Consider the following 115,343-nt stretch of genomic DNA (forward strand, 5'->3'; position numbering starts at 1 on the left):
TTACGCATGCTGAAGCTCATGGCATTACCTACCACAAACAGAAAGGAAGGAAAGACCAGGTCAGTGATGGTAAAACCGTGCCAGGCAGCATGTCTGAATGGGGCGTATATGTTCCCCCAACTACCGGGGTTGTTCACCACAACCATCAAAGCGATGGTTAATCCTCTCAAAACATCCAGCGAAAGGTAGCGTCCGGAGGCGCTGGTTCTGAGCAGCCCGGTATCAGCTGTGTCGTGTACTACGGTTAGCTTGTTCATTGTTAGTGATAGATGATAAAAGGTGGAAAAGGATCATAGCTTTATAACGTACTAATAGCAATTGGGGAAAAAAGAACCCGCTCCTGATAGCAGGAGCGGGTTCTTTTTTATTATTGAGCGGATGTAGTAGTACTGCCGGCCTTGCTTTTCTGCATGGCCTGGTATACCACCTCCAGCACATTGGTGCGGGTATTTAGTTGGCTCAGTTTCGGGTTCTCCCTTGTCGGGTTCACGCGGTTAGACAGGAAAACGTAGACCAGGTTGTTCACCGGGTCGATCCAGGTGTAAGTGCCCGTGAAGCCCGAATGGCCGAAACTCTCTGCAGGTGCGCTTGGCGCTGCATTACTGTTCTGCGCCCCCGGCTTGGCGGGCCTGTCAAAGCCCAGGGCACGGTAGTTACCCTCCGGGCAGAATTGGCACTTGCTGAAAGTGCTCACCGTATTGCCGGCAATATAGGTTCTGCCGGCGTAGGTGCCGTCCTGCAGGTAAAGCTGCATCAGCTTGGCTAGGTCGTTAGCCGTACCAAACAAACCAGCGTGTCCGCTGATGCCACCCAGCATGGCTGCTCCCTCGTCGTGCACTGTGCCGTGCAGCAGTTGCTTACGGAAATGTGGCTCGTACTCCGTTGGCACGATACGGGAGAGTGGGTAATGCTGGTAAGGGTTAAACGTGAGCGTTGAAGCGCCGATTGGCTGGTAGATATTCTCCTTCAGGTAAGATTCAAATTCCTTGCCTGTAATCTGCTCAACTACTTTAGGGGCAAGGATGAAGGAGAGGTCGCTGTACACGTAGCCCGGCTTTTCGTTTAGCGGGGACTCAATAATCTGCTTGTAGATCTTATCAGCATACTTCCGGTGGATGTACAGGTTATCGGCTACCTTGATCGGGAATCTTTTTGAAGGCTCGTGCTTAAAGGTGCGCCACTTGAATTTCCCGTTCTTATTCACTGTCTCTTTCCAGAAAGGAATCCAGGCTTTTAAACCTGACTGGTGCGTGAGTATATCCCGGTAATTCAGGTTTTCTTTGTTGGAGCCCTGCAGCATGGGCAGGTAAGAACCAATTGTTCTGTTCTCATCAAAACGGCCTTCGCCTTTCAACTTCATAAAAGCAGCCAGCGAAGTACTGATCTTGGTCACAGAGGCTAAATCGTAAAGGTCAGTATTTTGCACCGGGGTCTGGTTATCATAAGTGTGGTAGCCGAAGGCTTTCTGGTAGATCACCTTGCCGTCTTTTGCTACCAAAACCTGCGCGCCGGGTGTGGCTTTTTCTGCAATGGCCTGCGCTACCAGAGAGTCAATGCCGGCCAGATCCTGCGTCTTCAGGCCTACTGCTTCCGGCATGGTGTAGGCTAGTCTTAGTCCTCCCTGCGTTGTTAATCCATCACCTTGGCGGAATGCATTGGAAACGGTAACAGGCAACTTACCTGTGGCTCCAAGACCTCCGAAGATAATCTGTGCCGCCACATCCTGCGCTGTTGCATTTTCCTGGTAGGCTGTCAGAACTGCATCTGCTTTGTCTATACTTTCAAACTTTGCCAGGCTGTACACATTCCCGAATACACTCACAATAGTTGGCTTGGAGCGGATCAGGTCCTTGAGGAACAGGTTCATTTCAGCAGTAATTCCGAAGTTGCTGCTGCCTGCTTTCAGGTTGAGCCTATGCACCCCTGCAATAACAAGGTTGTACTGCTGTAGCTTCTCCTTCATTTGCTGCAGCTCCTCAATAGAACTGTTCGGTGACAGGAAGAAGGTATCCACCTTAGTATAGCGGGCAAGGCCGCGCTGGAAATCCGTTTCTTTGTTAGTGCCAATGGCCAGGGCAGCTACTCGTAGCGTATCCAGCGTTTTGATCGGTAGGATATTCTGTTTGTTGCGCAGCAGCGTCAGCGAAGCCTCCGTAAGCTGACGGTTCAGGTATTGTGCGTGCGGGTTGTTTAAGTCGGCGATCAGGTGCTCCGTCTCGATAGGTTGCCACTTGTCCAGTTCCATCCACTGCTTGGCGGCCAGTACCTTGCGGCAGCGTGCGTCTACCTCTTCCTGTGTGATCTCACCGTTAGCAATGGCTTTTTTCACTTCAGCAATGGTGGTTTTTACGTCCATGGTATTCAGCAGCACGTCGTTTCCTGCTAAAAGGGCTTTCACGTCCACGATGCCCGGAGGGTAAAACTTAGCCACACCCTGCATGTTCAGGGCATCGGTAAAGACAATTCCTTTGTAGTTCAGCTCCTTTTTCAGAAGGTCACTCACGATCTTTTTAGAAAGGGTAGAGGCCTGGTTCACTGTATTGTCCAGCACCGGGATGTTCATATGCGCTACCATCACGCTTCCCAAACCGTTGTTCATCAGCTCACGGAACGGGTAAAGTTCTGTAGAGTCTAACCGGATCCGGGAGAAGTTGATCACGGGCAGTCCCACATGCGAGTCCACATCAGTATCGCCGTGACCCGGGAAATGCTTCGCGCTTGCCAGTACGTGCTCATCCTGCATACCCTTCATGTACGCGATGGATTTACGGGCAACATTATACTTGTTCTCCCCGAATGAGCGGAAGCCGATCACCGGGTTGTTGGCGTTGTTGTTGATGTCTACTACCGGGGCAAAATTTACATTGATGCCCATGCGCTTGCACTGGCGGGCGATCTCTTTACCCATCTCATAGATTAGCTCTTCGTTATCAATGCCGCCCATCGACATCTGGTAAGGGAAACGGACAGTAGAATCGAGACGCATACTCAGGCCCCACTCGCCATCCAGGGATATCATGAGCGGCACCTTGCTCTCCTGCTGATAGCGGTTGGTCATCTTCGCCTGCCTTACCGGGCCTCCCTGGAAGAAGATCAGGCCACCCACTTTATAGGTGTTAATGATGTTGCTGATCGAGTCGATGTGCGCCTGGTCTTTGTTCGAGTACACCGGGATCATGATCAGCTGCGCGATACGCTCTTCCGGCGTCAGGGACTTCATCACTGAGTCTACCCAGTGTGAGTTATAGTTTGAGAGGAAAGCGGGATCCCTGGCTAGATCAAAGGTAGGAGCAATTGTCTTTGTTGAGACAGCTTTGCGGCGTTTTGAGCTTTTTTTCTGGGCCTGTAGTTGGTTCAGTCCTAAAACAAGCATTAAAATGAGCGACAGAGAAAAAGAGAAATATTTTTTCAAGGCTTCTGAGATTATTTAAAGGTTGATATACTGCAATATAAGATAATTTAGATTGTTTGTATTTTTATTTGCGGTATTTTTTTTAATTCCGGCAAATAAAGGCAATATTAACGGCGCAGAGAGGTGGCTCACTGTTTTTGGCGGCTGCTATCAGAAGTGAATCGGCAAACATCAGATGCTACAGCTATGCCATTAGCTATTCTGTGGGAGTAGGAGTGAGAAAGTGGGAAACTGCACCATTGCTAACTAATAATCTATTGGTAATGAGTTAGCGATGGTGCATAGCCCTTCTTAAATTAAAAGGGAATTAGCCAGCTGGGGGTGCTGGAAACTTGGATAACAGTATAGGTTGTAAAAATAGAGGCAGAGGCATTCACGCGGTAGAGGTTAAGCCAGACATGTAACTTCAGCCCCTATTTATGTGCCTCCTCTATGGCAAAGGCAAGGGGATAGTAGCCCCTCTGATTATGAAATTTTGATCTGCCGGAACTGTAGTTTGATGCTAATATTTTTACTGTGCCTTTTCCTTTGCCGCAATAATTGGCGGGAAAGGTCCATATTTATGCTGCTCCTCGCTAAAAGAATCTGTATAAGGGCCAAAAGGGTGATCGTAAGGTTTTTTGGAAATATCCGGCCAGTCTTTGCTCAGGTCTTTCTTCGGACGCGGTTGCGAGTTAACAAAAGCAGCCAGATCCCAAGCCTCCTCATCAGTCAGTTGTGGGTGGTCGTAGGTGACGCCTAGAGGCATGTTAGCTTTTACATACTTTGCAAAATTTGAAATGCGGTATAAGCCGGCGCCATCATTATAACTGTTTTTACCCCACAGCGGCGGATACACAAATTCCGGACTTCCTTCCGATTTCAAACCTTGTCCATCGGTGCCGTGGCATACCTGGCACTTTTGTGCATACAAGGGCTTTCCTTTTTCAGGGCTAGCAGGGCGGTCAAGATACTCAATATCAATTAGGCCTGAGCCTTTTGGCGTTTCACCTTTCTTAACATCCTTACCCAACCACTGTATATAGGCCACCATTGCTTGCATCTCTTTCGTGTCCACATCAAGGGGCTTCCCGTTCAGGCTTCGTTGAAAACATCCGTTTATACGCCCTGCTACATCCACTACAGTTCCGGACCTTGGTCTGAACTTTGGATAGGTAGTTGACATGCGCGAATAATTATTGCCGAAGGTCTTTGTCCCCGCGTCGAGGTGGCAGTTCTGGCAGTTCATGCCGTTGGAGATTTGTAAAACGCTGCCTTCCGGGCCCAGGTATTTAGCCGTATGGGCAACCAGTTCGCGGCCATACCTGATTTCATCGCCCTCTGGTGTGGCAGGCAGAGAGGCTATGTCAGGGGCATGCCACATATCGTCTGCAGGGGCATCGGTTGGAGCTGTAGTGCTAGGGGCAGATGCCGTGGTAGTCGATTCCTGTTCGGTTTGTGCCAGTTCAGGCATTTTAGTTACTATAGTCGGGTTTACCGTGAACAAAACGGTCAGCCCGATCAACAGGACGATCATAACAATAATTAAGGCGACGACACGTGTCAGTTTGATCAACACATTTCCAAAGTCCTGGTCTTTATTGGATTTCATAGAAGTATAGCTAGTTTATTTTGGCAAACTAAAGGTAACAGAAACTGCAGGCCTGGTAAGTGATAATAGTCACACAAGCGATTTAAAGGGAAGATATGTGGACTGTTTCTATATAGAATGAACTGTGTTTAGCGCAATGCCTGGTGGTACATTTATGGATGGCTGTTTTTCCCTATTCTGATATTCTGCAGGCCAAACCAAGATGATATTTTCTTTTTTTTCTTCTTGTGACATTTCTCACAGACATAGGCATTTTTATTCAGGAACTTTGTAAAAGTTAAGTGGCCGCTTTCAGAACATCGAAGCCGCTTTATTTGACCATTTCTTTTTAGAAGAAATTACTTATAAACATTCATGCCAAGTAAGACAACCAGGTTCCGAAAGCTTCTTTTGCTTTGGATATTCTTTTTTACGAGTATAAAAGCATTGTTGGCAGAAACACCGCAGTCCCTGATTACAACTATAACTACTAGTCAGGCAGAGCCATTTCGTCTACCGCAAATCGGGGAGCCTAACTATAGCTTGCAGGATACTTTAATTAGCCATGCTGTTGCAGACACAGCTGAGAGTCCCTCGGTTAAAACGTTTTTAAACCAGGGACATTTTGAGGGCCATGTGCGCAACTATTTTATGGCAACTTTTAACCACGACGAGCTACCGGATTACCACGCATTGGCCATAGGTACCGGCCTTAGTTATGTGTCGGCAAAGCTGCATGGGTTTCAGTTTGGTGTAGGCGGATTGGCTATTATAGACCTTTGGTCTAATAATCTGGGTCGTGACCCTGAAACGAATTTGGGCAGCCGCTACGAAATCGGAAATTTTGATCAGCTGGATCCTGATAATAAAGGAGAAATTGGAAGCCTGGAAATACTGTTTGCGCGCTATTACTATAAAAAGGCAACTGCAACGCTGGGACGGCAGAAAATAATCACCCCGTTTATAAATCCGCAGGACGGACGCATGCGGCCCACGCTGGTTAATGCGTTCTGGCTAGAGTCGAAAGATTTCAAAAACCTGACCCTGCAGGGAGGCTGGATTTATGGGATGGGGCCGCGCTCTACCGCCGATTGGTTTAGTGTGGAGGAAAGTATAGGTCCTGCGCCTGTTGGAAGAAATACGGACGGCACCCCGGCCCAGTACAAGGGTAATCTGAGCAGCAAAGGCATAGCAGTGGGAGGTTTGACTTACCAGCCACAGCCATCTGTTACAGCCAGCTTGTGGCATTATTATGCCGATAACCTGTTTAACCTAACCTCGGGTCAGGCAGACTTTGTTTTGCCAACAGGCCCAAACCGGAAGAGCAAAATTATACTTGGCCTGCAGGCCACTTACCAGCAGGCATCCGGCAACGGTGGCAATCCCGATCCTCAAAAAAGCTATATCGATACAGACTCTAAAAACTGGATACTCAGCAGCAGGGTAGGGTATAAATCGGGCAAGGTTCAGACTACTTTAAACGCTACACAGATGCTTGGGGATGGCAGGTTTCTTTTTCCGAGGGAGTGGGGAATAGAGCCTTTTTATACGTTTATGCCTAGAGAGCGCCTGGAAGGTTCGGCGGGCAGTAAGGCAATAGCTTTGCTCACAGATATACAATTAAACAAGAGTTGGAAAGCCAGAATAGGTTATGGGCTAACGAATATGCCGGATGTAAAAGATGTTGCCCGAAATAAGTATGGAATGCCTTCTTACTCCCAGCTGCAGCTTATGAGTATTTATACTTTTAAAGGCACCCTGGAAGGGATGAACCTACAGGCATTATACATTTACAAGGGTAACAGGGGCAACACTTACAACACACCCGGCTTTGAAGTTAACAAAGTAGATATGTCGCACATCAGCCTCATCATGAACTACCATTTTAACTAAGAACAGCAGCGTATGTGCTTTGAGTGGCATCAACAGAATCTGCGACAGATGCAAACTCAAGCAACAGAAAGCGTAAATTCAAGGTCTGTAGGTCAGGAGCAACAAAGTTCATGAGTTTAGCATTTAGCATGTGGCCGGCATTTTACTCGTCATTCGTTCGCTTATCCGGTATAACTGTGTCCTGTTGTTGTGTCAGCAAGTTTTATGTGTCTTCACTTCCTATCATGTTCACTTTTATTGTTCTGCCAATTAAAGCTGAAATGATGGCGCTTGCTTACTGAATTTACAGTACTTAGTTCTTGGATAAAAAAAGAGGAGGCGTTTAAAATTCTAATCTCCGCCTCCTCCTTAATTTTATTTCTTGACCATGCTTTTCAGGAACTCCCGAACCTCCTCAGTATCATATTCAGCCATGCCTTCCTGCTTGGCCACGATCTTGCCTTCCGGCGAAATGATGAATGTAGTAGGGATGGCATTTGAATAAAACTCCTGTGGAAGCTGCCCTGCAGGCATGTAAACCGGAAAAGTGAAGTCTTTTTTATCAATAAACTTCTTCACCTTATCCACACCGCCCTCATCAACTGACAGCATTACAAAAGCGATCTTGTCTGAACCAACTTTTTCATACAGTTTATGAATGTTAGGCATCTCAGCCACGCATGGAGGGCACCAGGTGGCCCAGATGTTCATAAAGATCACTTTTCCTTTCAGGCTTTCAAAGTTCACTGTCTTGCCATCGAGTGTCGTCATTTTAAAGCCTTTGCCTACCATCTCCGTTGTGCCTGGAACTTCAGGCGCAGCAGTAGTTTTGGAAACAGTTGCTGCTGGCTCAGGCACTTGAGCATTTTTAACTCCAGTAGCCAGCAAAATACGCTGTACTTGCCCTATAGCTTCGGAGTGCAGCCCGGTTAAGTATAAAACTCCGAAAATGGCCAGTGTTATAGCCCAGCCCGGTATATTTTTAAGGGAAAATTTATTCTTAGTCATTTTAATTGCTATTGATTTTTGGTTACAACATTCCTGATTTTCTCCTTTTTTGAAAGAGAATAAACGGTACACACAGACAGGATTGGAAAGATCAATCCTTCTGATTTGAGAGTGTATTTCTTAAGAATATTGTGGTGGGTCTGGCTCCACCTCAAGATCGGGAGAGAGAAGTTTGTCGGCAGCAGGCAGCTTATTGGTTTGAAGTACCTGCAGCGCATACAGCAGATGCTGCTGCAATGGCGTAATTATCGCGTAGAACTGCTGGCTGCAGTCTATTGCTACTCTGCCTGCATGAGGTTGTTCAGAGTGTGTCTGGTGCTTCAGGCATCCTTTACGGCAAGTGCGTTTTACAAATCGTTTAGAGGCACATGCTTTCTGAATTACATCCTGCTCCGTACCAGTCATGTTATCCATGCTACTGCCTTTTTTAGGCAGCATGAACAACAGTAATATCATACTTAAAAATAAAAGCAGGTATTTTTTCATTGGATTTTTATAAAAAGGCAGGCTGAACAAACTTACCTTTTTGCCTGTCTGTACTGTAACTTAAAATTAGTAAGTTCAGTTTCGCATTCCAGGTATTGTAAAGCTACAAAATCAGGTGCTTTGCTGCAAACCTGTATACTATTGCCGGCTATGCCACAGTTGCTTTTTGGTGTAGTACATCCGTATTCAGGTACTACTCCGGCACCTACCACATACCCAAAGTCCTGCTAGAATCAGAAACAAGCAGTTTTCAGCACGTTAGTGTCGGAGACTGGTCTATTACCACCTTCCACATTTACCACATTATCATGGCCACTTGCATAGTACAGGAACAAATCAACCCTAAAACACCATTAAAATGAGCGGCAGAGCAAAAGAGTAGCATTTTATCAAAGCCTCTGAAATTATTTAAAGGTTGATATACTGCAGTATAAGGTAATTCAGATAGTTTGTATTTTTATTTGCGGTATTTTTTTTAATTCCGGCAAATAAAGGCAATATTAACGGCACAGAGAGGTGGTTTTCTGTTTTTGGCGGCTGCTATCAAAGGTGATCCGGCAAACATCAGGTGCTACAGCTATGTCATTAGCTATTCTGTTTACTTCTGTCTATTTTAGACTTATATCTTTTAAGATCTGAATATCATATAAAATGCTGAACCGAATGCCGCGTTCTTTTTCCTTCCTCTGCTGCTCATTACTTGCAGTTGCCATTATTTCTTCTTGTTCTGTGAACCCTTATGCAGCAACAAACAAATCGTATAAGAAACAGGCAAAGGCTTATGCCCGCACGCTTTCCGAAGTGCCGCAGGAGAATCAGGAGGGGGTAACTTACCCACAGGGCGATTATTGGGTTGGGGCTACCAATTTTAATATGCGTAAGCCGAATTTTGTGATCATCCACCACACAGCTCAAAATTCAACGGAACACACCCTGAAGACCTTCACTACGCCGGCAACCAGTGTGAGTGCACATTATGTGATTGGCCGCGACGGAAAAGTGTACCACATGCTGAACGATTACCTGCGTGCCTGGCACGCGGGAGTGGGCAAGTGGGGAAACAACACCGATATTAACTCCTCATCTATTGGGATTGAACTGGATAATAATGGCGCAGAGCCCTTCTCGGAGGAGCAAGTGAATAGCTTACTGGGTGTGCTGGCGATGCTAAAAAAGAAGTATGACATTCCAACTGCTAATTTTATAGGTCATTCAGACATTGCACCAACACGCAAAAATGACCCGAATCCTGCCTTTCCCTGGCGGAAAATGGCTGAGAACGGATATGGATTGTGGTATGATCAGAATGTATTGGATAGTGTGATGGTGGCGAAGACCTATCCGGTAACTGACTCAACAATTCTTAAGAGTGGCATTCAGGATAGCTTAGTCGTGTTTGAGCAAGTGCCACTTCATCCTGTGCCTGAATATTTCAATCCGGAAGAGGCGCTCCGGATCATTGGGTATGACACGCGCAATTTGAATGCTGCTATCAAAGCATTTAAGCTGCATTTTATTCAGGAGAATGTAAACGCTATTTTAACTGAGAATGATAAACGAATACTGTATAACCTTTACAAAAAGTATCTGTAAGGGATAATCTACAGTTAACGCATAAACTGAAACCACGCGATGACCTTAAGCCGAAAAATAGCTGCTGTGCTACGCATAAGCCTGTACGCCTGCCTCTCACTATTTCTTATTTCGGCCTGTAGCACTGCCAGCCATACCGGAAAAAGCACTACAGTTGCAGAAGTACCTTATGGCCCTGACGTGATAAAACAACGGGTACTGGAAGTGGAGCAGAAGCGGAAGGATTTTGTAGGCTTTGCACTTTACGATCCTGAGCTGGGGCAGATGGTGGTGGAGCACAACGCCGATAAGTATTTTGTGCCAGCTTCCAATACCAAACTTTTCTCTTTCTATGCCAGCCAGCAAATGCTCGGGGATTCTATACCAGCCCTGAAGTATGCCGTGCACGGCGACTCGCTGTTTTTCTGGGGTACCGGCGATCCGACTTTCACGCACATGGATGTGAAGAACACCATTGCGTACGACTTCCTGAAAAACCGGCCTGAGAACTTATACTACATTGAGGCTCCCATGAGCAGCACTCCTTTTGCCGTTAACTGGGGCTGGGACGACTACAATTATTATTACCAGCCGGAACGCAGCATTTTCCCCATTCACGGCAACATCGTGAAGTTTGTGGGCAAAGGTGATTCTTCGCTAAGTATAACTCCTGCTTATTTCAAACAATTTGTAAAGACAGACACGACTGCCAGTTCTCAGCAAGAAGCTTTTGTACGGGAGTGGCGGAAAAATCAATTCACATACTACCCTAAATATGCGAAAGATGACTATTCGGTAGAGGTTCCTTTTATAACTTCTCCTGAATTAACGGCGGAGCTGTTGGCAGATACCCTGAAGAGGCCGGTAAAGCTGGTAAAACGCACGCTTCCAAAAGATGCTGCTATACTTTATGGCCTGCCGGCTGACACAGTTTTCAAGCGCATGTTGCAGGTGAGTGATAACCTGTTGGCTGAGCAATTAATGGCAATGAGTTCCGGTACGTTTTCAGACACAGTAGCTGTGGAGCGTGCCATAAAGTATATACTGGGTGCGCAGTTAGCTGATCTTCCCGATGCGCCGGTTTGGGTAGATGGCTCGGGGTTATCGACCAAGAACATGTTCACGCCCCGTACTATAATAGCGATACTGCAAAAGCTTCAGCAGGAAAGACCCAAAGAGAAGCTTTTTCCTTTGCTGGCAGCAGGTGGCAGACCCGGTACATTCCGTAACATCTATAAAGCAGATGTGCCCTTTGTGTTCGGTAAGTCGGGCACCTTATCGCATGTCCATAACCAAAGCGGCTATATAATTACAAAAAGTGGTAAAGTGCTGCTTTTTAGCTTTATGAATAACAACTTTGATGCATCGTCTTCTGAAATTCGTAACGATATGGTGCGGATCATGACAGAAGTACATGAAAAATACTAACGCAAACGACAAACAAACAATCCTATGTTAAAGCTAACCATCCGTTCATTTGACCTGCCACTGAAGCATACTTTCACTATCTCTTACGACTCCCGTGATGTGCAGCCTACCCTGATCGTTGAGTTGCAGCACGATGGACACAAAGGCTACGGTGAAGCTACCAGTAATCCATACTATGGCTTCACGATAGAAAGTATGACGGAGGCTCTGGAAAATATCCGTGAGGAAATTGAGAATTCTGAACTGACCAGTCCGGAGGAGTTTTGGGCCAGGATGAAGCCTTTGCTAAAGGATAACCCCTTTGCGCTTTGCGCACTCGACCTGGCTGCCAACGACCTGTACGGTAAAATGAAAGGCCAGCCACTCTATAAAATATGGGGCCTGGAAGCGAACAACATGCCACTGACAGATTACACCATTGGTATTGACACCATCGAGAATATGGTGAAAAAACTGAAGGAAACGCCATGGCCACTGTACAAGATCAAACTAGGTACGCCTGATGATGTGGCTATTGTGAGAGAGCTGCGGAAGCATACCGATGCTGTGTTCAGAGTAGATGCCAACTGTGCCTGGGGTGTGGAAGAAACCATCGAGAATTCTCGTCAGCTAAAGCCACTGGGGGTTGAGTTTATCGAACAGCCAATGCGGGCAGACGACATGGAGGGGATGAAAGAAGTTTATAAGCGATCTGAGTTGCCACTTATAGCTGATGAAAGCTGCATAACAGAGGAGGATGTAGCTAAGTGTCACGGACACTTCCATGGCGTGAATATTAAGTTGGTTAAATGTGGCGGATTAACTCCTGCCCGAAGGATGATTGCAGAAGCCAAGAGCCTTGGCATGAAAGTAATGATAGGCTGCATGACGGAGTCAAGCATTGGTATATCTGCCATCGCGCAGCTGTTGCCGCTACTGGACTATGTGGATATGGATGGTGCCTTGCTGCTAAGCAAAGACATCGCCACTGGTGTTACCATAGACTATGGTAAAGTAGAATACAGTGATGTGAATGGTACGGGAGCCACGCTGATAGCCTGATCTTTGGATACAGACCAGATACATACCGATGAACTGCCGGGCCGCACCGTAATGGTAAATGGGGAGGAGCACCTGTTCTTCAGTGGCACCTCCTATTTAGGCATACCGCATAACCCGGAGTTCAGAGGGTTTTTGGTGGAGGGAATGGAGCGCTATGGTACAAATTACTCCAGTTCCCGCAATTCGAACCTGCGCCTGAAGGTGTTTGATGAGGCAGAAGCTTACCTCGCCAACTGGACAGGTGCCGAAGCGGCACTTACCATGTCGTCGGGGTATATGGCCGGGCAGATCGTGGTGCAGGCGTTGACTGGCAGCGGGCATTTTGTGTATGCTCCCGGTGCGCACCCTGCTTTATGGCGCAGTGAGGTTGATACAACAGACGCAAAGCAGGATTTTGATGCATGGGTGAACCAACTGCTGCAGCACGTTGCCGGTATACCTGCTCAGCATATCATTATCGTATGCAATTCTCTGGATCCGCTGCAAGCCCGTGATCATTCTTTTAGCTGGGTAGCCTCTTTGCCTGAAAATAAGCAGTACACCCTGATCATAGATGACTCTCACGGTTTTGGCATAACAGGGGAGTCGGGGGCTGGGTGTTACAGGCAGGTGAAACAGTATGCACTAGACCTGCATCTGATCGTGCTGGGGTCATTGGGTAAAGCGCTTGGAGTTCCGGCAGGAGTTATACTTTCCGATGCACAAACAATTGAGCAGCTGAAGCGGAGCACATACTTTGGAGGGGCTTCTCCAGCTATACCTGCTTACCTCTACGCTTTTCTGCAGTGCCAAAAAGCATTCTCAGATGCCCGTGAGAAATTACTTTTTAACATAGACTATTTTAAGGAGCGCCTGGAGCAGCCGGGGCTGTTTCGCTCTTTTGCAAACTATCCGGTGCTGAATACCTCCAGCCATGAATTGTGTCCTTTTTTACTGCGGCACAAGATCATGATCTCCAGTTTCCGGTATCCGACTCCTGCTGATGATCCGATAACCCGTGTGGTGCTAAACAGCCTTCACACGCCAGAAGACTTAGAGCGCCTGGCGAACCATATCAACCAGCTTAAAGTTGTACCTAATAGAGTGTAGAGCTATCTTCTTATCTAGAATAGAATAATGAAAAAGAACCCATTTGTGCTGATGCTGTTGCTGTTGGTGTCCTGCGTTGGCAGCAAAACAACCACTGCACCTGCTTCAGAAGTTTCTCCTTTACAAAGTTATGTAGACGCAACCCGTCAACAGTATGCCCCGGACAAGCGCGTGGCGCTGTTTAAGGTAGAGCCTCATGGTAATGTGCTTCGTGGCGAAACAAACATGCCAAAGGCCAAAACTGATCTGCTGGCGCGCTTACAGGCTGCCAATATCACCTACATTGATAGCATTCAGGTGCTGCCCGAGGCAGAACTGGAGGGAAAGCGCAATGCGGTGATAAGTATTTCAGTGGCAAATATTCGATCAGAACCGAAGCACTCGGCAGAACTGGCTACGCAAGCCACCATGGGAACACCGGTTAAAGTATGGAAGAAACAGGATGGATGGTACCTGGTGCAGACTCCGGATAAATACATTGCATGGGTAGATTATGGCGGTATTACGCTGATGGGAGATCGTGCTTTTGCTGATTGGCAGAAAGGCAAAAAGCTGTTGTACACACATCCTTACGGCTTTGCTTATGCTACTCCGGATGCGAAAGGAACTACGGTGTCTGACCTGGTTTATGGCGATGTTGTGCTGTTAAAAGAGCAGGTAAAAGGATTTTATAAAGTGGAGTTCCCGGATGGCCGCAGCGCCTATATTGCTGACAACGAAGCTGCAGATTATAATACATGGGCTGCCAGTCGCCAGCCTTCCGGCGAAAACCTGGTGCAGGCAAGCAAAGGCCTTTTAGGCTTTCCTTACCTGTGGGGAGGTACTTCTGTGAAAGGTATGGACTGCAGCGGTTTTACCAAAACGGTATACTTTATGAATGGACTGGTACTTCCGCGGGACGCCTCGCAGCAGGTACATGTCGGGGAATTAGTAGATACCTCTAAAGGCTGGGATAACATGAAACCAGGTGATCTGCTGTTCTTCGGGGTGCCTGCGAAAGATGGGAAGCCGGAGCGTGTCGTTCATGTGGGTATGTGGATAGGAGGTGATCAGGAATTCATACATTCCGCAGGAAAGGTTCGCATTAACAGCATGAATCCAAAGGCTGCCAACTATGATGAGTATGAGTTGAATCGTTTTTTAAGAGCCAAACGCGTTGCCCCCGATACTACCCTGCTCGATCTGAGAGAGGTATCGCTCTATGAGTAGAGGGTACTAATAATTAGCTAATTCTTTCATCCCGAACATACATGATGTGCAGGTCGTTTTTGATTTGCGTTCAGGTTTGTTCGGGATTGTTTTTTATTGCTACAGGAGGAATTAGCAAGACCTTATTACAGCCCTTTTTTATCCGATTAGCTACTTTATAATCCTTAGTGACCCTAATTTCTCGACGCTAACAAAGATGTTATTCTGTAAAATTTAAACTCATTAAAGAGTAGTTCTATAAAATTTTTATAAAAGTATTTGGAGTTGAAAAATTATTTTGTGTATTTCATCCAAACATTGTAAGCATCGCGGATGAGTTCATTATTGGCTCCAGAGAGTAAGCAACTGGAAAAGCTGAACCAGGTAGAGAGGAAGAAGCACCTGCAGAAGATCAGGATCATTAAGCACCTCTATGTAAAAGGTGCTAAATCAAATGCTGAGATATGTAACCGCTTCAATATCAGTTCGCCTACTTCTATGGGTATACTAAATGAGCTGATGCACGAGGGGCTTGTTGAAAAGCAGGGCAGAGGTGAATCAGTAGGAGGAAGGAAGCCGGACTTATATGGTTTGCGGGACAATTCACTGTTTGTGCTGAGCATCGATATGGAGAAGTTCCATACCCGCATCGCCATCTTCGATAATAACAATAACAATATCACCGGAATACACACTGTTCCGATCCGTGTGTCGAGAAACCTGAGTGCCGTTCAGGAGCTTTATGAACATGCAAACAGCCTGATCCTGACTTCAGGTATTGACCCCGATAAACTGATGGGCATTGGCGTCAGCATGCCTGGCCTGGTATCTTCAAAGGATGGCAACAACTATACTTACCTGTTAACGGGGCAACATGAAAGATCGCTGCAGGAGCTCCTGGAGATGAAATTTAACAAGCCTGTCTATATCCAGAACGACGTGAAGAGCGTGACGCTGGCCGAACACCGTTTTGGTGCAGCTCATGGCAAACGAGATGTGCTGGTACTTTCAATGGACTGGGGAATTGGCCTCGGGGCGATCATGGACGGTAAGATGCGCATCGGAACGTCTGGCTTCGCGGGTGAATTTGGGCATATACCTTTTGTAGAGGATGGCCTTTTGTGCCATTGCGGGAAAAGAGGCTGCCTGGAAACAGTGGCTTCAGGTCTTGCCCTGGCAAGAAAGGCAAAAGAAGGCATACGATCAGGGCAGTATACTTTGCTGAATGAACTATCGAAAGAGGAAGTAGATACACTGGACCCACAGGCAGTGATTGAAGCTGCGAATAATGGTGATCAGTTTGCTATAAATCTACTTTCTGAAATAGGCATAAATCTGGGTAAAGGTATTGCTACACTGATACAGCTTTTTAACCCGGAGCTGATTATACTAGGTGGTAAGATAGCCGCCGCAAAACAATACATCACCACGCCAATCCAACAATCCATTAATACCTATTGCATGACGCAACTCCGGGAAAAAACAGGCATCGCCTTGTCGGAACTGGGGCCGCATGCGGGCATTATGGGTTCTGTGGCAACGGTTATGGAGAACATTTTTGAGAATCATATTGCATCAACAAAATCATAAATAAAACTTACTGCATTACATTACTATGGCTCGATTAAACCTTCTGGAAGAGACTCGTTTTGAAAAGCTTCCTACCACCATTTATCCTGATCAGCGAGTTGCATCAGTAAAAGTTGCACAGCGTATTGCCAACCTGATCAAGAGCAAGCAGCAGCAGAACAAAATGGCTGTGCTCGGCCTCGCTACCGGTGCTACGCCGGTACGGGTATACGCGGAGCTGGTGCGCTTGCACCGTGAGGAAGGATTAAGCTTCAGAAATGTGATCACCTTTAACCTGGACGAGTACTACCCGATGCAGCCTACGGCGGCACAGAGTTACGTCACGTTCATGAACGAGAACCTGTTCGACCACATTGATATAAAGCCGGAGAATGTGCATATTCCGGATGGTACCCTGCCACTGGAAGAGATACACGAGTACTGCCTGGAGTATGAGCGCAAGATCGAGGCTTTAGGCGGACTCGACCTGCAGATTCTTGGTATTGGTCGTACCGGTCACATTGGTTTTAACGAACCGGGTTCTGCCCCAAACTCAGGTACACGCCTGGTAACGCTGGATGACCTTACCCGTCGTGATGCTTCACGCGATTTTGGTGGTAAGGAGAACGTGCCACGCAAGGCTATTACCATGGGTATTGGTACTATCTTTAAAGCACGCGAAATTATCCTGATGGCCTGGAGCGGTAAAAAAGCCCCGATCATCAAAAAAGCAGTGGAAGGCGAAATGTCAAGTGACGTGCCAGCAACCTACCTGCAGCTTTCAGATAACGTGGAGTTTGTGTTGGATATGGACGCTGCTGCAGAACTTACCCGTTTTAACACGCCATGGCTGGTAAAAGACTGCATTTGGGACGAGGCACTGATAAAGAAAGCGGTTATCTGGCTGTCTAAAACGGTGCAGAAGCCAATTCTGAAGCTAACTGATGAAGATTATAACAACAATGGTATGGCACAGCTGGCAACAGAGAAAGGGCCGGCTTACAACATTAACATTGATATCTTTAATAAACTGCAGCATACCATTACAGGTTGGCCTGGAGGAAAGCCGGGAGCAAGCGATAAAGAACGACCTGAGCGTGCAGAACCAGCACAGAAGCGTGTGGTTATTTTCTCACCTCACCCCGATGATGATGTGATCTCGATGGGTGGTACGTTCATACGTTTGGTTGACCAGGGGCACGATGTGCACGTGGCTTACCAGACATCCGGTAACACAGCAGTTTGGGATGATGACGTGCTGCGCTACATGGAGTTCGCCATCGATTTTAACAAGAGTATCGGGGAAGACAGTGAGAAGCTGGAGTCTATATATTCAGATATGCGTTCCTTTATACAGGAGAAGCAGCCAAACCAGGTAGATACGCAGGAGATACGCGATGTGAAGGCCTTCATCCGTAAGAGTGAGGCTTTTGCAGGTGCACGTTATGCAGGCTTGTCAGATGATCATATTCACTTTATGGCACTGCCTTTCTACGAGACAGGTAAGACAGTTAAGAAGCCGATCACAGACATTGACGTGGAGCTAACAATGGAACTGTTACGCAAAGTTAAGCCACATCAGGTTTTTGCCGCCGGCGACTTTGCAGATCCGCATGGCACGCATATTGTTTGTTTCAGAATAGTGGAGGAGGCCCTGAGAAGGCTTCAGAAAACAGATGAATGGGCCAAAGATTGCTGGTTGTGGATGTACCGCGGTGCATGGCACGAATTTGGAACGCATGAAATCGAGATGGCCGTGCCATTGTCGCCACAGGAGGTAATGCGTAAGCGTTATGCTATCTACAAGCACCAGTCGCAGAAAGACAGACCGGTATTCCCGGGTGATGACGAGCGTGAATTCTGGATCAGAGCAGAAGAAAGAACCCGCGAAACTGCTAAACATTACGATGACCTGGGCTTAGCGGAATACGAAGCCATGGAAGCTTTTGTGCGCTGGAAATTTTAGGTTTAGGTGGTAGCCTCCTCACGGTTTGAGGAGGCTACCTGGCCTTTATAATTCTGAAAAAGGAACACAGCTATACTGTCTGCATAAAAGTCCATGCTTACGATGACGTTATACTTATGGACGTAGAAAAGCTTCAGGTAAACCAGTAAGTAAAAGCAGTGAATTTAGTTGTTTTATTATGAAAACATGTCTGACATTTGATTTTTGTTACCTTTCGTAAACAGGTCAACCAGGCACACCCTTTTATACCCTTATGCGCAGCAAGAAGATCAATAACAGCATCATAACCCTTATCTTTTGCCTGGTAGCTTTGTGCACAGCAGCTTCAGCAGTGGCACAGTCGCCCGAAAACGGGTCGGGTGTTTCGCTGATTCCTCAACCCGCAAAGCTGGTACTCAAAAAGGGCAGTTTCCAGGTAAATGCAGCCACAAAGATCTTTGTCGGTACTAAAAACGACGAACTAAAGGGGATAGGGCAGCTTCTGGCTCAGGAAATACAACGAACAGCAGGGGTTTTACCTACAGTTGTGCAAAAAGAGCCTTCCGGCAAAGCCTCAAATTTCATTCAATTAACCCTGCAGCAAGCACCGGATACTTTGGGAAAAGAAGGTTATGTACTGCGTGTTTCTCCTGCCTGTATAACACTAGCCGCAAATATGCCAAACGGAGTGTTTCTGGGTACCCAAACGCTTCGTCAACTGCTACCCATACAAAAAGTTTCGGCCCCTGTTAGCATTCCTTCCCTGGAAATAGTAGACAAGCCGCGCTATCAGTGGAGGGGCATGCACCTGGATGTTACCCGTCATTTTTACCCGGTGGAATTCGTGAAGAAGTACATCGACTACCTGGCCATGCACAAGATGAACACCTTTCACTGGCACTTAACGGATGACCAGGGCTGGCGTATCGAAATAAAGAAATACCCTAAACTTACAGAAGTAGGCGCCTGGCGCGACAGCACCCTGATCGGGCATTACTGGGACCTGCCCCAGACTTATAAGAAGGAACGTCACGGTGGTTTTTATACCCAGGATGAGATACGGGAAGTAGTGAAGTATGCCGAGGAGCGCTATATTAATGTAGTGCCTGAGATCGAAATGCCAGGGCACGCCTTGGCGGCACTCACCGCTTACCCGGAGCTTTCCTGTACCGGTGGCCCCTTTCATGTGGAGTCAAAGTGGGGTATTTTTCATGATGTATTCTGTGCCGGAAACGAGCAGACCTTTACTTTTCTGGAGGATGTCCTGACAGAAGTAATGGCGCTGTTCCCGAGCAAGGTTATACATGTTGGGGGCGACGAATCACCGAAAACGCGCTGGAAAGAATGCCCCAGATGCCAGGCCCGTATGACAGCCGAGGGTTTGAAGGATGAGCATGAGTTGCAGAGTTATTTTGTGCAGCGGATAGAAAAGTTCGTGAACTCCAAAGGAAGAACCATTATTGGCTGGGATGAGATACTCGAAGGAGGGCTAGCCCCGAATGCTTACGTCATGTCGTGGCGCGGAACAAAAGGTGGCATAGCGGCAGCAAAGGAAAAGCACTACGTTGTCATGACCCCAGGCACTCATTTATACTTTGATCATTACCAGGGAGCACGTGACCTGGAGCCAACAGCCATTCATGGCTACAGCCCCCTGTCTAAAGTATACGCTTACGATCCTACGCCTTCAGAATTAACCAAAGAGGAACAGAAGTATATCCTGGGAGCTCAGGCAAATATCTGGACAGAATACATTACCACAGAAAAGCACCTGGAATATATGGCCATGCCACGCATGGCAGCTTTATCAGAGGTACTCTGGACACCCGCATCTCAAAAGGACTGGGAGAGCTTTAAGGATAGGATGCAACAGCAGTATAAACGTTACGAGGCTCTGGGCATTAATTATGCCAGGAGCGCCTTCGATGTAAGGCAACAGCTGGACGTAGACCTGGCCGCCAGAAATGCTATCGTAAGCCTTGCCACAGATGCCGCCAATGTTAAAGTTTATTATACCCTGGATGGCTCCCAGCCGGGTACATCAGCAATGCTGTATACAAAGCCATTTATACTTAGTAAATCGGCTACCATTAAAGCAGCTTCTTTTTTAGAGGGGCAGTTGGCGGGTAAAGTAAGCACAAGAACCTTTGATGCACATAAAGGCTTTGCACAGCCTGTTACAATACTAACAACCATGCATCCGTCTTATGCCAATAAATCAAATCTGGTAGATGGCCTTTATGGATCTACAGACCAGACAGATGGCCACTGGACAGGCTTTTACGGGACGGACATGGAGGCAGTAATTGACCTGGGGCAGGTAAAAACAGTTTCTACCCTGAGCACCTCATTCATGCAAAATATCGGGTACCGCATTTTCCTTCCGAACGAAGTAGTGTTTTCTGTCTCAGAGGATGGTAAAGAATTTAAAAAAGTGAAGGTGATCTCAAATGCCAACCCCGCTGCTGCAGAGGGTATCCTGACGCACGATGTTACTGCTAAAATAACGCCGGTAAAAGCGAGGTTTGTAAAGGTGCTTGCTAAGAACATTGGCCCTAGCCCGGCAAAATATCCTTCTGCCGGTCAAAAAACATGGCTTATGGCCGATGAAATAAAAGTGGAGTAAGACAGCAAGTATAGCCGATAAAATTTTATATTGTACCTCATTAACCAGACTTTGCACCCATCTTAAATTTAAAGTATAATGACAAAAGTAGCTTCCACTGCAGGCAACAAGGCAGTAAAGGCAGGAGGGTCCAGTTTCCCACCGCCGATTGTTATCATAGGTGTTCTGTTTTTCATTTTCGGTTCTGTTACCTGGCTTAATTCGGTACTGATCCCCTACCTGAAAATAGCTTGTGAGCTTACCAACTTTGAGTCCTACCTGGTAGCTTTTGCGTTTTACATCTCTTACCTGGTGATGGCTATCCCATCGGCCTGGGTTCTGAAATTTACAGGGTTTAAGAAAGGTATGGCTGCCGGCCTTGCTGTAATGGCCATTGGTGCACTTATCTTTATTCCTGCTGCATTAACGCGCACATACAGTGTTTTCCTGATTGGCCTTTTTGTGCAGGGCACAGGACTGGCTTTATTACAAACGGCTTCTAACCCCTATATCACAATTCTTGGCCCTGCCGAAAGCGCAGCAAAGCGTATCAGCATTATGGGTATCTGTAATAAGGTAGGCGGTATTCTGGCTCCAATTGCATTGGGTGCTGTCGTATTTCTGGATACAGATGCCCTGCTAAAGAAGCTGGATACGATGAGCCTGCAACAGAAAGCCATGGAGCTGGATGCCCTTGCGCACCGGGTTATCACGCCATACATCGTCGTAACAGTGGCTTTGGTCATACTGGCGGTGCTGGTGCTGCTGTCATCTCTGCCAGAAGTTGATACCGACCAGGAGGACGAAACCGTTGCTGCTGCCAATGTCCGGAAGTCAAGCATCATGCAGTTCCCGCACCTGCTGCTGGGAGTGTTGGCGCTGTTCCTTTATGTTGGCGTGGAGGTTATGGCCGGTGATACGATCATCAGCTATGGCGCATCACAAGGAATCTCGTTGTCTACAGCCAAGTTCTTTACTTCCTTTACCCTTGGTGCCATGATCGTGGGTTACCTGATTGGTATTGTGGCTATACCTAAATACATTAAGCAGGAAAAAGCGCTGCAGGTATCAGCTATATTAGGTGTGCTTTTCGCGATAGGTGCCATTTTTACAGAAGGGTATACTTCTGTGCTTTTCATTGCTTTGCTTGGCCTTGCCAACTCGCTGATGTGGCCCGCTATCTGGCCTCTGGCCATAGCTGACCTTGGCCGCTTTACAAAGATCGGTGCTTCCCTGCTGATCATGGGTATTGCCGGTGGCGCGATCCTTCCACTGGCGTACGGTGCCTTAACAGACGCATTTAATGCGCAGCAGGCATACTGGCTGATGGTACCGTGCTACCTGTTCATTTTATACTATGCAGCGGCAGGCCATAAAGTAAGAACCTGATAATACATATTTGCTCTTTAAGAAGCCTTCCTTACATGATAACGATCATATAAGGAAGGCTTTTCAAGTTTAGGACTGTTCTAAATTGCTTCAAAGCAGCTGTTTAGCGCAACCTGCTAGTGCAATAAGGTAGTATAGGTGAGTACATTGAAATGTTAAACTTAAACCTATCAGCTATGGAAGCTACCTGCAATCACTGTTCCCACTGGGAGCAAGACCAAAAAAAAGTACAGCTCCAGAACGACAAATTCGGAGTATGTGACGAGTTAACCGGCCAGCATGCCATGGAGCCATCCTATGTGCTGCCCCTGATCCATGAGGCACCCTCAAAGGACACTAAACCGAAGCAGTTTGAAATGATCACCGGAGCCAGCTTTGGCTGTAATCACTTCAGCGAACGAAAAAGTTGGGTTAAGTAAATGTCTTTAAAAAATAAGTTCTGGTCTCCCCATTCTTCAGGAAACCAGAACTTATTTTTTACCTCGTTAAGGATCAAAATGGAATGATCGAGGTAGTAATTATTTAATGAAAGAAAAGGTAGGCAATTAAAATAGCTGCGATCACACCTGCCAGATCTGCCAGCAAACCACAGATAAGGGCATACCTGGTATTTCGGATACCAACAGAGCCAAAGTACACTGCCAGAATATAAAAAGTAGTTTCTGTAGACCCTTGTATCGTGGATGCAAGGCGGCCCACAAAGGAATCAACTCCGTAAGTATTCAGCGCCTCTACCATCATGCCTCTTGCTCCGCTGCCGCTTAGTGGCTTCATAAAAGCAACTGGCAGAGCCGGTACAAAGTCCGTGTTAATGCCGGTTAATCCAACCAGGTAACCAATCCCGTTCACGAGCAGATCCAAAGCGCCTGAAGTCCTGAAAACACCGATGGCTACAAGTATGGCTACCAGGTAAGGGATGATAGTGATGGCAACTGAAAACCCTTCCTTTGCGCCTTCAATAAAGGCTTCATAAACGTTTACCTTCCTGTACAGCGCAAGCCCAATAAATGAGATAATGATGGAGAAAAGGATCACATTGCTGGCAACGCTTGAGATAAGGCTCACCTGCTCCTGCGGAATGATGCTGAAGTAATAGATCAGGCCAATAATAAATAGCATCAGTGTGCCAAGGTAGGCAAGTATAACGGGGTGAAGCAGGTTGATGCGCTGGTAAAGTGATACAGCAATAAGGCCGGTTATTGTTGAGAAAAACGTGGCTAAAAGTATAGGTATAAAGATATCAGATGGGTCAGCGGCTCCTAACTGTGCCCGGAAAACCATTACACTGATCGGGATAATGGTGAGGCCGGATGTATTGAGCACCAGGAACATGATCTGCGCTTTCGAGGCTGTATCCTTGTGGATGTTGAGCTCCTGCATCTCCTTCATGGCTTTTAAACCGAGTGGTGTGGCCGCATTGTCCAGCCCCAGCATATTGGCAGAAAAGTTCATCAGGATAGAGCCGAACACCGGGTGGTTTTTGGGTATTTCCGGAAACAGGCGGTTAAAGAAAGGACCAACGATCCGTGCGAAAATGGCAATAATGCCGCCCTTTTCACCAACCTTCATCAGCCCCAGCCAAAGGGTCATCACCCCGGTAAGGCCCAAAGAAATTTCGAAACCCAGTTTGGCGTTATCGAAGGTGCTGGTTACAAGCTTCTGAAAAATATCATAATCCTGGAAAAAGATCAGCTGGAACAGCGCTATAACAAAAGCGATCAGGAAGAATCCTGCCCACAAATAGTTTAATACCATGTAAAAAGGTCGGTCTGATTGAATCTGTAAGATACAAAGCTATCTTATAAAATCCGCCTGCTATATAGGTGCTTGATAATTTTTTAGCGAAGTATTCTCAGAGTATTAAGCCATACAAAAATGCAGGCCTGGCGCCTTGCATGTCGTACACAAATCCATTTACGACAGCATAATGCACATGGCCACTTTTATCCTGCAACACGAAGTTCGCTTTCCGTTCCAGTGCCAGCGAATGGTTTACCTTGCCTTTTTTGATTGTAATATTCAGTGGCAAGCTTTGTGGGTTAAATCCTTTTTCAGGTAGTTGCTCTACCCGGATGGTGGTAAAGCCTTGTTTCAGAAGCTCATTTGCGCGTTCAGTGCTAAGGTCCTTTACATTTTTAAATGGATTTGGATATACTTTCCCAGGTACTAAAGTAAGCCCTTCGGCATTTAACTCCTCATACCCGTAAAATGTGCTCATATCGCCCAGTTCTTCTATACTGCTGCTATAGTAAAATCCTTTGGGAGCTGCCCCTGACGCAACCTCATCCCGCATAATCCCTACATCAAGCAATGTATTCAAACCATCCTGCTCATAAGTTGCATTCCGGATTACGAGGTCAAAGAGGTTACGCTCGTTTTCGGGTATGTTATAGTAGTCTTTCAGGGTAAACCTGCTATAACCATCCGTAGCGATAAGGTGCAGCGCAGCAACCATAGAGGCAAAGTTCAACTGCCTGATCACCTGTTTTTCCGGATCACCGGGATAGCCCCCGGACTCGATCAGGATCACGCTTGTACCCCATTTCTGAATATTATCGCCAAAGGCGCGCGGTTCATGTTCATCCGAATACTTGGCAACCTGCCCGGGTATCAGTTCCTGTATGGCTGCATTCATGCCCACAATGGTGCGCATGGCCCGTGCCCGGACAGTGTTTACGGTCTGGGCATGATCAAAAGCAGGGGCAAGAAATGAGATGGTAGCAGGTTTTGAGGTATTGCCAACCGTGTAGTAGCGACTCTGGTCGTGCAGGTTGAATCCAAACTCTGGGTCCAGGCTGTCGCGTATACTTTTGAGCAACACTGCCTCCGGGCTTTGCAGCCGCAGTGCATCCCGGTTCAGGTCCAGGTGCAGCGCGTTCCGGCGAATAAAGCGTTCCGCACCGTCCGGGTTCAGCATAGGGATGATGTAGAGGGTGGTGTTAGTAAGTATCTCCTGGCGCACGGAATCCATGTCATCGCTTTGCTGCAGGAAGTTAAAAAGGTCGAAAAGCGCCATGGTAGCCGTAGACTCATCTCCGTGCATTTGCGACCAGAGCAGCACCTTAGTTTTGCCACTGCCGGCCTTAACCATGTAAATATCGCGTTGCTCAACCGATTTCCCGATCACCTGTACGTCGAAAAGGGGATTGGTCTTCAGCTGTTCCAAAAGTGGTACGATGTCTTTGTGCTTAAACCTTCTGTTGGTTAAGCTCTCTTCTTTGTAAGCTTTATGCTGCTCGTAGGGTAGTTTCGCCATTCCAGTAATTATTCGCTGCGTGGTAACTTTTTTCTGGCAGTTAACCATTGTTGATGCCACAATTATAAGCAGTATGTAACAAAATTTTCGCATTGGGTCATGGATTAAAATAAGAACAACCAGCCGGAATTATTATCCATTCGCTCTGACAGATGCATATTAGTACTGATTTGCCATTACTGGAGCTAAAGTGTAGCCATGCAAATGCTTTTTACGAAATAATCTGAATGGGTGTACGCTGATATGAGTTTTAAAAAGGTTGGGAGAAAACATCGAAGGTTTGTATCTTCCTGCTAAGGAAACGCGATATTATGGTCTACACACCCACCCAACTAAAAAACGGCCGGATTTTCTGGGCAAAGTTGATGCTTATAGGCTTTCTCTCCCTCACCCAGGCATCTTGTATGGTTCAAAAAACAAAAGAGAAGAAGATGGTTCAGAAGATCATGAAGCGACACCCGGACCAGTTTCAGAAGATACTGGAGCAGCCGGAGAAGTACCGTGTGCAGGTGCTTTATACACAGATAGACAGGGACAAGGCCAACAACCCGCACTTTACATCCTATGCCTGGCGCCTGGACCCGAAAGAATACTTTTACCCGGCCAGCACTGTGAAGTTGCCCGCTGCCGCCTTAGCTCTCGAAAAACTAAATGAGCTTAACATAGCCGGCCTTGACAAGTATACCACCTTAAAAATTGATAGTGCGTATGCCGGACAGTCTGCCGTGACCACAGACAGCAGCGCTGCGAACAACCTGCCATCCATCGCACACTATATCAAAAAGGTACTGTTGGTTAGTGATAATGATGCTTACAACAGACTGTATGAGTTTCTGGGGCAGCAGCAGCTGAATGAAGGACTACATGAGAAAGGATTTGAAAATGTACGGCTATCGCACAGGCTTTCTATTTTTCTGACACCGGACGAGAACAGCCATACAAATCCATTTACCTTTTATAAAGGAGACAACATCCTGTACCAGCAGCCAATGGCTAACAACGCTAACCCGAAGCCTAGTCCGCTGCAGGAAGTATACTTAGGCAAAGGCTACATGCAGGGGGATGATCTTGTAAAGGAGCCGATGGATTTCTCCGCTAAAAATTATATCTCGGTGGAAGTGCTGCAGGGGATACTGAAAAGCATCCTGTTTCCGGAAGCAGTGCCGGAGCAGCAGCGCTTTAACCTGAAGCCGGAGGACTATACTTTTCTATATAAATACATGTCGATGCTGCCCCGGGAAAGCAGCTACCCTAAGTATGAGGAGCAGGAATTTCCTGATAGTTATGTCAAGTTCCTGATGTATGGACAGGATAAAGACCGCATTCCCGGCAACATCCGCATCTTTAATAAAATAGGGGATGCCTATGGTTTTATGATCGATAATGCCTACATCGTGGACTTTGAAAACAAGGTGGAGTTTCTGCTGACTGCGGTGATCTATGTAAACGAAGATGAGATACTGAACGATGGGAAGTATGAGTATGATGAAGTCGGATTTCCGTTTATGAAAAACCTGGGGAAGGCTGTTTATCAGTATGAACTGAACCGGAAAAAAGAGTACCTCCCGAACCTCGACAGGTTTAAGGTTGATTATAAGTAAGGGCATTATGCCGCAGCAGCGTATGGTGTTTCATGTAGTTAAGCACATCCTGTTGCAGGCGCCGCAAAAGCCAAGAGCCGCCTCTGTTGAAAGGGGCGGCTCTTGTAAATTTAGTTATATCCTTGCTGGTTAATTATCCCACCAAAGCGGCTCTGAAAGCGCAGGAGTCTCTGGAGTGTTAGGGTTTTTGGAAGCCTCTCCCTGAGGATATGCCACTCTACGGATAAATGTATTAAGAGCAGCATTTGCTGGCAAGGTGAAGTCTGCATACATATAATCAAATCTTCTGGCGTCATTCCATGCCTCTGGGTTCAGGTATGTGATCACGAATTTTTCTCTAAAGATCATGTCAAGCGTTAAGTTTGATGCACCTACAGAAATTGCCGGATCATTAATATAATCGTTTGCTTCTGCCGGATTAACTTCATAGAGTGCCATACTTGCCCTAATGCCCTCCAAATAAGCATCATAAGCCCTTTGTGTCTGGCCTGCACGCAGAGCAGCCTCCGCTTCTATCATTTTTACTTCCGGGTAAGACTCGATAATTATCGGGGCTTTTTCTGCAGTGATCGGTGAGTTAATCGAGATGTATACTTCATCCTTAATAGTGCTACTGGCCGTTCCAGCATTGCCTGCGCCGTTAGGTGTACCTACATACGTTCCATTTATAGTCGTGTCTGTGATCATGTCAAGTCGTGGATCGCGTATACCGGTGGTTGTTCCCTTTAGCTGCTCAATTAGTTGCTCTGAAAGCCAACCGCCAAGTAAATTTCCCGCATTGGCGATGGCTATATTAGCCCAAGGGTTGCTGGTTTCAAAAACACTCATGTCTGCGTTATCGGCGTTAGAGGTATAAGAGTTCTCTACTGCCGTGAGCACTGCCTGCGGATTGTAGGCAGGTGTGCCGGTTACCTTGTTTAACTGCCGTGCTTTCAGGGCATAAGCTGTTTTTATCCAGTTGGCTTTGTTGCCGCTATGGATCAAGTCACTAACAGGATCAAGTATTACCTTTGAATCCGTTTTACCCAATTCGGCAATAGCCTCATCTAACAGGGCCAAGGAAGTCTGGTAAAGCTCCTCCGAAGTGTCAAACCCAGGTGTAAGGGTGTTGCTTGTAAATGCATCCGAGTAGGGTGCATCTCCCCATAGGTCGCTTACCAGAGAAAGGTTGTAAGCCATCATTACATCTGCAACGCCCACATAATCCGAAGCTCCTTGTTCAATCGCTTTTTGCTTCATATCATAGATATCAGCCATCGCGAGGTAAAGTGCATCCCAGGTAGAGGTGTAGTCAGTTACCTGATATGTATCCGTTGAACTGCCGGCTGTCGGGCTGGCCAGGTACTGCACAAAATAAGAGGTAATATTGCCTACCCGTTGGCTGTTGAGTCCGGTTTTTTGAGTAGTTGTAGCGAGTAGCGTTTCCAGGGGAGGGTTATTCACCAGGTTTGGGTTTTCGTTCAGGTCGAAATAATCCTCGCAACTCTGTAAGCTTAGCATTGCCCCCATTAATAAGGTGAGGGCGAAGGTGTATCTGAATATCTTTTTCATGCCTTGTGGGTTTAGAATCCTACATTAAGTGTGAACAGGTAGCTTCGTACTGCCGGGTAAGTGAAACCGGCAAAGCCATCTATATTACTTCCTGCCGGTGCTGAACTATTTTCAGGATCATAGCCGGAGTAGTCTGTAGACAGCCACAGGTTATTACCTGTTAAGGAAACAGAAGCGTTCTTTACAAATATCTTATCAAATAACTGGCTCGGAAGTGTGTAGCTAAGCGTTAAAGAGCGAAGTCTTACCCATGAGGCATCTTCGACAAAGTTTTCGGATACGCCCCGATACACGTTACGATAGTAACCGTTGCCATAGTTTACACCATTCGGCCCAATGCCCTGGCCCAGGTAAACAGGTTTTGTATTTGGTGTGCCATCTTCTAACACGCCATCAAACACAATGGTCTGGTCGCGGTTCTCGGTGTATTCGGCTATGCCAAAGGCAGCGAAGAAATTGCCCATCTGGTTATACTTATCCTGTCCCTGGCGGGTATCCAATAAGGCTGTCAGACTCAAGTTTTTGTAAGAAAAGGTGTTGGTGAAGCCTGCTATCCAGTCTGGTTGGGAGTTGCCTAGTATCTTTTGGCTGGAAAGCGGTGCCCGCTTCGGGAAACCGTCAGCACCTATCACGATAGGCCGCGACGTGTCTATAAACAGCGGGTCTTCTTCTTCTCCAGGTCCGTAGTAGCGCTGATAGTGCGAGCCGTAGATGTTACCATAAGGCTGGCCTTCAATTAATTTAAGCGTAACGGTTGAGCCTACATAGCCGAACTGAGAAGCATACGGAATTTCTTCTAACCCTTCCCTGATGCTCAGAATTTTGTTGCGGTTAGCAGAGAACACCAGTTTAGAATCCCAGGTAAAATCACTGGTCCTGATCGGTGTGGCGTTTAAGACAACCTCAACCCCTTTGTTGCGCATTTCGCCTGAGTTTACGGCAGCTTTTACGAAACCAGTAGATGCTGCAACATTTATGTTCAGGATCTGATCTTTGCTAAGGGAGTAGTAGTAGGTAAAGTCAAAACCCAGCCTGTTGTCGAGGAACGACATTTCCAGACCTGTCTCAAATGTATTTGTAAATTCTGGCCGAAGGTCTTTGTTGCCTAGCAGTTCTGATCTTGTGAAACCGGTAAATCCTGTTGGCAACTGGTCGTAAGTGGCAAAACCGGAAGAGGTGGAATAAGGCAGCGCATCTTTACCGATCTGGGCGTACGATACCCTGAACTTGCTTTGGTTGATGAAAGACGGCAGATCCAGGTGTTCCGAGAAAATATAGCTGATACTGGCCGAAGGATAAAAGAAGGACCTGTTTGATTTCTCGAGTGAAGAGGTGATGTCGTTACGGCCGGTTACAGTAAGGAAAAGGAAATCCTTGTAATCAATAGAGGCCTCCCCGAATATACCCATCAATCTGTATTTTTCCTGTTCCTGTACGGTAGATAAAAACCGAGCGTTGGTCAGGTTAAAATAGTCGAAAACAGCCAGTTCGCTACCTTCTGCACCAAAGCTTTTGATCTTGCGTGCATACAGGTCGTGCCCGAGCCTGAGTGTTCCGTTAAAGTCACTGCCTAATGAAGATTGCAGCGTTGCAATAAAAGTAGAGTTCACCGCCCTGAATTTGGAAGTATACTCATTCACGAAGCCAAGGCCGTTATCCTCATAAACACGTTCATCGGCAAAGCCTCGCGGACCCGGCGCGGTGCGGGTGCGGTCATCAGTGTAAGTATCATATCCTACACGGTACGACAGCTCCAGCCAGCTCATGGGCGTATAACTGAAGTTTAGCCCTCCAATAAATCTGTTCACATCATCTTTCAGCTTGTTGGTAGCCGCGCCATAAATCGGGTTGTTGTTGCCGTAGGTTTTCATTGTTCCGTCAGGCTTTATATAATCAGTCACATCCCATCTCGGCGACCAGTAGCTTAAGCTTTCGTTAAAGCGGTCAGCGTTGTAGCGGTTACCGCCAGAGTTGATATAAGTAAAGTTTGCGCCTGTCTTAATTTTATCGCTCAGTTTAACATCAGTGTTCAGGCGGGCGGAGATGTTTTCAAAATCAGTGAAAGGCAGCACCCCTTCATGCTTCAGGTGTGAAACCGAGGACATGTAGGTGATCGCATCGCCACCACCCGAGAAGGTTAAGGTGTTCCGGAACTGATGACCTGTTTCATAGGCATCTTTAAAATGATTATAAAGTTCAGCGGGGTGGGTAGGGTCTATCTGTCGGGCCACAGCAACTGTAGGGCCCCATGATGGCCAGAAACTTTCAGGGTCATAAACACCCAGATAGCCTTGGGTATACGTGTCCTGTACATCCGGAAATTTATTGACCTCTTCTATACCGGTGGTACTTGTTAAGTTTACACGCATCGCGCCTTTCTGGCCACTCTTGGTCGTGATAACGACCACTCCGTTCGCACCACGCAAACCATAAAGCGCAGTGGCAGCGCCACCTTTCAGTACGTTTATACTTTCTATGTTGTCCGGGTTGATGTCGGCCAGGCGGTTACTCATGCCCCGTAGTTCTGCTCCAGCCCCAAAAGTGGATGTGGAGTTATCTATCAGGATACCATCTATCACGAAGAGCGGTTGGTTAGGGCGACTAGGGTCTATGGAGTTTATTCCCCGGATAATGATGCTGGTGCCCTGGCCCGGAGCACCACCTGTGCTGGAGATGGTAGTACCCGCTACTTTGCCCTGCAGTGCATTGAGCACGTTTGGTTGCCTGTTTTCGGTAAGAGCTTCTGAGCTAACTGACTGTGATGCATATCCCAGGGCTTTTTTCTCACGTGAAATACCCATGGCAGTTACAACCACTTCAGAAAGTTGTTTGGTGTCCGCGTTCAGGCTTACGTTGATAACGGACTGGTTACCAACCGTTACCTCTTTGGTTTCATAGCCGAGATACCTGAAAACGAGCACAGCGCTGGTATTGGGTACCTGTATCCTGAATTCTCCGTTAGCGTCTGTGGTCGTACCGGTGGTAGTGCCTTTTACCAGTACACTCACACCAGGCAGGGCCATGCCCTGTTCTGCTCCGGTAACCTTGCCAGTTACATAATTTTCCTGGGCAAGGGCTACGTTGGTCAGGCACAGCAGTAGCAGAATGATAAATGTAAAATTTTTCCTCATAGCGTTGGGATTAAATAGGATGAAACATTTCTAAAATCTTTTCCTGTAGCTATTCGTGGAATACATGAACAAACCGGAATAGCCTAAATTAAATTCCTAATCAGTAATGCCGTTATTGTTAAATCCAATGTACGGAGAATGATAAAATAGGTATATATTTTTTAAAATATAGTCCGCTTTTGATAAGGGAGTTGTTTGTGGAGCAGGATCAGGTGGGCTTTACTCCTTAGAAATAATACAATCGTAAGGAAGAATTAGTGAATAGTTATGGAAAAATAAGGTGCAATAATAAGCCTTTTATGATACTCGGACTTTGCCTGATAACATTTTGAAACAAAAATATTATCAATACACTATACATGCTTAAATAGTGCGTTTGCGCTTTGCTGGTAGTAAGTAAGAGAGGTGTAGTGTTACAATTAAGCTTACTGGAAAGCTAAGTTATTTCTGTGGTACTAAATCATTAAAAGCAGTATGTATAACTGTATTAAAATAAAAAATGCAATGGATTTAGGTTTGGGAATAGTACAAAATTACAAAATATGGCCTGGAACCACGCACTAGCTTTAAAATAACATGAAGTATACTTTTATATTGGTTGTCTGCCTGGCCTTATGTGCCGGATGCGGTAATTTTCCGAAAGACACTGAAAATACCCTGAAGCAGGTATCGAACGGTACGTTGATCGTTGGGTATTCTGAAAATCCACCCTGGGTGATCAAAAATGACAGTATTCCTACAGGTGTGGAGCCTGAACTGGTGAAAGGGTTTGCAAAAACAATAAATGCAAAAATTGAGTGGAAGAACGATACAGAACATAACCTGTATGAATTACTCGAAAAGAAAGAAGTGCACCTGGTAATAGCCGGCATTACCCGGGATAATCCCTGGAAAACAAGGGTAGCTTTCACCAGGCCCTATGCCGAGCAAGACTACGAAAAACATGTGATGGCCTCTATCAAAGGGGAGAATGCTTTCATCATTAAACTGGAAAAGTATCTGTTTGAAAAAGAAGGAGAGGTGAAAAAAATGTTAACAGATGGAGAAGATAAATAATTTTGAATACCCGGATCATCTCAAAGAAAAGTTTAATAAGGCAAAGCGCCTGGAGTGGATAACAATTGGCTATCTAATAACTACAGCATTGGCGGTGTATTTTACTATGGGCAATTCGCAGGCTATGAAAACAGCCTGGTTTGAAGATATACTAAGCCTTACGCCCTCTGTTTCGTTTCTGATAGCTGCAAAAATATATCATAAGCCACCAACCAAAAACTTCCCGTATGGCTATCACCGTGTGGTTAGTATTGCTTACCTGTGTAGTGCGCTGGCACTCTTCTCTGTTGGTTGTTTCCTGATTTTTGATTCATCCATGACCCTGATCAATGCAGAGCATGCTACCATTGGTACCATCGTGCTGTTCGGGCATCAGTTCTGGCTGGGGTACCTGATGATTGCGGCTATGTTATGGGGTACATTTCCGGCCATCATACTCGGTAAAAAGAAATTGCCTATCGCTGAAAAGCTTCATGAGAAAAACCTGTTTACAGATGCCAAAATGAATAAGGCTGACTGGATGACCGCAGCAGCAGCAATTTTTGGAGTACTCGGAATCGGGATGGGCTGGTGGTGGGCAGATGCCACGGCGGCCATTATTATTTCTATCGATATCGTGCACGATGGGTTTGTCAATCTGAAACAGGCCGTGTATGATCTTATGGATCAGGTACCCATGACGGTAGACTATCGCGAGCGCGACCCACTGATTGAGCAGGTAAAGGAAACACTATCGAACCGGACCTGGATTAAGGAATTTACCATACGGCTACGTGAAGAAGGCCATATTTATCTTGGAGAAGCGTTTGTAGTACCTAACGTGGAGTTAAACCAGACACAGTTGATTGAAGAAGCTGCGGAAGCGGTGCAGGATCTCGACTGGCGTATCCAGGAGTTTGTGATCATGCCTGTCAGAAAGCTTCCTTCTGATGAAAAGAAATGACCGGTTTACATGCTGCCACATTTGACCGGCCTGTGTCGCTAACTTTTTGCTAGCTATACACTACTTGAGTCGGGCAATGGCAGCCTTCTTCCGGAGCATCAGGTACTCCAACACTGAGATGGCAACAATCACCCACAGAATTCCTAATAAATAGCCTCCGGCCACATCTGTAACAAAATGTACGCCGAGGTAGATACGGCTGAAGCCAATTAAAACTATATAAAGCAGTCCTAAGGTAATCCATAAGCTTACATACTTTATGTTTTCCCGGCTCATGTATACCAGCACGCAGAACATACCTACCAGCGCTACTGAACCTGCTGCATGGCCGCTCGGGAAGGAGAACGTGCTCAGTTTATAGTACCCGATATCCAAAGGGCGCTCCCGGTGAAAATGCTCCTTTGTAAAATAGGTGGAAATGCCAGTACCCAGGACCGACACAATGAGGGCAACGCTGTAGTGCCACTTCTTTTTCAGAAACAGGAAAAACAGGGCGCACAGGAACATGGCTGCAACGCCCATTTCAGAGCCAAGCTGGGTAAAATAATAAATAGCGTTGCTAACCATATCTGTTCTCATGTCAAAAAGGAACAGGCTGACGGTGCTGTCCAGCGACTTAAGGCTTGTTGAGTTTACAATGTGCTCCGAGATCTCTGTGAGCAGGGACAGGTTGACAAACACCACCAGCAGGAGGGAGGTAAAAGGAAGGCCAAAGAATCCTTGCATCCCCAGTCGGTTATGTAAGAAGCCCACCAGCTTGGGATATTTGTTCTCTAGTTTCTGGATCTGATCCCACTCAAAAAAATCATCTATTTTACAGGAAATTATCGTTAGGGGCTTTTGTATCATATAGGAATAGTTCTTTTAAGTTTTCAATAATTTTTTAATCTTCCGTTAACACCTCGTTGCTATTACTTCTTTTAAAGAGCATCAACAGGAAGCTCGGGTAAACGATCAGTAGCAGAGGCAGGCCAATAACAAACCCTCCGATCACGGCAATAGCGAGTGGCTGGTGCAACTGCGCCCCTGTACCTATGCCAAAGGCAATGGGCATCAAGGCGATGATGGCGCCAAGGGCCGTCATCAGTTTGGGGCGCAGGCGCGTGGATATGGCATAAGTTACAGCCTCATCCGGGTCGTGGCCGGGTAGCGTTTCCTTGAACTGCAGGTATGTGAAGATAGCATTTTCAGCGATGATACCTATGATCATGATAATGCCGGTATAGCTGCCTACGTTAAGCGCAGTCTGGGTAAAGAGCAGGGCAAGCAGGCTTCCGGAAATACCAAGTATGGCTATGCCTAAAATCAGCAGGGCCACGCGCACATCCCTGAACAGGAAAAGTATAACGGCAAACACCAGCAGGGCAGCGGTGGAGAGGATAAGCAAAAGCTCGTTGAAAGACTGCTGCTGCTCCTGGTACGCGCCACCATAACTGATGTGATAGCCTTGAGGCAATTTTACGGAACTGCTAATTTCCTGCTGAATATCGCGCATAACGCTGCCCAGGTCACGCCCCTCCAGTCGTGCCGTTACCGGTATCATGGTCTGCAGGTTTTCGCGCTCTATCTCTGCCTGCCCCGGTGTTATCTTCACCTGTGCCAGGGTACCGATCTGCCTGAGCTGCCCGGTTGGTAAAAATACCCGGGTGTTCCTGAGTTGCTCAATAGAGGTAGCCGCCGCATTAGGGTATGTCATCCGGATATTGGTCTGCTGCTCTTTCTCGTAAATCGTCCCGACCACACTTCCTTCCATTTGTACCTGTAACTGGTTCTGTAGATTAGCCGGGGTTATGTTAAACTGCGCCAGTCGCTGGCTATTGGGCAATACTTCTACAGAAGGGCCGGCAATGGTGATACCATTGAAAACGTCGGCCGTGCCGGGCACATGCGCAGTAATAGTGGCCACCTGTCGGGCCAGTTCTTGCAGCCGCTGCTGGTTATCGCCATAGATCTTTATCTCGATGGGTTGCGAGGAGCTCATCAGGTCGCCGAGCATGTCACCGATCACCTGCCCGAAGTCTACCTGGAGCGCAGGCTGTGTGGTTTCCACGAACTGGCGTATTTCTTCGATCACTTCGTCGGAGGTGCGGCTGCGGTCCTTTTTAAGCTGAATGAGATAGTCGCCATTGTTTGGCTCTGTGATAAAGAAACCCATTTGTGTGCCCGTAAGGCGGGAATAGCTGGCCACCTCCGGTATCTTCGTGAGTTTCTTTTCTATCTCCCGAAGCATTCTGTCTGTTTCTTCCAATGAGGTACCGGGTGGCGAAACATAGTCGAGTACAATGGAGCCCTCGTCCATCTCCGGCAGAAAACCGGTCTCTAAATAAGGAAAGGCCAGGAAACTGCCCACCACCAACAAAACCACAAACCCCACACTTAGCACCGGACGGTGAATAAAGAAGGTGATCCATCTGCGTGATCTGCTTTCCGCAGCAGGTGGTGCTGGCTTAACAGTATGCCTGCCGCGCGAGAACAACAGGTAAATAACAGGCAGGCCCAACCAGGTAACAAAGAAGGAACAGGCCAGCGTAATGATCATGGTATTGGCCAGTATTTTGAAGTATGCGCCGGCCACTCCGCTGAGTAGTACGAACGGGAAAAATATGACGATGGTGCTGACCGATGAGCCCACCATGGCCGGGAACAAATAGCCGATTGATTTGGAGAGCAGCTGTTTTGTAGGCGTTTCCGGGTGTTCCTCGTGGGTGCGGTGGATCTGCTCTACCACCACAATGGCATCGTCTATGATCAGGCCAATGGAGGCGGCAATGGCGCCCAGCGTCATGATGTTCAGAGTATAGCCCAGCATGAACAGCACCACCAGCGAAAAGGCGAGTGTAATAGGGATGGTGATCAGGATAACGGCGCTGGACTTTAAGGAACGCAGGAAAATGACAGCCACCACAATAGCCAGGAACAAACCGATGAGCAGGCTGTCGCTGACGCTGCGGATGGAGTCCGCCACAAAATCGCCCTGCACATAGTATGGCTTCAGGGTTACGCCCCGGGGGAGGATGGTAGCGTTCAGCCGCTCCACTTTGTCCTTTACTGCAGCTGAAACATCCATCAGGTTGGCGTTTGGCTGCTTGAGAACGGCCACCAGCACCGCACTTTTACCGTTGGCGTTTACCCGTACATACTCCACCTGCTCGGCAATGCGCACCCTGGCCACATCCTTTAGCTGCACCACGCGCAGGCTGTCGTTGCTCACCACGAAGTTTTCAAGTTCTTTCCGGTTCCGGATCGTGGCATCGGTTACTGACAAGTATAGCCGGTTGTAATCGGAAAGGTAGCCGTTGCTCTGGATAAAGTTGGAGCTGCTGAGTGCGTCCGTTATCATGGCGGGGGTAATGCGCAGCGCCTGCATGGCTTCCGGCTCCAGCTCCACGCGGTATTCCTTGGTTTTGCCCCCTGTTACGCGCACATCTGCCACCCCACCGGCCTGCGACAGGAAGGGCTTTACCGTGTAGAGGGCCAGGTGGTTCAGCTCTATCGGATTTCTTCCGGGCCCGTCAAGCACGTAGCCCTGCACCGGAAGTATGCTTGGGTTCATCTTTTCCACCGTGATCGAGATGCCTGCCGGAAGCTCATCCTGCGCCTGGTTAATAGCCGATTCCACCTGCTGCTTGCTCAGGTCTATGTCGGCGTTCCAGTCCATGAAAGCGGAGATTTCGCAACTGCCCCGGCTCGTAACGCTGCGTATCAGCTTTAAGCCCGGCACCCGTTTTATAGCATTTTCCATCGGCTTTGTCACCGTCACCATCATGGTGCTGACAGGCTGAAGCCCGGAGTCGGCGATCACCTTAATCTTAGGGAATGTCACCTCCGGGAAAAGCGAGGTTTGCATCTGCGTGTAGGCATAAAGACCAGCCAGCAGTATAATTGCCAGCACCACCGCCACAGGGTTTTTATAGGTTACAAAAAAGTTCTTCATTCCGGCTGCCTGTTTTGAACTTTAACAAAGGCCGTATCGGGCAAGCCATAGTTGCCGGAGATGAGTATGCGGTCAGTCGGGGCAAACGTGGGGCTAAGAATTTCCACCTGGCGCTCTGTGATGATACCCGTTTTTACGGGGACTTTTACTGCGGTGGTATCGTTGATGAGTTTCATGACCCAGTATTTATCCAGGGTTTCATTGGTAAGCACCGCTTCTTTGCTGAGTACCTGCGTGCTGGGTTTCTCTTGTTTGTTGAGTACTACCACCGCCTGCAGGTTCTCCGGAAGTATGGCATCTGTTTCGGGCGTAACCACGAACTGTTGTGTTTGTGACGCCGTGCTCATGCTGGCTAATTTGGAGGTGATGGTGCCGGGGATTTTGGTAGAGTCCGGCAACAGAATACTGACAGCCGTGCCAATGGTGGTGTAGCGGTTCAGCTCAAAAGGAACGTTAACCAGGAACACGAAGCTGCTCAGCTCCGATATAAGGCCCAGCTGCTCCCCGTCGTTCACATAATCTCCGGCCTGATGGTTCAGCTCCAGCACTACACCGGAAGAAGGTGCCCTCACCGTGATCATACCATTGAAGTTTAAGGCAGGGTCTTTTGTCATGAGATCTCCCAGAACCTGCGCTTCCTTGGTTTTCAGAGTGAAGAGGGGACTGCCTGCTTTCACCCGGGCACCGGGTTTTACAAACATCTTTATTATATAACCATCGGTAGCGGCTTTTAGCACGTCCTTTTTCTGATAGGAGGAGACAGCGTTCAGCTCGACTGTTTCTTTTAAAGGCTCCCTGGATACAGTAGTGACCATGACCGGTGTTTTCACGACCGCTTCTGCTTCCTCTGCAGCCGGTTCATCAGCGGAAGTGCAGCCTGCCAGTAGCAGGTAAATCAGGAGGAAGCAGGAAAGGTGCGTGTATCTCATTTTAAGTTATTGTATTCGTTCACGATCTGAAAACGGTTGATCTCTGCCTGCACCAGGTTGTTTTGCATTTCGGCATAGTTGGTGATGACCAAGATGTAATCGGTAAAGCGCACCAGTCCGGCGGCGAGTTCGATGCGGTACATTTTCAGTAGCTTTTGCTGGCTCTCCAGCTGCTCCTGAATGTCCTGGATCAGTTGGTTGGTGGCAGCAAGCTGCTCGCTGAGCTGCCGCCGAAACATGCGGTACTGGTTCAGGTAGAAGTCGCGGTACTTTTCCCGGCTCTGCTGTGCAATAGCTATTTTCTGGTACTCCAGCCGCCGTTGCCCTCCATCATATATAGGAACAGAAAAACTAAGCCCGGCGCTGGCGCCTACGTGTTGGGGCATGCCCCGGGGTGTGGTAGCCATTATACCAGCATCGGCAAAAGCAGACAGTTTATAGCGGTAATTCAGGTCTATCTGCCTCCGGTTCAGGGCTAGCTGCAGGCTGTCAACTTTATACTTCAGCAAAGTGGGTGTAGCTGTTAAAAGGTCCTGCACGGCTATCTCGGGGGGCTGAAGTTCAACCATACCCGTATCTACGATGCCGCACAAAATGCGCAGGCCATTCAGGTCAAAACGGTACTGTATGCGGGCTTGCCGGTAAGCAATAGCCTGTGCTTTCAGGTTGATAGTCAGGTTCAGGTAATCGGTTTGCAGGTACACCCCGTTCTGCACCAGTTTGCGTAAGGCGGGTTCCTCCTCCTGCAAAATGCCGAGCACCTGTTCACTAAACTGCATCTGCCTGTAATCGGCATAAGTGGTGATGTATTGGGCGGTGATCAGCCGTTTCAGGTCCTGTGCCTCCAGCCTTCTTTGGGCAGCTAAGGACAGGTTGAGCAGCCGTATGTTTTCCAGTTGCACGGTGCGGGCTCTGCGGTTGAATAGGTCCTGTGACACGCGTACCACGCCGGAGTAGTCACCCCCGTTCGTTACGGCCTCGTCGTAGCCGAAGTGGTTGGCTATAGGCGCTTCCATAACGCTAGCGGTTGCGTTTACCTGTGGCCTGTAGCTGGCATATACCTTCAGGCTGTCGATGAGGTTAGACTGTTGCTGGTAACGGAAGTCCTGGAGTAAGGGGCTATTTTCCAAGCCTTTTTCCAGGTAGTATGGGAGGTTGTGTGTCTGGGCGCTTAGCTGGTGTTGGCTGAGCAGGAGTTGTAAAAAAATGTAAAAGCAATAATACCGATTAGGCATATTCAATAAGCCGTTAGATCATGGTGAAGTAGCTTACTGTTTAACGTGAAAGGACTAAACGGAGGTTTGGTTTTAGGTATTAAAAAACATAAGTAGCGCTAAGGCCACCAGTGTTCGCGCTCAGCTGTGGCGTGATCAGAAGCTGTCGGGACTTTAGTTTTTTATCAGCCAGATCGTAAAGTAAGCTTACGCCTTTAGAACTAAGATAGCCAACGGCGGCACCGGCCAGCACATCGGTTGTCCAGTGGGCATTGTCGTTTATCCTGGATAGCCCGACAAGTGTTGCCACGCCATAAGCGATCGGTGGAACATATTTTTTGTCTTTGTAGACTGTAGCAATGGATGTAGCTACTGTGAAGGCTGTTGAAGTATGCGACGAAGGCAAAGAACCATTAAGAGAACCACAGAAAGGTTCATCATATTCATGGTTTTCAGTAGTGGTGCTGGGCCGGTATCGGTGAAATGTGTTTTTAAGGGTGCTGGTGACAGCTGAATTTATAATTATACTACCCATTGATATCACGCCTGCTTGCTGTAACTTCTTGTCTTTAGCAATCAGGCCTGTAACAAAAGCTGCCCCAGCAACAGGTAGCAGGTATTTTTGCCGGCCTAGTGGCTGCACGACTAATGATATTCCATCTGCCACAGCACTTCTATGGCTCTGTACAAATTGCTCGAAAGGTTCATCTACATAGGCATAGGAAAGGGTCCAGAGGGCGGCGCCAGATAAGGCAATGCTTGCTGACTGCAGTGCTTTGGACCTGGTAACGGGATGCATAGCCTGAGATATGGGAGCAGCAGGTTGTTGAAGCTGTGTAGAATCCTGAAGAAGAAAGGCGGGCTGCGCCATCGCTTGTTGAGGAACAGCAACGGGGGCTAAAAAAAGCAACCACAGCAAGCCTGAATTTAAAACAATTCTAAGGTAAGACATAAGCTATCCCGGCCAAAACTAACAAAAAAATATAAACTTCAGGATCAGGTTGCTGGTCACCAGTAGTGCTACTGACTATCACGGCAATAGTAAGTTAACGAAAATTATCTCAAATACCAATAGCACTGCCATATCCTCAGGAAAGTGGATTTATATTTTCTATAGTTCTTCTGAAATATATAGCTTTCTTCATGTAAAATTCATTTTGACAAGGCACATTTGAGGAAAATTAAAATCATCTTCATGAAAACAAACATAATGTATGCTGCCTTATTAGTAGGCGGATTTGTCTTTTCAGGTTGCGACACAGAGGACGTGAACCGTACCAGTGCCAACCTGGCAGTAGAAGCTACTGCAACTGCACTTACTGCAACAGATAGCAAACAAGGCAGGATCGTGATCAGCGACTTCCGGATAAACATGAAGGAAATTGCGTTTGAGTTTGATAAAGACGACCTTAGATCTTCTACAGAAGTGGCCGTGAAAGATATTAAGCTGAAAGGACCCTTTGAGTTTGACCTGCTCAACCCGTCAGGCTCTATAAATAATCTGATTGCTACCATAGAACTCCCAAATGCAGTATATGAGGAAGTGGGATTCAAAACTCACAAAGGTACCAGTGGGCTGATGCTGGACAAGGCTGTACTAATGACCGGAACCATAGATGGAGTGCCTTTCGAGTTTTGGCACGATGTGGAGGAGGAATTTGATATTGATTTTGAAGATAGCAACAAAGACCTTCTGATTGGTGGGCAGGATAAAGTGCTGGTAATTGATTATAAGTTAGGTACGTTATTAAGTGCAGTGTCAGGCGTTGACCTGACAGCAGCAAAAGATGGCAACAATAATGGCAAGATCGAGATCAACCCGAAGGACAACGATGGGAATCAGGAAATTGCCAAGGCATTGAGAGATAGTCTTCGGATAGCTATAAAATTGATCGACAAGAAATAAGCATTTTTGTCTGACCTGTTTCATGCTGAAGTAGCTCTTTTAAGAGCTGCTTCAGCATTTTTTTCATGTTTTCATTGGGAGGTAGCAAAGAACTAACATTGTTTTTTTGCGTTTTACGCAGTAAAGCCCTGTATTTACAACATCGCAATACCTGCATGCCGATGACGTCCAAAGAAGGCAATATGCTGTACACGCACCCCGATATCAGGCCTATCCAAAATACAGGCAGGTACCTGTTTGTGATACTGACATTTGTCTTTGCGTTTCTGCTTATCATAGCCGAGGACCTGTATATGGACATATTACAGGAGGATCATGTGGTGGAATGGTGTACCTTTTTTGCGTTGATAGCTGCAGGTGTTATTGCTTTGAAAACAGCCATCACAATCAAAAAAGCTTATGGGTACACGCACTGGTTTTTCATCCTGTTCTTTCTGTTTAGTATACTGGCTGGCCTTGAAGAAATCAGTTGGGGACAGCGCATATTTGGTTGGGAATCAAGTGGTTTTTTTGCCCGCTACAACGATCAGCATGAAACCAATATACATAACACTGTGCAAGGAGTATTTAAAGTTAAAACAAAGCACATCGCCTTGCTTGTCGTTTCTGTGTATGGTTTGTTGCTGCCCTTGCTTGTCTCCTGGTTAAAGCCCGGTGCACAGCTGCTTCGGTTCGGGCAGTTTTTATTTCCGCCAAAGTTCCTGGGGCTGGGGTTTCTGCTGGCCTCTCTAATGCTACTTGATTACCCTACCGGCCGCGAAGAAGAGATAGGAGAGTTCTTTTATAGTCTCTGTTTCCTGCTGATGACCCTCTATTTTTACCAGCTGGCAAAGTTAAGCCCTGCCTTTGAGCAGTAGCTCCTAAATCACTTAACTTATCTGTCTGAAGCAGTTCCTTGTTTCTCATCCTTTCAGGTAAAATAGTAGTGAGTTCAGGGTAACTCTAAGTATAAGCAATACATGCTTCTGAAACTGTTAATATTCTACTGTAAGTAAAGGTGATATTTCTAAAAATTGAATACTTTTGAATTTGTACTTATACTCCCTTTACTATGAAAAAAATGAAAAAAACACTTTTACTACCTTTGCTATGCCTGGCCGTACTCTCGGTTATGGGACAATCTAAACCTCGCGCCCGTGATCTGGGAATTCCTTTTGATGGTAAGCCTGGTACTTATAATGCCATAACCGATGTACCCGGAATTGAAGTGGGCTACAAAACCCTGATACGGGGGGAGGGGCAACTTAAAGCTGGTACTGGACCAGTGCGCACCGGAGTTACGGTCATTTTACCTAAAGGCAAATCAAATGAAGGTGTAGCGGCTGCCTGGTATAGCCTGAATGGCGATGGTGAGATGACTGGCCTGCCTTATATAGAAGACTATGGCATGACCTACGGCCCCATTGGTATCACAAATACTTATAGCGTTGGTGTTGTGCGCGATGCCATAGGAGAATGGAATTTCAAACATTTTTCGGAAGGTGATCTGATTGATTTCTCTTTTGGCCTGCCAGTTGTTGGGGAGACGTTTGATGGCATATTGAATGACATTAATGGCTTTCATGTAAAGAAAGAGGATGTTTGGGAGGCATTAGACAGTGCCAAAGGCGGCCCTGTATCCGAAGGAAATGTAGGGGGTGGTACTGGCATGTCTTTGTTCCTGTTTAAAGGTGGGAGTGGTACAGCATCCAGGGTCATAAAACTTGATACAGCTACCTATACTGTTGGAGCCTTTATCCAGGGTAACTTTGGTGGGCGTGGCGATTTAATGGTGGCGGGGGTGCCTGTAGGTCGGGAGGTAAGAGATCTGAAACCCATCATCAACACCAAAGAAAAGGACGGATCTATTATTGTAGTGATCGCGACAGATGCCCCTTTACTGCCCACCCAGTTAAAGCAATTAGCAAAACGCGTAACCATAGGTGTGGCCCGCACAGGTGGCATTGGCCGTAACAGCTCCGGCGACATATTTCTGGCCTTTAGTACCCGCACCCCCTCCACAAACAAAAAAGGAACACTCGAGACATGGCAGGCGGTACCAAAGGAATTAATGGATAATTTATACCAGGCAACTGCCGAAGCCACAGAAGAAGCGATAATTAATGCGCTGGTAGCAGCCGAAACTATGGAAGGCATCAACGGGAACACGATTTATGCATTGCCGCACACAAGGCTGCAGGAAGTAATGCGTAAGTATAACAGGTTGAATGCTCCAGAGCAGAAAGCTAAAAAAGCTAAAAAGTAAGTTTTGCTAAGTGCCTTAGGAGTTGTTCCATATGCCGTTTTGTATGGCATATGGAACCACTTTTTTAACCACGAAAATGTTTGTAAACAGCTGCTGGCAAGGGCAAAGGATCAAAGAAAAAACTACCTATACTTTAGTGTGTTTCGATAAGAATTGCTGATCCCATCACTGAATAGTATCTATTTAATGACAATTGCTACAGTAGAAATGTGAGGGTGTAAGCCAAAGTGCTGGCATACCGTGTACAAGGTTAAAAGACATTCACAAAACCTTACATTGAAGATACCCTTTATTTACTACAGCAGCTTTTATCCTCCTGTATAGGAGGGTAAGGCATATCACCATAGCTACAGAAAACGCAACAATCCCCTTGTTTAGGTTTCAGTACGTTATCACATTTATCGCATTGGTAAAAAAACTGGCATGCATCAGTTGGCATTTCTTCTTCTTTCCTGTATCCGCATGCCGGGCAGGTGATCGTAGAGTTCAATTTGACTTCAGCCATTTTTACCTCTGCTTAATATTGGTTACCTGATACCCGGTAGCATTTACTGCTGCTTCTATCTGCTTTATAGTTGTTTTGTCTTTGTCAAACTTTACAACAGTTTTACCTTTTTCGTATGAGGTTTTTACCTCAAAAATGCCTTCTAATTTATTTACTTCATTATTTACATGGCTCTCGCAACCGCTGCAGGTCATGCCTTTAACAGTTAGCTCAACTTGTTGTGTGTTCTTGCCTAAAATAGCTTTATTGCCCTGATCCTGAGGATAGAAAACATGTGCATAGGATGGAAAGGCCAGCATGACAATTGCAAAAACAGTTATAATTAATAAAAACTTCTTCGATTGCATAAATGTAGGTTTAGGATCAGTATCACAAGCACAGTCTGCCTGATTATTTGGTTTTAGCTTTTTATACCAGGCAAACGCAAGTGCCAACCCGGTTAAGCCAATTAAAAAAGGCCTAAGTGGTTCCAGCCATGAAAATGAGGATGCAATACCGCTTATACCCCCGATCATTGCCAACACTGGAGTTATACAACACAAAGAAGCTCCTATAGCTGCAAGGATACCTGTTCCGAGCCATCCGTTTGGAGTAGAAACTGTTTGTTGGTTTTTCATGAAGCTGATATGTTAGATGTTGATACCAGAGAATCAAAGTATGGTTGCAGTAAAGTAACTGCTTCAGAAGTAAGCGAATAAAAAAACAGTTTGTGCTACCTTTTTTTGTTTTACCAGATCACCAGACTTCAGCTTACTTAGATGCTGCGATACAGCCGGAACCGTCATTTCCAAAATATCACTGAGGTCGCAAGGACAAAGCTCATTCTGCTCTTTTAGTAAGAAAAGAATCTTTAACCGTGCCTCATTGCCTGCCAGATGGAACACCTTGGAAAGGTCTTGTAGGGGAGCAGAAAGATCTTCGATCCTGCTTTTGCAAGCATTGATCTGCTTTTCGTCGGCAAACACCCTGATACATGATTTAGACGCTTTCACTTTCATTCGCAATAAAATAGTACGGTAAATTAACAGCCCCACAGCAAGCTCAATGCTTTATTTAAGGATTTGCTTAAATAAAGGTAAATTATTTTTAAAGATTTACACAGGGTAGCTTATCTATTTTGGTATAACTAAAACTTTGGCTGCTTTGATATATGCACCTTTGTCCAGATACTATTTTCTAACATGACAGTAAGCTGTTATGGTGCATCCATTGCACTTTTGCTGTAAGTATAGACTTGCTTTGCTCCTGATGCAGGTTAGAGTTTCCATCAACCATTCTGGCCTGTATCGGGTGACGGGAAGGGTTTAATTAAAGTATTTAGCAGATGAAAAAGCCAGTGTAAACAGAACTGAGATTAAATATCCCCGTTTCTGTATACTTTACCTGAACTTTAAATCTGTTGATATGGAGCATCCTGATAAAAATGATAACATGAATGGTCAATATACCACATTTGTTTCTATGTTGGCCTTCTCCTTTATTGCCATGTACATTACGATGTACCTGAATACTTATGAAATCGACCATGTATATTTTAGCCTGACCCGCTTTTACATGTCCTGTTTGGGTATTTCAGCAATGGCCGTGATCATGTTTTTGTTTATGAGAAAAATGTATAAAAACAGGAAAAAAACATGGCAATCATTGCAGGAAGTTTTCTCTTATTTGTGATTGCTTTGTTTCTTGTTCGCGCGCAAAAACCAATTGGCGATGTACTCTGGATGAAAGCAATGATCCCCCATCATTCTATAGCCATACTAACCAGTGAACGTGCTAACATTACTGACCCTGAAGTAAAAAAGCTGGCTAACGAAATAATCAAAGCGCAGAAACGGGAAATCATAGAGATGAAAGCTATGATAAAGCGACTGACCGAGGAATAGGGGCCACCTTAATTTATAAGTTTAGTGGTCCTATAAGCAGACGCTCGCAAAAGCTGCGAGCGTCTGGGAGCGTTAGCCTAAACCTTACGCTTTTACAATTTTCCTTTTCATCAGGAATCTCTCAGGGGCAGTTCTGCCTTCGCTATCCGGGATATAGCCGGCAAACTCCCAGCCCATTTCGTTCAGCGCGTTCATAACGGCTACTGCGGTTGGATATGTTCTCTCCTTCTTAGTTTCGCTTTTGATGTACTCTTCTATAGAGATGGTTTTATCAGCAAACTCGAGGCGTGCCTTATAGTTTTTGCCCCAGTCAGTGGGAGCCAGGCTTACCTGCAAATACTCTTCGGATTGTGCTACTGATACCTTATCAGATGAAGATAGCTTGTAATATTCTGTTTGCTGCGGCGTCTGTGCGCTTGCTGAAAGGCTAAGGCCAAGGGCGATAGATAACAGGGTGGTTGCTTTTTTCATGTTTATAGTTGTTAGGTTTATCAGCGTGTCGTAATTGCCTGGTTTTTAACAGGGCTTTTTTTATTTAGTGCTTACCTGCTGTAAGTGAGCTTGGTGTCAAAGCGACCATCGGTAATGGCCATGGTTTTAGAGGCGTTCGAATAGTGGTCCAGCACGCCTTCAAACTGGCCGGATACAATGTGGTTAACCGTGTCGAGGCGGGTGATGTGCAAGGTAATCTGTGAATTCTTTACCAAATGATAAAAATCATTCTGGTTCATGTCTGCAACCATAGTTGCCATGTCATTCTGGGCAGGGGTAAGTGTGTAAGTGCCGGGCTTACTCACATTGTTTGCACTGAATGAGAAACTCTGGGAGATATACCTTTTCTCGTCCTTAAACTTGTAGTTATACTCAGCCCTGACAATAAGACTGTAGGTGCGGTCTGCATTTCTGTGCAGGCGACCTTCTACATAATTGTCTTCACAGGTAAAGTTATAACACATATCGCCATAGTTTACCCATACCTTTCCATTGGCTTTAAAACCAAGTGTATTGCTGCCATCCTGGGTAATGGGCGGAAGATTGAACTCGGGCTCATTATCGCAGGCGCTAATGCCCGCAACCAGGGCTGTACCTAGTAACAGGCGGAGTATGAAAAGTCGCATCGTACCAAACGGTATAAAATTCTGTAATTATAATAAATATTCAGGAAAATTACATTACCTGATGTTCCTGATTGGTCTCTTTTAGCAGCCTCAGTATATAATCCTGTTGCGTTCATAACTGCATTTATTTTGACGGGAGCCGCTTTATCGGCTACAGGCAATAAAGTGTATTCCGCTGAATACCAGGGTGCGTGACGTGGAACAGGCTCCTGATGGATCGGTGTTTGTACTGACAGACCAGCGAAACGGGAAATTGCTGTGCCCGAAGCCAATGCAATAGTTGCGAAGATCTGCCAGAAGTGAAAAACTATACTTGCTCTTTTAAAAGTAAAAAGGCCCTTCTGAATTAACAGCAGGGCCTTTTTCTAAACAAACAAACTAAACCATTATCCTGAAAAAGAGGGCTTTGTATGATCCTCTGCTTTCGTCAATTTTAACGTGTGCCAAACATGTCAATTGATCTTACAAAACCAACTTCAACAAAAGTACCCGTGTTGTAGGCACGATCTATTTTTGCCGGGCCGGAGTTATAGTTAATATCTCCGCCATAAATATATTCCGGAAATACGTTCAGATACAGGTTAAACATGTGGTCTTTCTGCCACTGAAATGCATAGCCGGTCATGAGAGGCGTCTTTCCATCCTGTAAGGTGTTGCTCTGTGGGTCGAGGTACATGCCAATACCTTCCGCATTAAATTTTTCACCGATCAAGCCAATGGAAATATGGCTTCTGCGGTAGTCAGAATCCGGATTTGTGGTAAACCGCAGACCATACTCTAACCTGTTAAAATTATTGTTAAATTCTCCGTTACCATACTCTTCCGCATCCAGGCTATAAGTATATACCTGCCGAGATCCTGAGCGGAAACCAATATATCCTTTTGCCCACTTAAGTCCACCGTATGCCCGGAAACCACCTACAAGTAGGGAGACAGTATAAGCATCAAATATAGGGCTGAAGCCAGCCTGCGGTGATAGGAAGGCATAAGCACCGTAATTCTCTGCCTCTAAGCCTATTTTGCCTGTTACGTTTAAGTTTACTGTAATTACATCTTTACTGATAACGCTTTTCTCATCCACAGTTTTTCCATTGATCATGGTAGAGTGCTCACTGCGGAACAGTAACGGAGAGTAGGTGCCGGAGTAACCAACCTCCACGCCTGCAAATAACACCGGCTTATATTTGTCGGCGGCAGCAGGAGCCTGGTAGCTGTAATCGGGGTTGTAAGAATCCATGCCATCGTAGATGATACCGGCAAAGTAGTACAATACGGTGGCGCTGGCCGCAACAGAAGCAGTTTCCTGTACCTGGCGGTCCTGGTTCTTTTTCTCTTTCCAGGCATCATACTTCTGCTGGCGCTCACGGGCTTCCTGCTCTTCTGCAGCTTTCAGGGCTGCTTCCTGTTTTGCGGCAGCCTCACGCGCCAGGCGCTGGCTTTCTTCGTATTCCTCCTGCTTTTGCTGTGCACTTTGTGTACTCGTAGCGGTAGTAGAATTGCTGGTTTGGGTGCTGGCAAGTTTAGATGTGCTGTTTGACTCCGTACTGGTAGCAGAGCCGGAGCCCGACGTGTTGGTAGCTGTTGTTGTTGCCGATGATTTCGCTTTTTCAGCAGCAGCGGCTGCTGCCTTTTGCTTCTGTAGCTCTTCCTCTTTCTTCTTTTCTGCTGCCAGTTTATCTGCTGCGGCTTTCTTCTCGGCAGCGGCACGCTCTTCGGCTTTTTTCTTTCCGGCGGCAAGCTTTTCCTCTTCTTTAAGCTTTTTCTCCCTCTCCAGTTTTAGTTTCTCCTGGGTAACATTTTTAATACTGGAGTACCTGTAAGAGATACTGGAGAGATAGGTATAAGAATCCCCATCTTTTTTACGGCATCCTTTCTGCGCATCTCCTCCTAAAAAGATATGCGAATAGTCTGAGTCAGGTGTAAATCGTCCTCCGGGCTTAAGCGTAACTACCTTGTTTACATGCAGCTTGAAGTTTCGGGGGGCATGGCACGTAGAATTTATGGTGACATCAACTACCAACTCATACTCTTCGTTGGTGTTGTTCTGGATATAGAACCAGTACTCTTCGTTGCCAAAGCCATAGTGCCTTTGTGCGCTGATCGTGAACCTCGGATCGGCCTGGTGCAATGTGATGTCTTTCCTTTGGGCAAAAGTTGGGAAGCACAGAAAAAGTATTCCGCTTAGCAACAATAGTTTAAGGTTGAAGTGCATGTGAAGTAGAAGTGTTAAATAAAAAAAGGGTTTAAGTGTAAATTCAGAAAAAAGTATAGGCTATGTCCTTACCAGGCATAACAGTATAAAAGATTAAAAAATGATGAACGCATGATGTTACAAACCTATACGACATGCAAAATTCGAGGTAATGCAGGAGCATAACAATACCCACTTTCGGGTATTTATATATAGTAGAGTATAAATATATGCTCTGTCCAGGAAATGTAAGGGCTTTGTTTACAGAGTAGCCTGGTTGCCTCAGCTGCTAAAGAACGGCGTCGGGAGCTGTGTTTTTAACGTAACCACCCGCTGCTCCGTAAACACTCCAAATAAAATGTTAACCTAAATCTTAAAACACATTATGGCACACAGCCATGCCATTTCACCGTCAAGCAAGAATAAAAAGAAGCTGAAGCAGGTGTTAGCCTTAACCTTTCTCTATCTGATTGCTGAGGTAGTGGGTGGTTTCCTGACTAACAGTCTGGCACTATTAGCCGATGCCGGACACATGCTGACAGATGTGGGCGGTCTTGTATTTGCGCTGATCGCGATATACCTGGCTGAGCGTCCTGCCTCGCCTGACCGCACCTACGGTTACTACCGGGCAGAAATACTTGCTGCGCTGGCTAATGCGGTGGTACTGATCGGTATTTCACTTTACATACTTTATGAGGCCTATACCCGCTTTTTAGATCCACCTGAGGTTTCCAGTAAACCAATGATGATCGTGGCGTGCTTCGGACTTGTAGTGAACCTCGCGGGGATGTTTATACTTCGGAAGAGTTCTGACGAGAGCCTGAACATGAAAGGTGCCTACTTCGAAGTATTATCGGATATGCTGACTTCCGTTGGGGTGATCGTGGCAGGTATTATCATGTGGACAACGGGATGGTATTATGCTGACCCGCTGCTTTCTGCGGCCATTGGCCTCTTTATCCTGCCCCGAACCTGGGCACTGCTTAAGGATGCGGTAGGGGTACTGCTGGAGGGAACTCCGGCTGACGTGAACACTGCCCAATTACGGGACACTATTGCGGCTGTACCAGGCGTGGTAGACGTTCATGACCTGCATGTATGGTCACTTACTTCCGGAGTAAATGCCATGAGCGTACACGTGGTGTCAGCAGATGGTACACCTCCTAACAGTGTGCTGGAGCAAGTCAATGACCGTGTTAAGTCGTCTTATAAAATAGTGCATACCACCATTCAGGTAGAGCAGGAGGGATATACAGAAGGAGAAACGCATGTATAAGCGTACGGTTTGCTAACTGAATTTTACCTGGCCTGTGTTGTAGACTGAAGCAGCGGAGCGGTATAGTGAGTGGAGTAGTTTTATCCTGAAAGGAATTTGATGTAGCCTCAGCCTTTAATTTTGGCTTTATCTATAAAGTAGCTTCTGCCTTTTGGTAACACATGCATGATTAGATGCTCCAGGCACAGGGGTTCTCCTTTCTTTATGAGTTTAAAATTGTTCCCTTCCAGTTCCCGTGCGTCAAATATCACCACTAATCCGGATCCGATCGTTTCTATTTGTTTACCTTCTGATATCAGAATACCGGTATCTTCTCCTAAGCCAATGCCAACCAATTTAGGGTGAGAAGCAATTGCCTCGATCATGCGTGGAATGCGGCGGCGGTTCACGAAGTGGGTGTCGATGATGGTGCTGCTGACAAAGTTTAGCCCTTGCCCAAGTTTAACGATACCTTTTATCAGTGGCTTTGTTTCAGTGGAGCTTTCTATCATAACCTGGCAGAGCGCCATAGCACCGGCGCTGGTGCCGGCTATCAGAAACTTTTCTTCATGAAGGTAGCGGTGCGCCATCAGTTTCAGTGCTTTTGTGTTTATAAAAGTCTCGCTTATCCTGAGTTGGTTGCCACCCGTAAACATTACACCATCCGCCTTGCGCAGGCGCTGCAGGGTTACTTCGCTGTCAGCCTGTTCCCTGGTCTTAATTGCCAGGTGGCCTACGTTATCACACCCTAATAATATGAATCCGTGCAGGTATGCGTTGTACAGTTCTTCAGGTATACCAGTGGCTGTCGTGATAACTTCAATGCGTGTCCCGATGCCATACAGCTCATCATGGATACGCTTTAAAATACCTTGCTCAAAAAATTGAATTTGCTCCGGCTCATCCACATTGTTTGTTAGCGGAAAGCTGCCCTTGTCCTCGTTGCCGCCTATTGCCACTATTTTGCCCTTAGGTACCATGTTAGCCAATACTTAAGATCATGCTCACAAAACTAAATTCACGCTCCTGAACTTCCTGCTTAGCCCGTCCTAATCTATTGGCAGTAACCTTGTGCCAAGGCCGATATGGATGGAAGCATAAATTCCCCCCAGTGATACATCTGGCACACCCTGCACCTTATCACCGTCAAATTTGAAATCACTGTTACCTACCTCAAACTGGTAGCCTGCTTTGAAAATGACAGGTACCCAGGTAGACGTTTTACCGGTTTCCCGCTCACGCTCTCTTCTGTAAAACAGATAATGAAAAGCAATCCCGACATCAGCTAAATAAGAATAATTGCTCAGGCTCACTTCCTGGGATGGGTTCTGCAACAGGTTTTGAAAATTTGCCGAGGACTTAGACTTATCCTGGATCAGGAGCATGTTTCTGCCTAGTGTAGCCGTAATGCTTGGCAGTAGCCTTGCCTTTTCAGATGTAAGCAGGTCGTAACCCAGGCCAACGGCATACTGCTGGTTTCGGAATTCGATCTCGCGGGTATCGCCCTTTACCTGGTTCGTAAAGGAATAGGATGTTCTGAGCGATGCCATCCATTTGTTTGAGATGTTCTGTGTCAGGAAGCTAACCGAGTTAATGTTTTCTGATAGCTCCGGAAGGCCAGAGGCTGAAATTGCCTTGTTAAGATCTCCGAGATCTACGCGTTGGTAGTTATACCCGACAGTTATCTGGAAGTTTGAGCCCCTTATGAGCCTATTGGCTACCTGCCCCTGTGCCATTATCTGGAAGGGTAGTAGCAGAAATAAAATAATAAGGTAAGTATAAAGATGCTTCATGTTTATGAACTGTCGATTATCAGATATTATATAAGATGTATCTGTTTACGGAGCAGGAAGTAATAATTGTTGTACAGTTTCAGGCATATTTAAAACCTGGTCCAACTTTCTGGCCCTGAAAGCGGAAAATATTCATATCCTATAAAAGGACTGGTCCCCAAAATAACAGCTTGTAATTTAGCTGCAGGCCGGTTAAAAGACACTTTCTCTCAAAAAGCTATCAGAATTGGTGAGCGTATAACGGGGTAAACTGCCAGTTAGTGAATAACATATCATATGCGTGTTTTACTAACTGATTTTTATATCTTTAAAGCGTGCTTGTACAGCACACCGCTTCCTCCCGACTCCAAAACAGACTGATTTTATTGCATGCTGAAGCTTATACTTCAGCTATAGGAATTATTTTTTCTGGTTTTAAACTATTGCTACACCTGAAAGTCTAAAGCTGGATTTTATTAAAGTATAGTCTGATTTGAAAAAAAACTTTACTCTTTGCATTGCTGCCATAATCTTTTTATTGCTATGGTCTACTGTGCTGGTGTCAGCGCAGAATACATCTAATAAAGGAAAGGATTTCTGGTTAGCTTACCCGGCACACCTTAGTGAGCTACGATCACAGATGAGTTTATACATTACCTCTACTGTGCCAACATCGGGTACTATAACCATTCCAGGGCAAAACTATACAGCTAATTTTACGGTCACTGCAAACATGGTGACGGTGGTCAGTGTACCGCACCTGGCTTACATTGCCAGCTCAGAGGTAATTGAGAATAAGGGTTTACATGTCACTACCAAAGATCCTGTGATCGTTTTCTCACACATCTATGCCCAGAATCAGTCCGGGTCTACGCTGGCTCTTCCGACACCAACGCTGGGGCGTGAATACTATATCATGAGCCATAGTGATGCCAACAGATCGATCAACTCACCTATTCCGCCTTATTCAGAGTTTACCGTTATCGCCCTGGAAAACAACACAACCATCCAGATAACACCAGCTGCCACCACAATAAAAGGCGTCGGAAGCGGAAGCCCGATCACGGTCACACTGATGGAGGGGCAGGTATACCAGGTGCAGTCCCTAAGCGACCTGACAGGCAGCAAAGTGGAGTCAATTAGCGCTAACGGAGCTGATTGTAAAAGAATAGCTGTTTTTTCGGGCAGTTCCTACACCCGTATGGGGTGCGAGAATGCTTCTTCCGGCGATAACCTCTATCAGCAGCTGTATCCTATCAGCGCTTGGGGTCAGAATTTCGCTACAGCCCCGGCCATGAACCGTTCCGGGGACAAATTCAGGGTACTCGCAGCAAAGGACAACACCAGGATTTCGGTAAACGGAGGGGCACCCATAACAGTTGATCAGGGCAAGTACTATGATTTTATAACTGATAAAGCCAGCTACATTACCGCTGATAACCCGGTGACCGTGGCGCAATACACGCTAACGCAGAACTGCGATGGGGTAAAAGGAGATCCCGAAATGATCATACTTAGCCCGGTAGAACAGACGTTAAAGGACATTACGGTTTATTCCTCCCCATTCTTTGCTATCGAAAAGCATTTCATCAACGTAGTGATGCGCACAGCGGAGATAGGCAGCTTCCGGCTTGATGCTGCGCCACTTACCTTTACTCCGATAGCAGCTAATCCATTATTCTCCTATGCCCAGAAAGAAGTAGGACCTGGTAACCACAACCTGAAAGCTGATGCTGGCTTCACGGCCATGGCATACGGGTTTGGCAACGTGGAGTCGTATGGCTACTCAGCGGGTGCCAACATCAAAAACCTGAATCAGAACATCACTTTCGACAAACAGTCCTATTGCCAGGGAGATGTGGTATCCTTAACCGGTTTTGCCTCCTATGAGCCTCAAAGCTGGTTATGGGAGTTTGGCGACGGCAGTACTTCTACAGAACAGAACCCAAAGCATACATACGCTGCTCCGGGTACCTACACGGTTAAGCTGATCACGGTTAAGAACAACGGGAACGACTGTGACTCGAAGGATGAAACAACTGCAGAGCTAATTGTTTATCCGAATCCAACGCCAAGCTTCTCTTATTCGCATGAATGCCTGAATGCCGCGATCTTATTTAAAGATGAATCGGCAGTGCCCGGAAACGACAGCCAGATCGTAGAATGGCTCTGGGATTTTGGTGATGGCACAACGTCTGCCGAACAACATCCGTGGCATGCCTATGCAGCACCCGGTCAGTATAACGTAACGCTTACCACGCTTACCAATACCGGCTGTACCAGCCAAATAAGCAAGCAGGTAGAGATGCTGCCCAAGCCGGTGGCTGCCTTCGACGCTCCCGCTGTTTGCAACAACCTTGCAAGCACTTTTACAAATAAAACTACGTCAGTTGTGCCTGTCACTGGCTGGGAGTGGGACTTTGGCGATGGATCACCAACCGCATCTGAACAACATCCAAGCCATACCTATGCTGACGCTGGTACCTATTCGGTGACTCTCACAGTAAAATTTGAGGAAGGCTGCCAGACCACAGTTACAAGATCAGTGACAATATACCCACGCCCTGAAGTGAAAATGGAGCTGCCAGGTGTGTGTATCAGCGACGAAGCCCAATTTGTGAACCAGACCACTATCAGCTCAGGCACCTTAAGTTATGTATGGGAATTTGGTGATGGGGCAACTTCTACAGTAAAGAATCCAAAACATAAGTATACGGCTGAAGGGGTTTACAAAGTGAAACTTACGGCCACCTCTGATCATGGCTGTACCCAGAGCATGGAAGTGGATTACCTGGTGAGCGGGGCAAATCCGCAGGCTGGGTTTACTTCTGCCGGGGCCTGCCAGCGCGATGGCATTCAGTTTACAGATGCCTCTTCAGTTGCATTTGGTAAGATCATCCGATGGGAATGGGATTTTGGTGATGGCACAACTTCTGCCGAGCAAAATCCTTTACACATCTATCCGGCACCGGGTACTTATAAAGTATCGTTAAAAGCTTATTCCGGTATTGTTTGTTATGGCATTACCAGCAGGAATGTAACTGTTATTATAAGCCCCACAGCGGCTTTCGAAACTGCGAACAGCTGCCTCACAGAAAGTGCCAGGTTTAAAAGTACAGCCTCTGTTGGGTCAGGGAGTATCGTAGCGCATGAATGGGATTTTGGAGACGGAAGTACTTCTGGTGACGTGAATCCGGAGCATCGCTATGCCAAGGCTGGTACCTATGCAGTGGTGCTTGTAGTAACCACAGACAAAGGGTGCCAGCATAGTTACCAGCAGGAGCTGACAATATATGAAAAGCCGCAGGCAGCTTTTACCCCAGTGGTAGGTTGCCTTTCTGATGCGGTTGCCTTCCGGGATGAAAGCAGTGTGGCCAGCGGAAATATTGTTGCCTGGAACTGGAATTTTGGAGATGGCAGCACCTCCGGCCAGCAGCACCCTGCACACAAGTATGACAAGGCAGGTAATTACCGTGTAAACCTGCAGGTGACAACCGACAAAGGATGTACCGCAACACTGGAGAAGACAGTGACCATTAAACAGGTGCCTTTGGCAGACGCAGGCCCTGATCAGTTACCCGTCTGCGGAAGCACCAGTACCACGTTGCAAGCCAACACACCTGCACAGGGAGCGGGCTTTTGGACGATCCTGAATGGCACAGGAGGCCAGTTTTCAGACCCAACAAATCCTAGAGCAAGCTTTACGGGCAGAATGGAAGAGCGCTATAAATTGGTATGGACTGTCAGCAACGACCCCTGCGCTTTTACTTCTGACGAAGTGGAAATTAAGTTCAGTGCTTACCCGGAAGTATATGCCGGCCCGGACCTGGAAATAATTGAAGGAGAAAGTATCATTCTGGCCGGCAGCGGAACAGGAACGCTGAAATGGTCGCCGGCCCTATCGCTGGACAATGCCAGTATTGCCCAGCCCACTGCCAGCCCGGAAGTGACGACAACTTATGTACTGGAGGCGACTTCAGCTGATGGCTGCGTGAGAACCGATGAGGTGACGGTGCGTGTGCTGCAGCGGCTGCGTATTCCGAACGGCATCTCTCCAAACGGCGATGGTATAAACGATGTATGGCTGCTAAAAGGGGTGGAGGACTACCCGGATATTACCATAGATATCTATAATCGGTGGGGAGATAAAGTGTATACCACCCGGGGGTACAGTACCCCCTGGAACGGCACAAGAAACGGGGCACCGCTGCCGGATGGCGCTTATTATTATGTGATCGACACGAACAAAGGAAGAAAAGCATTTACAGGTTCAATAACAGTTTTACGCAAATGAGAAAGCACATTTTAATTTCGCTGCTACTGTTGCTGCATCTGAGTGCCTTTTCGCAGCAGCTTCCGCACTTTAGCCAGTACATGTTAAACGGTTTCCTTATAAACCCTGCACTGGCTGGCTCAGAGAACTACGCGGAGATAAAAACAGGTTACCGCAACCAGTGGGCCGGAGTGGAGGGGGCCCCGGAATCCTATTACCTGACGGCGCATATGCCGCTGGGCAAAATGAATATGAATACAACGGCGACATCGGTCCCGTACAGGGGCCGAAACGGAAGCAAGGCATTATTTAAAGCGTATACAAAGCGGGATGTAACACTGGCTCAGCCGCACCATGGTTTAGGATTTACGGCCATCACCGACAAAGCAGGAGCCCTGAAGCGTTCTGACTTTGGACTTACTTATGCCTATCACCTGCCTCTGAACAAAGAACTTAAAATGTCGGCGGGTATTACAGGTGGCTTGTCTGCTTACAAAGTGGATGAAGAAAGCTTGCAGCTGACGGACCCGAACGACCCTACCTTTACGGGAGGAAACTACAACCGCGTAAAACCGAACATCACGGCAGGGCTTCTGCTGTATTCGAAACGTTTTTACATTGGCTCTGCAAGCTCCCAGATACTGCAGGATGAGTTGACCGGCAGCCTTAGCCAGGATGATAGCAACGAAGCCAGTTCCCGGGTACATCATTACCTGATGGGAGGGTACAAAGTGATGTTCACCCCGAACTTATCCATGTTACCTTCAGTGCTGGTAAAATATGCGAGCCCTGCTCCCTTGTCAGTGGATGCTAACCTGAAGCTGCTCTACAAAGATAAAGCCTGGATAGGAGGCTCATACCGCCAGAATAACGATTTCGTACTACTCGGTGGCCTAAACATGAACAACCTGCTACAGGTCGGTTACGCTTATGACATGGCAACTTCCGGCATTGGCCGGATCGGAGGGGGAGCGCATGAAGTTGTTCTGGGGATCCTGATCAACAACAACGGCAAGATATTCAGCCCATCGGATTTCTGGTAAGAGGCCTATAGGCTTACAGGGTGATGTTACAGGAAATATTTTTCGATGGCTGCAGCTACGCCATCTGCAGTACTGTTTAGGGTAATCTCATCCGCAGCCGCTTTAACCTCTTCACGTGCATTCCCTACGGCAATGCCTAGCCCGGCTGCCTGTAGCATGTCTATGTCGTTGTAATTATCTCCAAAGGCTACTACCTCGGAGAGGCTTAGGCTGTACTGGTCTTTCAAAACCATTTCAAGTGCAGTTGCTTTCGAAATAGTTTTGGGTGCAATTTCAAGGTAAGTAGACTTGGAGCGGTAGATTTGAACCTGGTCAGAGAACTGTTTCTCTAATTTAGCTGCCATCTCGAAGATCTCCTCCTCCGGCCCCATGCACATCACTTTATGGGCGCCTGTGCCTGCCGTATGCCAGGTCTCCAGAATCGGGTGAAGTGCTGTAACATGTGCAGATACTTTTGTTACCCGTTGCTCTTTCTCTGTCCACTGGTCCATGGCCGGGGCATACCACTTGTCGTTTGCATACAAACTAACATGTATGGAAGTCTGGTGCGCCATGGCTACAATAGCAGCGCAGACAGGGGCAGGCACCTGCACGCTGTCTACCACGGACGGTGCTGCGGTTCCGTCTGCAAAATGAAGCACATACCCTCCGTTAAAGCAGATCAGGGGGTGCTTTGGTATACCTAATTCCTGCTGCAAGTGTCGCATGGCGGCAGGCATTCGGGAAGAAGCGAGAATAACGGGTATTTCCTTATTCAGCTTCTGGAAGGCTTGTATGGTGCGGGCAGATAATTCCCTGTCGCTGTTTAAAAGGGTGCCGTCTATATCGGTGCAAAGTGCGCTGTATTTCATGAAGGTAGGTATTACAGGGTGAAGCTAAAGCGGTTACTGCCTTGCAGCTTAACTGATCTGCACAAAAGTATTACCATTTTTAAGCATTACCTAACCACAACCTTACTGATGTTGCTGGCTTGCCCTGGCAGCCATTGGCTGCTCGTGCACGTATGCCGTGTGAGGAGTTGATGGCAAGAAAAAATCAGCTATATTCACTTTACAATTTTTGATGACGATATGGAATACAGAAGATTTGGGAGAACCGGCTGGAAGGTTAGCGAGATCGGGTACGGCATGTGGGGCATGGCAGGATGGAAAAACTCGGATGATGAACAATCAGACCACTCACTGGACATAGCCGTTGCAGGTGGCTGTAATTTTTTTGATACAGCATGGGGCTATGGCGCGGGCAAAAGCGAACAGATACTGGGCCGCCTGGTAAAGCGCAACCCAGATAAGCGACTTTACACAGCTACCAAGATACCTCCTAAAAATATGAAATGGCCATCTAAGCCGGAGTATAGACTGGCTGATTGCTTTCCTGCGGATCACATCATAGCGTATACCGATAAGAGCCTGAAAAACCTGGGCGTAGAGACAATAGACCTGCAGCAGTTTCATGTGTGGGAGGATAGTTGGGCAGATAACGAGGAATGGCAACGTGCGGTAGAGCGGCTGAAAGCTGACGGTAAGATACAGCATATGGGAATCAGCGTGAACCGCTGGGAACCGGAGAATGTGATAAAAACACTACATACAGGCCATATCAGCAGTGTGCAGGTGATCTATAATATCTTTGACCAGGCACCTGAAGATACACTTTTTCCGGTGTGCAGGGAGTTGGATGTTGCCGTGATTGCCCGCGTACCGTTTGATGAAGGAACCCTGACAGGCACCCTGACGAAAGAGACAACTTTTCCGGAGGGCGATTGGCGCGGTACTTATTTTGTGCCCGAAAACCTGAACTCCAGCGTAGCGCACGCTGACCTGCTGAGGCCCCTGGTTCCGGAGGGAATGACGATGCCTGAAATGGCTTTACGGTTTATACTAAGTAACCCGGATGTGAGCACTACCATCCCGGGGATGCGAAAGCCACAGCATGTAAAATCTAATTTAAGCACTAGTGATGGAAATGGCTTGCCTGATGCCCTGCTTGCAGAGCTGAAAAAACATCGCTGGGACCGGGAACCTACTGAGTGGTCGCAGTAGAAGTTCTATACTTGAACGCTGGCTACAACTATTGGCTACATCATCGGGCTAAAATTAAATGGCCATCTGTTGAGGCTCCTCAAGAGAAAAATAAGTGTCAGGCCGGCTTTCGTCGAGTGGTATGTCTGTGAGCATGTGTGCCAGTATGGGCGCACATTTTTCACGGCAGGCAGGGTAATAGTGTCGGTGCTTCCAGAAATCAGACTTTGGTGATTGCCCCCACCAGAACTCCGCCATGGCCAATGGTTTCATCTGGTTCCGGAACGCATATTGTAAAAGTTTTGGTGCAGCGCATTCTCCTGCTCCTGCCGGAGGGTTGTTATTGGTAATACCCTGGAAAAGCTTTCGAAGACTTTTCTCTTCTCCGGCCTGGTTCAGGAAGTGGTACTGATCAAACAGCTGAGATTGTAGGGCTATGGAATTTGACTTTCGTAGCTTCTGCAGCATGCTGATCTTGTCAAGGCTTGTTTCTGATTCGTCTTCGAGTAGTAACACAATTTGAGCATTAATACGAGACAATTCCTGCATCCCCGCATTTAAAAAGCTATCGTTTGCGAGAGCATCAAAAATGGGAGGCACAAATTTAGCATGGTGATAGCCGCCAGCTAATTTACCCGAAAAGGCAGCCAAGTAACCTATGTTATGTTGCTTCGTTTCAACGACAAGCACACCAAACATCTTTCCGATTATAACTCCTTCCTGTCCGGTTTCCAGTCCAAAATTATGTACCCAGTCCTCCTGCTTTCTCAAATAACATTGTAATTCTGCCGAGGCCAGTAATGTTAGTGGGTGAGGTTTGTAACTGAACGGGTACGTAAAACTTTCAGGGATAGTATAGGTATCTATTGATCTGCCAAAAGGAATAAAAAACTCACTTTCGGGTACTTCTGCTTCTGTCAAACCTCTTACTCTTGCTGCGGACTATTAAATGAACCAAAAGCAAAAGTACCAAAAAGGAGAATCTTCCTGTTTAATTTTTTTTGAATGTATCAGCAGATCAATAAAAAACTATTCTATCGGAATGCGTGCTGCATTCTCATCCAGCCACATGTCAAAAGATTTTAACGCCGGGTTGAGTTCTTTTGAAAAACGAACATCCCGCACGCTATTACATACATCATCAAAATCTCGGTAGAACTGGAACATGTTGCCCAGGTCGTCAGCACCCTGGAAACCTAAATTACGAAATTCTTCGGGTGTTATGCTATTGTAAATTACATCTTTACCTAACACTCTGGTAAATGCCTGCGCCATCTCCTGGCCGGTAAGCTGACCTCCGGCTACACCTACTGTTTTTCCGATCAATTCCTTACCTCGTTTAAAGATGCCATAGGCACATTTTCCAATGTCCTCTGAGGCTATCCCTGCCATTTTCTTGTCGCCTATGGGCAAGGTGAGGTATAATTTACCATCAGGCCCTTTTTTAGGCCCCATGCCAAAGTAAATAAAGTTGTCCCAGTAAAAAGAGGCTCTCAGAAAGGTGGTAGGCACTTCCAGATCAGTAAAAAAGTGATCCGCCTCTCCTTTTGCATCAAAGTGCGGCACCTTATATTTACCTTGTAAAGTAGGCATTCTGTTATCCTCCAGGGGTACCCATTTTCGGGTGTCTTCCAGCGTAGACCATATCACATGTTGCAGTTTAGCCTCTTTAGCGGCTTCTGCCATACTTTGGGCTTCGGCATATTCTTTTTCAGGAGAGAAATGAGCCCAGAAAAATGTAACGAAGTATGCGCCGTATGCATCTTTTAATGCCTGCTTCATACTCTGCTTATCATCAATATCGGCTTGTACAACTTCAGCGCCCATAGTGGCAAGCTCCTTTGCTTTGTCAGAACCGGGGTCTCTGGTAACTGCACGAACGGCAAACTCACTGTTGCTGTCCTGTAAAATAGCCTTTGCAACTCCGCCACCCTGGGCTCCTGTTGCACCAAAAACAGTAATGATCTTTTTTGCTGACATCCTTTAATCTTAAAATTGAATTATGATTATAACGCTTTATACTTACGGTGTATTGGTAATAGAGATGTTGAATAGAAAGGAATAGTAAAAAAGACAGTATTGCTATATAAATTTAAATAGCTTTTGCAGGCATGGACAGACATTGGCATACCATTTACGGTAATTTAGTAGTGATAAATGTTAGTTACATAGGGAGTTGCGAAATTGCACATTGTTTGTATGAATGAATGCCGGTAAGTTTAATAAGCACAATACTGTGCTTTTGACAAGGGTATTGCCCAGCAGTCATAAATAACCAGGATTAAAAGGAACAATCAGGCTTTTCTGTTTTTACGGATGCAAATCAAAAGATTGCCTGAATATAAATTTTCCTGACCAGAGTAAGCTGTACTACGTTATGTTTAAACGTCAAAAGTGTGTAAATTAAGACCGCGCAAATTCAGACTATTACCTTATGCCGAATAAATTGCCCTTTACAAAGCACGAAGAACCAATACTTGATTTTCAGGAAATATTTAATGAGATGCCAGGCAATTTTCTGGTATTAAAACCTAACATTCCATATTTTACTATTTTAGCCGTTAGTGACGACCTGCTGCAGATTACAGCGCAGGAAAGATCTAATGTTGTTGGCAAAGGTGTTTTTGAAGTTTACCCTGTAAATCCTGATGCCTTAACAGCTACAGGGCCCTCCAGCTTAAAGCGTTCTCTGGAAGAAGTTATTCGGACAAAAAAAAGTATTGTATTGCCTGTTGTGCGTTATGATGTTCCGGATGAGACAGGCTCATTTGAGGAAAGGCACTGGTGGGCAAGTAACAAACCGGTTATTGATAAAGACAATACTGTTAGCTACATCATTCATACCTCCTTTGATGTTACCGACAAAGTAAAAGCTGAAAATAAAGCTTCACAGCTGTTGGAGGAGTTGAGTCTGAGAAAAACGAAGGAAGATAGTAATGCCAGGTTTCGGAACCTGGTAGAGCAGGCGCCTGTGGCTATTGCAGTATTCAGGGGAGATAATTTTGTGGCTGAAGTAGCGAACAGATCCTTTTTGCCTTTAGTCGGGAAAACATGGGAAGAATTTGTAGGAAAGCCCCTGTTTGATTCACTACCCGAGACGCGGCAAAAGCTGGAGCCAATAGCCCGTGAGGTAGTTCGTTCCGGTAAGCCCTTTCATGCAAATGAGTTAGAGGTTGAACTGATCAGAAACGGGAAAGCACGTACTTGCTATTTTGACTGTGTGTGGGAGCCTTTCCATGAAAATGATGGTAGTATAAGTGGTTTTGTTGCAGTTGCGAGTGAGGTAACAGAACAGGTGCTCTATAGGAAAAAAATAGAAGAAAGCGAGCAGCAGTTGCGCTCATTTGTTGAAAGTGCCCCTTTCCCGATTGGTGTTTATATTGGCAGGGAAATGCGGATACAGTTTGCCAATAAAGCTATGTTAAGGGCATATGGGAAAGGAAGTAATGTGATCGGGAAGTTGTACACAGAGGTTTTGTCTGAAATTGATCCTAAGATTTATGCACAACTTGAGAAGGTAATCACGACCGGGCAACCTTACCATGTAAAAGATGAGCAAATAGAAGTTGTAATGGATGGCAAGCCGCAAACGTTCATCTATGATTATTCTTTTTTACCACTTTATGATGCCCGGGGTGAGATTTATGGTGTGATAAATACGGCAGTGGATGTAACTGACCTGCGTCTTGCTTATCAAAGATTAGCGCTAAGCGAAGCGCAGCTTCAAGCGGTTATTGATGCAACGCCTGAGTGTATTAAGATTATTGACCCGGATGGCACTCTTCAGTACATGAACCCCTCCGGACTGGAAATAATAGGAGGTGGGGCAGGTATGCTGGGCAATTCATGCGTTTTTGATGTTATTGCACCTGAACACCGTGATAAATGGATTAAGAACCATGAACGTATCTGTAAGGGAGAAAGCCTGAGCTGGGATTTTGAAATAGTTACCCTTACCGGTAAACGACGAAGCATGGAAACCCATGCGGTGCCGCTGCCTGGTGCAAAAGGGACTCGCCATCTGGCGGTAACAAGGGATATAACAGAAAGAAAGAAATCTGAACTGGCTCTGCAGGAAAGCGAGGAGAGCTTCCGGATGTTTGCCAATAATATTCAGAACCTGGCCTGGATGGCAGAACCTGATGGCTGGATCTTCTGGTATAATCAACGCTGGTTTGAGTATACCGGTACCACCCTCGAAGAGATGCTTGGCTGGGGTTGGGAGAAGGTACATCACCCGGATTATATTGACCACGTGCTTGCTTTTGTGAAGGAAGCCTGGGCTAAAGGGGAAACCTGGGAGATGACTTTCCCACTGCGGGGACATGACGGCAAATACCATTGGTTCCTGACCAGGGCATATGCCGTAAAGGACGAAAATGGAAAGGTGGTCCGATGGATCGGAACAAACACCAATGTTGACAGCCAGAAGCAGGCGGAGGCAGAGTTGGAGGAGAAAAACAAGGAACTCACTCTGATCAATAATGACCTGGATAACTTCATTTATGCGGCCTCACATGATCTTAAATCACCTATTTCCAATATCGAAGGACTGCTTCTGTTTTTAACAGAAGAGTTAAAATCAGGGGAAGGCCAGGGGAGTGAAGCAGCACATATCATGCACTTGATGAAGGGTTCTGTGGAACGCTTTAAAAAAACGATAGAGAGCCTTACTGACGTAGTGAAACTTCAGCAGGAGAGCAGTGCTACTAAAGTCATGGTTAGTTTACCCGAGGTAGTAAGGGATGTTACACTTGATCTAGACTCTTTGATAAAAGAGCATGGTGTTCAGGTTCATGTGGACCTTGATGATTGTTTGCTAATTCACTTTTCAGAAAAAAACTTACGGAGTGTGGTTTACAACCTAATGTCAAATGCTATAAAGTACCATTCTCCTACACGGGTTCCGGAAATTTTTATAACATGCAAAAGTACCGATGAGCACCACATTCTGGTTGTTAAAGACAATGGCCTTGGGATGAAAGTTGGGCAGGAAAAACAATTGTTTTCTATGTTCAAACGCTTCCACGATCATGTAGAAGGCACCGGGATCGGACTTTACATGGTTAAAAAAATGGTTGAGAACGTAGGAGGGTATATTGAGGTAAAGAGCAAGTTAGGGGAGGGCACTACCTTTAATGTGTATTTCAAGCAGTAGGGATCTGTAGACTGTCAACGCCAAAGGAGCACAATTCTCGGTCCAGCGTTCTAATTCTATGGTGCCTGATCCGGTTGTGGCGAGACGCCTTATATCAAGATGCTTACCCAATTGTACAGCGACAGCATCAAGATCGCAAATACCGCAGGGTGTCCGTCAATCTATTGTGCTTGCCTGCCAACCAAGCCGAAAGGTAGCAGGTTTAAGTTGGAATCCAAATCAACTACGGCAACTCTCAGCGAGTACATGTATACAAAAATACGCTTTACCCGCGTGGTAAAAGAAGATGCAGCGTTTGGCGCGGCGTTGCTGCAGCAGGCACAGGACGAAGTACAAAGAAAGTGGGAGAGGCTGGAACTGCTCAAGTACATGTAGAAAAAAGTAAACTAGTGATACAAGAAAAAGGGATACCCGCTGGGACCCCCTTTTTTTTATACTTGCACAGGAAGCAGAAGCTTAGCGGGTACTGTACACGTAAACGCCGTTTTCTCCTTTATCCTTCCAGTCACCAAATATGCCTGCTACACCACTGCTCACATAAAGGCTGTTGCCTTTTACAGCCATCCTGGCCAGGACGGGCGCCGGGTTCATCATACTTGCCAGTACTTTGCCGTCGGTGGTGCTGTATGCTTGTATGGTGCCATCGAGAGATCCTAAAATGTACACGTCGTTTACGAGGTAGCCAGGTGCAATGGCTGCAGGCTGTGCTTTGTCCATAACCCATTGGTGCTTGCCTGTAGCGGCATCGAGTTTTTTAAGGGAAAGCTTGTGCTTGTCCGGAGGCATGGTGTGGGAGTAGGCGTTGTTGCTCCAGGCTATCACAGCGTCCTTGCCAATAGAGGCCTCGCCGTGCATGCCGCCGTCAACGCCACCGTAACCTATCACTGTTTCCCAAACTTTATCACCAGTCTGTGCATCAAAAACAAGGTACTTGCCACTTTTCTGGCCGGCACCCACCAGCTTGCGTGGCTGTCCGTTTACAGAAGCCACAAAGATCTGCGGACCACCCGCAAAATCATAGTCAGGTCCTTCTTTACTGGCTTTTGTCCAGACGTCGTGCTGCGTAGCCTGGTAGTGCCACTTTACCTCACCTGTTTTAGCATTTACCGCCACAATGGCATCCGACATATCAGTGGCCTCGCCGGTATAGTTGTTGCCGGTGGTAAAGTAGAGCATGTCCAGCTCCGGGTCCAGTGCGAAGGAGGACCAGACGGCACAGCCATTGTGCGGCTTTTCCACCAGCACCCGCTCCCAGGCCACCTGCCCGTTCGAGGCGTTCAGAGCCATCACCTTGCCCTGAAAGTCGGGTTTAAAGTCTTTCATTTTGGCTGTTAGCGCTTCTTCTACTGATTGAAGACCCACGTACACCATGCCGTTATGGTAGAGAAGTGTGCTGAGGCTGCCCGCTTCCGGATCATCGGTGATCTTGGTTTGCCAGAGCACGTTGCCTGAGTTCTTATCGATGGCGAAGGCGGTGCCTTCTACGCTGGCCTCAAAAAGTTTATCCTCGCCCAGCGTACCAGTGCCGGCCAGCCCGTGCCAGGGCCACATTTTCTTGGGCTGCTCTATCGTTTTTTTCCATACCACCTGTCCGTTCTGGGGGTTCAGCTTGTACACAGTGCCACTCCAGTCGCCAAAATATACGCCTGTTTCATCTACAAGAGGGCTGTGGCTTACGGGGGTGGAGGTGTTATACTTCCAGGCCAGCTGCATCGCCTTCACGTTGCTGCTATTGATGGAAGACTCCGTGTCGGCAAGCTGGTTCCAGAGTGATTGATCTTTTGCGCTAACCATTGTCGGTGCGGCGGATGCAGCGGGCATTTCTGTGGCTGCTGTTTCTGTCTGCACATTGTCGGTTTCGGTTGCCTGTGTGGGTGTGGAACTGCAGGAGCTGAGCGCGAAGGCCGCAAACAGTGCGGGGAACAGGCATTGCCTGAGTATGGCTGATGATGTAGTTGTTGTTTTCATAAGCAATTAGTTTTAAGAACGTTTGGCCGCTTAGAGCGGTGCTAGTTCTTACCAATTTTGCCCGTATTGAGTTTCAAATGATTGGTTTTCTGTTGTTTAGTGTTGTTGTGTGTCTGGTGCAGGTTTGTCACAAATTCCGATACATTCGTCACATTTTTTATTTTTCCTGTAGGCATTCCCTTATCATTGTTCTATGAACGATCTGACACTTAAGAATTATATATCAGAGCCTATCCACCGAAACAAAGTGGAGTTTTGGGCAGCCACCACCATTTTTGTCTTTGCTCTGTTCTCGCTGGCATTAGGGGGTAGTCCAAACAGGTACCAGTTCAACGAGGCAGGAATAGTATATAACTACTACGAACATTATTTCTTTCCGCAGCTGTTTCGCTATTTGCTGCTGTACCTGGTTTTCCTGTTTGCTAATTTTGTGCTGGTGCCAAAACTGCTCAGAAAACAATCACTGTGGCTGAATATCTTTCTCACGCTTTTGACTTTTGTGGCAGTTGGCCTTTTTGTGGGTATTCTGGATACTTATACCAAAGGTTACTTGTTTGCCAGGTTCGAATCAGCGGACCAGACCTATGACTATATTTTTCAGCAAAGCTACCATTACGCTTTCTGGCTATTGCTGATGTTGGGTCTGTATACCGGCATCAAGTTTAGCGGGATGTATTTGTTGTCTAATTCTACTTCAATAGAATCTAAGTATAACATTATAACACGAGATGTACTTACAGCTTTTATTGCCTGGATGGTGAGCGTGTTTCTGTTGCTTATCCTGAACATTGGCGAAGAGATCACAATTGTGTGGGGGCTCATATCAATTAGTGCTCTGATCATTTATTGCTACTCTTTTTATTCTTTACTACCAAAAGCACTGCATAAAAAGAAACCGTTCCGGTACTATGCCATCATCAGTGCGCTTATACTTATAGTTTCTTACCTGCCAGTAGCCTTCCTGATGATGTTGCTGTTCCAGGACGAGGATTCGGCCTTCGGTGTGAGCTTTTTTAATGTAGTGTTCCACATGTTCATAACAGTACCAGCCACCTGGTTCCTGTTTAAGCGTCACCTAAAAGGAAATGCAGAGCTCTATGTTTTAAAAGAAGAATTAGGTAAATCTAACGCAAACCTGGATTTTCTGCGTTCCCAGATAAATCCCCATTTCTTGTTTAATGCCTTAAATACACTTTACGGCACCGCTTTGCAGGAGAACAGCGAACGCACGGCGCAGGGTATACAAATGCTGGGTGATATGATGCGCTTTATGCTGCACGAAAATCTGCAGCAGAAGATTTTACTGTCGCGGGAGATTGAGTATATGCGCAACTTCATAGATTTGCAGACACTGCGTACCTCGGCATCTCCGAACATCAGCATAGAGACCAAGATACAGGATGTGGTGACAGATAAATTTATAGCACCAATGCTGTTGATTCCTTTTGTGGAGAATGCCTTTAAGCATGGCATCAGCCTGAAGCATAAGTCCTGGATCAGGATAACACTGCATGTTTCCGGTGACAAGTTATACTTTGATGTGTATAACAGCATACATGCCAAGCAGGAGCAGGATCCGGAGAAAGACAAATCGGGAGTTGGGTTGGTAAATGTGAAGCAGCGCCTCGGGCATCTTTATCCGGGCAAGCACGAACTGATGATCAGGGAAACTGCCGAAGAATATTTTGTTCACCTGACGCTGCAGCTGTAACTTAGCCAAAATCATTAATCCGGAACAGTAAATATAATGACTAGGTAAAACGATAATCCGAATGAAGGCAATTGCAGTAGACGATGAACCATTGGCGTTGGAAGTAGTGAGAAACCTGGCATCTAAAGTTCCTTATTTAGACCTGGTAGCCAATTTTACAGATGCCTTCCAGGCCCTGGAGTACCTGCAAAAAGAGCCTGTAGACCTGATTTTCCTGGATATCAAAATGCCTGACATCACAGGACTGGAGTTTGTTACAAGCCTGCAGAAAAAACCGCTGGTGATTTTTACTACGGCTTATTCGGAGCATGCAGTTACCAGTTTTGAGCTGGATGCCATCGACTATTTACTGAAGCCTTTTTCGCTTGCCCGCTTCGTGAAAGCCTGTAACAAAGCGCAGGAATTATACTTACTGCGTAGTGGTGTAGATACAACAAAAGAATACGTTTTCCTGAAGACGGGATATGAGCAGGTAAAGGTGCACTTTGACGAGGTTCTATACCTGGAAGCAGCGGGTAATTACGTAACGTTTGTGCTGGAGGATAAAAAACTACTGACCCGCATGACCATTACCGAGGCTGGTGATTTGCTTCCGGAAAATAAGTTTGTCCGGGTACATCGCTCTTACGTTGTGGCTAAGGACAAAATAGACAAAATAGAGCGCCACCAGGTGTGCATCAAGGGGAACGAGGTGCCTGTCGGGGCTTCGTATATGCAGCTGCTGCAGGGTGTGTGATTTTCATATAGTAACTATGCTCTCAAACAAAGTCAGAAGGTAACCTTTAAACTGGTGCAGAGTATCTGTTTGAAGTACTGCATAAATTGCTGTTTTGATATTTGTTGAAACCCGCAACACATGAAAAAACTGCTCATCCTGTTTTACCTTATCTCCATTGTGCCTTTGTTCGGGCAATCTGAAAACGCAATCACTACTATGGACTTCGTGAAGATCGTGAACGGGAAGCGAGAGGAGGCGCTATTTTTTTACCAGAACAACTGGCTTCCGTTTAGGGAGGCGGCATATCAGAATGGGTGGATCAAAGGCTTTCAGCTGCTGGAGTCTTTGGGCACTGATGAATACGACCTGATCCTGATCACAGAGTACCAAGATGCTGCACAGCAGGCGGCCATAGAGGAGCATTTTACCAGTTGGCAGAAAAAGCATCCTATAATACTTCTGAATGAATTGCGCCCGCCAGACTTCAGGCAAAATGTACGGTCTGCTGCTGGCGCTGTGATGGCAGCTGCCAACCTTTCTTCTCAACAAACTATCAGTAACTGCGAGGGTGAACAAAACCGTGCGTTTGACTTCTGGATTGGCACCTGGACAGTGACACTACCCGATGGGGCACTTGCCGGCCGGAACGTAATTTTACCTGTTTTGGGTGGTTGTGGCCTGCAGGAAAACTGGACCTCTGCGGATGGGGTGTATCGTGGCAAGAGTTACAACTTTTACGACAAAGTTACCGACAAATGGCATCAGACGTGGATAGATAACCAGGGAGTTAGCCTGCAGCTTTCAGGTGGTTTGCAGGTCAAGAACATGGTGCTGAGCAGCCAGCCCAGCCGTAACAAAGAGGGCAAAATGCAGACAGATCGTATTACCTGGGTACCTAATCCAAATGGCACCGTTGAGCAGATCTGGGAGAAGACCATAGATGGTGGCAAAACCTGGCAAAAGGTTTTCCATGGCATTTATAAAAAAAGCACTTAACCATACCTGAACACAAAAGCCTCAGTGAAAACTGAGGCTTTTGTGTTTGTATATACGTTCTATACCTGCTGAGTAACAGGTGGTTTGGTGCCTGAAATATTACTGTTGTGCCACTATGGCTTTCGGGGATTTCGTTCTGGTAAACAGTGCCACCACAACTGTAGTTAGCAAGCCCATGACCGGCGCTCCGATGAGGCCCTGGATCATGTAATTCTTCAGGGTAAAATAACTGCTGGCTTCTTCCAGTGTCATTTTACCTTCGGCTAAAGCGTAGGCTATCATGTTTGGGAAATACTCCGGAGCAATTATGTTTGATACTACCAACTGCGTAACCGGACTAAAAGCTGTTACCAGCAGCGTAATGATCAACCCGGAAATTAATCCCTGTTTGTACGTCATAGTGCCGTTATAGTAGTTCCTGCGCTTATCTAGCAGGGCCAGTACATAGATGGTGATGGCAGGTATGGCGATAAAATTGGTAAAGATAACGTGCTTATCGATGTTGGTCGTGTACATGCCCGAAAGCTTTTCAATCACTATCCAGGCAAAGGTCATCAGCACAAAGGCGATGGCCCACTTAATTTCGATGCTGAACTTGTTCATAACGTTTTGTATAGAAGATGTGATGGATACAGGAGCTAGACGCCGAACTGTTTCAGGTGGTGGTCAAGGTGTTTATAGAACATGTTGTTCCACTCGCGGCTGGTAAGCGGACCGAAGGAGTGGGATTCTTGGCCTTCGAAATGCGACTGGCCAAGCTGCTGCGTTTTCTGGATGTAGCTGATCAGGCGGCTTTTTTCGGTTTCGAAATCTTTATCGTTATTGATAATGAACTGGGGAGCGGTGCGGCCATTTTGTTTAAAAGGAGTTTCGTTTACCACCTTGTTTTTCACGAGCTTCCTTAAAATAAACTTCACAAAAGCATTGGGCCTGGGGTGTTTTTCTTCATAAACCATTTCGTAGGTTACGTTAAGGTGGGCCAGCATCTGAGCCACACTCATTTTGCCCCATAGCTGTTTTGTTTCCGGTCTTAGGTTGTTGATGCGGCGGATCAGCGTTTCGGCATCGACCTGGTTAAATACGTTTTTCATTTGTGGTGGCAATTTATACTAGTTTATACTTTAGATTAGCCGGGCAGCTGATTTAACCTGCTCTTCGGGATTTGTAAACCGGAAACTCGTACCATAAAAATTTGCCATCCGGATTTTAGCTTGTAGCCGCAGCTTTACAGTATGCAAAGTATAAAATTGGATTGAAAATCTTGCTAATAATATACTTTGGGATTGCAAATCCGAAAGAACGAGGCTGTGAAATATCTTATGTGCTCAAAGCTGTATAAGATCCCTCTGCTGGCGCTCGGGAAATCAAAAAACAAAATTCCCCTTTGTAGGGATAGGACGCGACCTGTCCGAATCGTTTCCAACCAATTCTCCCAATCGTTCCCTGCTGGCTTATCCAAATCGTGCACGGGCTATCTGCCAGATTCAGGATTTGCAGGATTACTGAATGGACAGGAGGTTTGATAGGGAAAGCTTTCGTTTCTTTTTATTTCATAGACAAGCCTTTGCGTGGACAGGTCGCTACCTGTCCCTACGAGGTGCCGTACAGTATTTCAATGAAAAGACCAGATCGGAAACGGAACAGGTTAAACGGTTATGATTACAGCCGGGAAGGCTTATACTTTGTGACTTCCTGCGTACTGGATAAAGCCTGTGTGTTCGGACAGGTAGCCAATGAAGAAATGATAGTGAGCACGTACGGGCAGATTGCGGAGCGGCAGTGGCATTGGTTGGCGGAACAGTATCCTTACCTGGTGTTACATACTTTTGTGGTGATGCCGAACCATGTACACGGCATCCTGGAGATTGATTGGGCTGAGATTGCCCCGGAAACTAAGGTTAAATCGATTTCTGAGTTGATGGGAGCTTATAAAGCTACAACATCCAAGCAAATCCGGTTGGCTGGCCTCACAGATTTTGCATGGCAGCGTTCTTTTCACTATCACATCATCCGGCATCAAAGAGCCTATATAAACATCATGCATTACATCCAAAATAACCCAAGCCTATGGAAAGAAGATCTGTTTTATCAAGAACCCCTCACTCCAATCGTGCACCGGTACCGCTGAATCAGTGTTTACAGAATTTATGAAGGCATAATTTTCTTATACTCAATATTAGCTGGCATAGGCCCTGTTAATTTGGTGTTACCATAAATATACTTGTAATATGCAGGTTATCAATGTTATATACCCAATACTGATATCGTATATATAATTATAGTTTTGATGATTACTATCCTGTTGAGGTTAAAACTTATTCTATCCCAAAGGTAGTACATGCCCGATGGGAGTGATACTTCTGTTTAATTTTGAGCTTTTTCAAAATTCTTATCCGAACTGGATACCTGACGTGAGGACCTTTACCATTTGTATACCAGGTAAGCTGCATTCTGCACCAGAACACTTTTCCCACCCTGTATATATTGCTGGCAACCAAAACCAGAAACTGTCTGTGCTGTATGCGCTGCTTCGGTTTATTTATTAAATCCCTATGAAAGCGATTTATTTTATTTCCGTCCTTCTCCTCTCCGTCACCTTCATGTCTTGCGATGGTGATGATGGGCCGAAACCCAATCTCAACCCGCTGTCCGGTACTGTGCCACCACCCGAAACTGATACTGTGAACCCAGTAGTTTCTATTACTTTGCCGACAGCAAACGACTCTTTACTTTTGATAGACGCGATTCAAGTAATTGCTGATTTAAGCGATAACATACGGCTCGATAGTGTACGTGTAATCTTAACTGGGCCTGATGGTGGTCGCCAGGTTTTATCAGATGCTCAAATCAGGGGTGGCGTCCGAGATTACAAATTAAATGTAGTACATCAGATACCTAAGTACGCCGCTACAGAAGATTATACTGTCATAGTTGAAGCGAAAGACTACGGGAAGAATGTGGCGAAGGACTCGGTAACTTTTGTCCTGTATGCGTCGGATATTAATAGTGCAACCTTCGCAAGGCCATTTAGTTATGGATTATACAATAAATATTTCACTGAGCCCCTGGAAAAATTAGGTTACAACTATTGGGACATGGGGTATTCTTTTAATGATGATTTGTTTAGCTTTATCATGTTTCTCATGGTGAACACGGATAACGAATTCAGTATTTCCGAAGCTGAATGGAACAGGTTTATAGTAGATTTCGGCGTAAAAAATCAAGTCTGGACTACGTGGGACGAAAACAGTGATGGAAACCTGAATGAAGCGGAGTTTCACGATGGTCTAATCAGCCTGAATTTATTCAATGAATGGGATGAGAACCAAGACAGTTCAGTCTACTTTGACGAGATGGCAGCCGGAATCTTCTCCCGTTGGGATACCAATAATGACAAAATGCTAAGCAAGGAAGAGTATCTGGAAAAGTTCTATACCTACCTATATCGCGAATAGAACTATACCTGCCGGTGTAAGTTCTTGCCACAGTTTTTGAAACGACTAATAACGGCAGGGAAAAGCCATAAGCAGATGCTAGTGCCATTGCCATTGCTTTGCGGGAGGTTTGGTTTGTACGATGTGCCTTTCCTTAAAAATTGCTGGCATAAGCCCAGTTAATTTGGTGTTGTTATAAATACACCTGTAATAACTTATTCTATCCTAATGGATACCTTAAGGTTGTGTATATTTTATTCGTAACAGTTTCTCTTCAGGCTTATGGCCAGGTTAAGGAATGGGATAAGTTATATAATGGAGATGTTAGCTCCCTACAGCAGACGAAGGGTACATACTGGGAGGTACTTCTAATGCAGACTATTGGGTAGCTAAAACAAACGCCTCCGGTGAGAAAGAGTGGGACAACACTTATGGGGAAACGGAAGATATTACTTGCAGATCATTCGGCAGACAAAGCCGCATGACCATTACCGAAGCGGGTGATATGCTTCCGGAAAGTAAGTTTATCCGCGTACATCGCTCTTACATCGTGGCTAAGGACAAAATAGACAAAATAGAGTGTCACCAGGTGTGCATCAAAGGTAACGAAGTACCGGTTGACGCATCGTACATGCAGCTGCTACAGGGTGTTTAATTAGCTGTTCCTTCTCCTGGAACAGTCTCTTTAAAAAGATTTAAATAGTTGCCGCTGCCTTGTGGCGGTGTCTGTCAATCAGGAATGGACGAGTGAAAAATTCCGACATTGTTTCTTCTTCTCGTGGAATTGGATTTTCAACATACTGCTTATAGAATAGGGTAAGATTTATACGTTGCTGCGGTCTGTTTGAGCAAGTAATCTTGTATCTCGTTTGCTTAATTTCGTACAAAAGGCGATATGTTTGGAGTAAATGATATACCTAAGTTCTTTTTAGCCTTTTTCCTTGTGCTGCCTATAATCTCCCTTGTGCATGAAGGAGGGCATGTATTCTTCGCCTGGCTGATGGGTGGGAAAAACATCAGGGTAAGTATTGGTAGCGGGAAAATTCTGTTTCGTGTAGGAATGCTGGAAGTACGTAAGTATTATTTTTGGTACGGCCTCTGCACCTTCGATAACCTGAAACGCAATAAACGGTTTGCCAATATTCTTATCTTTTGTGGGGGTGCACTTTTCAATGCCATAGCAGCATTGGTTGTCATTTACCTGATCGAGAACAAAACCCTGGAGCCTGGTATACTAACATACCAGTTCACATACTTCTCTTTGTACTACATTTTCTTTGCACTGCTTCCTATGCCATACCCTGATGGGAATGATAGCGATGGGAAGGTTATACTTGAGCTAATCCGCAACAAGGCGCACGTGAACACGTATCGCGTGCATTGGAACCAGGAGAAAAAGCAATGGTGCGTGCTGGATCATCAAGGGGAGATGGTAGAGGCATTTGATAATGAGGAGCAGGCATTGGCCAGGGCCCATGAGGAGGCCGATAAAAACCGTCCCAGCCGCTTGGTTAACAGTAAAAGTGGTCGGGAAGAAGAAGTACGCAACTACCCAAAAGTACCATTATAAGAAAACACAATACCTATGATAGCAGCAATTTTTAGTTTCCTGGTAATGCTGAATCCTTTTGCGCTCTTCCTTTACCTGAAACCTGTGATGCATGATCTAAGTGATGCGGATTTCAGAGCTGTATTCCTGAAAGCAAGCCTGATCTCCTTTTTTATATTCCTGGTGTTTTTGCTGTTTGGGGATGTTGTTTTTGAGAAGGTATTCCGGATTAATTTTGAGTCGTTCAGGATCTTTGGCGGCATTGTTCTCTTTTCGCTGGCTTACATATTTATTGTGCAGGGGAAAAAGGCTTTCATTCAGATCAAGGGTGACCTGCATGACCTTGCTTCTGAGATAGCCTTGCCTTTTATGGTAGGCGCAGGTACCATTTCGCTCACCATCCTGATGTCTGAGCAGCTGGTACTTTGGCAGGGTGTACTGTCGCTGGTGCTTATCATGTTGATCAATTATTTGTCCATTATGGGGATGAAGCAGATGCGCCGTGGCATGCGCTCAAAAAGGGTGCAAACGGCTTTCGACAAGAACATGGAACTGCTCCTGCGGATCAATGGCTTTTTTGTTGGTGCAATCGGTATTGATATGGTGGTTACAGGTATCAGTAACCTGGTGATGGCCGCACAAAAAGTATAATATTTTATTTAATCACCTCTTCAGAGTAAACCAGCCAGAGCGGGATGTTTATATCCATGTTGTAGAGTTCCGTCGGTACGCTGCCGAGGCTAAGGGAGGGGATAGGGTTATGTCCCTTCAGCCCTACCACCAGCAGGTCGTGTTTGCCTTTTTGAACTTGTATTTCTATTCTTTCTGCTACTGTTTTTCCTGCGGCCCGCACCAACGTATAAGGTATCGCTGCAATCTCTTTATGACGCTTTTGCAGGTCTGCAAACTTCTCTTTTACTACTTCCTCTGCCTTTTTAATTGCCTTCTGCTCCGAAATCAGTGGGAAATATTGAGTTGGCAGTTTATAAACATGCAGTATCTCCAACTTTAGGTTAAGTTGATCAGCCAAACTTTTGCTCAGATGTAAGGCATGAATCGAGGTGTCCGAAAAGTCAATCGGAGTAAGTACGCTGGCGATGTTAAACCGCGCCGTTTCCGGAAAAACAAGCACGCTGCAGGGCAGTATTCGCAGAAGCTTAGTGCCCAGGGCACCTGTGCTTTTTTCGCTCATGCGCTTGCCAAGCAGGGTTAGTTTTATGCTATAGCGTTTTACAAGGTCGGCAAGTATAACTTCTGTGTTTGGTTCCTCGCTAACCAGTATCTCAAAGTCTGTACAGTTTTCAAAGTGTTCCGAAACAATATCAGCTATGTTGCCTTCTATTTCGTCGCCAATGTTCACATCTCCAAAATACTCTCTGAAATCATCACTTAATTCGGAGGTTTTAATGTTATGAACAAAAAATACCTTCTTTACCGGTAGCCTCTCGCAAATGGACCGGGTAAAGGACACCAGGACTTCGTCAATTTCGCTTAGGTCCAGGCAGACCATCATAGAATCAATTGCAATCATAGCTTGGGTTTATTTGGAATATCATCTCTTTGTTCTAAAGGGGTTTTAGTTTCAGGCTTTACGGAGCGCTTGGCCATAACTTCTGCAACTAATTGCTGGTAATCTTTTCGCTGCTGCGCTTTTCCCAGTTTATGTTCTTCTGCCAGTTCTTCGTTTAACCCCCTGTAAAGGCTATAGCACATCGATAGAAGTATGAGCGCGAAAGGCAGCCCTGTGATGATAACGGCAGTCTGCAAAGCCTGAAGACCTCCCCCGACTAATAAAACAGCGGCTACGGCTCCCTCTGCTAAAGCCCAGAAAATACGGATCCCTACCGGAGAGTCTGGTCTGCCGCCTGAAGTAAGGCTGTCTACAACCAGAGACCCTGAATCTGAGGAGGTGACGAAGAAGCCAGCTACCAAAACAATGCCTACAACAGAGAGGATGGTAGAGAACGGAAGTTGTTCAAAGAAAACGAACAGCGCTGTAGAAATATCTGCTGCCACAGCTTCGGACACAGCTGTATTTCCGGCTAACACTTGTCGCAGTGCAGTACTTCCAAACACGGTCATCCACAGAAATGAAAGCAGCGAGGGTACGATCAGCACACCAAGTATAAACTCCCTTATGGTTCGTCCTTTGGAAACCCGGGCAATAAAAATACCTACAAAAGGGGCCCAGCTAATCCACCAGGCCCAATAGAAGACAGTCCAGCCACCTTGCCAGTTGCGGCTGGAGTAGGCTTCGTTCCAAAAGGATAGTTGCAGGAAATTTCCCAGATAAGAGCCAGTGTTCTGCACGTAAGAGCCAAGTATAAAAACAGTAGGGCCCAGAAAAAGTACCGCCAGCAATATCACAAGAGCTATGCGAATGTTCCATTCACTCAGAATACGCACACCTTTATCTACCCCTGTAACTACGGAAACAGTGGCAATGGCAGTGATGCCTGCTATCAGCATGATCTGTGTTGAAACGTTGCTCTCAATGAATGGAAATACGTGGTGCAGGCCGGCAGCCACCTGCTTGACACCTAACCCAAGAGAGGTGGCCAAGCCGAAGAGTGTGGCCAGCACTGCCAGAATATCTATGATATCCCCGATAACGCCGTGGATCCGTTCCCCCAGGAAAGGGTAAAATACAGATCGAACAGTTAAAGGGAGTTTGCGACTGTAGGTGAAATATGCCAGCGACAGACCAACCAGCGCATATATTGCCCAGGCATGAAACCCCCAGTGCAGGAACGTGAAATTCATGGCCTGCCTTGCCGCAGCAGGAGTGCCCGGCTCACCCAAAGGCGGGGTCTGGAAATGATTGATAGGCTCAGCTATACTCCAAAACAGCAAACCAATACCCATACCTGCGCTGAACAACATGGCAAACCAGGAGGAGGTGCTGAACTCAGGCTTTGCATCCTTGCCTCCTAACCGTATGTGTCCAAATTTGCCGAATGCCATGTAAAGGCAAAAAACTACGAAAACATTAACACTTAAGATAAACAGCCAACCCATATTGGCTGTAACAGAGGCCTGTGCCTCGCTGAAAAAGACCTCAGCCCCATCTCTGAAGATGAGGACAAGTGTAATGATGATGATCAGGATAATGATTGAAGACCAAAACACAGGACCATTTACCTCAAGCCCTAAGGACTTCTTTGTATCACTTCGTTTTACTTTGCTCATTAAAATGATTTTTTAGATCAGAAATAATATCCCATGTTGATGTTGAAACGCATGTGCCAGCCGGTATCACCGGGTGTGCCGGTTGTGAATGCATTTGTCCACTCGGGGCCAAGCCAGGGCTGGTTATACCCAAAAGCTGCATCGGTATAGATATACATAGGACCGGCAGTAAAGAGGGCTCCAAGCACATTCATGTGAGAGTTTTCAAAACCGTTTACCCGTTTATTGTAGTACCCATAGTTGTCATAAACAGTTATTCCTTGAAGCAGCCGGGTGTCGATGGGTATGTTATAAGAAACACCCGCAGTGTATACTTCACCTTTGTTTGCCACATTATAATTTGCCCCATAAGCTCCCATTTCCACGAAATTGAGATTGTTTCCTGCAGCATATTTTGGGTCAATGCGATAAAACATAGCCTGCAGCTTTACATTCCAGGGGCTGTTAGCAGATTTATACTCGTAATGAATGGCACCCGCATGTCTGCTGCCATTCTCCTCTGTATCCAGGTTGTAAAGCAGGCCTCCCTGCAGCGAAAAGCCAACCTCATGAGCCAGGCTATCGCCCAGGCGACGGACAAGTTTAAAATCCAATTGGTTGTTTTCTTTGTTGCGCCCTGTTATGTCGTAGGAGTAGCGGTTCGGGCTAGGCTCGGCAGAACTGAAAACGAGGTCCTCTGCACTTTTATAGTAAGCAAGCTGCCATTTCCACGGGCCTGTATCGCGGATATACTTTACACCCATGTCATGGTCATCTTCAAACCCGATGTAATAGGTCATGTTGAAGAACCAGTTATTGGAGTTATATTGTTGTATGCCGAAAGGTACTTGGTTCAGCCCTACCTGCAGTTGTGACGCTTCCGAAAAATCATACTGAAACCACCCTTGTTTTAACATTCCGCCTCCGAAACCCTCGGCGTAAAAGCGGTATTCTGCATTTAGTTTGATTCCTTTATATGCGGCGTTCACATTGATGCGGAATATGTCGAAACCAAAGTCGCCTCCTCGCTCAAGTTGGTCTTTTTTCCAGGTAGAGAGGTTATAGTTAAACCTGAGGGCGCCACCAATTTCAAGCACAGGCTCATCTTCAGGTTTACCTGCCGGATATTGAGCAAAAGCCTGGGCACTGCATAGTATGGCAATAGCTAGTAAAAGTGTTTTGCGCATATTGCTGACAGACAATTAGTTAGTTGTAATCGTCTCTCAGTTTGGACGTTTTTGATAGAGAAAGGTTGCTGTTTGAGCTTCTGCTATTCCGCAAGCAAGCATTTATGAGATTTAGTTAGTGCTAAAGACCTGTGCTAACTGCAATAGTAAAGTTAACCTGATATTTGTTCCTTAGCCATTGAAGCTTCTTGACAGAAGGAGCAGCCAAGCTTTTAAATTGCAGATGAAAGGGGATATGTATGACAAAAGGCCCCCTTATTTAACTAATAGGGTGGCCTTTTGCTTTTAATAATTCAGAGCCTTACCAGGATCTGCCAGAGCAAATAACTCAAATTGCTTTGCGAACAAGCATCACTACTTTCTCAATCACCGCGCCTAATACCAAGCCTCCCAGCGCTGAAACTATCACCTTTGCTACCCATGCCAGAGCTGGCACATCAGCCAGGGAAACTTCTAAATTATGAAGTGCATGATTGGTAAAAGGAATGCCGTGTGCTATAATTTCTGCCCCTACCCAAAGCATAGCAGCTGTTCCGACATAACCCAATACGTTTAAAAAGCCTGGCATAAGTTTTACAATACCATAGCCAATTTGCCTGACACGCTTATGATGTTTTTCCTTTGCCATATGCAGCCCAATGTCATCGGCTTTCACAACCAACCCAACGAACCCATAAACTGCAATCGTGATAAAAATACCTACTGCAAGCATTACAATTATTTGGGTAAGTAATGCTTCCTCAGCTACTGTGGCATAGGTGATTGCGACAATCTCAGACGACAGGATCAGGTCGGTGCGAACGGCACTTTTAATTCTTTCTTTCTCGAGCTCTTCAGCCGTGATTACTTTAACTTCTTCCTCCGGGTTCTGATGCGCATCAGCATCATGTTTACTAAACATGGCATGTACTTTTTCATACCCTTCAAAACATAAATAAGCACCACCCAACATCAAAATTGGGGGAATTGCCCATGGTGCAAAAAAGCCGAGGATCAGTGCTGCCGGACTTAACAGAAGCAGTTTGTTGATCAACGACTTTTTGGCGATCTGATAGATGATCGAAAGCTCACGGGAGGGGTCAAGACCCACCACGTATTTAGGTGTTACGGCAGTGTCGTCTATAACTATACCAGACACTTTACCAGTTGTTTTAGTCACCTGAGCCGGGACGTCATCCAGACTTGCCGCACTTACTTTAACAAGGGCAGCTACGTCATCCAATAGTGCCAGAAGTCCTGAAGCCATTATTAGTTTATTATTTTAAGAAAAATCTTTTTCCAGCACTTTATGTGCTGCGGTATTTTTACCTGCTAAACCAAGAGCATTAATAAAGCGGGTAATTTTCGTTTGGCAAATAACGTGAAATCAATAGCACCTATGCAAATTGATGAATAGAGAAAAGATATTTATCAGTTGATTCAGGTCCCTTGCTGTTGTAATATTTGCTGGTGAGGTTATTACTTTACAGTTACCGATTAAATAAAAGCTGAAGATTTAGTATTAATGTAAAAGCCATAGTTTAATTTTATAAATAATCATGAGTACTGGGTACCTGAGTAATGTATTTGTTCAGTACAATGTTTTTGCCGGGCATTTGAATTTATGCAACTCACGCCTGGTTTTACTCAAATCCACACTTGCCAGTCAGGCAAAAAGATTTGATATCTAAATAAGAAATTTGATGTTAAAGGCAATTGTATTTTTGTTTGCTATAGTTGGTTTAGTTTATTTCCTGTTTTACCCGTTCTTAAAAGATTCTGTCACCAGGAAAAGGCTCTTTAAGTGGTTCTTTATACTATATGTGATCATTATGCTTGCTTCAACGATCAATACTTATTTTTTGAATTAATCTAAGTCCTTTCATTCTGTTATTACCTAAATAAGTACTCTACTCCACGTTTGAGTCACTTATGCCATACGTGCGGGAGAATTGTCACAAGTAGTAAAGATCTATTGTTCGGTTTCCATAACTTCTACTTGTCTTCATCATCTACACATTCCTGCAAAAGACCTTTTCCTTTCAAAAAAGTTGTTGTCTCAGTTAAGACGTTAGTAAAGCAGCATCAATAAATACTCCTGCCCCAAAGGAGTTAGAATAACCGTCAATTTATGTCTATCGAGTTAGTCCGGTGAAATTCTAGTAAAAGGAAAATAGGAATGAAAATTTACAGCTATGTAACTGGCTAAACATCAGGTGCTAAAGTTTCGTTGCTATGTGGAAGGTCCAAACTAGAAGAAAAATAGTTATGCGTAAGAACTCGGTAATCGAAACAATTGAAAAACAAAAATGGCTTGAGACAGCAGGTAATACACTTCAGCCAGCCGTGATGAAAGCTTTTAAGGCTGGTGACGACACCGGGCAACAAATCAAAGATGCTCTGCACGGAACATGGCTCGGCCATCCGCTGCATCCCGCAATAACTGATGTACCTATTGGAGCCTGGACAACTGCCGCTGTTTTGGATGGTTTAGAACTGATGGGTAAGAAAAAATACAAACCCGGTGCAGATGCAGCAGTTGCTATAGGTCTGATAGGAGCGGCAGGCGCGGCTTTTACAGGGCTAACCGACTGGACCGGAACAACTAAAGCAAAACGCAAAGTGGGTTTGATGCATGGAATTTTAAATGCAGGAGCCACTGCTCTTTATGCTACTTCGTTAGTGCTCCGAAAGCGCAAGAGCACTCGCGGAACGGCAATCAGCCTTTCTATGCTTGGGTATAGTATCGTGAGCGTGGGAGCTTATCTTGGGGGGCATTTAGTATTCAGAAACCAGGTTGGCGTAGATCACACGGCTACCTCGGATACTTACCCTGAGGACTATGTAGCCGTTCTGCCAGAAAATGAGCTTACAGAAAATTCCATGCGTTGCGTGAAAGCCGGTGAAGTAGCCATATTATTAGTTCGGCAGGAGGGGGAAATTTTTGCCCTGGCGAATACCTGCTCTCACTTGGGTGGTCCACTGTCAGATGGAGATTTGCTAAGCGAAGGACGGGTGCGCTGCCCTTGGCACGGCTCTGTTTTCTCTTTGCAAAACGGTGAAGTTGTAAATGGTCCGGCAACTGAACCGCAGCCTAAATTAGAAGTTCGGACGAAAGATGGACAGATTGAGGTTCGCCTTCCCAAAGAGTAAATATGTTGGAAATTCCTGGAATAATTTTGTGCTGCTAAAAGTCGGATATTTAGTGCGCTTATAGCTTACAAGTTTTATGATAGCCATACTTCGCTGGTATAAAATTTCCATGTATAGGTAAGGGGTGCAGGTAGTGGAGTGGCGTAGTCTTATCTTGCATAACTCGAAGCGAAGCTGCAGGAGATTGGGCAGAATCTGGAAAAATGTACGCTGGTTTTATCGAACTGGACCGGGTAGGTTTTTTGCCTTTTCTATAGTGCTTGAAAAGATTTTGGAGGTAAAAGGTAAAAGCGATGCAAATGATCGCTTTTCCCTTTCAGTACCCCTTATGCTAACCAGTGCACCCAAATTGATTGCGGGAATGGTCAAGACATTTGACTTGGTTACAAGAAACAGTTCTGTGCAACCAAGGGTTAGTCTGTTTATACTTTTTACTCTACCCGCCCGGTTTCCTTGGCCGGTTTCTCTCCTAAAAACTCTACCCAAGCTTTTTTGATACAAGGGTAGTGCTTGGATGCTTCCACCAGATCTTTAAAGGCTACTAGGTTGTCTTCAAAGCGTTTGGCCAGCAGTTCATTCTTTAGGCTGCCATTATCATTAAACGCTTCGTGGGCCGCAGCCAGTGAGAACATATCCGGGTATACTCTGGTGCCCAGGTGTTCAAAAGGGACCCGCAAAGCCCAAAGGCCCCGGTTACCTCCGGCCATGGACGGGGAAGCGGACATCAGCAGGGCATGGTGCTGGTGGAAAGGCTGCGGCCTAAAACGGGATGTCCAGTCGATGATATTCTTCAGGTTACCGGGCATGGAGCCATTGTACTCCGGTGATGCAATGATAAAGGCATCATTTGCCAGAATGCGTTTCCGGAACGCTTCAGCGCCGTCGGGGTGGTAATTGTTCACTTCCAGGTCCTGGTTAAAAGTAGGGCAGTCAAATTCCGCCATGTCGGCAAAGTCCACGGTGCCACCATGTTTCTCAATAACTTGTGCCGCCAGTTTTGCTAATCTTGTATTAAGTGAACCGCTCCTTGAAGAAGCCGAAAAGATCAGAAAGCTGGTATGCCCCTGCCCGCTATGTGTATGCTGCTCTTCCATTGTGATGTGTTTAGGTAGCTACTTAAAATTTGGCCTTATCTATTGGCTTTTGGATATTAAGGCAATACGAAAATGGTGATGTTAAAGCCGTGTATTAAGTATAGATAAGGTGGTTACAGCAGGTCCAGCGGACATTATGGATGTTTATTGGTAGTTGGCAAAGGAAAAAGGCTGGCTAAATAGCGAGTGCATGAACTTAAATAAATTAATGTTTATAGCAACTGTAAAATGGATAGTATACCATGTGCACAGCGAAGTACAGTTTAAGGTAAAGCACGTGAATTACAAGTTGTTCAAGTGGTTGAAGAGCAAAGGAAGGAAGGCGCACAAGTCGCTACGCCAGCGACCCTACACACATCTTGTGGCATACAAGAAGCTATTGGACTTGGAAAAGTATGCACGCCTGAAAACACTTGCGAAAGCTTAGTGAAGAACTCTATAGGAAAGCCGTGTGAGGGAAAACTTCATGCACGGTTTGATGAAGGGGGCACTGATAGTTCAGTACAAATGTGTACATTTAAAGTGACATTGTAGCTGAGCTATCAGGCTCTACTATACGAAGTAATGTCAAACAATTAGATGAATAGGGATAAAACAGCTGAAGAAGTAAAACAGGAAATGATTGATAAAATGGGAATTGATTTCGGTTCTCTTTTTTATTCTTTACGCAATGAGTTGTTATGGTTAACCTATCGATGGATTGAATTCAGAGAGCTTTATGGTACTAAAGAGACTAGAATTGAAATAATGAACAGTTCTGCTCCCTTTTTATTTTATACAATCCAAAATGTATTGTGGGAAAATCTATTGTTAGGAGTTGCTAAGGTAATGGACCGGCCAGAATCAAGGGGGAAGAAAAATATTACATTCAAATCTATTCCATTGTTCATTAAAGAACAGCCATTTCATGATGAAATCATGAGCATCTTCATTAACTTAGAAACTGAGTCAAGTTTTTGTCGTGACTGGAGGAACAGATGGATTGCCCATAAAGACCATGCACTATCTGTAGATGAGGGTAGTGCAAAGCCATTAGAAGTTGCTACAAGATTAAAATTTAGAACAGTCTTAGAACTAATGCACGAGCTATATAATAAGGTCTCGTTAAAATATTTAGGCTCTCAAACAGCATTTGAGTTTTTGTCTAGTGATAGAGGTGCTATTTCACTTTTAAACCTTCTTGAAAAGGGACTTCTTTACGAACAAGAAAGGCTTAAAAAGAAGTTGAATGGCGATTGGTCACAAAATTGTTTCCAGAGTAAAGTGTAGAGTACTTGTGGTAGCTGTTTAATAAAGAGAGCCCTAAAACACAGCTTCCAACACGGCAAAGGCAAGTATGTTAGTGGTGAAGGACGTGTAAAAGAAAGCTCCGGTAGATACAAATAAACTGCCGTGGTGTACGAATAGTGTCCGAAGTGAAATAAAAAAGGCCTCCAGCGTTAACTGAAGGCCTTTCGTGTAGCCCGTAGGGGAACACAATATGCAAACATTGCCTAATGAAAACTAACTAAACCTAATTTGAGGGCTATTAAAGCACTTTTTGATAGGTGTTGTCAGGTAAGTTTAGGTGGTGTTAAAATATATTTTGTTACTTTTTTGTTACTCAATTCAGGTTTTGCTATGTTTGGGTATCTTCAAATCTTACCTGAAAAAATCCTAACTTAGCATGGCTAAAACACCCTCCACAACTACCCTCGAAAAGAAGAGTCCGAAGACCCGCGTGGTTGTAAAAGGCAAACTGGTAAAACTCCGTGCCCGGTTGCTTCCGGCTGGGGGAGAATCCCTGTACCTAGACTACAACGAGAACGGCAAGCGCAAGTATGATTTCCTCGGCCTACACTTAATGGCTAGTCCGAAGACGAGCAAAGATAGGTTACAGAACAAGGACAACAAACTGCTGGCTGAGCGCATCCGATCCGAGCGGGAGCTGCAGCTGTCGAAAAACTCCATGATCGTGAAGGCCTCCGTGCAGCGTAGGGCAGACTTTATAGCCTACCTAGACGAGTTCACCGATACCTATCCTAAGAAAGACAAGCGTGTGATCGTGGCCATGGCCGGCAAGTTTAAAAAGTTTGTGGGCGAGCCAGACCAGCTGCGCTTTTCGGAGGTGACCGTCAGGCTTTGTGGCAGGTTCCGTGATCACCTGGAGCAGCAGTACAAAGGGGAAACCCCTTACAACTACTTCAAAAAGCTAAAGAAGGTGCTCAAGCAGGCAGTGAAGGAAGGGCTGATTCCGGTAAACCCGGCCGAGGAGATTGAGAACCGCAAAACAGAGGGCATCAAAAAAGAAGTGCTCACGGTTGAAGAAATCCAAACAATGGCCGATCACGAGTGCTACCTGCCAGAAGTAAAAAGGGCTTTTCTGTTTAGCTGCGTCACCGGCCTCAGGTTCTGTGATGTGGAGGCCCTGGAGTGGAGTTCCATTGCCGGCACAGTGATGCGGGTAAAGCAGCAGAAGACCAACAAGGACGTGGTGGTGAACCTCAATTCTACCGCTATCAAACTATTAGGGGAACGGCCAAAGCCTGTGGTGAAGGAAAAAAAAGGTAAGGTAAGTATACCTAAGCCAGTGGTTCAAAAAGTATTCACCTTGCCCTCAAGCAACACCTGTGGAAAGCACCTGCAGAACTGGGCTGATAAAGCTGAGATTGGCAAGAAAGTTACCTGGCACTGTGCCCGACACTCTTTTGGAACCAACCTCTTGATCTCTGGTGCGGATATACGCTCGGTATCCGGCCTGCTGGGCCACTCCAGCCTGGTGGAAACGCAGAAGTATGTGCGGCTGGTTGAATCGCTTAAAGAAAGGGCAGTGGAAAACCTGCCGGAGATCGTGTTTTAGTTAGCTTTACAGCATGGAAGAAGAAAACATTGAGATGGATTGGGATGCTGTATCCTACTACTGCAACCATTGGCAGCAGGGAAGTTCTCAAATGAAAAGCGAGCTGTTGCGCGTAGTAAAGTTAGCTGTAGAAAACTCAATAAAAGATGTGGAGGCTGCCATGGGGAATTATGTTCACCTATTGGATGTAGCATCATATGACGAGCCTAGCTTTCAGCATGCATTAAAAGGAGTGTTGCAGGAGCATGTAAGCTTAATGGCTAATATGGCCCTGTCCAACCCTTACATGGACCTTACTCATGGCTATAGCCTTGATTGCCTGGCAGAGCGATTTGTACAGGCCAATATGAGCTCTACTGAGCCAGATGTGGCATTAATGTGGCTCAAGGGTGTAGATGCAAGTAATGAGCGTCTGCGTGTGCTTATAAGCTCCTTGTTCCATAGCGAAGTGAAGAGGCAACTGCAGCTGCTCAAGAATGGCGGGTACGCTGCCATTTGTAAAGAAGACACCTCTGGGCCTATAAATAATGCTGACTATGGAACAGGCAGTGTAACAAGCATAATAGTACAAGACAATACGCAAGAGATACAGACGCATGCAGATCCCAAAGCAGAGCAAGGCGAGCCTGATGCTCGGTTTAAACTAGTCGAGAGAAGAAAGCCCGCCCGTAAAGCTTTGATGCAGAAGCTACATGGCTTTCCACTAAGTGTACCGCCCTTGGTTAACACGCATAGGAGAATTCACCAGTTTTTAGTAGACAAAGGGCTGATAAATGATAATGCAGTGAGTATTGCAGACATAGCGGCCTTATTTAGCGAAGACGGTCCGGCCCAGCCTATCGTATTACAAAAAAAGCCTGGGAAACTCATTCACATTATAAGGTGGTTGGTAGAGGAAGAAATACTGGCCCAATTTAGAATAGACCCTAAACATCTGAACTTTTCAAAGAAAGAGCTGAAACAGTTCGGGTATTGGCTCATGCCTAGATTCATCGGAACCTTCCGTGACAGTAATGGCAGAGAGTTTACCACGAAAGCTCTCTCAAATGAGGCTAACCGTCTGCCCCATGACCGACTCAAGGAGACCAAGTGGTATAAAGAATTGGATGCAGCATTACGATCTGCTGTATTTGATGAATAGAAAGATCATCCTGAGACCGCCTTGAGCGGTCTTTTTTTTGTCCATTCAATTAACTGCAAGTCAGTGAAAGGGGAGTTAAGATGTGCAAATAAGTGAGTCAACATGCGCCAAAGTGAGTCAAGATATACAAAAGTGAGTCAAGATGGGAAAGAGTTTTTGAATACGTTAAAAAGCCTTTCTATCTATGCAGCATTACTTTTTGTTACACCTTTATTTTTAAAACATGTCAAATTTAAACCGGAAGCTCGAGGACATCATGCACCTACTGCAGTCCCAAACGTTGAGCTCCAAAACAATCTTCAATGTTCCGGAGGCAGCCCAGTACATGGACCTCTCGGAAGATGCGGTCTACAAACTGGCCGCTGCCCGCAAACTCCGCCACAGTAAGCCGGGCGGTAAGCGTGTTTACATTGAGCGCGCAGAGTGCGACCGCTACCTCCGCCTCAACACGATCCGCAGGGTCGACGAAATCGAAGAGGAGGCCTCTGCCTACATCAAGACAAGGAGGAAGTCATGCTAACACCGAAAAAACCTAAGAACAAGGCTGTGATTCCGTCCGAGGTGCGCTTCAACAACTCCCTGTTGCCGGGAGAGAAGGTGCTGTACGGAGAGATCAATGCCTTGTGCGGCCGTCTCGGTCACTGCTGGCCAAGAAACAGGTACTTTGCCCAACTCTACGGCAAGAGCACCAAAACCATCTCCCGCTGGCTCAAAAAGCTTGAGCAGTTCGGGCTGATCAAAATGACGGTCAACCGCGAAATGTATGATCGCCGCGAGATTCATTTACTTTCTCCATACAAGCCATCGGTGGGAGGGGGGCAGGACACTGGTGAGGCAGGGGTGGTACATTCCTGTCCTGAAAACGCAGCTACACTCCTTATAGGTAAAAAGAATGACAGAATTAATGACGAGAATAAATACAGCTCACGCCCTCATCAAAATCAAAACTTGAACTTCTTTTTAAATGGGGCTGCGCCCACTTTGGAGCAGGTAAGGGAGTGTATGGAAAGCCTTCCGACAGCCAAGACAGCTGGTCTGAAACTGGAGGTGGAGGCTGAGAAGTTTCACCTCAACTACTCTGCCAATGGCTGGATGATGGGCAGCGCCAAAATGCAGAATTTACCGGCGGCCACGGAGAAATGGCTACAGAGAGCCCGCATTTTCAACCAAAAAAACAATTTTAACCATGGTACCAATTTCAAGGCTAATGCCAAAAAACAACCCAATCAACACTTACACACCCAACCCTATGAAGGAACAGCGTTTTAACCCCCTGCACAGGCTGACGGCAACTGAGCTCCTGCAAAGAATTAGATTTTTTCATGCCGAACTGGAGCAGAAGCCGGAACATGCCTCCTGGCCGAAGGAGCTTGTCGTCAACGACCATAACCGGGATGCGCTGCTGATGATCTGTGCCTATTTTACGAAAGATCCGGTGGCCCTGGAAAAGTACGGCATGGATCCAAACAAAAGCCTGTTTGTGGCCGGGGCATCAGGACAGGGTAAAACCCACTTTATGACGCTGATCCAAAAGTATATGAGCAGGCACTGCCTGGATTACTCGTTCGCCAAAAAGTATGCCCAGGACCTGCTGCCAAGGTTTGAGGAGGCAGGTACGCAGGCGATAGTTGGCTTTGCCCGAATCAGGAATCCTAAAGGGAAACTGGTGGATGTGTACTATGATGACGTGCTCTCTGAGCGCCCTGGCAGACACTACGGCGGCCCGGAGGTGATGTACATGGCCGAGGTGATTAACGAGCGCTACATTCTCTATAAGAGCCATAACCTGAAAACCTTCTTTACCTCCAATGAGCGTAGCGAGAGGATGCGCGAGGTGTACGGGGAGAAGGTGTTAGGCAGGATCAAGGACATGTGCAACATCGTCGTTTTTCCGCCGGAGGCCACCAACTGGCGTGTAGTCAACTCAAACACGATAACTGCAGGAGCATGAAACGAAGAAAAGAACCTACTGAGCCGATTGCCTGCCGTGTTACGCCTGAGCAGCGCAGGCAGCTGATCAAGGAGGCCGATGCACTGGAGTTGAGCACGGCTGAGTACGTGGCCATGCTGGTAACGCTAAGCCTTTATGGTGACAGTGGCGTGGTGGAACTAAGGGAGCGTTTGGTGGAGCTTGACGAAAGGACTAAGGCCCTAAAGCTGGAGCTACTGGAAGAAAAAGAACTGGTCTGGATGCAGGAGCCCTATTGCTCGCTGCTTCAAGGCGTGCTGAAAAACGACCAGATTCTGGAGGAGTTCTACGAAGAGCACAGTGAGGATTCATTCCAATCCAATCTGTTAGGCAAAGCCGGCTTCGACTTTAGCGTGCTGCTACAGGGAGAAACGATAGGCAACCAGATGTTCTACTTCACCGGGCGCTATGGCTGGAAGTTCTTGGATGCCAGCCAAAAGCAAGTTGTCCTTAAGAGGAAGGAGGAGGGATGGAGCAAGTAACGTTTCAGCTTAATCCGGCCGACCTGCAGTACGGCCTTCAAACCACCGGAAGCAAAGGATCAGCCTGGCTGCTTTGGATCATACTAGCGCTAGCCGTTACGGCACTTCTGCTACTGCTATTGCGGGAGGAGGATCCACCACCCGTTCCGAAAGACTTAACCGATCCTGATGCATGAAGCCAGGGTGCTACTGCCCAAGCACCCTGGCTTTTGCTTTGTAACTACAGCAGCGACCCAATGACCGTTCGCATTTTAGTTTTCCAGCTCATCTTTATATAGGCGTGTGTAAACACATTCTCTAAGCAACGATAGAGTACATACGCAGGTTTCTCAGCCTGTGGCGCTACAGCTGCTTCCTTCCTGTCTACATATTAAATACTCCCTATGGTTAATCCAACAACAAAAAGCCGCAGCTTTTGGAGGTTCATAAGCTGCGGCTCTAGTTTAAAAAAAGTAAGCTTTACCGTGTCTTAACTATTCTACGGGTACTTGTATGGTTGCTGTAAGTGAGTTTCAGTAAATAAGTATTTGAACTGATGTTAGGCAGTTCTAACAAGTATTCACCTTCACCTGTAGTTTTTTGTAGCACGGCAGTAGTAACTTTTGCGCCATGCAAAGTATACACCTCCGCATTTACTAAGCTTTCCTGATTATTAGTTTGGATGTACAACTTATCCATGAAAGGATTCGGGTACACGATTTCTACGCTCTCTGGTTTCGTTAGGTCTTCAACACTGGTAGGCGTTGCTGTCTGCACTGTTACGGTGTATGTTTGGGTACTTCCATCCTGAGCTCTGACCGTATAGGTTACCGGATTGGTGAAATCCTGCGCTACGCCTGAGGCTGGTGAAATAGTAGCATCCCTGGACACATTGATGATAGGCGCTATGGAGGTCAGATCAGTAGTATTAGGCAGAGTTACCTGTATGGTATGGCCCTCCTTGTCAACGCTTCCCCTTGCAATTGGGGATACTACGTCAAACGAAAGAACTTCTTTTTCACTGCTAAGAATCTGGCGCTGCCCCTGCGTAAACCAAACGGCTTTGGTTCCATAGGTAAACAAAATATAGGCGCTTCCCACTGGCTCCAACTTATTTGAGGCTAAGCCGATCACCGCCGTTACCGGCGTCGCCTCACTCCCGGTGCTGGTATCGAAAATCAGCATGTCATCCAGCTTGGAGTAACTCGGATAACCCAGCCTGTCATTTTCATACACAATATGAGCATCCCCTGTCTCCAGGTTGGCAGCTAATACGGAGTATTCAACAGAAGAACTGGAGGCCTGGATCAGGTCAAACGCCATGATGTAAGGGGAATTCTTAGCAAAGGAAGGATTTCCGATGCTCACACCCTGTGGCAAGTCTGTAAATAGCTTTTGTACCTGACCTTCAGCATAGCCGTTGCCGATGTTATCCCACACATAAATCACCCCTACATCCCAGAATTCTATGGCCGTGCCGTCAGAGCTGTTAAGGCGGTTTGCCGCATCGTAAATAACAAACTCTCCAGAATAATCCCACTCCAGGGCGTCCGGGTAAAGCACACCGCCTGATTTGCTCCCGTCACTAGAGGTGGTAGGGTTATAAAGCTGAAATTGGCGCTGCTGGTTTGTTCGCAGATCGCGCACATAGATGTAAGGCTCTCCAACAGATTTTGCCATGGCTAACTTGGTGCCATCCTTCGAAACGGCAACATAGTCCCAGATAGGCTGGTTATCAACAAAAATCTCTCCCTGGTCACCTAGTAAGTCTATTGCTTTGATCATGTGGTTAGCATCCACAAAGAAAGCCACGCTACCATCATCCGTGATACTAAGTTTGCTAATGGCTTTAGTAGATGACATCGGGATTATCTGCGAGGCATCAGTGGTAGAGGCATAGATAAAGTCTGTGTCTGTTTCGTCTACAGAGTACACCATGATGAAGTCCTGCCCAGGATTAACAGGTAGTTCTGCGATAGCGTCGGAAGTTACTTCTAATATCCCCACTGCGTCGAAAGCAGACGCTACAGCACCTACTTCTGCTGACGCTGCGCCGTAAAGGTCAGTGGCAGCCTGAACTACTGCTATCCGAAGGTCAATGAACTGAGAAGACTTGGTGAGGTACTGAGTAAGGGCTCGATAGTAGATCTTCTCAGCTTTCTCTTTTGAAATGTCTGTAGCAATAAGGTAGTAGGCATAGTTTACAATACCACTGTTGCTGTGTACTCCACCGTTGTCATCTTCACCATGGACATATTCTGACATATGGGCTGGTTGCCAAGAGTTATCTCCTTTAACTCCTCCATTGTGAGGGTTACTAATGTCTCTTGCAGCACCAGACGGGTAAGATGTTAGTTTTACTACATCTTCACCTACCTTCCAATCCTCACGATCCATCATGGCTCCAAAAATGTCAGATATTGATTCATTTATTGCACCTGACTGGCCATAGTATTCTAAATTAGCAGAGTTGCTAACAACACCATGGCTCATTTCGTGACCCGCTATATCTAACGAAGCTGCCAAGGGTTTCAAGTTGTCACCTCCATTACCATAAGCTATAAAAACGTCATTCCAAAAGGCGTTTTCTATGCTGTTGCCGTTTACATCAGCTATATTAACTATTGAGTAAATGCTTCCTCCTTGTCCATTGATAGAATTTCGTCCGTGCACATTTAAGAAATAGTCATACGCTACTCCAGCATTGTAATGAGCCGATACAGCGACAGGTTGGTCAAAGGCTGAAGTTGTTGAAACCACTCTATCTGCATAGAACTCCTCCGAGCTAGGTGAAGAGCTCTGTGCATCATATGTCTCAATCGCCCCAACGAACTCATCTAGCACCGAAATATTATTGTTAAACATGGGCCTCTTAGTATCTACTAAATAATGAAGTCCCTCTTCTTGGTATGTATTAAAGGTTCTGGAAACACCCTTAAGGTCTGTACCAGATCCAGTAGAACTTGTACCTGCGAATAACGTGCAAGTGTTGTTTTGTTTTGACAACACCTCCCCTGTACGGGCATCAACAATGTATGTCCAGTTTTCCAGTACATTCGGCCGAGCGTTTATGTGCCAAGCCAATCTAGCCACTGATTTTGTCACACCTGTATGATAAATAATAAGCTCTGAAGTAGGCTTATCATACTGCAATAGCTTCTTTTCACCAGCAGAGAGCTCTCGAACCATTGTGCCCTTTTTTAAGTCCGCCACAGCTGTCTGTTCAGCTTGGCTTGAGGAGAGAGAGGGAGTCGTGTCAACTTTCGGAGTAGAGAAGTGCCTGCCATTCAGGAGGCTAATCTGGTTGTTCTGTGTGTGAGTGATGAGCTGTGCTCCATAAACAGGAACACCTTTGTACTTCTGTTGCAGCCGCACATGAGTTTGACCTAATTCATCTTTTGAGACACTGGTTACCTCAAACTCACTCTTAGGATCTACAACTTGTAACGCTGTCTTGTATCTTTCTAAAAAAGTAAAGCTGGCACTTTTCACTTCTTCTTCAGACAGTGGCATTAGACGTGCATTAGAGGCGGGTTTACTCTTTATGGAAAGCGGCAGACCTGTCTCTTTGGAGCGGTTTATTTTTACGTCACCTGAGCCTGCTTCTTTACTTTTGATTACCTGCTCATTGTATCTGAGCTGCTTGAAGGGCGATTGTAGTGCACCTTGGGGTGCCGCCTTTCTTTGGCCCGTGGAGGAGACACTAAACTCCACTTCTTTTTTCTTTTTGTCAGCCATCAATCCTCCATTCTCTTGAGCACTCAACTGATACACAGTCAGAGAAAATAAAACAGAAGCCGCTAAAACTTTACTGGTAAAGCTTGCTTTCATACGCATTTGATATATTTTACATTAAAAAAATGCAATATAACAAAAACTGCATATATATGAAAGTTGCTATGTTTATTGAGCAGGAGCTGGGTTGTCGGTGTCGGGGTAAAAGCTTTTCAGTAACAAATGGTTACGTTAGAAATATGCATACTAAAAATACAAATGATTTTATTTAAGCTGTGTGGTCTTTCAATTTATATCTGTACTCTCTAAGTTTGATGGCACATGGTTTTACGAAGTTACAGATGGTTACAGGCTTTGTTCAGGCGATACTCTATATGGTGCCAGGTATAGGGGCATGGTAGTAGCCATTGTAATACTGGTCTCGGTTGGTACATGAATTAAGAGTAGGCTTGACTACAGGCTCTACGGGCATGTCGTTGTCAACGCCATTGCGCGGCTGTTGCCTGCACTGGTTGTAACGCCGCTGATTCAACAGGTCTCGATTGTTTAACAACTGTTAGCCTGTTCATTACTCCCCCGACATCCTGTTTTATATTTGGTATAAACGCCTAAGGCTGATCACCTCTCAAAGTGAGTTACAAATAGTAATGGTGAGACATAAACTGATGTGCAATTACCTAACTTTCACTATATTTAAGTGTGCTCATTTCATGGCCTGCTGGCGGAACCTTCTGTAACGCGGCTTTGCCTGAAGGAACTGGCTCAATCTAAGATCATACTTTGGCATAAAAACAATTGAAAGCTTTCTCTATGAGGCTACTGGAAAAATGGTGGGCGCTGCTTCTTATCTACTTTTGGACTGTCCTGTTTGTGGTTGGCTTTGAAGTGAGCGGAAACTACAGTGTGTACCCACTTTACCTGGCGCTCGTAGCCGGTATATTGGTCTTTGTGTCCGTTGTTCACTTGCTTTCAAAAAAGAGGTGGCTGAAGGCGGTAGCCAGCGGCGTGGTGTCCTTTGGTATCACGATAGTGGGAGCAGGCGTGATCTTCCTGGCTGGCGCGTTTCAAAGCGTAACAAAAGGTAACACCAATACGCTGGATGAAGCCTTTTACAGAGCTGAGTTTGAGAATCACACGCGCACCCTTTTTCCGGCATCGGCCAGCTTCCTGGCGAAAGATGAAACGGTGCAGGGGATGGGCTTTGAGAATGAATTTGACGCGCATTGCCTGGTCCGGCTTCCGAAGGCGGAGTACCAGGAGCTGCTGACCCAGATCAGCTCGGACCCGGAGTTCATGAAGGATCATGCCGCACCGGATTTCAATGGAACAGTGTTGGCCGGAAAGGTAAGAGCGACGGACTTTTCCGCTTCGTACTCGCACGATGAATCGGGCTACAGCTGGTACACCGTCAGCTTTCACGAAGACGGGGAAAGCGTAGCTTTAAAGGTCTCGACCTACTAAATAGCGGAAACAGAAATAGGTGTTACAAAAAGTAACAAAACAAAATAACATATGTGCGGCAGATACTCAGTGGCGGTCAGCGTTAAGGACAAGAACAACAAGGCCAGCAAGGTGGCTCGGTTGCTGGAAGAGTTTCAGGCGCCTGCACGCTACAACGCGGCCCCATCCCAATTGTTACCTGTTGTAACCGCAGATGAGCCGGAGAAACTGCAGCTGTTCTCGTGGGGATTGCTTCCTAATTGGGCCAACGACAGAAGCCAAACAAACAAGCCGATCAACGCGCGGGCGGAAACGCTGCTTGACAAGCCTAGCTTCCGTGGACTGGTCAGCCGCAGGCGCTGCCTGGTGCCGGCGGACGGCTTCTATGAGTGGCGCAAGACAGCGGCCGGCAAGGTGCCTTACCGTTTCCTGCTGAAAGACGAGGCGCTGTTCTCGTTCGCAGGGCTTTGGGATGAGTGGACTGACCCGGAAACAGGGGAGGTGACGGAGTCGTTTACCATCATCACCACGGAAGCCAACGGGCTGGTCAGGCCAACGCACGACCGCATGCCGGTGATCCTATCGCCTGATGCGGAAGCTGCCTGGCTGAACGTAACAAACGGTAGCAACATGTTACGCGATCTTTTGCAGCCTTTTCCGGCAAGCGAAATGAAATCCTACCCGGTCTCCGCGCTGGTAAACTCCACTGCGCATGATGCACCGCAGCTAACAGTTCCGGTTGCCGAGCAAGGCAACTTGTTTGGCTAGTAGTAGAACCTGTAAGTTATAGTTACCTTTCGTTACAAATTGTTACGCCACCTTATGCCTCAACTGTATACGCTGCTAAACCCGATGACAAACGTACACTGTCAGATGCGCAACTTACTTTGCGTCCTGCTTACGTTTGCCACTTTTGCCTGCGCGCAGGAGCATACACTGGAGCCTGATACAACGGAAGCCATGGCTGTTGCTACCACCGTCTCAACCGCAGTGGCCCTTCCTACCGAAGCTTCCGTGGAGACTGATTATGCGTCCGACTCTGTCAGCTATTATGAGCAGGAGACGGCCACGTTTTATGTTGTGGTGGCCGACACCGGCAACAGCTATGATTTACTACGGGAGCACATGCTGGCCATCCACCGTGGAAGTGATCTAAAGATTGACACCATGGGCCGCAGCTACGATGCCGCCAAAGATCTGATTGCGCTGCCCGAGGACGATGAAGACGAGCTATACGCCGGGGATTACTTTCCCCGCAGGTTTCCGTCCAAAACGCTTAGCCTGGAGTACCTGAGCCTGTATCAGCGGCAGGCAGGGGAGAAGACGATCGCACTGGTGGCGGGCATCTATGACAGGCAAATAAGTGCGGACAGCGCCGCGGCGGTCATCCGGCAACTGGCGCCGAAAGCCTTTGCGGTAAACACAGAAATGTTTGTCGGCTGCCTGCACTAATCATATACTTTTTCCTATCTTTAAGTAACAACTGGAAAAGCTGCTACTTTACCTGGCAGCCAGAGTTGTTGAAATAGATTTAACTAAAACCGACGCACTTACCCTCAGTGTGAAGACAAGCCATGACAGAGCGCAATCTACACAGAGTCCTGACCTTTAGCATCGCGGCCGTGTGGCTCGTGAACGGGCTCTTCTGCAAGGTGCTGAACCTGGTGGAGCGACATGAGCAGATCGTGGCTCAGATTCTGGGCAGTGATTTCTCCCGGCCGATGACGCTGCTTATCGGGCTCTCGGAGATCGGGATGGCCGTTTGGGTTCTGAGCGGCATCAATACGCGGCTGAACGCCCTTGCCCAGATTACCATTGTGGCCACCATGAACGTGCTGGAGTTTGTTCTGGTACCAGACCTGCTGCTGTGGGGGAGAATGAACGCTGCCTTTGCCCTTCTCTTCATCCTGGTTGTCTACTACAACGAGTTCGAATTGAACAGGAAACTAACCCGGCAGACTTAACATGCTCTCTACTCTTAAAGACCATCCCTTTGCCGTGGAGGCTTTCTTTGACAGCTCGCTCGTGCTCACCTTTGCCGTGCCGAAGGAAGAGCTTGTACAGCTGATACCGGAGTGCCTGCAACTGGACACTTTCCAGGACAAGTGGGCCTTTATCGCCGTTGCCATGGTGCAGACAAGGGGGCTTAGGCCAAAGGGCCTGCCCCGGTTCATGGGCAATGACTTCTTCCTGATCGGTTACAGGGTGTTTGTCCGATACACATCCCAGTCTGGCAAGAGGCTGCGGGGGTTGTATATCCTCAAATCAGAGACAGACAAAAAGAAGATGGAGGTGATGGGTAACATTTTCACCCACTACAACTACACTACCACCGACATTACGCAAAGCCGGAAAGCAGCCACAAAGGAAATCAGTTCTGTTAAATCAGGCTTTCATGTTCAATTAAGTACGGCAAATGAAGATGTTGCTTTACCAGAAGGCTCCCCGTTTGCGGACTGGAAAGAAGCCAGGCGTTTTGCCGGGCCGCTTCCTTTTACCTTTACCTATAACCCCGACACCAGAGAAGTACTGATCATCGAGGGGGTGCGGCAGAACTGGACACCACAGCCGGTAAAGGTGATGGATTACAGGTTTTCATTTCTGGACACACTAGCGCTTGACCAACCCGTGCTGGCTAACGCCTTCATCATCCGCAACATTCCCTACCACTGGAAGAAGGGCAGAAAGGAAGTATGGCAACCATGAGAAAACCGTTACAGGGAGTCACCAACATCATCCGGTTCAACTGGCATTTCTATGCCCTGGCTCTCGCCATAACCATGCTTTTGGCTTTTATAGCCGGCTTTGTTGGCAGGCCTCTGCAGGGCTACCTCTACCTTACCGCAGCCCTGGTGTTGGCTTCCACAGGTATCTCCCTGCTGGCCTCGCTCTATGTGTACGATTTGTCTGGGCTTTACCGCCTGAACTGGGTAGACCGGCAGAGCACGGAGAAAATGATCGTGAACATCAACGCCGGGTTTGACGAGACCAGTGCTTTGCTGCAGGACCGGTTTGCTGGCGCTGAACTTGTCGCCCTGGACTTTTACGACCCGGCAAAGCACTCGGAGGTCTCCATCAAACGGGCCAGGAGAGCCTACCCGCCTTTTCCCGGCACCAGGCAAACCGTGACGCATGAGCTGCCGTTGCCGGATGCCTCTGCCGACAAGGTCTTCGTGATCCTTGCGGCCCACGAGATACGGGATGAGAAGGAGCGTGCCCTGTTTTTCAGCGAGCTGCACCGGGTGCTGAAGCCAACTGGGCAGCTCTACATTACTGAGCACCTGAGGGATGTGCCTAACTTGATGGCCTACAACATCGGCTTCTTTCACTTCTATTCTAAACTTACTTGGCTAAGGGCTTTTGAAAATGCAAAGCTGAACCTGCAACGGGAAATAAAACTTACCCCTTTCATCTCTACTTTCATACTCGCTAAACATGGAACCACACTTAATGGAGCTACACTTTAAGATCATCGGCGTAATCCTCATCACATTGGCTTTGGTCCACGTGATCTTCCCCAGGTACTTCAACTGGGCAGAGGAGCTCAAGCCCCTGAGCCTGATCAACCGGCAGATGATGTCCGTCCACACGCTATTTGTGGCCCTTGCCGTGTTTCTGATGGGGCTGCTTTGCCTGACTTCGGCAGCGGAGTTGGTAAATACAGGCCTGGGCAGGAAGATTTCACTCGGGCTCGGCGTGTTCTGGTTGGTCAGGCTCTACATCCAGTTTTTCGGCTACTCCGCGGAACTTTGGAAGGGCAAGAGGTTTGAAACCTCCGTGCACATCCTCTTCTCATTTATATGGTCTTACCTGAGTGTGGCGTTTTTGGCGGCTTACTTTGGATAAAACCCCACAGTGGACGGGAGGTTTATTGTTACAAGTTGGCTCTATGGTATTCCACAGACGCTGTTATTAGCCCTAATTACAGTAAATATACAATGTCGAAAATTTGAATAAAACTGAGTGGTTTAAGCAAGACCTTAAACTTACATAATACAATTCATCAATATTATTTATTCTTTAATCATTCTTCGAGTGCGTCTAAATAATAATAGAATTTATATATGTATTTCGTTAGATTTACTAGCATTCTTAATTGATATTGGTATTTAGCTTATAGTTATGGAATACATAAAACTGCAAGAGATAATATTTAACCATCTCTATAACAGGCATAGATCAGATCCTTCTTTTTTGTTTACAGTCAGAAAAGTCAAAACCAAAGGAGCAGAGGAGAATTACTTTACTGGAACACAAAAATCAGGTTACTTCTCTTTTACACTATGGGATTTGCCATGCAATTACAGGGGGGCATCCATAGAAGCGACATCATTTATTTTTCATAGAATTAGCTCAGATACTTGCAGGCTCTATTTCCAATTTAACATGCCAAGAAAGCCTGGTGATCTGAAAAATAAAGCTACTGCAGCACTTGGTCCTGAAATACTAAAAAGATCTTTAAAAGAAGGTCTTTCTGTTAATCAAAGTAGTCCAAGTACTGTTATGAATTGGATAAAAGTACATGTTGGTAAGGACATCCCTTTTGCAGATGCAGGAGCGGAGCTTGATATACTTATTGCACAAATAGCGCCTATTGTAGAGGCTAGTATCAAGGAAGTAAGTAAGAAGTATAAAAGTTGGTCCGGAAACACGCTAGATGAGACAAGCTTTAAGAATGATATTGATCGTTTATTGAAAAGACTATCAATAAACAAACCACCAGAGCCCAAAAAAGATAAAAAGATAATTACCAAGCCTGATACTAATAACATCGGCTATTGGTGGTTAAATTTAAATCCTTCTATCTGGAAAATAGACGACTATCCGCTAGGGCATGAAGAAATATATACATCTCATAATGCAAAAGGAAACAAACGAAACATTTATGAGAACTTCAAAAATGTAATGGTTGGAGATCTGGTAATCGGCTATGAGTCTACTCCGGGTAAGAGAATTAAAGCTATTCTGGAGATAACTCAGGGTTTGCATGACGACGACGATGCAGGAGAGATCATACGTTTCAAAATTAAAGAGTTTGTTCCTGTTCAAATTACCTTTGATGCGTTAAGAGAAGATGTAGATCTGAAAGATTGTCGTGTACTTCATAATAATCAAGGAAGTCTCTTTAAGCTAGAGAGTAATGACTTTGAGAAAATCTATTCTTTTTGTCAAGCGAGTGAAGATGAGGTAGAAGCTTATACAATTGATGATGCTGATATTGACCTTTTTCTTGAAAAGGAAGAGATTGAACGAATTGGTCTGGCTTTGAAAAGGAAAAAGAATATTATTCTACAGGGTGCTCCTGGTGTAGGGAAAACTTTTTTAGCCAAGAGACTGGCTTTTCTACAGATGGGTAAAAAAGACTCAAGCCGTGTAGAGATGATACAGTTTCACCAGTCTTATTCTTATGAAGACTTTATAAGAGGTTTCAGGCCTAATGAAGATGGAAAGTTCACCTTAGCTGATGGTGTATTTTTTGAATTCTGTGCTAAGGCGCAGTCTGACCCAAGAAATAGTTATTTCTTTATAATTGATGAAATAAACAGGGGAAACCTAAGCAAAATTTTTGGTGAATTGTTAATGCTGATCGAATGCGATAAACGTGGACCAGAGTATGCTGTGCCATTAACTTATAAACGCAAAGGAGAAGGTAGGTTTTATGTTCCTGAGAACGTCCATATCATAGGAACTATGAACACTGCTGACAGATCTTTGGCAATAGTAGATTACGCTCTTCGTCGTCGTTTTGCTTTTTTTGATATAGTGCCTAAATATAGAAGCAAATTCCAGAAGTATCTTGAAAGTGCATCTGTTAGTTCAGAGATAGCTGGAAGTATAGTTTTAAAGCTTAATGAGCTCAATAAAATGATTGAGAGTGACAAAGACCTAGGTGCTGGCTTCATGATTGGTCACAGTTACTTCTGTCATACTCCGGCTAATTCAAACGATGTAGCTAAATGGTATAAAGATATTGTAGATCAGGAAATAAAACCCTTGCTTCAAGAGTATTGGTATGATAACGAAGCTAACATTACTCGTGCTTTGAGTGATTTACAATTAAACTAATGCCGCAAATACCTATTGAGAACATCTATTACATGTTAGCTTATGCATGGGATAGACTTGATGAGGCTGAGGCTATAAACGTCGGTACCGATCGGTTTGATGATATTTATAATCTTTTTACAAAGGTACTGGTTAATGGTACCAATCATCTGCTGAAGCAAGGACTTAAACGGGATTATGTTGAGCATGAAGAACTGACGAACAGGCTGCGAGGAAAGATTTTATTTCAACCCTCGATTAAGCAAAATATACTTCAACATGCTCAAGCATATTGTGCTTATGACGAATTAAGTTTTGATATACTTCACAACTGTTTGATTCGTGCGACACTGGAGAAGGTAAGACGCTTTCCTTATCTAGATTCTGAACTCCAGCATGAAATCCGCTACGTCTTGAGCCGTTTTCCCAGTGTAAATACTAGAAATATAGGTATATCTGATTTCAAAAAGGTGCGCCTGCACCGCAATAACAATAACTACAAATTAATCTTGTCTATTTGTGAGTTGATATGGCGTGAACTGTTGCTGACAGAAGAAACAGGGGAAGTTCCTTTTACTGATTTTGTTCGTGATAAGAAAAAAATGCCCTACCTTTTTGAAAGGTTCTTATTTAACTTCTATAAACGTCATCTTGAGCCAGAAAAGTGGGAAGTGAAAAGAGAGGCCATTAAATGGCGCTTGAAGGCAACCCTAAACTCTTCTGACTTAAGCTACCTTCCAAGTATGGGGACTGATATAAGTCTAATCTCATCTAGCAAACACTTTATCATCGATGCTAAGTACTATCCTGAGGCTTTGAAAATCAGGTATGAAAAGGAGAAGTTAATATCCTCTAACCTTTATCAGGTCTTTTCTTACGTGCAGAATGTTATAGCCGATGAAGACAAAGAAATAGAAGGGATTTTAATATACCCAGAAGTGGAGAAAAACCTTAGTCTGTCCTTTGAATTCAATCGGTGGAACAAGCCTTTGATAAGAGTGTGTACGATCAACCTTAACCAGAATTGGAAACAAATTGAGAAGGACCTTTTAGCTATCATTTCTTAACCTAACCACTTGCGTTTCCAATAGCGACCATATAAGCACTAAAAGTTATTAGCTTAAACTTGATTAGAAACTTTAACCGATTTAGTTATTGATTTTGGAGCTTTAGTCTTTTTTTATATTCCAGGTAATACAGTTTAAAACACCACCTTGTTCTGCTATACTATTACTCGCTATTGTTGCAATTTTACTGCCTCTAAATAGTTCTTCAAACTGTTTGACCACTGCTTCGTCTTCCCTCATTCCAAAGGTAGGTACTAGAATAAAATCTTTCATTTGCAGATAGTTTATGTAGATACCATTTGCTTGTATTGTTTTCTTGTTGTTATAAGGGTTGTAAGGTATTTCAATCCATTCCAGCCCAGCGTTATGTAGAGCCATCCTAGATGATAGTTGAAAAGCTGATTTTTCTTTTGATAAATCATTTATTAGCACTGTATCATTATCTAGAAAACGGACCATCCCATCAGCATGACCAATTGCATCACCAGGGTGAGTTGGTATGAAGATTAATTTTTCAACCTGAAACAGTTCTATCAATTCTCTTATTAACTGTTTTTCTGAAATGTGTGGGTTTTCTGTAAAAACCTTACTGCACATGATTACTTTATCAGATGTGCGTACCACATTCCCCCCATCTAAGATAATATTTGACTTCTTAGGCTTAATGCCAATGGCCTCACATAAGGAGTCAACATTTGAGATGGTCTTTTGGCCTTTTTTGCTTTGAAGATAGTCCGGGTTGTAAATGAACTGTATAAACTGATATTCCTTAGTTTGAATAGGCATAAAGTCTACTGCCCAAATATCTTTTGTTCCTGCGAGTTTAGTAAACTCTATTTCATGATGTTTTAAGGATATATCAAGCTGTTCATAAAAAGCTGAATGCTTCTTTTCTAAAGTTTCAGTCAGATATAGATAGTTAGTTTCAAGATCTGCAATCATTTTTAATTATACACTTATGTATGTAGAAGAAAGAAGACGGATATTTACCAAAGCATAGAATCGCGTAATTTTAAGATCCTAGGCTTTGGTAATTATCCGTCCTTGGTTAAGCTTTATTTAGCTTCTATATTACTTGGTAATTTAATGAATTCAAAAGTGTAGCCATGTGGTTGAATAACATAGTTACCACCTTCAATTTTCATTAACTTTTCTTTGATGTTGTAGATAGGGTTGCCCATCAGAATCATCTCATGTGGAGTTACTCGCACTATCATGTAGTTCTGATTTGCCCTAGCTTCATTGATCTCACTATTCGAGATTCTAAAGCTGTTATTCCTATGGTTCAGGGTGGTTTTTACTTCGACCATAACCGCCTTGTTATCATACCATGCTACCAAGTCTATGAAAGCAAACTTGTAATGTAAGGTCACATAATAAAACGGTATTAATGATTTTGTCAGTTCTGCATCGTTGTCTATAACACTTAAACAACTATTGAAAAGCTCAGTGTGCTTTGTGATATTACTTTGAGTATTTCTTAATAGACTAAGTATGAGCGCATGCACTTTTACCAGGGCTTCCTTTCTTTTCGTAGTGTCCTTTATTTCAAGAAAATGCTGGATCAGAAAATAAAGCACTTCCTCTTCTCCACTTGCACCAATCATTTCAGTTTGGGAAGATGGTAGTGTACTACCCTGAAACATTACTTTCTTGGTTTTAACTGGGATTGAACTTGCTACAGAGTTTGTGCTTGATTCAAATTCACTAGTTGCCTTGGCAGGGGTCTTGATAATATTCTGGTATATACGTTCAACTTTAGATTTGATAGAAATTTCTCTTGCTTTTGACTCTATTTGATCCTGTGTTATACTGGAAGAAAAAGCATCAGGGAATTCTGACTTCATATCTTGCTCCAGTGCCTCTAAATCAGCTTCTATACCAAACTTTCCAGCTAATGCATCAAGTCTGCTTTTAAAGTCATCTACTCTGTCAATATTTTCGATGCAATTCAAAATAATTCCTATTCTGGCTAATTGCTCATCGTGCATTTCTAAATCAATTGATAGCTGGAAATCACTAAATATTCCAGATTCGAATTGTTCTTTTTCGGTATTAACAACGCTAATAAGCTTTTCTAAATCGCCAGCATTGTAAACATTCAATATGAATTCACTTTTGTGTGTTTTGCTATACTCAAACCAAAGTTTATCAGATAAGTATTGAACGCCATTAAACTGCTCTAAAATGAGCTTAGAAAGGGCCGTAAATTTTATATCATAATCTGCTACCCAATACCTATTGAATATTTGTTCATAAACAATCCTTTGCTTTTTATACTCACCTTTTAACGTATTAACTTCTTTATGATTTAATATTAACTCAAGAGCCCTAGATATTCTAATATTGTTAAATAAGTATTTAGATAGTGCTTCTACTTTTATACTTTCCGCAGCATCCTTTTGGATATATAACTCAGTTTCGTTAAAGTCATATAGCCTATTTACTGTTTTAGATTCAAAAGACCCGATTTTGATCTTCCGTTGAAGATTATCCACCTCAAGGTATCTGAAGTTGGCAACCTTCTTTGAAAGTTCAGTTATTTTGTCTGGTTCTTCAAAGTAGTCGACTTCAGATAACTTAGAATTACTAATTTCTAAAAGAACGTAAAAGATTTTAGGTAAGAGATCTCTTTTTATTAATTCAGTTTTATCTGAACTAGCTGAAAACTCAATTTCTTGTTCATCTAATTTGAGCAGTTCTCCTTTAAAGTTATAGTTCTTAGGTTCTAATGAGCTTTTATAATAGCACAGTATGGGCTTTTCTATGAATAGAAGATCCTCTACTAGATGAAATTCATGTTCATTATTGACGATGTAGAAATCAGTGTCTTTTATGAATTTGAGCTTACCATTCTGTACAACAAGGTATTCCTTTAAAAATTTATTGAACGGTAAAAAAAGGTTTTGGTAAATTCTTAATAATTGCTCTTTATTGTGAAGGTTTTTATTGCATACTTCAAACAACTGAGATATGTATTCCTTCGGGAAAATATCATATTTCTTGACTAAAAGCTGTTTGGATTCTTCTTTAAACTCAGACACCCGAAGCTTCTCAAGAAAGTTGTAGTTGTTATCATTTACAAGTGCTGGGTGAATAGCTTTACCATTTGCAATAATACGGATGCCATCAAGTACTCTAGAATGGCGTAATTGATCATCCTGGTCTTGAGACCCTTGCCATAGCGCTGGAATATAGTCTATCCCATCATTCAATACTCTCCAAATTGTATTCTCTACAAATCGGTAATTATTTAAGTATGAAACTCCAAGATATTTTAGAAAGGTTTCTTGTTTTATACCAGTTGGCAAAGAAGGTAAAAAAGAAAGATCTAGCTCTAAAATTGAGCATAATTGTGCTGGCTTAAATTTACCTGCATTTGTTTTAAGAAACACAGTTGAAACACTGAAATCAGCTAAGTTTGCAATTGAGTTTTCACTGCCGCTTCTGTTTATGTAGTTTTTGTAACGATGGGTTGATGTTACAGATTCATCCGTTTTACCCATCAAGGTGCTAATACTACGTAATAGATCTTGTTGCTGAGACTCAGTCAAGCATTTTTCAGGAGCATGATACTTTCCTACTGGTGATACTTGTCTATAGTGCTTCAGAACTTCATTACGATCTTTAAATTCTTTTATGCCAAGAGCTCTTCTAAAATCATTATCTTCTACTTTATAATTTACAAGGTTGATGCCTAGAAAGTCTGGAACGAAAGCGTTGATTTCATCTTCTTCCTTTTGTTCTCTATAAATGATTTCGTTAGAAATCGGGAGACCAATCTCTGTTCCGGTGAAAATAATTTTAGCACCATTTTTCTTTAATTCGTCGGCTAGATTAATTCTAAAATAATCTTTCCACTTCTGTGCCTGATTATCATCTCTACTAAAGTAGTTTATGAAATCGTTTGTACGCTTAAAAAATTGATCATGGCTTTCAATACTTCTTCCTTTTTCAAAGTAGCTTTTTGCCAGCGCACTGATAAATTGGCATGCTACTTTATAACTGTAATCATGTTCTCTATTATTCCAAATTTGTAATATGTCTCTTACTAACTCAAAAGAGATCCAAGGATTTTGCAAACGTAAATATTTCCAATTAAAACCGCTCCTTAAGTTGAAGTTTACTTCTTTACTAGATAAATTTAATATTCTCAGACCACCTTTGTCCTGTTCTTGAGAACAAGAGTTTAAATATGTGAAGTAAAGCTCAAGGCAGGCTCTTAGTAATGCCTTGTTATAAGCTCCAATTTTCCCATCGAAGTTTATTGACTTTCTATCTACAGTCGTGTGAAAGTCTGCATGAAAATCAACATATTTAAATGGAGATTCTATTTTTGTAGGTAAGTAATTGTACAATAAACCTATTGTGTGTTCGCCTTTATCAAGTTCTTTAAAGCGTAGAGCGATTTGAGGGTTTGTAATATTAATGTTGGCCTCTCTGGCAAGGTATCTTATATTTTCATTTAGAGGGCACTGTAGAATTTGATTGCTATTTATTGTACTGCCTATATGGTTTTCAAAACACAACTCTGTGTTACCTTCATATTCAAAATTGACCTTTATATTCTTTTGAATTCTTATTTGTATAAACTCAAAGTGTATATTTTTAATCTCTTTAAATAAGTCCTGTATTTCGTTGGATATATTATTGGCAAAAGGAATTTGAATAACTGTTACAAAGCCAAGGTTAAATAATTCATTTATAAACTCGTCTTTAGATTTAAGTAATACGGGGTAATAATAACCAGGAACACCTCTTTCTTTTCTTTCAGTCTGAACCTGTAGAATTTGCTTACTTAAAAATGTTTTAACCTTAGAAGGTAAATCAATTGGTAGATCTGACTCGCTTTTAAAAGAATCATATATTCTAAAGCTGGTTTGCGAAATAATAGTGGCTTCATCATCCTGAATTATACCTTTTGTATGCACATCTGCATAACCATTAGCTGCAATGGCAAATACTGATTTAAAGCCGACTCCCTTATTGCCTATGCTATCATTAGCGTTTTTTGTGGAAGTAGAGATAGAACACAGTGACTGAAAATCAGAACGTTTGGTAGTGCTGTTTCCTCTATAGTCATAGTTGCTTCTATAACTGAACTGCTGGCCATCATTAGCTATATATAAACAGCTGTCTTTTACTAGTACCAAGATTTTACTTTCTGCTTTATCAAAAGCGTTTTGAAGAAGCTCATAAATAACTCTGCCTTGATAGTCTGAGCTTACTTGCTCAACCTGGCCAGCTTGTTGTTTTATAGTTTCGATGCCGACACTTTGATAGTAATTGTGATGAGCAGTAAAAATAGATTCTTCTATTGTCTGTTCTGAGAAGTCTGAACTCATGCTTATTTAGAATTTAATGGATTTATAGTTTTAGGTATCAATGGTTAGGTTGTTATTTCAAGCACCTCCGTTTTTTCCTCTTCACAAGCTCTTTTTATCACATCTACAACCGACTTGTATTGTGAATCCCGAACGAATTCAAGTTTAGTAGAGGCTAAAAGGAAAAAGCCTAGGTGGCGTAGCGCTTCAGCTTTCATGATTCTTTGTTCAGCATCTTTGTTGTCTAAGATGCCCTCCAGTATAACCAAGTTGGTTTTCCAGATATTTTCTTCCCTAGGTGAATTTAGAAGTGATTTGCCTTTGCGGACACGATCATTGAACTTCCACCATAGATGCTTTCTCAGGAAAAGCTCATCCTCATTATTGCGACTAAGCCCTTTTTTCAGAGCTCGATAGTAATCAGTGATTGACAGAAACCGAACAGTGGGTATCTCTCTTTCACCAGGTAACAGAGGCGAGGGGAAATATTCACCGATCTCTTCAGCTTCATCAATCCAGAACAGTTCTTTACAGGCTGGGCACTTCGTGATTTGCGGGTATTCCGGCAGCATGGGCGCTTCCATTTTTCCGTCTGTGTAAAATACTGCACCAAACGTGTTTCCGGAATAAAGCTGTTGCTTTTTCATCTGGTTTCCGCAGTTGGGGCACCTGATGAGAGTAGGTAAAGAAGGCATCATGGGCTTTTCTTCCTAACTCGGTACCCAGTATTTTTCCAGCTCCCAGAAGTTCTCAAGCTCCAGTCTTTTTCTAAGAGAATCAATCAGCGAAAAGTAATCTGCTTCATCAAGCTTGGTCCATCGAATATGAGCAACCTTTAGGTCCTTGTATTCCTTTGAAAGGTTCTTTAAAAGGATGGAGTCAATAGGTGGGTGTGCAAGCTTACTGATGGTACTAGTAGGGTCAGGAATAACGAATATTGTTTTGATATAAATGGCTACAATCTTTGCCGCTCTTCCATAGCTTGCTTTGTGTGCATCAGCACCTAGCTTAGAAGATAAATGTTCTACAATAGCGTTAACAGCATCCTTATGAAACTTGTCATATAATGCGGGTTCGAGATTTGCTTGATTTACTAGCTGCTCCAGCTTTTCCGGTAATCCTGTTGCTTCAATAGCTTCCTGAATGAGATTGGTGCCAGCGAAGTCTCTATTTACGGCTCTGGCAGCTGTCCAGACAGCAAATCTGTGAGCATGTAGTGTGTAGCAGTATGGGGTTGTTTTCACGATAGAATACTTATAGCTGAAATGTAGATGAGTTGCTTCTTTTTCCATCAAAAGCTGGGTAATATAAAGAAATATATATAGTTTGTAACAAAATGCCATAACATTTAATAATTCACATATTCTTTACTTACATTTACTTCAGGAGCACTTTAATTTTTCTTAAAGAGACTATGCTGAAAGAGTTGATTAAAACGCGCGGGGTAAAGCAAAAGTGGCTAGCGTCTAAACTTGGGGTTTCTGAGGTAACGGTAAGTAACTGGTGCAGTGGTAAAACCGCGCCTAACGTGGATCATCTGGAGAAATTGAGTGCTATCCTAGATGTTGAAGTAAATGTGCTGAAGAATATAAATGGATAAGGAGAAAAAGTACCGCATGTCCTTTACCGCTGCCTCTTTAAGGCTTCCGGAGATGTCAGAGATGGCTAAAAGATATGTGGAAGAGGGCGCAGATAATTTTACCAAAGAAACTGTCATTAGAGGCAGGAACACAAGGACCACTGACAGAGAGTTTAGAGAACTAAAATTCAGAATAGAGACGCTTACAGACAAGCAACTGGAGATATTAGCAACTGGTGACGTGCTTGCTCAAAAACAGATCGCATTTCTGGCAATGTGTAAGCTATACTCCTTTATCAGAGATTTTGTAGTGGAGGTGCTGCGTGAGAAGGCTTTGGTGTTTGATTACCAGATGACGGAGGGGGAATATACCACCTTCTTCAGAAGGAAAAGCGAAGTACACCCAGAACTGGAGGAGTTAGCCGAGAGCACAGCCAAGAAAATAAAACAGGTGACCTATAAAATTCTGGAGCAGACAGGGCTGATTGACAGTGTTGAGTCTAAGAGTATAAATCCACAGCTGGTTGATGAAAAAGTGGCAAGAGCAGTTCTGGAAGATGATCCGGAATGGCTCAAGATCTACTTATTATCAGACCTGGATGTGGCCAATAGAACAAAATAAATGAAGAACGTAGCTGAGGGTTTCGAGCATTTATATAAATCCATTTCCACGCAGGATTTCCTGGAAATGAAGTCGCTGGGAGGGGAGATACCCTTCTTTGTGTCGCCCTACGAAGCCAAAGACCAGGTGGAGGTGGATAAGGCCATCAAAGGCCTGAAAAACAAGCTAGAGAACCACGGTATACCAGTGCTGGAGATAAACCTGTACGATACGGCCATAGAGATTATCAACCAGGAGTTGGGCGAGGGAGAAATCTTTGCGCTCGAAAAGGAGATGGACAAAGACGAGTTCAAGCAGGCGCTGCAGTCTATCCTGGACATCAATGAAGTACTGATTCCGCACATCAAACAGAAGATAGACACCAGCCGTGCCAAGGTATACTTCCTGACAGGTATAGGGCTGGTCTTTCCGTTTATCCGCTCGCACAACATCCTCAATAATCTGCAAAACGTGGCGAAGGAGGCACCGACGGTGGCTTTCTTCCCCGGGAAATATAATGGGTACGCGCTGGAGCTGTTCGGTCTGTTGAAAGACGACAACTACTACAGGGCTTTTAACATCGATAACTACAAATTGAAGGCATGACACTACGCGAAATTTTCGAAAGAGACATTAACCGCCCCATCGAAACGGTTATCAAAGCCGATGACCAAGACCATGTGTACCAGGAGGTGGACGAGTATGTGGTGACTCACGAGGTGTCCAAAAAGATACGGGACTTCTTTGCGGCCTACAACGACTACCAAGGTGCCAATGGTGTTTGGATTTCAGGCTTCTTCGGTTCGGGTAAGTCGCACTTGCTCAAGATTCTCTCTTATGTGATGGAGAATAAAGAGTATGACGGAAAGAAGCAGGGCGAAGTGTTTGCCGCTAAGATTAAGGACGACGAGATGCTGAAAGCCGATGTGCTGCAGGCTACACGTATACCTTCCGAGTCCATCCTGTTCAACATTGACCAGCAGGCACAGATTACGACCAAGCAGGAGACAGACGCTATCCTGAATGTGTTTTACAAAGTACTGAACGACCACCAAGGCTTCTTTGGGGGACAGAAGCATGTCGCCGACTTTGAGCGTTGGCTGAGTACCGAGGGTGTATACATAGAGTTTAAGCAGCAGTTTGAGGTGATTACCGGCAAAGATTGGGCATCAGGTAGGCGGCAGTACTTCTCCCCGAATGTGAAAGAGGCGATTGATCAGGCACTAACTTCACTGTTGGGGTCAACTGCCGAAGGGTATAAGAACATCATCGATACGCTCCGAAAAGACAGCGCCATCTCGATTGAAGATTTCTGCAACAAGGTAAACGACTACATTAAATCTAAGCCAAAGGGCTTCCGGCTGAATTTCTTTGTGGATGAGGTGGGGCAGTACATTAGCGACAATACCAAGCTGATGCTCAACCTGCAAACCATCGCCGAAACGCTGGCCACTCGCACCAAAGGACAGGCCTGGGTATTGGTGACTTCGCAGGAGGACATGGAGAAAGTGGTGGGCGACATGAACAAAGCCCAGCAGAACGACTTCTCCCGAATCCAGGCCAGGTTCAAGATTAAGGTGCCACTTACCTCTGCCAACGTGGACGAAGTGATTGAGAAACGCTTACTGGAAAAAAAAACGGAAGCGAAAAGTATACTGAAGGAGGTATGGCACAAGCAGCACTCCAACCTCGAAACGCTTCTGTCTTTCTCAGAAGTGGGGGTGCAGTTCAAGGGCTACCGCGAAGAAAAGAACTTCGTGAACAAGTACCCGTTTGTGCCCTACCAGTTCGATTTGTTCCAGCAGTGTATCCGGGCGCTGTCGCACCATAACGCTTTCCAGGGCAAGCATGCCTCGGTGGGGGAGCGCTCCATGCTGGGCGTGTTCCAGGATGTGGTGCTGCGCATGGGCGACCGCGATACTGATGCGCTTGTTACGTTTGACTTACTATATGAGGGCATTCGCTCTACCATTCGGGGCGAGATACAAAACTCCATAACCCTGGCAGAAAGAAACCTTGACGATGCCTTTGCCATTAAGGTGCTGAAAGCACTCTTCCTAGTTAAGTATTTCTCCAACTTCAAGACCACCACACGCAACGTTTCGGTGCTGATGATTGACAACGTCCACATCGACCTGAAGGCGCACGACAAGCGGGTGCTGGAGGCGCTCAACCTGTTGGAAGCCCAGACCTATGTTCAGCGCAACGGCGACCTGTACGAGTTTCTGACCGACGACGAGAAGGACATAGAGCAGGAAATCAAAGGCACGGACGTAGACGAGTCGGCAGTGACGGGCTTGCTCAACGAGATTGTGTTTGATGAGGTAATCCGGGACACTAAAATCCGCTTTGCCGATAACAAGCAGGACTACGAGTTCATGCGCAAGATTGACGGCGTGATGCTGGGCCGCGATAAGGAACTGGTGATTGACATCGTGACGCCGAACAACGACGACTACGAGAACCCTGATATTTTGCGCTCCAAAACCATGGGCTTCAATACCATGATGATGGTGGTGCTGCCATCAGATGAGCGCCTCCTCAAAGATACCCGGCTATACCTGAAAACAGACAAGTACATCAAGCAGAGCCAGTCTTCCAACAACAAGGAGTCGGTTAAGCGCTTGCTGTACGACAAAGGCACGCAGAACGGGGAAAGAAGACGCACGCTTATCCTGTTGGTGAAGAAGCTCCTGGGCGAAGCCGATATTCTCCTGAATGGTAGCAAGCACGAGGTTGGCAACACCGTGGATGGCAGAACGAAGGTGATAAACGCTTTCCAGGACTTGGTAAAGATTGCTTACCCAAGCCTGCGCATGCTGGGAACAATACCTTTCTCGGAAGACACAATTAAACAAACTATCCGCTCTAAGCAGGATAATCTGTTCAATTCGGATGACAATACGATTTCAGAGGCGGAAAATGAGGTGCTCCAGTATGTTAACCGCAGGAAAAAGCAGTCTGACCGCACATCACTGACCGACTTGAAAGACCAGTTTGTGAAAAAGCCATATGGCTGGTACCCCAATGCCATCTGGACCATTGTGGCTAAATTGTATAAGCGCGGGAAGCTGGATGTAAGGCAGGATTCTAACCTCTTGCATGATGAGGAGGTATTGGCCGCGTTGATGAATAATCGGGTGCAGGCAAACACGTTGCTGGAGCCGCAGATTGAGTTTGATACGAAGCAGATACGCGCCCTGAAAGAGGTATACAGCGAGCTGTTTGACGAAACGTGCCCGGCTAACGAGGCGAAAGATGTTGCCCACGCTTTCCGTGACAAGCTTAAAAGTTTGTGGAGGTCTTTACGAGAGCTAGTAGGGCAGAAAGGGGGCTACCCGTTCCTGGACTCGCTGGAGCCGCTGCGTGCAAGCCTTGAAAAGCTTGTAAACAAAGAGCCGAATTACTTCCTCCTCAACCTGCAAGACTTCGAGAATGAATTGCTGGACAGCAAGCAGGATGTGCTGGACCCTATCATGAAGTTCTGGAACAGCGACCAAAAGAAAATTTACGATGATATAAAGTTATTCCTGACCAGAGACCAGTCTAACTACGAGCATGTGGAAAGCGATGAGCTGCATACCCTGAAGCAGGTATACCAGCACCCGAAACCATACGCCGGCACAGGTATACGTGATGCCAAAACGGCCATGGACAGCCTGCGCGACAAAGTAATTGGCAAGCTGAAAGAGGAAAAAGAAAAAGCCGTGGCCGTGGTGGAGCGTCACATAGAGGCCATCCGCAGTGACGCCGACTTTGCCCGACTGAAAAACTACGAGCAAGACGGCCTGGTGAAGCAGCTGGACGATGTGATTCGCAAGATTAACGAGAACCACTACATCTCCAACATCCGGCACTATGCGCAGAGCACCAACGACCTGAAAGTGCGCTTGCTGAACGAGATACAGCGCCTCCTGCCACCACCAGAGCCAATTCTACCTGAAGACGACGATGAACCTGGTGTTACTGTGGTGCGTGATAAACCGATTGTATATGTGCGCCGCGCCAATGTAGAGGTGAAGTTTAAGAAAGGTACGCTGGAAACAGCGCAGGACGTGGAGGAATACCTGAACTCCATGCGCGAAGCCTATCTGAAAGAAATCAACAACAACAAGAGAATTACCCTGAACTAAATGAATACGAACAAACTGAAGCGCTTTGCCCAGGAGGCCCGCAAGAAACTGATAGCGCAGGTGGGAGCCAAGCTGGAGTACGTGCTGCATACCGATACTGCCGAACTGCGTGAGAAAGCCGCGCAGGTGAAGGGCCTGAAGGAGGAGCTGGCCAGAAGCAGCAAAGCGCAGCTGACCGAGAAGGTGGCCTATACCTGGTTCAACCGCTTCATCGCGCTGCGCTTCATGGACGTGAACGACTACCAGCCGCTCGACATCCGGGTGATTTCCCCGAAGGAGGGCTATACCTTCCCGGAGTTGCTGGACGAAGCGAAGCAGGGTCACATACCTGAAGATCTGAAGGTGAACGCCCAGCAGGTATACGACCTGTTGGACGGCCGCGTGCCGAGCGCCAACCCGCAGAACGAGGCCTACAAGGTGCTCCTGATTGCGGCCTGCAACCACCTGCACACGGTGCTGCCTTTCCTGTTTGAGCGCATAAACGACTATACCGAGTTGCTCCTGCCCGACGACCTGACAAGCGAGTTCTCCATCGTGCACGACGTGCGCGAGGGTATGGCCGCCGAGGATTGCCAGCAGGTGGAGATTATTGGCTGGCTCTACCAATTCTACATCTCCGAGAAAAAGGACGAGGTGTTTGCCTCTAAGGCCAAGGTAAAGAAAGAAGACATACCAGCCGCCACGCAGCTTTTTACGCCGCGCTGGATTGTGGAGTACATGGTGCAGAACACCGTGGGCAAACTGTGGGTGCAGAACAGGCCCAACTCCCGGCTGCGTGAGCACATGCCTTACTTCATAGAGTCGGCTTCGCTGCAGAGCGATGACTACCTGAAGATTAGCTCGCCGGAGGAAATCACTTTGCTGGACCAGGCTTGCGGCTCGGGGCACATCCT

98 protein-coding genes (2 of these 98 running past the window's edge) are annotated in these 115,343 nt (G+C 45.7%); 58 read left to right on the forward strand and 40 right to left on the reverse strand.

Annotation, left to right across the window (positions count from 1 at the left end):
* From ACSX1A_RS02755 to ACSX1A_RS02765, 3 genes are all read right to left on the reverse strand, one after another.
* Positions 1-257, reverse strand: partial view of an acyltransferase family protein gene (locus ACSX1A_RS02755; RefSeq protein WP_439882083.1) — the 5' portion only. 916 nt of this gene lie to the left of the window's left edge; only the first 257 of its 1,173 coding nucleotides appear in the window; it begins with the start codon at positions 255-257; its stop codon lies beyond the left edge, outside the window.
* A 110-nt stretch (positions 258-367) separates the two neighbouring features.
* Complete coding sequence (locus ACSX1A_RS02760) at positions 368-3,412, reverse strand: glycoside hydrolase family 3 N-terminal domain-containing protein (RefSeq protein WP_439882084.1); 3,045 nt, start codon at positions 3,410-3,412, stop codon at positions 368-370.
* A gap of 511 nt (positions 3,413-3,923) precedes the next feature.
* Entirely contained in the window at positions 3,924-5,003 is a 1,080-nt protein-coding gene (locus ACSX1A_RS02765) for a c-type cytochrome (protein WP_439882085.1), read from the reverse strand.
* Between the two features lie 354 nt (positions 5,004-5,357).
* Here ACSX1A_RS02765 and ACSX1A_RS02770 point away from each other — a divergent pair, with 354 nt between their 5' ends.
* Positions 5,358-6,875, forward strand: coding sequence for an OprD family outer membrane porin (locus ACSX1A_RS02770; protein WP_439882086.1), 1,518 nt, complete (start codon positions 5,358-5,360; stop codon positions 6,873-6,875).
* 354 nt (positions 6,876-7,229) lie between these two features.
* Here the strand turns inward: ACSX1A_RS02770 and ACSX1A_RS02775 are convergent, their stop codons facing one another.
* Both ACSX1A_RS02775 and ACSX1A_RS02780 read right to left on the reverse strand, forming a co-directional pair.
* Positions 7,230-7,862: a TlpA disulfide reductase family protein gene (locus ACSX1A_RS02775; RefSeq protein WP_439882087.1), complete on the reverse strand. Its 633-nt coding sequence runs from the start codon at positions 7,860-7,862 to the stop codon at positions 7,230-7,232.
* Between the two features lie 120 nt (positions 7,863-7,982).
* Positions 7,983-8,318 carry a hypothetical protein gene (locus tag ACSX1A_RS02780; RefSeq protein WP_439882088.1) on the reverse strand — a complete coding sequence of 112 codons (336 nt, stop codon included), beginning with the start codon at positions 8,316-8,318 and terminating at the stop codon, positions 7,983-7,985.
* Between the two features lie 693 nt (positions 8,319-9,011).
* Here ACSX1A_RS02780 and ACSX1A_RS02785 point away from each other — a divergent pair.
* The 10 genes from ACSX1A_RS02785 (at position 9,012) to ACSX1A_RS02830 (ending at position 22,593) form a co-directional block, all read left to right on the forward strand.
* A complete protein-coding gene (locus ACSX1A_RS02785; protein ID WP_439882089.1) occupies positions 9,012-9,941 on the forward strand; it encodes an N-acetylmuramoyl-L-alanine amidase in 930 nt (309 codons plus the stop codon).
* Between the two features lie 39 nt (positions 9,942-9,980).
* On the forward strand, positions 9,981-11,348 hold the full coding sequence (locus ACSX1A_RS02790) for a D-alanyl-D-alanine carboxypeptidase (protein WP_439882090.1): 1,368 nt from the start codon (positions 9,981-9,983) through the stop codon (positions 11,346-11,348).
* Positions 11,349-11,372: 24 nt separating this feature from the next.
* Entirely contained in the window at positions 11,373-12,389 is a 1,017-nt protein-coding gene (locus ACSX1A_RS02795) for a dipeptide epimerase (RefSeq protein WP_439882091.1), read from the forward strand.
* 3 nt (positions 12,390-12,392) lie between these two features.
* Positions 12,393-13,478, forward strand: a complete 1,086-nt coding sequence (locus ACSX1A_RS02800) for an aminotransferase class I/II-fold pyridoxal phosphate-dependent enzyme (RefSeq protein WP_439882092.1) — start codon at positions 12,393-12,395, stop codon at positions 13,476-13,478.
* 27 nt (positions 13,479-13,505) lie between these two features.
* Positions 13,506-14,687 carry a C40 family peptidase gene (locus ACSX1A_RS02805; protein ID WP_439882093.1) on the forward strand — a complete coding sequence of 394 codons (1,182 nt, stop codon included), beginning with the start codon at positions 13,506-13,508 and terminating at the stop codon, positions 14,685-14,687.
* A gap of 312 nt (positions 14,688-14,999) precedes the next feature.
* The gene (locus tag ACSX1A_RS02810) at positions 15,000-16,256 is read left to right on the forward strand and encodes an ROK family transcriptional regulator (RefSeq protein WP_439882094.1); all 1,257 of its coding nucleotides are present in this window, start codon (positions 15,000-15,002) and stop codon (positions 16,254-16,256) included.
* Between the two features lie 25 nt (positions 16,257-16,281).
* The gene (nagB, locus tag ACSX1A_RS02815; RefSeq protein WP_439882095.1) at positions 16,282-18,201 is read left to right on the forward strand and encodes a glucosamine-6-phosphate deaminase; all 1,920 of its coding nucleotides are present in this window, start codon (positions 16,282-16,284) and stop codon (positions 18,199-18,201) included.
* A gap of 253 nt (positions 18,202-18,454) precedes the next feature.
* Positions 18,455-20,806 carry a glycoside hydrolase family 20 protein gene (locus tag ACSX1A_RS02820; protein ID WP_439882096.1) on the forward strand — a complete coding sequence of 784 codons (2,352 nt, stop codon included), beginning with the start codon at positions 18,455-18,457 and terminating at the stop codon, positions 20,804-20,806.
* 78 nt (positions 20,807-20,884) lie between these two features.
* Positions 20,885-22,174, forward strand: coding sequence for a sugar MFS transporter (locus tag ACSX1A_RS02825; RefSeq protein ID WP_439882097.1), 1,290 nt, complete (start codon positions 20,885-20,887; stop codon positions 22,172-22,174).
* A gap of 176 nt (positions 22,175-22,350) precedes the next feature.
* Positions 22,351-22,593 carry a hypothetical protein gene (locus ACSX1A_RS02830; protein ID WP_439882098.1) on the forward strand — a complete coding sequence of 81 codons (243 nt, stop codon included), beginning with the start codon at positions 22,351-22,353 and terminating at the stop codon, positions 22,591-22,593.
* Between the two features lie 103 nt (positions 22,594-22,696).
* Here the strand turns inward: ACSX1A_RS02830 and ACSX1A_RS02835 are convergent, their stop codons facing one another.
* Positions 22,697-23,929, reverse strand: coding sequence for a nucleoside recognition domain-containing protein (locus tag ACSX1A_RS02835; RefSeq protein WP_439882099.1), 1,233 nt, complete (start codon positions 23,927-23,929; stop codon positions 22,697-22,699).
* Between the two features lie 97 nt (positions 23,930-24,026).
* Entirely contained in the window at positions 24,027-25,430 is a 1,404-nt protein-coding gene (locus ACSX1A_RS02840; protein ID WP_439882100.1) for a M14 family metallopeptidase, read from the reverse strand.
* Positions 25,431-25,834: 404 nt separating this feature from the next.
* Between ACSX1A_RS02840 and ACSX1A_RS02845 the strand changes: the two genes are divergently transcribed.
* Positions 25,835-27,031, forward strand: coding sequence for a serine hydrolase (locus tag ACSX1A_RS02845; RefSeq protein WP_439882101.1), 1,197 nt, complete (start codon positions 25,835-25,837; stop codon positions 27,029-27,031).
* Between the two features lie 129 nt (positions 27,032-27,160).
* Here the strand turns inward: ACSX1A_RS02845 and ACSX1A_RS02850 are convergent, their stop codons facing one another.
* Both ACSX1A_RS02850 and ACSX1A_RS02855 read right to left on the reverse strand, forming a co-directional pair.
* Complete coding sequence (locus ACSX1A_RS02850; RefSeq protein ID WP_439882102.1) at positions 27,161-28,582, reverse strand: SusD/RagB family nutrient-binding outer membrane lipoprotein; 1,422 nt, start codon at positions 28,580-28,582, stop codon at positions 27,161-27,163.
* Between the two features lie 11 nt (positions 28,583-28,593).
* Positions 28,594-31,713: a SusC/RagA family TonB-linked outer membrane protein gene (locus ACSX1A_RS02855; protein WP_439882103.1), complete on the reverse strand. Its 3,120-nt coding sequence runs from the start codon at positions 31,711-31,713 to the stop codon at positions 28,594-28,596.
* Positions 31,714-32,289: 576 nt separating this feature from the next.
* Between ACSX1A_RS02855 and ACSX1A_RS02860 the strand changes: the two genes are divergently transcribed.
* Positions 32,290-32,769, forward strand: a complete 480-nt coding sequence (locus tag ACSX1A_RS02860) for a transporter substrate-binding domain-containing protein (RefSeq protein WP_439882104.1) — start codon at positions 32,290-32,292, stop codon at positions 32,767-32,769.
* Positions 32,753-33,712, forward strand: a complete 960-nt coding sequence (locus ACSX1A_RS02865) for a cation diffusion facilitator family transporter (protein WP_439882105.1) — start codon at positions 32,753-32,755, stop codon at positions 33,710-33,712. The genes ACSX1A_RS02860 and ACSX1A_RS02865 overlap by 17 nt, the downstream gene beginning before the upstream one ends.
* A gap of 60 nt (positions 33,713-33,772) precedes the next feature.
* On the opposite strand, the gene ACSX1A_RS02870 is transcribed toward ACSX1A_RS02865, so the two are convergent.
* From ACSX1A_RS02870 to ACSX1A_RS02890, 5 genes are all read right to left on the reverse strand, one after another.
* On the reverse strand, positions 33,773-34,561 hold the full coding sequence (locus ACSX1A_RS02870; RefSeq protein ID WP_439882106.1) for a phosphatase PAP2 family protein: 789 nt from the start codon (positions 34,559-34,561) through the stop codon (positions 33,773-33,775).
* Positions 34,562-34,595: 34 nt separating this feature from the next.
* Positions 34,596-37,646, reverse strand: coding sequence for an efflux RND transporter permease subunit (locus ACSX1A_RS02875; RefSeq protein ID WP_439882107.1), 3,051 nt, complete (start codon positions 37,644-37,646; stop codon positions 34,596-34,598).
* On the reverse strand, positions 37,643-38,575 hold the full coding sequence (locus ACSX1A_RS02880) for an efflux RND transporter periplasmic adaptor subunit (protein WP_439882108.1): 933 nt from the start codon (positions 38,573-38,575) through the stop codon (positions 37,643-37,645). Before ACSX1A_RS02880 ends, ACSX1A_RS02875 begins: the two co-directional genes overlap by 4 nt.
* Positions 38,572-39,810 carry a TolC family protein gene (locus ACSX1A_RS02885; protein WP_439882109.1) on the reverse strand — a complete coding sequence of 413 codons (1,239 nt, stop codon included), beginning with the start codon at positions 39,808-39,810 and terminating at the stop codon, positions 38,572-38,574. Before ACSX1A_RS02885 ends, ACSX1A_RS02880 begins: the two co-directional genes overlap by 4 nt.
* Before the next feature lie 79 nt (positions 39,811-39,889).
* Positions 39,890-40,741 (reverse strand): phosphatase PAP2 family protein, encoded by an 852-nt coding sequence (locus tag ACSX1A_RS02890; RefSeq protein ID WP_439882110.1) that lies wholly within the window; start codon positions 40,739-40,741, stop codon positions 39,890-39,892.
* A 243-nt stretch (positions 40,742-40,984) separates the two neighbouring features.
* On the opposite strand from ACSX1A_RS02890, the gene ACSX1A_RS02895 reads away from it, so the two are divergent.
* The 3 genes from ACSX1A_RS02895 (at position 40,985) to ACSX1A_RS02905 (ending at position 43,940) form a co-directional block, all read left to right on the forward strand.
* Positions 40,985-41,695 carry a hypothetical protein gene (locus ACSX1A_RS02895; protein ID WP_439882111.1) on the forward strand — a complete coding sequence of 237 codons (711 nt, stop codon included), beginning with the start codon at positions 40,985-40,987 and terminating at the stop codon, positions 41,693-41,695.
* 161 nt (positions 41,696-41,856) lie between these two features.
* Positions 41,857-42,552: a hypothetical protein gene (locus ACSX1A_RS02900; RefSeq protein ID WP_439882112.1), complete on the forward strand. Its 696-nt coding sequence runs from the start codon at positions 41,857-41,859 to the stop codon at positions 42,550-42,552.
* Between the two features lie 203 nt (positions 42,553-42,755).
* Positions 42,756-43,940, forward strand: coding sequence for a DmpA family aminopeptidase (locus ACSX1A_RS02905; RefSeq protein ID WP_439882113.1), 1,185 nt, complete (start codon positions 42,756-42,758; stop codon positions 43,938-43,940).
* Between the two features lie 289 nt (positions 43,941-44,229).
* Here ACSX1A_RS02905 and ACSX1A_RS02910 read toward each other — a convergent pair whose 3' ends face one another.
* From ACSX1A_RS02910 to ACSX1A_RS02920, 3 genes are all read right to left on the reverse strand, one after another.
* The gene (locus ACSX1A_RS02910; RefSeq protein WP_439882114.1) at positions 44,230-44,445 is read right to left on the reverse strand and encodes a GDCCVxC domain-containing (seleno)protein; all 216 of its coding nucleotides are present in this window, start codon (positions 44,443-44,445) and stop codon (positions 44,230-44,232) included.
* Positions 44,446-44,447: 2 nt separating this feature from the next.
* A complete protein-coding gene (merTP, locus tag ACSX1A_RS02915) occupies positions 44,448-45,062 on the reverse strand; it encodes a mercuric transport protein MerTP (RefSeq protein WP_439882115.1) in 615 nt (204 codons plus the stop codon).
* A 63-nt stretch (positions 45,063-45,125) separates the two neighbouring features.
* Complete coding sequence (locus tag ACSX1A_RS02920; protein ID WP_439882116.1) at positions 45,126-45,443, reverse strand: ArsR/SmtB family transcription factor; 318 nt, start codon at positions 45,441-45,443, stop codon at positions 45,126-45,128.
* 406 nt (positions 45,444-45,849) lie between these two features.
* Here ACSX1A_RS02920 and ACSX1A_RS02925 point away from each other — a divergent pair, with 406 nt between their 5' ends.
* Entirely contained in the window at positions 45,850-46,116 is a 267-nt protein-coding gene (locus ACSX1A_RS02925) for a hypothetical protein (protein WP_439882117.1), read from the forward strand.
* Positions 46,117-46,121: 5 nt separating this feature from the next.
* Positions 46,122-46,328, forward strand: coding sequence for a DUF305 domain-containing protein (locus ACSX1A_RS02930; RefSeq protein ID WP_439882118.1), 207 nt, complete (start codon positions 46,122-46,124; stop codon positions 46,326-46,328).
* Positions 46,329-46,412: 84 nt separating this feature from the next.
* Here the strand turns inward: ACSX1A_RS02930 and ACSX1A_RS02935 are convergent, their stop codons facing one another.
* On the reverse strand, positions 46,413-46,799 hold the full coding sequence (locus tag ACSX1A_RS02935; protein ID WP_439882119.1) for a hypothetical protein: 387 nt from the start codon (positions 46,797-46,799) through the stop codon (positions 46,413-46,415).
* Positions 46,800-46,870: 71 nt separating this feature from the next.
* On the reverse strand, positions 46,871-47,446 hold the full coding sequence (locus ACSX1A_RS02940; RefSeq protein ID WP_439882120.1) for a hypothetical protein: 576 nt from the start codon (positions 47,444-47,446) through the stop codon (positions 46,871-46,873).
* A gap of 187 nt (positions 47,447-47,633) precedes the next feature.
* On the opposite strand from ACSX1A_RS02940, the gene ACSX1A_RS02945 reads away from it, so the two are divergent.
* Positions 47,634-47,726, forward strand: coding sequence for a hypothetical protein (locus tag ACSX1A_RS02945; protein ID WP_439882121.1), 93 nt, complete (start codon positions 47,634-47,636; stop codon positions 47,724-47,726).
* A gap of 153 nt (positions 47,727-47,879) precedes the next feature.
* Here the strand turns inward: ACSX1A_RS02945 and ACSX1A_RS02950 are convergent, their stop codons facing one another.
* The gene (locus tag ACSX1A_RS02950) at positions 47,880-49,658 is read right to left on the reverse strand and encodes a hypothetical protein (protein ID WP_439882122.1); all 1,779 of its coding nucleotides are present in this window, start codon (positions 49,656-49,658) and stop codon (positions 47,880-47,882) included.
* Positions 49,659-50,022: 364 nt separating this feature from the next.
* On the opposite strand from ACSX1A_RS02950, the gene ACSX1A_RS02955 reads away from it, so the two are divergent.
* Positions 50,023-50,913, forward strand: a complete 891-nt coding sequence (locus tag ACSX1A_RS02955) for a cation diffusion facilitator family transporter (RefSeq protein WP_439882123.1) — start codon at positions 50,023-50,025, stop codon at positions 50,911-50,913.
* A gap of 107 nt (positions 50,914-51,020) precedes the next feature.
* Here ACSX1A_RS02955 and ACSX1A_RS02960 read toward each other — a convergent pair whose 3' ends face one another.
* Both ACSX1A_RS02960 and ACSX1A_RS02965 read right to left on the reverse strand, forming a co-directional pair.
* The gene (locus ACSX1A_RS02960; RefSeq protein WP_439883532.1) at positions 51,021-51,872 is read right to left on the reverse strand and encodes a cyanophycinase; all 852 of its coding nucleotides are present in this window, start codon (positions 51,870-51,872) and stop codon (positions 51,021-51,023) included.
* A 69-nt stretch (positions 51,873-51,941) separates the two neighbouring features.
* Entirely contained in the window at positions 51,942-52,685 is a 744-nt protein-coding gene (locus ACSX1A_RS02965) for a hypothetical protein (protein ID WP_439882124.1), read from the reverse strand.
* A gap of 472 nt (positions 52,686-53,157) precedes the next feature.
* Here ACSX1A_RS02965 and ACSX1A_RS02970 point away from each other — a divergent pair, with 472 nt between their 5' ends.
* Together ACSX1A_RS02970 and ACSX1A_RS02975 are read left to right on the forward strand one after the other, a co-directional pair.
* The gene (locus ACSX1A_RS02970; RefSeq protein WP_439882125.1) at positions 53,158-56,958 is read left to right on the forward strand and encodes a PKD domain-containing protein; all 3,801 of its coding nucleotides are present in this window, start codon (positions 53,158-53,160) and stop codon (positions 56,956-56,958) included.
* Positions 56,955-57,980, forward strand: coding sequence for a PorP/SprF family type IX secretion system membrane protein (locus ACSX1A_RS02975; protein ID WP_439882126.1), 1,026 nt, complete (start codon positions 56,955-56,957; stop codon positions 57,978-57,980). Before ACSX1A_RS02970 ends, ACSX1A_RS02975 begins: the two co-directional genes overlap by 4 nt.
* 26 nt (positions 57,981-58,006) lie before the next feature.
* Here the strand turns inward: ACSX1A_RS02975 and ACSX1A_RS02980 are convergent, their stop codons facing one another.
* Positions 58,007-58,831 (reverse strand): Cof-type HAD-IIB family hydrolase, encoded by an 825-nt coding sequence (locus tag ACSX1A_RS02980; RefSeq protein ID WP_439882127.1) that lies wholly within the window; start codon positions 58,829-58,831, stop codon positions 58,007-58,009.
* Positions 58,832-59,050: 219 nt separating this feature from the next.
* On the opposite strand from ACSX1A_RS02980, the gene ACSX1A_RS02985 reads away from it, so the two are divergent.
* Positions 59,051-60,022, forward strand: coding sequence for an aldo/keto reductase (locus tag ACSX1A_RS02985; protein WP_439882128.1), 972 nt, complete (start codon positions 59,051-59,053; stop codon positions 60,020-60,022).
* 54 nt (positions 60,023-60,076) lie between these two features.
* Here the strand turns inward: ACSX1A_RS02985 and ACSX1A_RS02990 are convergent, their stop codons facing one another.
* Together ACSX1A_RS02990 and ACSX1A_RS02995 are read right to left on the reverse strand one after the other, a co-directional pair.
* On the reverse strand, positions 60,077-60,922 hold the full coding sequence (locus ACSX1A_RS02990) for a pseudouridylate synthase (protein WP_439882129.1): 846 nt from the start codon (positions 60,920-60,922) through the stop codon (positions 60,077-60,079).
* A gap of 108 nt (positions 60,923-61,030) precedes the next feature.
* Entirely contained in the window at positions 61,031-61,981 is a 951-nt protein-coding gene (locus ACSX1A_RS02995; protein ID WP_439882130.1) for an NmrA/HSCARG family protein, read from the reverse strand.
* A 454-nt stretch (positions 61,982-62,435) separates the two neighbouring features.
* On the opposite strand from ACSX1A_RS02995, the gene ACSX1A_RS03000 reads away from it, so the two are divergent.
* Both ACSX1A_RS03000 and ACSX1A_RS03005 read left to right on the forward strand, forming a co-directional pair.
* On the forward strand, positions 62,436-65,159 hold the full coding sequence (locus ACSX1A_RS03000) for a PAS domain-containing sensor histidine kinase (protein WP_439882131.1): 2,724 nt from the start codon (positions 62,436-62,438) through the stop codon (positions 65,157-65,159).
* Positions 65,160-65,405: 246 nt separating this feature from the next.
* Entirely contained in the window at positions 65,406-65,534 is a 129-nt protein-coding gene (locus ACSX1A_RS03005) for a hypothetical protein (RefSeq protein ID WP_439882132.1), read from the forward strand.
* Positions 65,535-65,615: 81 nt separating this feature from the next.
* Here ACSX1A_RS03005 and ACSX1A_RS03010 read toward each other — a convergent pair whose 3' ends face one another.
* A complete protein-coding gene (locus ACSX1A_RS03010; protein WP_439882133.1) occupies positions 65,616-67,127 on the reverse strand; it encodes an outer membrane protein assembly factor BamB family protein in 1,512 nt (503 codons plus the stop codon).
* Positions 67,128-67,168: 41 nt separating this feature from the next.
* Complete coding sequence (locus tag ACSX1A_RS03015; RefSeq protein ID WP_439882134.1) at positions 67,169-67,303, reverse strand: hypothetical protein; 135 nt, start codon at positions 67,301-67,303, stop codon at positions 67,169-67,171.
* A gap of 17 nt (positions 67,304-67,320) precedes the next feature.
* Here ACSX1A_RS03015 and ACSX1A_RS03020 point away from each other — a divergent pair, with 17 nt between their 5' ends.
* From ACSX1A_RS03020 to ACSX1A_RS03030, 3 genes are all read left to right on the forward strand, one after another.
* A complete protein-coding gene (locus ACSX1A_RS03020) occupies positions 67,321-68,838 on the forward strand; it encodes a sensor histidine kinase (RefSeq protein ID WP_439882135.1) in 1,518 nt (505 codons plus the stop codon).
* 61 nt (positions 68,839-68,899) lie between these two features.
* A complete protein-coding gene (locus tag ACSX1A_RS03025) occupies positions 68,900-69,574 on the forward strand; it encodes a LytR/AlgR family response regulator transcription factor (protein WP_439882136.1) in 675 nt (224 codons plus the stop codon).
* 120 nt (positions 69,575-69,694) lie between these two features.
* Positions 69,695-70,552 carry a hypothetical protein gene (locus ACSX1A_RS03030; RefSeq protein WP_439882137.1) on the forward strand — a complete coding sequence of 286 codons (858 nt, stop codon included), beginning with the start codon at positions 69,695-69,697 and terminating at the stop codon, positions 70,550-70,552.
* Between the two features lie 99 nt (positions 70,553-70,651).
* Here ACSX1A_RS03030 and ACSX1A_RS03035 read toward each other — a convergent pair whose 3' ends face one another.
* Both ACSX1A_RS03035 and ACSX1A_RS03040 read right to left on the reverse strand, forming a co-directional pair.
* Positions 70,652-71,155, reverse strand: a complete 504-nt coding sequence (locus tag ACSX1A_RS03035; protein ID WP_439882138.1) for a DUF4199 domain-containing protein — start codon at positions 71,153-71,155, stop codon at positions 70,652-70,654.
* 35 nt (positions 71,156-71,190) lie between these two features.
* On the reverse strand, positions 71,191-71,643 hold the full coding sequence (locus tag ACSX1A_RS03040; protein WP_439882139.1) for a DUF1569 domain-containing protein: 453 nt from the start codon (positions 71,641-71,643) through the stop codon (positions 71,191-71,193).
* A 524-nt stretch (positions 71,644-72,167) separates the two neighbouring features.
* Between ACSX1A_RS03040 and ACSX1A_RS03045 the strand changes: the two genes are divergently transcribed.
* From ACSX1A_RS03045 to ACSX1A_RS03065, 5 genes are all read left to right on the forward strand, one after another.
* Positions 72,168-72,680: a transposase gene (locus tag ACSX1A_RS03045; RefSeq protein WP_439882140.1), complete on the forward strand. Its 513-nt coding sequence runs from the start codon at positions 72,168-72,170 to the stop codon at positions 72,678-72,680.
* 424 nt (positions 72,681-73,104) lie between these two features.
* Positions 73,105-74,007 (forward strand): hypothetical protein, encoded by a 903-nt coding sequence (locus ACSX1A_RS03050; RefSeq protein WP_439882141.1) that lies wholly within the window; start codon positions 73,105-73,107, stop codon positions 74,005-74,007.
* Between the two features lie 460 nt (positions 74,008-74,467).
* Positions 74,468-74,641: a LytTR family transcriptional regulator DNA-binding domain-containing protein gene (locus ACSX1A_RS03055; RefSeq protein ID WP_439882142.1), complete on the forward strand. Its 174-nt coding sequence runs from the start codon at positions 74,468-74,470 to the stop codon at positions 74,639-74,641.
* Between the two features lie 240 nt (positions 74,642-74,881).
* A complete protein-coding gene (locus ACSX1A_RS03060) occupies positions 74,882-75,556 on the forward strand; it encodes a site-2 protease family protein (protein ID WP_439882143.1) in 675 nt (224 codons plus the stop codon).
* A gap of 15 nt (positions 75,557-75,571) precedes the next feature.
* Positions 75,572-76,186, forward strand: a complete 615-nt coding sequence (locus ACSX1A_RS03065) for a MarC family protein (RefSeq protein WP_439882144.1) — start codon at positions 75,572-75,574, stop codon at positions 76,184-76,186.
* Between the two features lie 4 nt (positions 76,187-76,190).
* Here ACSX1A_RS03065 and ACSX1A_RS03070 read toward each other — a convergent pair whose 3' ends face one another.
* The 4 genes from ACSX1A_RS03070 to ACSX1A_RS03085 all read right to left on the reverse strand — a co-directional run bounded on the left by ACSX1A_RS03070 (position 76,191) and on the right by ACSX1A_RS03085 (position 81,136).
* The gene (locus ACSX1A_RS03070) at positions 76,191-77,066 is read right to left on the reverse strand and encodes a universal stress protein (protein WP_439882145.1); all 876 of its coding nucleotides are present in this window, start codon (positions 77,064-77,066) and stop codon (positions 76,191-76,193) included.
* Entirely contained in the window at positions 77,063-78,724 is a 1,662-nt protein-coding gene (locus ACSX1A_RS03075) for a BCCT family transporter (protein WP_439882146.1), read from the reverse strand. The genes ACSX1A_RS03070 and ACSX1A_RS03075 overlap by 4 nt, the downstream gene beginning before the upstream one ends.
* Before the next feature lie 17 nt (positions 78,725-78,741).
* A complete protein-coding gene (locus tag ACSX1A_RS03080; protein ID WP_439882147.1) occupies positions 78,742-79,890 on the reverse strand; it encodes a hypothetical protein in 1,149 nt (382 codons plus the stop codon).
* A 328-nt stretch (positions 79,891-80,218) separates the two neighbouring features.
* Entirely contained in the window at positions 80,219-81,136 is a 918-nt protein-coding gene (locus ACSX1A_RS03085; protein WP_439882148.1) for a DUF808 domain-containing protein, read from the reverse strand.
* Between the two features lie 1,001 nt (positions 81,137-82,137).
* On the opposite strand from ACSX1A_RS03085, the gene ACSX1A_RS03090 reads away from it, so the two are divergent.
* Positions 82,138-83,022, forward strand: coding sequence for a Rieske 2Fe-2S domain-containing protein (locus ACSX1A_RS03090; RefSeq protein ID WP_439882149.1), 885 nt, complete (start codon positions 82,138-82,140; stop codon positions 83,020-83,022).
* Positions 83,023-83,453: 431 nt separating this feature from the next.
* Here the strand turns inward: ACSX1A_RS03090 and ACSX1A_RS03095 are convergent, their stop codons facing one another.
* On the reverse strand, positions 83,454-84,116 hold the full coding sequence (locus tag ACSX1A_RS03095) for an NADPH-dependent FMN reductase (RefSeq protein WP_439882150.1): 663 nt from the start codon (positions 84,114-84,116) through the stop codon (positions 83,454-83,456).
* A gap of 190 nt (positions 84,117-84,306) precedes the next feature.
* Between ACSX1A_RS03095 and ACSX1A_RS03100 the strand changes: the two genes are divergently transcribed.
* From ACSX1A_RS03100 to ACSX1A_RS03140, 9 genes are all read left to right on the forward strand, one after another.
* Entirely contained in the window at positions 84,307-84,543 is a 237-nt protein-coding gene (locus ACSX1A_RS03100; protein WP_439882151.1) for a hypothetical protein, read from the forward strand.
* A 152-nt stretch (positions 84,544-84,695) separates the two neighbouring features.
* The gene (locus ACSX1A_RS03105; protein WP_439882152.1) at positions 84,696-85,385 is read left to right on the forward strand and encodes a hypothetical protein; all 690 of its coding nucleotides are present in this window, start codon (positions 84,696-84,698) and stop codon (positions 85,383-85,385) included.
* Between the two features lie 397 nt (positions 85,386-85,782).
* Positions 85,783-86,955, forward strand: a complete 1,173-nt coding sequence (locus ACSX1A_RS03110; protein WP_439882153.1) for a tyrosine-type recombinase/integrase — start codon at positions 85,783-85,785, stop codon at positions 86,953-86,955.
* A gap of 13 nt (positions 86,956-86,968) precedes the next feature.
* Complete coding sequence (locus ACSX1A_RS03115) at positions 86,969-88,096, forward strand: hypothetical protein (RefSeq protein WP_439882154.1); 1,128 nt, start codon at positions 86,969-86,971, stop codon at positions 88,094-88,096.
* A gap of 223 nt (positions 88,097-88,319) precedes the next feature.
* Positions 88,320-88,616 (forward strand): helix-turn-helix domain-containing protein, encoded by a 297-nt coding sequence (locus tag ACSX1A_RS03120; RefSeq protein WP_439882155.1) that lies wholly within the window; start codon positions 88,320-88,322, stop codon positions 88,614-88,616.
* On the forward strand, positions 88,610-89,365 hold the full coding sequence (locus ACSX1A_RS03125; protein ID WP_439882156.1) for a helix-turn-helix domain-containing protein: 756 nt from the start codon (positions 88,610-88,612) through the stop codon (positions 89,363-89,365). Before ACSX1A_RS03120 ends, ACSX1A_RS03125 begins: the two co-directional genes overlap by 7 nt.
* Positions 89,346-90,047 carry a hypothetical protein gene (locus ACSX1A_RS03130; protein ID WP_439882157.1) on the forward strand — a complete coding sequence of 234 codons (702 nt, stop codon included), beginning with the start codon at positions 89,346-89,348 and terminating at the stop codon, positions 90,045-90,047. The genes ACSX1A_RS03125 and ACSX1A_RS03130 overlap by 20 nt, the downstream gene beginning before the upstream one ends.
* Entirely contained in the window at positions 90,044-90,547 is a 504-nt protein-coding gene (locus tag ACSX1A_RS03135) for a hypothetical protein (RefSeq protein WP_439882158.1), read from the forward strand. Before ACSX1A_RS03130 ends, ACSX1A_RS03135 begins: the two co-directional genes overlap by 4 nt.
* Positions 90,535-90,723, forward strand: coding sequence for an LPXTG cell wall anchor domain-containing protein (locus tag ACSX1A_RS03140; RefSeq protein ID WP_439882159.1), 189 nt, complete (start codon positions 90,535-90,537; stop codon positions 90,721-90,723). Before ACSX1A_RS03135 ends, ACSX1A_RS03140 begins: the two co-directional genes overlap by 13 nt.
* A 283-nt stretch (positions 90,724-91,006) precedes the next feature.
* Here the strand turns inward: ACSX1A_RS03140 and ACSX1A_RS03145 are convergent, their stop codons facing one another.
* Both ACSX1A_RS03145 and ACSX1A_RS03150 read right to left on the reverse strand, forming a co-directional pair.
* Entirely contained in the window at positions 91,007-94,357 is a 3,351-nt protein-coding gene (locus ACSX1A_RS03145; RefSeq protein WP_439882160.1) for a M4 family metallopeptidase, read from the reverse strand.
* Positions 94,358-94,631: 274 nt separating this feature from the next.
* The gene (locus ACSX1A_RS03150) at positions 94,632-94,814 is read right to left on the reverse strand and encodes a hypothetical protein (RefSeq protein ID WP_439882161.1); all 183 of its coding nucleotides are present in this window, start codon (positions 94,812-94,814) and stop codon (positions 94,632-94,634) included.
* 257 nt (positions 94,815-95,071) lie between these two features.
* On the opposite strand from ACSX1A_RS03150, the gene ACSX1A_RS03155 reads away from it, so the two are divergent.
* From ACSX1A_RS03155 to ACSX1A_RS03195, 9 genes are all read left to right on the forward strand, one after another.
* The gene (locus tag ACSX1A_RS03155; RefSeq protein WP_439882162.1) at positions 95,072-95,722 is read left to right on the forward strand and encodes a hypothetical protein; all 651 of its coding nucleotides are present in this window, start codon (positions 95,072-95,074) and stop codon (positions 95,720-95,722) included.
* Positions 95,723-95,773: 51 nt separating this feature from the next.
* A complete protein-coding gene (locus tag ACSX1A_RS03160) occupies positions 95,774-96,469 on the forward strand; it encodes an SOS response-associated peptidase (RefSeq protein ID WP_439882163.1) in 696 nt (231 codons plus the stop codon).
* Between the two features lie 54 nt (positions 96,470-96,523).
* Complete coding sequence (locus tag ACSX1A_RS03165; protein WP_439882164.1) at positions 96,524-97,153, forward strand: hypothetical protein; 630 nt, start codon at positions 96,524-96,526, stop codon at positions 97,151-97,153.
* A 122-nt stretch (positions 97,154-97,275) separates the two neighbouring features.
* The gene (locus ACSX1A_RS03170; protein WP_439882165.1) at positions 97,276-97,665 is read left to right on the forward strand and encodes a DoxX-like family protein; all 390 of its coding nucleotides are present in this window, start codon (positions 97,276-97,278) and stop codon (positions 97,663-97,665) included.
* 1 nt (position 97,666) lies between these two features.
* A complete protein-coding gene (locus ACSX1A_RS03175) occupies positions 97,667-98,407 on the forward strand; it encodes a DUF2071 domain-containing protein (protein ID WP_439882166.1) in 741 nt (246 codons plus the stop codon).
* A complete protein-coding gene (locus ACSX1A_RS03180; RefSeq protein WP_439882167.1) occupies positions 98,404-99,168 on the forward strand; it encodes a class I SAM-dependent methyltransferase in 765 nt (254 codons plus the stop codon). Before ACSX1A_RS03175 ends, ACSX1A_RS03180 begins: the two co-directional genes overlap by 4 nt.
* Entirely contained in the window at positions 99,137-99,547 is a 411-nt protein-coding gene (locus tag ACSX1A_RS03185) for a hypothetical protein (RefSeq protein WP_439882168.1), read from the forward strand. Before ACSX1A_RS03180 ends, ACSX1A_RS03185 begins: the two co-directional genes overlap by 32 nt.
* 276 nt (positions 99,548-99,823) lie before the next feature.
* Positions 99,824-101,767, forward strand: coding sequence for an AAA family ATPase (locus tag ACSX1A_RS03190; protein ID WP_439882169.1), 1,944 nt, complete (start codon positions 99,824-99,826; stop codon positions 101,765-101,767).
* Entirely contained in the window at positions 101,767-102,813 is a 1,047-nt protein-coding gene (locus ACSX1A_RS03195) for a 5-methylcytosine restriction system specificity protein McrC (protein ID WP_439882170.1), read from the forward strand. The genes ACSX1A_RS03190 and ACSX1A_RS03195 overlap by 1 nt, the downstream gene beginning before the upstream one ends.
* Before the next feature lie 102 nt (positions 102,814-102,915).
* Here ACSX1A_RS03195 and ACSX1A_RS03200 read toward each other — a convergent pair whose 3' ends face one another.
* The 4 genes from ACSX1A_RS03200 to ACSX1A_RS03215 all read right to left on the reverse strand — a co-directional run bounded on the left by ACSX1A_RS03200 (position 102,916) and on the right by ACSX1A_RS03215 (position 109,429).
* The gene (locus tag ACSX1A_RS03200; RefSeq protein ID WP_439882171.1) at positions 102,916-103,755 is read right to left on the reverse strand and encodes an agmatine deiminase family protein; all 840 of its coding nucleotides are present in this window, start codon (positions 103,753-103,755) and stop codon (positions 102,916-102,918) included.
* A gap of 113 nt (positions 103,756-103,868) precedes the next feature.
* Positions 103,869-108,158, reverse strand: a complete 4,290-nt coding sequence (locus ACSX1A_RS03205; protein ID WP_439882172.1) for a sacsin N-terminal ATP-binding-like domain-containing protein — start codon at positions 108,156-108,158, stop codon at positions 103,869-103,871.
* 44 nt (positions 108,159-108,202) lie between these two features.
* On the reverse strand, positions 108,203-108,784 hold the full coding sequence (locus tag ACSX1A_RS03210) for a hypothetical protein (protein ID WP_439882173.1): 582 nt from the start codon (positions 108,782-108,784) through the stop codon (positions 108,203-108,205).
* Between the two features lie 63 nt (positions 108,785-108,847).
* Positions 108,848-109,429: a hypothetical protein gene (locus ACSX1A_RS03215; RefSeq protein WP_439882174.1), complete on the reverse strand. Its 582-nt coding sequence runs from the start codon at positions 109,427-109,429 to the stop codon at positions 108,848-108,850.
* A gap of 122 nt (positions 109,430-109,551) precedes the next feature.
* Here ACSX1A_RS03215 and ACSX1A_RS03220 point away from each other — a divergent pair, with 122 nt between their 5' ends.
* The 5 genes in view from ACSX1A_RS03220 to pglX are tightly spaced (each overlapping or abutting the next) and all read left to right on the forward strand, a layout consistent with a single transcriptional unit that may run on beyond the window.
* Positions 109,552-109,737 (forward strand): helix-turn-helix transcriptional regulator, encoded by a 186-nt coding sequence (locus tag ACSX1A_RS03220; RefSeq protein ID WP_439882175.1) that lies wholly within the window; start codon positions 109,552-109,554, stop codon positions 109,735-109,737.
* Positions 109,730-110,338 carry a DUF1819 family protein gene (locus tag ACSX1A_RS03225; RefSeq protein WP_439882176.1) on the forward strand — a complete coding sequence of 203 codons (609 nt, stop codon included), beginning with the start codon at positions 109,730-109,732 and terminating at the stop codon, positions 110,336-110,338. Before ACSX1A_RS03220 ends, ACSX1A_RS03225 begins: the two co-directional genes overlap by 8 nt.
* Positions 110,339-110,923 carry a DUF1788 domain-containing protein gene (locus tag ACSX1A_RS03230; protein ID WP_439882177.1) on the forward strand — a complete coding sequence of 195 codons (585 nt, stop codon included), beginning with the start codon at positions 110,339-110,341 and terminating at the stop codon, positions 110,921-110,923.
* Positions 110,920-114,450, forward strand: coding sequence for a BREX system P-loop protein BrxC (brxC, locus tag ACSX1A_RS03235; RefSeq protein ID WP_439882178.1), 3,531 nt, complete (start codon positions 110,920-110,922; stop codon positions 114,448-114,450). The genes ACSX1A_RS03230 and brxC overlap by 4 nt, the downstream gene beginning before the upstream one ends.
* Positions 114,451-115,343, forward strand: the 5' portion of a protein-coding gene (gene pglX / locus ACSX1A_RS03240) for a BREX-1 system adenine-specific DNA-methyltransferase PglX (protein WP_439882179.1). It continues 2,605 nt past the right edge of the window; 893 of the gene's 3,498 nt are visible here — the first part of the coding sequence; its start codon is at positions 114,451-114,453; its stop codon lies beyond the right edge, outside the window. It begins immediately after the preceding gene.

Source organism: Pontibacter sp. MBLB2868, from assembly GCF_051904785.1.
Taxonomy (GTDB): domain Bacteria; phylum Bacteroidota; class Bacteroidia; order Cytophagales; family Hymenobacteraceae; genus Pontibacter.

Coding starts and splice junctions, on each gene's coding strand:
- ACSX1A_RS02765 (WP_439882085.1), bottom strand. CDS start 5,003: ATGAAATCCAATAAAGACCAGGACTTTGGAAATGTGTTGATCAAACTG.
- ACSX1A_RS02770 (WP_439882086.1), top strand. CDS start 5,358: ATGCCAAGTAAGACAACCAGGTTCCGAAAGCTTCTTTTGCTTTGGATA.
- ACSX1A_RS02775 (WP_439882087.1), bottom strand. CDS start 7,862: ATGACTAAGAATAAATTTTCCCTTAAAAATATACCGGGCTGGGCTATA.
- ACSX1A_RS02780 (WP_439882088.1), bottom strand. CDS start 8,318: ATGATATTACTGTTGTTCATGCTGCCTAAAAAAGGCAGTAGCATGGAT.
- ACSX1A_RS02785 (WP_439882089.1), top strand. CDS start 9,012: ATGCCGCGTTCTTTTTCCTTCCTCTGCTGCTCATTACTTGCAGTTGCC.
- ACSX1A_RS02790 (WP_439882090.1), top strand. CDS start 9,981: ATGACCTTAAGCCGAAAAATAGCTGCTGTGCTACGCATAAGCCTGTAC.
- ACSX1A_RS02795 (WP_439882091.1), top strand. CDS start 11,373: ATGTTAAAGCTAACCATCCGTTCATTTGACCTGCCACTGAAGCATACT.
- ACSX1A_RS02805 (WP_439882093.1), top strand. CDS start 13,506: ATGAAAAAGAACCCATTTGTGCTGATGCTGTTGCTGTTGGTGTCCTGC.
- ACSX1A_RS02810 (WP_439882094.1), top strand. CDS start 15,000: ATGAGTTCATTATTGGCTCCAGAGAGTAAGCAACTGGAAAAGCTGAAC.
- nagB (WP_439882095.1), top strand. CDS start 16,282: ATGGCTCGATTAAACCTTCTGGAAGAGACTCGTTTTGAAAAGCTTCCT.
- ACSX1A_RS02820 (WP_439882096.1), top strand. CDS start 18,455: ATGCGCAGCAAGAAGATCAATAACAGCATCATAACCCTTATCTTTTGC.
- ACSX1A_RS02825 (WP_439882097.1), top strand. CDS start 20,885: ATGACAAAAGTAGCTTCCACTGCAGGCAACAAGGCAGTAAAGGCAGGA.
- ACSX1A_RS02830 (WP_439882098.1), top strand. CDS start 22,351: ATGGAAGCTACCTGCAATCACTGTTCCCACTGGGAGCAAGACCAAAAA.
- ACSX1A_RS02835 (WP_439882099.1), bottom strand. CDS start 23,929: ATGGTATTAAACTATTTGTGGGCAGGATTCTTCCTGATCGCTTTTGTT.
- ACSX1A_RS02840 (WP_439882100.1), bottom strand. CDS start 25,430: ATGGCGAAACTACCCTACGAGCAGCATAAAGCTTACAAAGAAGAGAGC.
- ACSX1A_RS02845 (WP_439882101.1), top strand. CDS start 25,835: ATGGTTCAAAAAACAAAAGAGAAGAAGATGGTTCAGAAGATCATGAAG.
- ACSX1A_RS02850 (WP_439882102.1), bottom strand. CDS start 28,582: ATGAAAAAGATATTCAGATACACCTTCGCCCTCACCTTATTAATGGGG.
- ACSX1A_RS02855 (WP_439882103.1), bottom strand. CDS start 31,713: ATGAGGAAAAATTTTACATTTATCATTCTGCTACTGCTGTGCCTGACC.
- ACSX1A_RS02860 (WP_439882104.1), top strand. CDS start 32,290: ATGAAGTATACTTTTATATTGGTTGTCTGCCTGGCCTTATGTGCCGGA.
- ACSX1A_RS02865 (WP_439882105.1), top strand. CDS start 32,753: ATGGAGAAGATAAATAATTTTGAATACCCGGATCATCTCAAAGAAAAG.
- ACSX1A_RS02870 (WP_439882106.1), bottom strand. CDS start 34,561: ATGATACAAAAGCCCCTAACGATAATTTCCTGTAAAATAGATGATTTT.
- ACSX1A_RS02875 (WP_439882107.1), bottom strand. CDS start 37,646: ATGAAGAACTTTTTTGTAACCTATAAAAACCCTGTGGCGGTGGTGCTG.
- ACSX1A_RS02880 (WP_439882108.1), bottom strand. CDS start 38,575: ATGAGATACACGCACCTTTCCTGCTTCCTCCTGATTTACCTGCTACTG.
- ACSX1A_RS02885 (WP_439882109.1), bottom strand. CDS start 39,810: ATGCCTAATCGGTATTATTGCTTTTACATTTTTTTACAACTCCTGCTC.
- ACSX1A_RS02890 (WP_439882110.1), bottom strand. CDS start 40,741: ATGTCTTACCTTAGAATTGTTTTAAATTCAGGCTTGCTGTGGTTGCTT.
- ACSX1A_RS02895 (WP_439882111.1), top strand. CDS start 40,985: ATGAAAACAAACATAATGTATGCTGCCTTATTAGTAGGCGGATTTGTC.
- ACSX1A_RS02900 (WP_439882112.1), top strand. CDS start 41,857: ATGACGTCCAAAGAAGGCAATATGCTGTACACGCACCCCGATATCAGG.
- ACSX1A_RS02905 (WP_439882113.1), top strand. CDS start 42,756: ATGAAAAAAACACTTTTACTACCTTTGCTATGCCTGGCCGTACTCTCG.
- ACSX1A_RS02910 (WP_439882114.1), bottom strand. CDS start 44,445: ATGGCTGAAGTCAAATTGAACTCTACGATCACCTGCCCGGCATGCGGA.
- merTP (WP_439882115.1), bottom strand. CDS start 45,062: ATGAAAAACCAACAAACAGTTTCTACTCCAAACGGATGGCTCGGAACA.
- ACSX1A_RS02920 (WP_439882116.1), bottom strand. CDS start 45,443: ATGAAAGTGAAAGCGTCTAAATCATGTATCAGGGTGTTTGCCGACGAA.
- ACSX1A_RS02925 (WP_439882117.1), top strand. CDS start 45,850: ATGGAGCATCCTGATAAAAATGATAACATGAATGGTCAATATACCACA.
- ACSX1A_RS02935 (WP_439882119.1), bottom strand. CDS start 46,799: ATGAAAAAAGCAACCACCCTGTTATCTATCGCCCTTGGCCTTAGCCTT.
- ACSX1A_RS02940 (WP_439882120.1), bottom strand. CDS start 47,446: ATGCGACTTTTCATACTCCGCCTGTTACTAGGTACAGCCCTGGTTGCG.
- ACSX1A_RS02950 (WP_439882122.1), bottom strand. CDS start 49,658: ATGCACTTCAACCTTAAACTATTGTTGCTAAGCGGAATACTTTTTCTG.
- ACSX1A_RS02955 (WP_439882123.1), top strand. CDS start 50,023: ATGGCACACAGCCATGCCATTTCACCGTCAAGCAAGAATAAAAAGAAG.
- ACSX1A_RS02960 (WP_439883532.1), bottom strand. CDS start 51,872: ATGGTACCTAAGGGCAAAATAGTGGCAATAGGCGGCAACGAGGACAAG.
- ACSX1A_RS02965 (WP_439882124.1), bottom strand. CDS start 52,685: ATGAAGCATCTTTATACTTACCTTATTATTTTATTTCTGCTACTACCC.
- ACSX1A_RS02975 (WP_439882126.1), top strand. CDS start 56,955: ATGAGAAAGCACATTTTAATTTCGCTGCTACTGTTGCTGCATCTGAGT.
- ACSX1A_RS02980 (WP_439882127.1), bottom strand. CDS start 58,831: ATGAAATACAGCGCACTTTGCACCGATATAGACGGCACCCTTTTAAAC.
- ACSX1A_RS02985 (WP_439882128.1), top strand. CDS start 59,051: ATGGAATACAGAAGATTTGGGAGAACCGGCTGGAAGGTTAGCGAGATC.
- ACSX1A_RS02995 (WP_439882130.1), bottom strand. CDS start 61,981: ATGTCAGCAAAAAAGATCATTACTGTTTTTGGTGCAACAGGAGCCCAG.
- ACSX1A_RS03000 (WP_439882131.1), top strand. CDS start 62,436: ATGCCGAATAAATTGCCCTTTACAAAGCACGAAGAACCAATACTTGAT.
- ACSX1A_RS03005 (WP_439882132.1), top strand. CDS start 65,406: ATGTATACAAAAATACGCTTTACCCGCGTGGTAAAAGAAGATGCAGCG.
- ACSX1A_RS03010 (WP_439882133.1), bottom strand. CDS start 67,127: ATGAAAACAACAACTACATCATCAGCCATACTCAGGCAATGCCTGTTC.
- ACSX1A_RS03015 (WP_439882134.1), bottom strand. CDS start 67,303: ATGCCTACAGGAAAAATAAAAAATGTGACGAATGTATCGGAATTTGTG.
- ACSX1A_RS03020 (WP_439882135.1), top strand. CDS start 67,321: ATGAACGATCTGACACTTAAGAATTATATATCAGAGCCTATCCACCGA.
- ACSX1A_RS03025 (WP_439882136.1), top strand. CDS start 68,900: ATGAAGGCAATTGCAGTAGACGATGAACCATTGGCGTTGGAAGTAGTG.
- ACSX1A_RS03030 (WP_439882137.1), top strand. CDS start 69,695: ATGAAAAAACTGCTCATCCTGTTTTACCTTATCTCCATTGTGCCTTTG.
- ACSX1A_RS03035 (WP_439882138.1), bottom strand. CDS start 71,155: ATGAACAAGTTCAGCATCGAAATTAAGTGGGCCATCGCCTTTGTGCTG.
- ACSX1A_RS03040 (WP_439882139.1), bottom strand. CDS start 71,643: ATGAAAAACGTATTTAACCAGGTCGATGCCGAAACGCTGATCCGCCGC.
- ACSX1A_RS03045 (WP_439882140.1), top strand. CDS start 72,168: ATGAAAAGACCAGATCGGAAACGGAACAGGTTAAACGGTTATGATTAC.
- ACSX1A_RS03050 (WP_439882141.1), top strand. CDS start 73,105: ATGAAAGCGATTTATTTTATTTCCGTCCTTCTCCTCTCCGTCACCTTC.
- ACSX1A_RS03055 (WP_439882142.1), top strand. CDS start 74,468: ATGACCATTACCGAAGCGGGTGATATGCTTCCGGAAAGTAAGTTTATC.
- ACSX1A_RS03060 (WP_439882143.1), top strand. CDS start 74,882: ATGTTTGGAGTAAATGATATACCTAAGTTCTTTTTAGCCTTTTTCCTT.
- ACSX1A_RS03065 (WP_439882144.1), top strand. CDS start 75,572: ATGATAGCAGCAATTTTTAGTTTCCTGGTAATGCTGAATCCTTTTGCG.
- ACSX1A_RS03070 (WP_439882145.1), bottom strand. CDS start 77,066: ATGATTGCAATTGATTCTATGATGGTCTGCCTGGACCTAAGCGAAATT.
- ACSX1A_RS03075 (WP_439882146.1), bottom strand. CDS start 78,724: ATGAGCAAAGTAAAACGAAGTGATACAAAGAAGTCCTTAGGGCTTGAG.
- ACSX1A_RS03080 (WP_439882147.1), bottom strand. CDS start 79,890: ATGCGCAAAACACTTTTACTAGCTATTGCCATACTATGCAGTGCCCAG.
- ACSX1A_RS03085 (WP_439882148.1), bottom strand. CDS start 81,136: ATGGCTTCAGGACTTCTGGCACTATTGGATGACGTAGCTGCCCTTGTT.
- ACSX1A_RS03090 (WP_439882149.1), top strand. CDS start 82,138: ATGCGTAAGAACTCGGTAATCGAAACAATTGAAAAACAAAAATGGCTT.
- ACSX1A_RS03095 (WP_439882150.1), bottom strand. CDS start 84,116: ATGGAAGAGCAGCATACACATAGCGGGCAGGGGCATACCAGCTTTCTG.
- ACSX1A_RS03100 (WP_439882151.1), top strand. CDS start 84,307: ATGAACTTAAATAAATTAATGTTTATAGCAACTGTAAAATGGATAGTA.
- ACSX1A_RS03105 (WP_439882152.1), top strand. CDS start 84,696: ATGAATAGGGATAAAACAGCTGAAGAAGTAAAACAGGAAATGATTGAT.
- ACSX1A_RS03110 (WP_439882153.1), top strand. CDS start 85,783: ATGGCTAAAACACCCTCCACAACTACCCTCGAAAAGAAGAGTCCGAAG.
- ACSX1A_RS03115 (WP_439882154.1), top strand. CDS start 86,969: ATGGAAGAAGAAAACATTGAGATGGATTGGGATGCTGTATCCTACTAC.
- ACSX1A_RS03120 (WP_439882155.1), top strand. CDS start 88,320: ATGTCAAATTTAAACCGGAAGCTCGAGGACATCATGCACCTACTGCAG.
- ACSX1A_RS03125 (WP_439882156.1), top strand. CDS start 88,610: ATGCTAACACCGAAAAAACCTAAGAACAAGGCTGTGATTCCGTCCGAG.
- ACSX1A_RS03130 (WP_439882157.1), top strand. CDS start 89,346: ATGAAGGAACAGCGTTTTAACCCCCTGCACAGGCTGACGGCAACTGAG.
- ACSX1A_RS03135 (WP_439882158.1), top strand. CDS start 90,044: ATGAAACGAAGAAAAGAACCTACTGAGCCGATTGCCTGCCGTGTTACG.
- ACSX1A_RS03140 (WP_439882159.1), top strand. CDS start 90,535: ATGGAGCAAGTAACGTTTCAGCTTAATCCGGCCGACCTGCAGTACGGC.
- ACSX1A_RS03145 (WP_439882160.1), bottom strand. CDS start 94,357: ATGAAAGCAAGCTTTACCAGTAAAGTTTTAGCGGCTTCTGTTTTATTT.
- ACSX1A_RS03155 (WP_439882162.1), top strand. CDS start 95,072: ATGAGGCTACTGGAAAAATGGTGGGCGCTGCTTCTTATCTACTTTTGG.
- ACSX1A_RS03160 (WP_439882163.1), top strand. CDS start 95,774: ATGTGCGGCAGATACTCAGTGGCGGTCAGCGTTAAGGACAAGAACAAC.
- ACSX1A_RS03165 (WP_439882164.1), top strand. CDS start 96,524: ATGCCTCAACTGTATACGCTGCTAAACCCGATGACAAACGTACACTGT.
- ACSX1A_RS03170 (WP_439882165.1), top strand. CDS start 97,276: ATGACAGAGCGCAATCTACACAGAGTCCTGACCTTTAGCATCGCGGCC.
- ACSX1A_RS03175 (WP_439882166.1), top strand. CDS start 97,667: ATGCTCTCTACTCTTAAAGACCATCCCTTTGCCGTGGAGGCTTTCTTT.
- ACSX1A_RS03180 (WP_439882167.1), top strand. CDS start 98,404: ATGAGAAAACCGTTACAGGGAGTCACCAACATCATCCGGTTCAACTGG.
- ACSX1A_RS03185 (WP_439882168.1), top strand. CDS start 99,137: ATGGAACCACACTTAATGGAGCTACACTTTAAGATCATCGGCGTAATC.
- ACSX1A_RS03190 (WP_439882169.1), top strand. CDS start 99,824: ATGGAATACATAAAACTGCAAGAGATAATATTTAACCATCTCTATAAC.
- ACSX1A_RS03195 (WP_439882170.1), top strand. CDS start 101,767: ATGCCGCAAATACCTATTGAGAACATCTATTACATGTTAGCTTATGCA.
- ACSX1A_RS03200 (WP_439882171.1), bottom strand. CDS start 103,755: ATGATTGCAGATCTTGAAACTAACTATCTATATCTGACTGAAACTTTA.
- ACSX1A_RS03205 (WP_439882172.1), bottom strand. CDS start 108,158: ATGAGTTCAGACTTCTCAGAACAGACAATAGAAGAATCTATTTTTACT.
- ACSX1A_RS03210 (WP_439882173.1), bottom strand. CDS start 108,784: ATGAAAAAGCAACAGCTTTATTCCGGAAACACGTTTGGTGCAGTATTT.
- ACSX1A_RS03215 (WP_439882174.1), bottom strand. CDS start 109,429: ATGGAAAAAGAAGCAACTCATCTACATTTCAGCTATAAGTATTCTATC.
- ACSX1A_RS03220 (WP_439882175.1), top strand. CDS start 109,552: ATGCTGAAAGAGTTGATTAAAACGCGCGGGGTAAAGCAAAAGTGGCTA.
- ACSX1A_RS03225 (WP_439882176.1), top strand. CDS start 109,730: ATGGATAAGGAGAAAAAGTACCGCATGTCCTTTACCGCTGCCTCTTTA.
- ACSX1A_RS03230 (WP_439882177.1), top strand. CDS start 110,339: ATGAAGAACGTAGCTGAGGGTTTCGAGCATTTATATAAATCCATTTCC.
- brxC (WP_439882178.1), top strand. CDS start 110,920: ATGACACTACGCGAAATTTTCGAAAGAGACATTAACCGCCCCATCGAA.